Genomic DNA, 115343 nt, shown 5'->3' with positions numbered 1-115343 from the left:
ACGGCCGGGCCACGCTGCAGAGCCCCGGCCAGGGCCGCGACGATCTCATCCTCGGTGAGCCCGCTCGCCGGAACGCCGACGCCCGAGACGCCCGCGGCCTCGAAGTGCCTGTCGATCTTGCCTGACTCGTCGACGAGCAGCGCGATCGGCGCTGCCCCCTCGGTGGAGGCCGCGATCAGCACGTGCAGCCTGTCGCTGACCGCGAGCGCCGTCCGCGCGTAGACGGCCCGCAGCCTGTCCTCCTGCCCGCCGTGGTCCGAGCCGTCCCAGTCGGCGAGGTCGGCGCCGAGGGCGGCTGCCAGGTCGCGCGAGCGCTGGCGATCACGGAGCACCTGGGTGACGACCTCGATGCGGAGTCCAGTGTCAGCTGCGAAGCGACGGATGCCGGCGACCCAGGCCGCACCCGGCTCGGGCCGGTCACTGCGCATCGACACGACGATGGTGTCGCGGCTCTCGGCTGCGGCATCCGTCGATGGTCCGGTGCCCTCGCCGAAGGCGAGATCGGGCATGACCTCGCCGCCGAGGTAGGCGGCCGTCGTTCCGTCGCGCCAGGCCGTGAGCTGGGACAGGGCGATGGATGGACGCATGAGCAGGCGGGGCACGGGAGCGAAGTCGCGCGACCCGGAGCCCACGCGCACCACCGATCCCCCGCGCAGGCGCAGCAGGGCGAGCAACGGCAGCACGACGACGTGCTCCTTCATTCCGATGATGGTCAGCTGGATCTCCCCGGGCTTGAACACGTAGTGCGCGGTGCCGCCCCACGCGCGCGACAGGCCGGCGCGATACCAGGACGCGAACGAGCGGTACACGACGTCGTCGGAGCCGACCCCGAGCGATTCCGCGTAGCCTTCAGGCGATGCACCGACATAGACGTGCAGGCGGCCGAGCGGCTTCAGCCAGGCGATGAGCTGGCGCCGCAGGATGATGTCGCCGATGTTGTCGTACTGGCCGACCCCGGGCACGAAGATATCGATCGCGTTCGGACCAGCGGGAGCCGCCGCAGCGGCCCTGTCGGTCACGCGGCCGCCAGATCGCCGCGGATGGCCGTCGTGGCCGCTGCGTGGATCATGTCGGCAGTGAGGTCCTCGACCTCGGTCGAGGTGCCGATGCCGAGCTCGGACATCAGCCTGGCGATCTGCTCCTGGTGGTTGTCGACGTGCTCTCCGCGATCCTTGCGTCGCACGACGGCGATCGGCGAGATGCCCATCTCGAGCAGTCCGAGCACCGTGCCGACCCCGGCGTGGGTGATGACGACGTCGGCCTCCTTGGCGTAGCGCTCGAAGTCCTCGGCGCTCACCTGGGCGTAGGCGGTGCCCGGTAGGTCACGCTTGGCCTCGGTGTAGCCCAGCTGCCAGGTGGTGTCGTCACCGGCGATGCCGAGGTCGACGATGCGGTCGACGAGGGAGTCGAAGCCGTAGCCCTCGATCGTTCCCAGGGTCACGAAGAGCTTCAGTCGGCCGTCGGCCGGCTTGGGCTTCGCCACATTGTGGAAGGTCGACAGCACGCTCGGATGCACGCCCCACCGGCCTGATGACCAGTGCGGGTGCTGCGTGCGCAGTTCGGCCAGACGGAACCTGTCCAGGATGCGGCCCGACAACGACGGACCGTCGACCCTGGAGACGCTCTCGATGTAGAGGGTCGGCAGCCCTCCCAGCTTCGCGGCCGGGAGAGCAGCCAAGGCCAGCGCCGATCCGGTGCTCACCGCGCCGTCGAACTTCGTGTTCTTGATGGCGGCACGGATCGACTGGTAGGCGCGCACGACGTTCGCCGCGTCGCGCGGCCGGATGTAGGGCACGTAGAGCACGTTGCGCCCCTTCAGCAGCGACTCGCTCTGCGGGGTGCGGAAGGTCACCCACAGCGAGTCGTCCGTGGCGCCGAGTCCGGGGGCCAGACGCACCAGCTGGGCGAGGTGACCGCCGGTCGAGGCGGCGAGCAGCAGCTTTCCTCCGGGGCTGCTCTCGGTGGCCGGGGTGGTGTCGAAATCCGTCGTCATGTCGATATCTCCTTGTTGCGTGCAGGGTGCGGAGGGGAGGTCACGACCGTGTGCCGGCCGTCGGGAATCGTGGGGGCATCCGTGCTGCTGTCGGATGCCGGTGCTCCGGCTGGCGCGGCGGTGCGCCTGCGCCTGATGACGGGAGGAACGTAGAGCCAGCGCACGCGGGTCGTGAGCTTGGAGAGCAGCAACGAGACGACGATGGCCACCACGACGAGTGCGATCTGGATGGCGATGCCGACGCCGCGATTCACTCCGCCGAGCACGATCCCGAGCAGGCCGGCGATCGGAACGATCACGAACAAGTGCAGCAGGTAGATCTGCAGGCTCTCGGCCCCCATCGTCGACACGAAGGACAGCATCCGGAGCCTGGCGAGGTAGGCGGAGAGCAGTACGCCGAGCGCAACGGCCGATGCCTGGCCCAGCAGCACGAGGAATGGAACCCATCGTGCCGGCAGGAGGAAGAGGATGGCGGCGGAGGCCACGAGCGCTGCGGCGGCGAGTAGCGTGCGCTGCACGGAGACCTTCGCGACCGCGGCGAACACCCGCGGCGCGTAGAGCGCCCCGAAGGCGTAGAAGACGTAGAGGGCGCCGACGCGGTTCCAGCCGATGTTGCCGCTGTTGATGAGGCCGGCTGTGACGGCGCTCGACAGCAGTGCCGCGAGCACCACGTGAACGACGGGCGGGAGCTTCCTCAGCGCCCAGGCGGCGAAGGCGAACACCGCGAGGGCGTAGATGAACCAGTAGCTGCTGCTCGGCCAGATGAGGATCAGAGCCAGGCTGATGGGATTGCTCGCCGGCAGCTCTCCGAGCTCGCCGCTGAGCCCCGGAATGACCAGGTAGAACGCGAACCGCACGATCGACCAGACGATATAGAGGTAGAGCACGGGCAACAGCCGTCGTCTCCACAGGTTGCCGAACGTCCAGGTGACCGCTCGAGCGCCGAAGAGTCCGGCGATGAGGAAGAAGACGGGCATGGGGAACAGCTCGAGCACGAGCTTCATGCGATTCGGCAACCCCATGATGCCGGCGTGCTGCAGGTACAACGTCACGTGGTAGAGCACGACCATGGCGATGGCGACGCCTTTGGCGAAGTTCATCCAGGCACGTGGGCGCGGCTCGGAAACGGTCCAGCGATAGGTTGTGGCGGTCACGGCTGTCCAATCTCTCGGTCGGCCGTGCACCCGACTTGACTCGGGTGGGTGCACGCCCACCGTCGGGTCGCAGCTCCGTTCTCGCGATCGGTCCTGCACTGAAAACGTTAGTGAGGGCTCGTCACCTGCAGGAGTCGCTGAGGTTAACGCTCGGCGCTGAAGATTACGGTTGTGTGACACGAACGGGGGTGGTGGCTCCCTGCCGCCCCGCGCGGCCGTCGCGAGACTCGGCGATTTCCGCCCGACTGCCGCCCCGACTACTCGCGGGCTCCGCGAGTGCTCATGATGCGCCGGTACAGCGGCAGGCTCGTTCGAGCCGCGACCAGCAGAGCCAGGCGCTGAGGCTCTCTCGCGCGCGCCAACGAGATCACCACCGACGGAGTCATCTCGGTGCGGGCCGAGCGCACCAGGGCGCGCGACTCCTGCTCCGTGTATGCCCCGCTGGTCGCATCCTTCATTCTGGAGAGCAGCGAGAACCGGGCCGTGTAGTAGTCGAGCTCACGGCCATCGACCCCTACCCGCCGGGCGCACTCGTGCACCACGGCGCCGACCTGCTCGAGGGAGCGTGCACGCTGAGTGTTCGACCTGATGATCGAGCCGCTCCGCAACCTGTAGGTGTAGACGGCGTCGCGGATGCCGACGACCGTCTCCGCCGCCACCAGGAGCTGGGCGACCATGGCCTGGTCTGAATGCACGCGCGAGCGGGTGAACGTGATGGCCGGAAACAACGTGCGGGCGAACAGCTTGTTCCAGAGGTGTCCACTCACCCGACCGACCAGCATCGCCCGGAAGGCAGTCGCGCCATCCACGGAGCCTGGCGGCAGCGACGGAACAGGTCGGCGGGATCCGTCGACGGAGAGGTACTCGGCGCCGGCGCACACGACGTCGGCGGCGAAACCGTCGGCGGCCGCGAGCATGGTCTCGGCGGCATCCGTCGTCCACTCGTCATCGGCGTCGACGAACCAGATGAACCGCCCCGACGACGCTTCGACCCCCGCTTCACGCGCTGCGGCGACTCCGCCGTTCTCGGCGAGGGGGACGAAGACGACCGACGGATGCCTGTCGGCGAGCTCGGCGCCGATCCTGGCCGTCGAGTCACCCGATCCATCGTCGACGACCACGATCTCGACGGCGATGGTCTGGCGGAGCAGCCGTTCGACGGCGTCCCCCAGGAACTCGGCGGCGTTGTAGGCCGGGATGACAACGCTGACGTCGGTCATCGCGGTCCATCCGCGGCGACCATCTGCAGGACGGTCTCGAGATCCCTCCCGCTGGATGCAACGGAGAAGCGGTCGAGCCAGGCGTCGATGCCGACGACATCGATGGCGCTGGCCCGTTCGACGGCGTCGGCGAGCTGCTCGGCGGACGGTCCCAGGGCGAGTTCACCGGTGATGCCCGGCACGATGGCGTCGGCGACGCCCAACGCGCCGGACACGGCCACAGACGGCACACCGGCCGCAGCCGCCTCGACCAGCACGTTGCCGAAACCCTCCCGCAGCGATGGCAGCAGCACGACGGAGTTCGGCTTGAAATGCGAGAACCAGTCCTCGACCCAGCCCTTGTCGTCGAAGGTGACCCCGAGACGCTCGGCCTCTGCCGTCACGGACTCGAGAAGTGGGCCGCCGCCGAAGGAGATGACCTCGGTGGGGATTCCGCGCCGGTTGAGCTCGGCCGCGGCGTGGATGGCCAGTTCCGGTCGCTTCTGGGCGACGAGGCGGGCAGCCAGCACGAGCTGGAGGCCGCCCGCGGTTCCCGGCACCCTCACGACGCGGTCCATTCCGGCCACCTTCGCGGTGGCGGGGTTGGCGACGACAGTGCAGCGCTCCCCCGAGACACCGAACCCGCTGACGAGTTCCCCGGCGACGGGATGCGAGATCGCGATGACGTGGTCGGCGCGGCCGTACATGCGCCGTGCGAAGCCGATCTTCACCTTGTGCGGCAGGTCGGAGTCCGCCAGGCCCAGCGACACCAGGTTGCGTTCGCTGATGATCACCGGGGGTCGGCGCGACTTGGGGCTGAGCGCTGCGGCTGTCAGCAGCACGAGGTTGGCGTGCGCCTGCAGGCTGACGGCGACGTCGGGCCTGAAACCGCCGAAGATCGCGATCAGTGCCCGCGACTTGCCCACATGACCGCCGGCCGTCGCGATCTGGTAGTGCACGACGCCGTCGGGCAGGTAGGTGTCCGTCGCCTTCGCCGACGTGGTCACGACGGCCACCGAGTGGCCGCGCTCGACCAGCCAGCCCATCCAGGTGCGCGCCACGAACTCGGCTCCACCGCCGTGCAGCGAGGGAACGACGAACAGGATGCGCAGTGGTGCGTCGGGCTGGGTCATCGGGCTCCTTGGGTTCTGCTGACGTCTGGGGCGGTGTCGAGGGCACGGATGCGGCGGGCCGGGGTTCCGCCGTAGAGCGAATCGGGCTCGCAGTCGGCCGTCACGACGGAGCCGGCGGCGATGATGCACCCGGATCCGATGGAGACACCGCCGAGCACGATGGCACCGGCGCCGATCCACACTCCGTCCCCGATGGTGATGGGGGCGCTCACCGCGGCCCCGGCACGGGCGGACGCCGGACCGATCTCGTGCGTCGTCGGGACCAGCTGCACCCGCGGACCGAGCGACACCCTGTCGCCGAGCACCACGGGTGAATTCGACCCGACGAGCAGTTCGACGTTGATGAAGCATCCGTCTCCGATGCTCAGCAGGTCGACTCGTTCGATGAACCGGATGCCGGGACGGATGCGGGTGCCCGTTCCGATGCTCGCGCCGCAGAAGCGCAGCAGGCGCACCCGCACCCGCGGCGACCACAGGGCGCTCGGTGCGACCACCGTGGCGATCACCCGCGTGAAGCCGCCCATCAGCGGGGCTCCCCCGCCGCGACCAGCACGGGCTCGTCGAGCCCCGCGGTGTTCGCCCGGGCCAGCTCGATCACGCGGGGCAGGCCTGCTGCGATCGCAGCCCGGGTCGCCGATGTCTCCGGTACAGCGTGGGCGAGCGTCGCGATGACGGGTCCGGCGAAGTCGCCGACCGGCGAAACGCACAGCTCGGGGGCACCGATGAGCTCCATGAGCCCCTCGACCTTGCCCTGCGTCGCGAGGGTGACGGCAGGCGTGCCGCCCATCATCGACATGATCGAGAGGTGCATACGGCCGGTCACAGTGACCGTCGCGCGGGCGGCGAGGGCGCGTACCTGGGCCGGGGGCAGCAGGGCGTCGATGAGGGTCACGTCCGGCCCGGCGACGACTGCCGCCACGGCCCGACAGGCGACGAGGTCGTCGCTCAGGTCCTTGATCACGTGCGGCAGGATCACGACGTGCAATCCGGCCGAGCGCAGGTGGTCGATGATGCGGCGGTACTGGGCGGTCTGGTCCTTCGTACGGGCGATCAGCCCGCTGACGTTGACGATGGCGAAGGGCACGTCGGGGATCGGCACGCTCGCATCCGTCGTCGTCGCGGCGAAGACGATGTCGGCGACGAGGGTGACGTTGTCGATGCCCTGCTCGATCGCCCGCTCGGCCGAACGGGGATCCCGCAGTAGCGGGACGACGCCGGCGCGGCTGGCCCTGATCAGGGCGCGGCGGGCACCGAAGCTCGGCGATCCGTTCCAGCTGAAGCCCACGATGCGGGTGGGAACACCTTCGCGGGCACCGATCTCGGCGAGCGCCGCGCGACGAACGGAACCTCGGAGGCTGTAGCGGCCGTCCATGATGTCGGCGCCGATGATCGAGAGGCTCCGTGCACGGCGCAGCAGCTCGACGAAGGAACGGATGGCCTGATCGTGGGCCGGGCCCTCGCCGTAGACGAGGCTCGGGAGGGGCAGCACCTCCACCTTCGCGCTGACGGCATCGGGGACGACGAAGTCGTCGGTCTCGCGCACGATGGCGATGATGGGGCCCGGTGCGTTCTCGAGGAACGCCTCGAACAGAGCCTGGTCGCCGATGTTGCCTCGACCGGGCGCTGCGATGAGCAGGTGCACGTCACGCGCCACGGATGCCGCGAGAGCGGCGGATGCCTTGCGGGCGGTCGCGCGATCCTTCCGTGGCGGAAGGCCCGAGCTGTAGCGCACGTCCCTCCACGAACGGCGGAGTCTGGATTGGATCCGGCGTCTCATTCCTTCTCCGTTCGGGTGGTGGATTCGGGGGTCTCGGTGGCGGTCGGTGCGGATGCCGCCACGGGAGCTGCTGGATCTTCGGGAGCTTCGGGGGCTGTTGGAGCTTCGGGAGCGGTCTTCGCGCGGCTGAGGTAGCGACGGGCGCCGATGACCTGCAGCACATCGGCCCGGAACCTGGGCCAGATGGCCGCTTCGAGCGCGAGCATCCCCAGCAGGGCGACCCATCCGATGGCCAGGTGCAGGATCGGCTGGTCTGCGGGTACGGCGAGAGTCGATGCGTACGAGGCCCCGGTGGCGATGCCGAAGACGATGATCATGCGCAGTCCATTGAAGAACAGGCGCTTGGCGTCGACGTCTGAGACCTTGCTGATCCAGATGAGGGCGATGGGCCAGGTGATGCCGAGGCCGAGCGCGAAGCCGGCCGCCACCCCGTACACGCCCCAGAGCGACCCGAGCAGGATGAGCCCGATGGTGAGGGGACGCGTGACGAGGGCCGACCAGAGGTTCGCCTTGGTGAGTCCCTTGGAGAGGAACACCCAGTAGCTGACGTAGGCGGCGGCCTGGAACCAGCCGGCGATGAGCAGGATCTGGAAGACCGGAACCGCCTCCAGCCACTGCTCGCCCAGCATGATCGAGACCACGGCCGTGGCCTGGGCTCCGAGGAACGCGAACATGAGCCCGACGATGGTGAGCAGCGTGGTCTGGCCGAAGCTGATGAAGGCGTTGAACCTCTCGCGCTGGTCCTGCAGCCGTGACAGCACGGGCAGCGCGACGCGTGTGGCCGGTGCCTGCAGCTGGAGCAGCGGCAGCATCACCAGCTGGAACGAGCGGTTGTAGAGGCCGAGGGATGCCGGCCCGAACCGAGCGCCGATGATCACCGAGTCGACGTTGCGGCTGACGTAGTTGAGCATCTGCGCCAGGAAGACGGTGACGCCGTAGGACAGCAACGGCTTCATGCCGGCATGGCGATGGATCCCACGGGGATACCAGTCGGTCACGATCACCAGCACGATGAGCACGAGGGCCGCCTGGCCGACCTGCTGGACCGCGAGCGCCCAGTAGCCGCCGCCCATCACGGCGACGACGATCGCGGCGACGAGCGCGATGGCCTGGCCGACGGCATCCGCCACCACGAGTCGGCCGAAGCCGAGGTGACGGCCGAGGTCGGCACGGAACTGCGTCGAGAGGCCGTTGATGAGGAACGTGACCGAGAGCACCTCGGTGAGAAGGCGCAGCCTGTCGTCGCCGTAGAGCGAAGCGATGGGGCCGGCCAGCACGAAGGTGACGACGGTCAGCACCGCGCCGATGCCCGTGTTGATCCAGAACAGGTTGTCCTTCTGCTGCGGCGAGAGCGTCTTGGCCTGCACGGCCGCGGACGAGAGACCGAAGTCGCGGAACACCTCGCCGATGCCGATCACCGCTGTCACCATGGCCACGAGTCCGAAGTCGGTCGGCCCGAGCAGACGGGCGAGCACGACGACGCCCGCGAGCTGCACGATCACCCGCACCGCCTGGCCGCCGATCATCACGACGGCGCCGCGGGATGCCGAGGTGGCGAGCGACTGCTCGACTCTGTCCTCCGGCCGGCGCTTCGTGCGGGTCATCGGGTGGCCCGCGCGATCTCGATGGCACGGCGGTAGGCGGCAGCGTGCTCCTCGCCGAGGACCTTCCAATCGCGCCGCGCCAGGTCGGGGGCGGTATCGGCCGCCACAGTGCGCACGGTCTGGAGGGCATCGGCGATCACCGCAGGCGTCAGCTCGCCGTCGTACTCGATGACCCAGCCCGGGCCCACCTCCTGGCGGAGTGCCGTGTTGGCCGGCGACCTCGGCACGAGCGCCGGACGCGACAGGGAGAGCGCCACGAGGATGGCGCCCGAGTTGTGCATCTCCCGATAGGGCAGGACCACGAGTTCGGCCTGCCCGATCTCGGAGACGAGCACGTCGTCGTCGACGTAGGCGAGCAGCGCCGAGGTGCGTGCATCTCGGGCGGCGCGCTCCTCGACCAGTTCTCGTTGACCGACGCTGGGGCTGCCGACGACGCGGAGCGTGAGGTCATCGCCGGGCAACTCCCGGAAGGCGTCGAGAAGAAGGTCGACTCCCTTGTACGGACGGATGATGCCGAAGTACAGGATGCGGCCCGGCACGCGAGCGGGCAATGGGTACCGGGCGAACTTCTCGATGTAGTGCCCGTGCAGGATGGTGACGGCCTCGGCCTCGGTGGGCAGCTCGGTCGTGGGGTTCAGCCTCAGGTAGAGCGAGGTCGACCTGTCGATGAGGTCGAGGGAGCGGTTCTCGGCAGCCGAGCCCTCCTCGTGCGGAGTCACGTTGTGCAGGGTGCGCACGATGGGGATGCGCTTGCGCTTCAGCCTGAACACGAGCACCTGCAGCGCACGGCGGCGCGCGAACCGCTTCAGCGGGTTCCTCCCGCGGATCATGAGCTCCGGCCAGTGCACGTGGAGCACGTCGTAGTCGGCCTTGAGCGCCCCCTTCCATGTGAAGTACCTGATGCTGACGTCGGGTGATGCGCCGTCGACGATGATGTCGACGTACTTGGTGCGGCCGTCCGGCGGGGCGAGGGTGTGCTGCACCACGAGAGGCCGCGCTGGCGTGGGCGACAGCGGGATGGTGCTGCTGGAAGTGTTCGAAGTCATGGGCGCCTTGTCGTCTCTGTCCGATCTGAAAGGGTGGAACGACACTGAACCTCCTGCCGACAGTACCGCCGGACTTTCGCCGGTACGGTGGGTGTCGCGAGATGTACACCCGGTCGTAACGTGTGAGCAACACTCGCGGATGGGCGTTTGGTACAAATTGGATGTACAGACGCGTGCGCCGTGGCTCGCTGTGAGAAATCAACGAAAGGCCAATGCGTGAAGATCTCAGTCATCGGATGCGGTTACCTCGGAGCAGTGCACGCGGCCAGCATGGCCGAACTCGGGCACGACGTCATCGGAATCGATGTCGACGAATTGAAGATCGCCGCGCTGGCTGAGGGACGAGCACCGTTCTTCGAGCCCGGCCTTCCCGAGATCCTCATCTCCGGCGTGAAGTCCGGTCGGCTCCGCTTCAGCACCGACATCGCGGATGCCGCAGGGGCCGCAGTGCACTTCGTCGCCGTCGGAACGCCGCAGAAGAAGGGCTCGTACGCCGCCGACCTCACCTACGTCGACGCCGCCATCGACGCCCTCCTGCCGCATCTCTCAGCAGGCGACCTCGTGGCCGGCAAGTCGACCGTGCCGGTCGGCACGGCCGCCAGGCTGGCGGCGAAGATCGCGGCATCCGGAACCGGGGCGAGCTTGGCGTGGAACCCCGAGTTCCTTCGTGAGGGATTCGCGGTGAAGGACACCATCACGCCGGACCGCCTGGTGTACGGCCTTCCCCCCGAACCCGACGCCGCAGAGCGCGCCGAGTCGCTCTTGAGCGAGTGCTACGCGACGGCGATCGCCGCAGGCACTCCCCTGGTGACCACCGACTACGCGACGGCCGAGCTCGTCAAGGTGTCGGCCAACGCGTTCCTGGCCACCAAGATCTCGTTCATCAATGCCATGGCCGAGATCGCCGAGGTGACCGGCGCCGACGTGACACAGCTGGCCGATGCGATCGGCTACGACGTTCGCATCGGTCGCCGCTTCCTCGGAGCCGGTGCCGGCTTCGGAGGCGGATGCCTGCCGAAGGACATCCGCGCCTTCACCGCACGCGCCGAGGAGCTCGGTCGCGGGGAATCCGTCGCCTTCCTCAAGGAGGTCGACGCCATCAACCTGCGTCGCCGCCAGCGCGTCGTCGACCTCGCTGTCGATGCGCTCGATGGCGAAGTGCACGGCAAGCGCGTGGCGGTTCTGGGCCTCGCATTCAAGCCGTTCTCCGATGACATCCGGGATTCGCCAGCGCTCGACGTCGCCGTGCGCCTCAAGGGCCTCGGCGCCGACGTGATCGCCACAGATCCCGAGGCCATCGAGAACTCTCGTCGGATCCACCCGCAGCTCGACTACGTGGCCGACACCGCCGAGGCGCTCACAGGAGCCGACCTTGTGGTGCTCGTGACGGAATGGAACGAGTACCGCCAGATGGAGCCGGCCTTCGCCAGCGCCCTCGTCGGCTCCAAGGTCATCATCGATGGGCGCAACTGCCTTGATGCTGCAGCCTGGCGCGCCGACGGCTGGACCTACAAGGGCCTCGGCCGCCCCTGATGCACGCCCACTGAGGCCCGGACGACGTCCGCCGCTCCCGCTCGCTGAGGCCCGGACGAAGTCCGCGGCTCCCGCTCGCTGAGGCCCGGACGAAGTCCGCGGCCGAAGCGCAGGAACGCCCCGCTCTCGCCTGTCGGCGGACGGGGCGATCCTGCGTGGTCGGTCAGTGCCGGGTGAGCACCTGCGAGAGCGGCCGCTTCGGTGAACGCGCCACCCTGTAGCCGTCCGCGGGCGCGTGCCCGACGGCGATGAGGCAGATCACGTCTTCGGAATCCGGGATGCCGGCCTCCTGTCGCAGCGCGTCGGTGCGGGCGTTGGTCATCGACCAGTTCAGCATGCAGGTCGAGAGTCCCAGTCCGTGCAACGCCCAGACCAGGGTCATGGCAAACAGGCCGCCATCGATCCAACGCTGGTTGCGCTCACCGGCTCCGGCGAAGAGTCCGCGCTCGACCGTGACGACCATCACCGTTCGTACATGGCGCCGGAAGCCGGCGTTGCCGTTCTGGTGCGCGAGGATGCGGGCACTGTCGTCGGCGCCCTCGAAGACATGCACCCGGGCGGCCTGGCGGTTGCACACAGATGGAGTTGAGCCGGCGAGGCGCACAGCGTCGTCGATGGTGCGCGGGTCGACGGGGCGATTCTCATCGAAGTCGCGCACGCTGTGCCGGGTGGTGAAGAACTGCTCGAGCAGCCCGGGATCGATGACATCGGACGGAGCGGCCGGTGGGCTCACGATGTCGCTCAGCATTCCGGTGGTGTTCCATCCGGCCAGCGCTTCCCGCGCGTCGACGGCGAAGGCCTGGTAGCCCTCGTCGATGGCGGCGCCCGCCGGAACCAGCATGGCGAGTCGGCGATCCACAGCGTCGCCGAAGGGCTGCTTCGGCGAGCGCAGGCTCAGGCCCTTCTCCACACGGTGATAGTCCTTCGTCACCTGCGTCTCCAGATGGATACCGGTCAGCCGCGCATTCGCCGCGTCGTCGGTCGGCGCCGCCATCGCCCTGTAGCTGCGGTAGTCGCGGGCGAACTCCGCTCCCATCGCGAACCGCCGGCGCACCATCCGCACCGGCTTCCGCACGAGTTCCCGTACACCTGCCATGATCAGTCCTCCCCCGAGAGACGGGGCAGACACCCCGCGTTCAGGGTACAGACGCGGTATTAAGGGCGGATTACAGGATGCTGCACGTTCGATTTCCGCTCGCTGAGGCCCGGACGAAGTCCGCGGTCGAAGCGCGGGTACCCTTCAGCACCGACACGCTTTGGGGCGGTCGCTCCGCTCGGCCCTCAGCGAGCGCCGGTCACATCCAGGACTGGAACGTCTTGATCATGTCGGTCTGCGTCCAGCCCGGGACGACGTGCCCTTGGTCGTGGTACTGCACGATCACCTCGGTGGCGACGGGCTTGGCCTTCTCAGCGAGGGCGAGTCCGTGCCTCGACGGAATGACCAGAGGATCGGCCAGCGACACCACGGTCTTGATGCGGGTGCCGGTCCAGGCCGACTGGGCGAACCGCGCAGGGTTCGTGGCGATGGCCAGCGCGCGGTTGTTGCCGTACACCGGAGCGATGCGCACGGGGTCGCGGTCGAAGAGGTCCTCCATGTCGTACGTGGCGTTCGCCATGTACATGCCTCGGGCAGCCGGCACCAGCTTCTTGCCGTAGGAGTAGCACATGAGGGATCCGCCGCCGGAGTTGCCGCGCATGAAGCTCAGGCCGACCTTCCAGACCGTGCTCACGTACTTCGACACGTTCACCTGCGCCTGTATCGCCGGCTGCGTCGTCCAGAGGCTACCGCCGTAGTTGGCGCACACGCAGACGGCGCCTTGGTCGACAGCCATCTCGGCGCCGTACTTGTACGCCCCGTCGATGGAGGTGTAGTCCGATCCGTTGGCGTGGAAGAACCACAGCACTCCGACAGCCTTCTTCGTGCCGGGAAGCGAGGCGTAGGGCACGAAGATGCGCACCCTGTCGCTGCCGAGCACCACGTCGATCGCCTCGTACTGCTTCTTGCCGAGCTTCGTCACCCGCACGGCGCTGCGGCTCACCTCGTAGGGCAGCTTCGGGATGGGTGACGTCGCGGCCTGCGCGACACCGCCGGTCGACAGCGCGCCCAGCAGGAGCCCTCCGGCGGCACCCCCGAGCACTGTGCGCCGGTTGAGGAGCGTCGAGGGTCGGCTGTCGATCGACGTGGGGCGCGTTCCGGGCATGCTGCCTCCTGGCTCACAGACGGCCCGACCCGCGCCTGCGGGTGGCCGATTCGGCACGACTCTAACAACGCCATCAGTCTGAAAACACGGATGCCTCATGTTGTTAACAGGATCGACACGCAGGCGTTTCCCCGGGCGGCGAGGCGTCCTTGCGCTTTGCGGATGCCCCCTATAACTTGTGAGAACCGTACGTGGGGCTGAAGCCGGCCACGCACGGCGCGAGGGAACGGGCGATGATGTTGGACCGATGATGCGGCTCTGGCAACCGAGTCTCGCTTCCCTGAGGTCCACCCCTCGCGATGTGAACCGATGCAGCATCCGCGCGAGGAGGAGAACCGATGGCCACCATCGCGATCATCTCGCCAGCCACGGAGACGAGGGTCTCGGGCACGGTCAACGTCGTGGCGAAGATCACGGGAGGCACGAAGGTCTCCGGCGTGACCATCATCGTCGGCGTGCCGGAGTTCGGCACCCGCGAGGCGAAGGGCGTTGGAGGCGGCAAGTACTACATCGCCTGGAACACCACGAGGAAGCTCGTCGACAACGTCACTCCGACGCCCTCGGACGGCGTGTTCTGGATCCGCGCGCGTGCCGTGGTCGACGGGGTCACCATCACCTCGCCGTTCATCGGGGTCGCGACCGCGAACCGCTTCCAGAACGATGCGCTGCCGACCGGCGGATGGCGGTCCGAGCTGGCCTGGGCCGCCAAGTACGACGGAACCCTCGAGCAGTGGAAGGCAGGCCACGGAGCCGTCGTGGGGGCGAAGTACGTGCAGCTGGTCAACGACCCGATCCTGGGGTCGGCCCGCAAGGTGGCCAAGATCTCGGTTCCCGAGAGCGCCCGCTACGACGCCGATCAGCCGACCAAGACCACGGTGAGATTCCAGTCGTCGAGCCGGCGCAACATCGTCGAGGGCGACGAGTTCTGCGTCGGCTTCGCCTTCATGCCGCCGGCCGACTTCCCGACGGTCTATCCCAAGAGCGATCCGGCCAACCCGAACGGACCCGACGCGACCGGGTACATCGCCCTGTTCCAGTTCTACGGCCCGCCCTACGTGCAGGGATCGCCGTTGGTGCTGCACGCCGACCGGCGCCTGGCCAGCGACCCGCTGGATGAGTTCGTCGTGCGCGGCAACGAGCTGAACGCCGGCGACCCGTGGCCCTATCTGTCGTTGCCCTACCGCCGCGGCCGCTGGACGGATGTGGTGCTCCGCATCCACGTCTCGCGTTCCATCTCGAAGGGCTGGATCGAGACCTACGTGAACCAGGGAGCGGCGACGAGCGTTCAGCCCGTTCCCTTCGTCAACGGCGCCCATCGGGTCCCACGGGTGCTCGCGCGTCCGGATTCGGAGGCCTTCCGCACCGACATGCAGATCTATCGCGTCGCCAACAGGTTCCCCGTGGTGTCGATGTACCAGACGGGACACCGGATCGCCCGCACGGTCGCAGAGGCCGATCCGCGCTCCTATCGCAACGGGGCCAAGCCGTGAGCGGCGGCATCCGTCGTCGAACCGTGATCGTGGCGGCCCTCGGCACCGTCGCTGCGGGAGCCGTCGGCGTTGCCTTGCTGCCGCGGGATGCGGTGCCCGCGATCTCGGGAGCCGGTGCCGGCACTCCCACGCCGACGCCGCCGCCCGCCCCGACACGCACCATCGACGAGGTGCGAGCGGAGGCGCTCGGCAGTGCAGGCATGAGGCTGGCGGCGAGTCCGTGGGGCCCGGATGCCGCAACGGCGACGACGTGGAGCACGCTGTACGTGTCGTGGTTGCTGCGTGAGAACGCCGTGCCGCAGACTCCGGATGCGCGTGAGTTGTACGAACACTTCAACGCTCTGGGACAGGTCGGGACGGAGCCGCGAGACGGTGCCGTGATCTTCTACAGCGACGGACCCCTCGAGAGCATCTATCACGCCGGCTACGTCGAACGCGCGAGTGCCGGCGTCGTCGCCACGGTGGAGGGTGATGTGCCTGACTTCCTGCCTCACGACCAGACCTTCGTTCGCCGCTACGGGCAGCCCTGGGATTCGAACATCGTCTTCGGATACCCCGAGTACGTGGTGGCATGAGTCCCACTCGGCGCCGTCGTCTGGCCGCCGTGCTGATGGCGGTCTACCTGCTCGTGCTCGCCCTCGTGGTGCTGTGGCCAGAGCCCGTCGACAAGCCGGCGAACCACGAGGTGTACGCCTCGATCATCTGGTTCCACCAGCTGGGCCTCGACTGGGTGACCTACGACATGATCGAGTTCACGTCGAACGTGGTGATGTTCCTCCCGTTCGGAATCATCCTGACCGTGCTGCTCGGCCGTCGCCTCTGGTGGCTGTCGACCCTGGCCGCCGTGGTTCTCTCGACAGCGATCGAACTCACCCAGCTCCTCCTGCTGCCCGATCGCTACCCGAGCGTTCGCGACGTGATCGCGAACAGCATCGGCGCCCTCATCGGCAGCCTTCTCGTGCTGCTGGTCGGCACGCTCATGGCACGCGGATCGCGGGCATCGAGCGGCGTGCGGGGCACTGCACCGGCGCGCACGTCGATGCGCTGAACACGCGCGCCGCCGGAAGTCTCGGGCAGTCAGTCGCGGTGTTCACCGGAGATGGCCGCGAACACCCGGGCGACGAACGCGACCACGATGAGAAGTGGTGCGACCAGCAGCATGATGCCGGCGGATGCGGCACGACCCGCGATCGCGCTGAGGCCCGAGATCGGAGCTTCGAGCACGACGGCGTCGAAGGTGTCACTGGTGGGTCGCTGCGAAGCGCTCACGTTTGCGGAGCTCATCATTCTCCCGAACTGCCCGCACTACCCGAAAGAGCGGGACTTCTGAATGCTATCGAGCGATGGTGAACAGCGGCTGGACGGGAACACCCCAGTCCGCGGGGGCATTTCGTGGCTCGAACGCGCGCACACGGTCGTCGTTCGGGAAGATCCCAGATGGCTCATGGTTGAATGCTCGGATGCCTGAACTTCCGGACACTCGTCGCGCCTCAAGACGAGGCAAGCGACGTACGCGACGCGTCTGGGTCTGGGTGGTCGCAAGCGTCGGAGTGCTCCTCGTCGCCGCAGTCGCGTGGGTCGGCATCCGCGGCTGGATGGCCAAGAGCGAGCTGGAGTCGGCCCAGGCCAAGATCTCGACGCTGAAGACGCAGGCGCTGGCGTTCGACGTCGAGAAGGCCGAGCGCACCGTGAACGAGATCTCGGACTCCACCGCAGCGGCCGCATCGCTCACGAGCGATCCCGTCTGGCGGGCCATGGAGGTCGTCCCCCTCGCCGGACCCAATCTTCACGCGGTTCGCCAGCTCGCGAGCGTCACCAACCTGGTGATGACGGATGTCGCCGGCCCGCTCGTCGGGGTGTTGGGCACGATCAACCCGTCCACCGTCCTGCCCGCGGGTTCGGCTCTAGACCCGCAGCCGTTCGTCGATGCCACCCCTGCCGTGGAGCGCGCTGCGAGTTCGATGGAACGAGCCCAGTCCCGGATGAGCCAGATCGACACTGCGAGTGCCATCCCGCAGGTAGCCGCCATTGCGACGTCTCTGCGAAATCGTCTCTCCGACATCGCTGCGCCGATAAAGTCTCTGGGCTCCGTGATTCCCTTGGTCCCCCAACTCTTGGGAGCTGACGGCACACGTACCTACGCAGTCGTCTTCCAGAACAACGCGGAATCGCGCGCCCTCGGCGGCACAGCGCTCTCCTTCGCGGTGCTGAAGGTCGACGCCGGCCGGATCGTGATCGATTCCATCGTGCCTGCCGGGTTCGACAACTTCCCCAAGTCCGCCAGCTCGATCGTACCCATCCCCGACGGCGCCGAGGCGGTCTACCCCGACGGCATCTACGGAACCTTCATCGCCAACGCGACCCTTCGCCCGGACTTCACTAGCGCCGCAGAGATCATCCAGGCCAACTTCACCCAGGCTCGCGGAACTCCTCTGGACGGCGTCATCTCGGTCGACCCGATGGCATTGAGCTACATTCTCCGGGCATCTGCGCCCATGACAATCTCGACTGGCGACGTCATCGACAGCAAGACGCTGGTGCCGTTCATCCTCAACACCGTGTATGCGAGATATGACAGTGGCGATGTCGTCGAAGACAACATCATGCAGGACGCGGTCTATGGAGAGGTCGTGCAGGCGGCGTTCTCCCGCTTGATGGACGGATCCCTCGAGCCTGAGGCCGCGATCGCCGGCATCGGCCGAGGACTGTCTGAACAGCGACTCATGCTCTGGAGCGCGCATGAGGTTGAGCAGTCGGCATTCGCGGCGCTGAACGTGAACGGGCCACTGCCGAAGAGCGATGCGACAACCGAGAAGGTCGGCATCTACTTCCAAGATGCGGTCGGGTCGAAGCTCAACTACTACCTCCGCCAGTCCGTGACCCTCGAATCCGGTGCCTGCGGCACGGACCAGCTGTCGACCTACGGCGTGCAGGTCGATCTCTCGAGTGCAGTTCCGGCCAACGCGGAAGACCTCTCCGCATCGATCATTGGCCAGTGGGAACGCGAGAACCTGCAGCCGGGCGAACAACGTGTCATCACCATGCTGTACGCGCCCCCTGGTTCGACGATCACGGGCATTACAGTCGACGGCCAGCCTCAGGATCTGCCGTCGCTCCATGACACCGACTACCCCGTTGGGAAGGTCACCGTTGCGATACCGCCTGGTGGCGTCTCGTCGATTCGATTCACCTTCACGGATGGGGGCTCGAGTCCGAAGGAGCTTTCAGCGCAGGTGACACCAATGGTTGCGGCTACTGACGTTGTGTCGCAGGCCATCTCGTGCTCACCATCATCCTGACCTTGGATGCCTACAGCAGCGAACCGCTCAGATCACCCGTTCACGGGACCCCGCGACGAGTCCCCGCTGCCGAACTTGTCAGCGCGCCGGCTGACGGGCGGCGCGGTAAAGTGGTCAGCGCAGGACATGCAAAGACAGACGGACGAGGGACTCGGTGTCAGACACATCAGCGCGTCCACTAACGAAATTCGGACGCGTCAGCCGGTCGATCCTGGTGGTGGCGCTCCTTCTCGGCTCTCTCTTCCCACCGGTGTTCGGCTTCAGCCCGGTGCTCGTCGCGACGGTCATCGCTGTACCGGTCATCATCTTCGAGGTACTTCGATTCTTACCTCGCATTCACCCGGTGCTGGTGTTCGTCATTCCCCTCTTCTGCATCTTCGCCCTGCACGCGCTCTACGTTGCTCCGACGACTGATTACGGTGACGACAAACTCCAGAAATGGATGACCATCACTGCAGTCTCTGCGGCGGCGGCATGTCTGATCCGCGACCGACGGACCATCTACACGCTCGGTTGGGCGTGGATCTTCGGCTCGAGTGTGTTGGCCATCCTTGCTGTAGCGGGCTATGACGGCGGGCGAGCCGACCTCTTCGGTTCGAACCCGATCTGGCTTGCTCGGGCGCTCGCTGCGGGCATCATCATAATGGTGTGGCTGCGATGGGAGAAGGCCGCCAAGACCTTCCCGACCATTCTCGTGGTAGCCATCCTCGGCGCGGGGATCCTCGCGTCAGGGTCTCGAGGGCCGCTGCTCGCAGTCGTCGTCGGATTGGGGGTCCTCACCGTGTTCTCCCAGCGCGGCCGGGTGTGGAAGATCTCCCTCATCATCGCCGGGTGCGTGGCCGCTGTGTGGGCTGTAATCACCCTCCCCTTCTTCGCGAACAGCCGTTTCGCGGACCTCTTGGAGAACGGGGACACAGATCAGACGCGCGAGCTCTACCGGGCGATCACTCTTCGGATCATCGGCGAGAACCCCGCTGGTGTCGGATTCGGCAACTGGTCGATCGTTGCCGGGCATCCGCGGCACCTGTGGCCCCACAACATCTTCCTCGAGGTGTTCGCTGAACTCGGCGTCCTGCCTGGCTCGATCCTTGTCGTTTCTCTTGTCGCTGTCCTGATCGTCCTCGCCACCCAAGCCCGATCGAACCGCACCACGCTCCTCGTGCTCGCTCTGTTGAGTGCAGAGACACTCAGCGTGTCGATCTCCGGCGACCTGAACGCACGCACTTTCTGGTTCCTGCTGACGCTGGGCTTCCTGTTTGCGACGAGGAACGTATTGGAAGGCGGTCCTGCACCTGTGCGAGGCCGCCGAGAGAACTTCACTCCCTCGGTATCACCCGAACCAGCACGACAAAAGTGACCGCGTAGCCGATGCACGTCCCGATCCCGTAACCGATCACTGCGAGCAGAAGGGCACCGGTCATCAGGTTGAGGATGATCGCAAGGCCCAACGACAGGCACAGCCGCATGAGCTGGATGTAGAAGAGGTCGCGTTCGCGCCCGATCATCATGAACAACGGAGTCGCCGGTGCTATAAGGAGCTGGAGCCCGGTGGGCAGCGCGAGCGCAGCGATGACCCACCCCGCCTGCTCCCATCCCGGTCCGAAGACGGGGACGGCGAGAAGCGGCCCGAGCACTGAAAGCGCCACCGTAGTGGCGATCGCCAGAGGTATGAGGCTGCGGGTCTGACGAACCAGCTCCGAACGCAACGATGAATCCCTGGAACGCACGAGCGGCGCCAGGTGGGACTGCGTGTACTGGGAGAGCGCCTGGCTCACGAGCGACAGTGGCGCGCTGGCCGTGCGCTGCGCCACTCCCACGTACCCCGCTGCCGCGCTGCCGAATCCCACCGACGAGTACAGAGTCAGGATCTGAAGGGAGGCCGAGGACACCAGTCCTGACGCCACTGCATACATGCCTCGGCGGGCGGACCACGGCAGATGCTCGTCCGTACCGTGGTCGCGCCGATCCTTGCCACCCCACTCGCGCGTTGCGAGAACTGCGATCAGCCGCCCGACAAGGATCGAAGCCGCCAGCAGGAAGAGGTTCGGAATGAAGATCGCAACGGCTGCTTGCAGGGCCGCGGCGATCAGACCCGCTGCGACGTTCCGGATGGCGAGGCGGCGAAGCTGGCGGTCTCGCACCAGGTAGGCGTTCTCGATCGCCATGCTGGCGTAGCTCACCATGATCATGGCCGCCATCGTCGCCGATGCGGCGAAACTCGATTCGTCGAGAAGGGCACCGGCGACTCCGACGCCGAGGAGCGCTATGCCGGCACAGACCTGCGACCAAGTTGCTATCCGGGAGATGCGCTTGAGCTCCCGGCTGGTCACGACAGAGGGGATCACGAACTCGAGGCGCAGGGTGGCCAACGGCTGAAGGATGAGCCCTGCTGCGAGGGCAACCTGATAGATTCCCAGGTCGCCGGGTTCGAACACGCGCGTAAGCACCGGCATGACAGCCAGAAACGCGATCTGTCCCGCGATCTGCGATCCGATCAGCAGCGCTCGTGACCGATTCATCGGCTGATGGACGTGAGCGTGTCATGCAGATCAGCCCGGACGGCATCCACCCGTATTCGCGCCGATCGGACACCCGAGTGTGCGAGCGGCACGAGTTCGGCCAGTGCATCGGGGGTCAACTCCCCGATACGATCGGCGTTGTCACGGCCATCGGGCCCCACCCAAGGCAGCCCAACTACCTCCATGTGCTGCGAGATCTTGCGTGTCGCCCTGTCGCACCACCCCAGAGGCACGCTCCCCTCGGTGGCGGCGATGATTAGCCCGTGCAAACGGTCCGAGAGGGTGACCCTGCTCTGCGCGTAGGTCGCGCGCACAACCGCCTCTTGGGCGAGGTGGTCGTCGAACTGCCACCCCACGAACCGCGCACCGAGGTCACGGGCGAGGCGACTACCCATTGCGTCGTCGTCCTCCACCTGCACGACGACAACAGGCTCGAGAGACAGACGAGTGGCCAATTCACGAACTGCTCGGACCCAGCGCAGCGAGGGATACTCGCGGTCACCGCGCAATGAGATCGCAAGGAGCGGCCGCTCGGTAACAGGTCCATCGGGCGCCAAGGTCTGCTGGCCATCCAGTCCGAAGCCCCAATCGGGCATGACCGCGCCCCGACCCATAAGCCTCGGGGAGTCGACGTCGCGCCAGAGGAGGACATCGCACCACCGCGCGAGCAGGTCGAACGGCCACATGAAGCCCGACTTTCGAACTTTGACACCTCCTCCCAGCCACACGACCCGGCCGCCCTTCACCTTGATGAGGGCCAAAACGGGGAGAGCTGCGATCATGCCTCCGAAGTAGGCCTTGGTCACGCCGAACTCACCCGCGTTGAAGGCGAACACCGGCTTGCCCGTGACCGAGGCGCGAAGAAGCCGAAGGTACCATGCCACGAACGAGACAGACGCCTCGCCAGCCGACAGCCGCAGCCCTCGGACGTAGCCTGATTCCGGGGGACCTGCCCATACGGTGAGCGGCCCGGCGTCCCTGAGCGCGTCGGCGTAGGGTCGCCGCAGCATCGAATCGCCGACGTTTCGAAGGTGACCCGTCAACCAGACGAATACGGGTGGACTACTCTGCACGAGTGCTGCTCCTTGGTCGGTCGGCCGCAAGTACGGACAGAATTGCATCGGAGACGGCTGACGGTTCCCAGGCGCGCAGCGCCACCTCGCGTGACTCGATGAATGCGGACTCATCGATCGATGCCGCACCGGCAAGCCATGCTTCGGCTACGGCTGCCAATGACATCGCGTCGCTTCGCTTGAACGTGAGCGAATTGACACCGAGGGTGAGGGCCTCCACCTCGGATGCGTTCTGGGGATTGTCAGGAACAAGCACGGGAATCCCCGCTCGCAGAGCGTCGACTGCCAGGAGCCCCATGTGCTGTGGTGAGACCACGAGCGTTGACTCTTCAAAGATCGTATCCAGCCGATTCCTGTCGTAGACCCACCCATGGAAATGCACGAAATCCTGATCGAATCGTCGACGGAGTAGCTCGAATTCGTCTCCCTCTCCGACGATGTCGACGGAGATGCCCGGATACCTCTCGCGAAGAGCGAGTCCTGCCTCGATGAGGACGGACAACCGCTTGTCGGCGTTGACCCTTCCGACGAACGTCAATCGCATCCGTCCATCGCTGGCGAGCTCCGCGGCGCGGCGCATCTCCCGATAGCGTTCAGCCCCATCTACGCGCGCCAGGACGTCCGCGTTCGAGATCGTGGCGTTCCTGACCACGTGGACCTTCGAAGCAGGGGTGCCCCACTCCCTTGCGGCGGCGGCCTCTCCTTCACCGTAGACGAGCAGCCCGGCGGCAAGCCGGTTCATGATCTCCTGAAAAAGCCGTTTGAGACTTCGATCGCCGGCACGCCCGCATTGGCCCCAGAGGTACGTCGGTCGGCGACGGAATCGACGAGCGAACAGAATCGCCCATGTCGACAATGACGTCGTCGCAGGTCCGACGATGGCCGCGTCGTAGCCGCCTGCAACGGCGGCGCTGAACGCTCCCACGTCCCAGGTGAACGGACCGAATCGCAGAGAGCGGACTTGGCGGAGCGCCGGAAGATCTGCAGGGGTCAGTGTGGCGATGCTTGCCTTCACGGAGCTGCCCGAGAGTATGTCGACGTTAGCTGAGCGATTCTGCACCAGTTGCTCGATGATCGTCTGACGATAGTGCGGGAAGCCGAAGTAGTAGACCAGAACCTTCATGCAGCGCCGTCGTCACAATTTCGCGGCCATAGAGTACCCGGGCTCATCACTGGGTCCGACCCGCCCGTTCCGGTCATCGCAATCCGAGCCGCGCCCGATGGCTGTGCGCAGCAGAAAGGATGAAGTTGAGGACTCTACGGGAAGTGTCGTGGATCTCGTAGCCAGCGGGGAGCACCCGCTCCTGAGATACTCCGGCCAACAGCACCTCGATCGCTGCGACGACGGCGAACGATTCGACTCCGGTCGTGATGATCGAGCCCGAATCGATTGCCTCGGGACGCTCGATGAAGTCTCGTAGAGTCACCGCGGGGAACCCGAGAAGACTTGATTCCTCGGCGATGGTGCCGCTGTCGGACAATACGAGCTGTGCATCCATCTGTAGCCGGACGTAGTCCAGGAATCCGAACGGCGGATGGAACACGAGGCCATCCGAGTCGAGAAGGCCGCTTTCTTCCAACCGCTTGCGAGTGCGAGGGTGCGTCGAAACCAGAACCGGTTTTCCCCACTTCTCGCTCACCAGCTTCAGCGACGCCACCACAGCTCGGAGTCTGTCCGAATTGTCGACGTTCTCCTCTCTGTGGACGCTTGCCAGGAAGTATCCCTTCGGAGCCAGGTCCAGCCTCTCCAAGATGTCGCTACCATCGATGGCCGACCGGTTCGCCTCGAGCACTTCGCGCATCGGCGAGCCGGTCATGATGACACGAGACGGATGCAACCCCTCCGAGAGAAGATTCCTCCGAGCGTGCTCCGTGTACGCGAGGTTGTAGTCGGCGACATGATCGACCAGCTTTCGGTTGGTCTCCTCGGGCACGTTCTCATCGAAGCTCCGGTTGCCTGCTTCCATATGAAAGACGGGCACCTTCATCCGTTTCGCTATGACGGCCGAGATGCAGCTGTTGGTGTCGCCGAGCACCAGGAATGCATCCGGCTTCTCACTCCGGATCGCTAGCTCCACGCCGGTCATAACCGTGCCGAGCACGGCTCCGAGTGAACTTGTGTCAGCACCCAGGAAGATGTCCGGACGCCGCAGCCCGAGATCTTCGAAGAAGACTTCGTTGAGTTCGTAGTCGTAGTTCTGTCCGGTGTGCACGAGGACATGGTCGGTATATTCATCGAGGCGTTTGATGGTCTCGGAAAGCCGGATGATTTCCGGTCGGGTGCCCACGACCGTCATCACCTTGAGCCTCGCTGTCGTAGTCATACTGCCTCCGCGAAGGTGTCGGGGTTGAGTGGGTCGAAGAGGTCGTTAGTCCAGAAAGCCGTGTACAGCTCCTGGGACCCGGTATTGCGAATGTTGTGGCTCCACATCGTGGGCATGTCCACCGCCACGGGGTCGTCCCCATCGATTTCGATTGAGATGACCTCGTTGCTGAAGAGGCGCCGGAGGGAGATGACCGCCCGGCCCGACAGCACGACGAACCGTTCCACTTTACGGCGATGGAAGTGGTCGCCTCTCGTAACTCCGGGGACCGTCGTCGAGAAGGAGGTCTGACCCGTCCCGCCTCGGGACTTGAGGATCTCGAAGAACGAACCCCGTGCGTCCGCGTGGCGGTGCAGCCCGATGGGAATGCTGCCAGGCACAGTGTACGAGCGATAGGCGTTGAAGACGTCTCGACGGAACGGGCTGGAGATGTCTGGAATCTCCCCGGATGCATACACGGCCCCCATCTCCTCCAGGAGCCCGGACAACTCGCGCACGGACACGATCCGACTCCGGTCGGAGAGCGCGACGAGTGGCGCCGCCCCGGTCAGTACATCGACGGCGTCCTGCGCATGCACGAGAACGAGCTCTTTGTCGACGTCGATGACGGGCGAGCCACCGCCTGCGATGAGAGTGGAGAACGTAGCGAAAACAGAGTTGTAGAAGGGACGCCCGTGCTCACCGAAGATGTTCGGCAGTTCCACGTCCTCGAACGCGATGCCGAGCGCGGCGCAACCGTCTCGGAGGATTGCGCCGGCGGCCTTCTTGGCGTAGCCGTAGACCGTGCCGTTGCCGGCCTGAACCGAGTTCGCGAACGTGACCACTCCCGGTCGCACCTCGGCTTGCTCCATCGCGGCCAGGAGTTGGCGTGCGAACTGGACGTTGCCGTCGGTGATCTCGTTATCGGACCCCCTGTTTACTCCAGCGAGGTGGATGACCCGGTCGCAACCCGCGACGAGCTCGGATGCCTGCACTTCATCGAAGTCCGTGCCGAGGCCGATCGCGGCCACGTGGACGCCAGTCGCAGCCAGGGCCGCGCGGGTATGCCACCCGAGGAAACCGCCAGAACCGGTGAGAGCAACCCGAGCGGCGTCCATCAGATTCGCTCGAACGGCCGGCCGGCGTTCTGGAGTTCCAGCCGCACCTCGGGGATGGTCAGCAGGAGCGTCTCGACCGCCGCCACGTCCATCCGTTCGACGGTGTGGGAGTCATAGTCGGAGTACTGCGCCTGTGTGACGTCTCCTTCGTCGACGTAGAGGCTGTAGTTGAGGTCGCGGGCGTCTGCGGCGATCCGGAAGTAGTCGCCCATGTCGGTGGCACGGGAGAGTTCTTCACGGCTGGCCAAGGCCTCGGACAGCTTTTCGGCGTGACGCGTTCCGATCACGTTGATGTCGGGGTCCACCCCGAACAGATTCGAAATCGCCACAGCGAGGTCGCGAACCGTGCATGAGGGTGCCTTACGAATGAAAAGGTCTCCCTGCTTGGCATTCGCAAATGCGAATTCGACCAGGCCGACGGAATCGGCGAGGGACATCATGAAACGCGTCATCTCGGGATTCGTGATCGTCAGCCGCTTTCCCTCCCGCAGCTGCCGGATGAAGAGCGGGATGACGCTTCCGCGTGAATACATGACGTTCCCGTAGCGGACGCAGGACACAGTGGTCGTCGCATTGGGGTTGTTCAGACCATGCGACTGCGCCACCTTCTCCATCATCGCCTTGGACATTCCCATGGCATTGACCGGGTAGACCGCCTTGTCCGTGCTGAGGCAGACGAGTGATCTGACGCCGTTCGCCTCAGCAGCCCGGACTACGTTCTCGCTTCCGATTACGTTGGTCCTCACGGCCTCCATCGGGAAGAACTCGCACGATGGCACCTGCTTCAGGGCGGCGGCGTGGAACACGTAGTCGACATCCTTCGACGCACGCTCGACGCTGAGATAGTCGCGGACGTCGCCGACGTAGAAGCGAACTCGGTCGTCCGAGATCTCATGCCTCATCAGATCCTGTTTGGCCTCGTCGCGGCTGAGCACCCGGACCTCGCCCACGCCTTCATCCAGCATCTTTCGGGCTACCGTGTGCCCGAACGAACCGGTTCCACCGGTGACGAGGACTTTCGCATCTGCATAACTCACTCGGAGATCCCTTTGCTCTGTTGGTGTTCCGACGATGCTGCGACTCTGCACAGGATCGACTCGATTCTCGTCAACGACTCGTCGAATGACATGTTCTGGTCATAGAAGGCCCGGGCCTTCGCCCCAGCCGCGGCCCGCCCGTCGCGATCGAGCGCCGCGGCCGCTCGGAATGCCTCTTCCAAGGACGCGACGCTCTCGGGCATCGCGACGAAACCCGCCTCCGACTGCTCGACCAGTCGAGCTGCATCTCCGGGAACGGAGATGATCACTGGTCGGGCGTTCGCAAAGGCACCCTGCAGTTTCGAAGGGATGGTGTGATGGAAGACGGGGAGGTCCTTCAACGTCACGAGCTGGAAGTCGGAGTCGCGATAGATGGGACCCATCTGGTCGGGCGACACTCGCTCCGCGAACTTCACGTTGTCGGCTCCAAGTTCGTCCCGGAGGCGTTGCGCTTGAGCCAGAGCAGCGCCAGCGCCCACGACGGTCAATGAGAACCCCGCTATGTCACGGACGGCGTACGCAGCACGGATGGCGGTCTGAAGGTCCTGCATCATGCCGACGTTGCCAGCGAAGACGACTTTCGTCGTCTCGGCATGGTCTTCCTGGACGGTTCGATCGGGCGCGACCGCGGGCTCGTCCGCCCAGTTGAAGACCAGTTTGGTCGTTGTCGGGTCTGAGCCTCTTTCAGTGAGCGTGGTGCGCATCCCGGGAGCGATGGCGATGACCGCATCTGCGCGACGATATACATCGCGGAGCCAGGGGTCGAGCATCCGGGTTGCGAGCCGGCTCACGAGACCAGGGCTCACCAGCGAGGATCCGATTATGGATTCCGGCCAGAGGTCCTGGATATGCAGCACGTATCGCGGCCCGCCGAACAGGCGCCAGATCCACGGTCCGATGGCTGCGGTCATCTGCGGGGCGTAGACGTATACGACATCGGCTCGCCACGCGGCACCGACGGCCGAAGCCGATGACAGGCCGAACGACACGTAATTCACAAGCCGACGGACCGCATTCTGCGAGTGATCGATGAACAGTGGCACACGGATCAGTCCGAATGCACCGTGCTTTTCGCGGCCGCGCCAGCGTTGGCGATAGCCCGCGGCGATACGGCCGTCGGGGTAATTGGGATATCCGGTGAGCACTCGGACCTCGTGGCCACGTTCAGCCAGGCCTGAAGCAATGGACGGCGGCAGGATGACCGGCTCCGGAGCGAAGTACTGAGAGACGATCAGTACTCTCATCGGCTCGCCTCATCGAGCGCCAGAGGACGGGCGGGCACGCCGACGAGGACGGAATCCGGGGCACTGTTCCGCGTGACACAGGCGCTGGCTCCCACGGTTGTTCCGTGCGCAAGGACCAAGCCCTGCAACACGACCGACCCTGCGCCGATCAGAACGCGCGATTCGACGACGACGTCTCCGGACACGACGGCAGCCGGATTGACGGATACGAAGTCGGACAGGATCGCGTCGTGACCGACGACAGCGCTGGGATTGAGATGAACGTGGCGCCCCAGGACGACGTTCGTCGAGATATTCACCCCTGCGCACACGACCACACCCTCGGCAATCTGCGCCTCGGATCCGATCAACGCTGAAGGATGGATCAAGGTTGCTGCTCGGCGGTTCGGCCCCTCGACCCGGCGAGCGATCGATGATCTCACCGCGGGCGATCCGATCGCAATGACGAAGTCCGCAGTCGAGTCGCCAGCCAGCCAATCATCCAGCCCACCGAGGTGGGCGTACCCTCGCGCAGCGAGTCGTGCACCGGCAATCTCGCCGAGCGCGTCATCGACGATGCCCACGACTCGATACCTCGCCTGGACGTCCGCGGCGTTGATCGCCTCAACGATGTCGAGCGTCTCGCGACCGAATCCCCCTGCGCCGATGATGATCAGGTCCCGAGTCATGCCCGAACCCCGTCCGACGCTCCGAGAAACTCATGGGTGGTCGCATGCTCCCCCGACGTGACACCCTCGCGCCGGACCACGGCAAGGACCGTCCACAACAGAACTTTGGCGTCGAGTCGCAGGCTGCGACTGTCGACGTATTCGACGTCCAGCTCGAACTTCCGCTCCCACTCGACCTCGTTGCGTCCGCTCGCCTGCGCCAGACCGGTGATGCCCGGCCGGACCTCATGGCGGCGGGCCTGGGTCGGCGTGTAGCGGTCGAGGTAGCGCACGAGCAGAGGCCGCGGGCCGACGATGCTCATGTCGCCCTTGAAGACGTTCCAGAGCGTGGGCAGCTCGTCGAGGCTGGTCGAGCGCAGCCAGACTCCGAACGGGGTGAGGCGGTCGGCATCCGTCACCAGTCCGGCCGCCTCGTCGACGTCTTTCATGGTGCGGAACTTGTAGAGGCGGAAGATCCTGCCGTCGCGGCCGGGGCGGTCCTGCTGGAAGATCACCGGCGAGCCGAGTTGGTTTCGGACTGCGAGCGCCACGGCGCCCTGGATCGGAGCCGTGAGCACGAGACCGACGCCTGACGCGACCACGTCGAGACCGCGCTTGAGCGTGTCGTAGGGAATGCGGCGGCCCGTCATGAGCGACCACCGATGAAATCGTGGAGGGCCACGCTGACGCGATCGATCTGCTCCCCCGACAGCGCCGAACCGCTGGGCAGCGTGACGCCGGTGGAGAACAGCCGCTCCGAGCTGCCGTTGACCAGCGACCGCGAACCGGCGAAGACCGGCTGAAGATGCATGGGCTTCCAGAGCGGTCGGCTCTCGATGTTCAGCTCCGCCAGCGATGCGCTGAGCGCCGACGGCGCCCATCCCGTGGTGCTCTCGTCGACCAGGATCGAGGTCAGCCAGACGTTGTCCGCCTCGTCGCCGTCAGCCCCGAAGACCTCGACCCCGTCGACGTCGGCGAGCAGGGACTTGTACGCGTCGCGCACGCGTCGACGGCGAGCGATCATCTCGTCGAGGCGCGACAGCTGGGCGCGGCCGAGGGCGGCCAGCAGGTTGCTGAGTCTGTAGTTGTAGCCGATGTCGACGTGCTCGTAGTGCGCGACCGGCTGGCGGGCCTGGGTGGCGAGATACCGAGTGTGCTGAGCGAGCGCCTCGTCGTCGGTCAGCAGCATGCCGCCGCCCGACGTGGTCATGATCTTGTTTCCGTTGAACGACACGACCGACGCGCGACCGAAGCTTCCGGCAGCCCGGCCGCGATGACTGGCGCCCAGCGATTCGGCGGCATCCGCCAGCACCGGAACGCCGTACCGTGCTGCGATCGCCTCGATGGCCGTGTAGTCGACCGCCTTGCCGAGGAGGTCGACCGGAACGATGGCCGCGACCCTCTCGCCCGCTGCCGTCAGCTTCTGCAGCGCCTCCTCGAGCAGAGCGGGATCCATGTTGCCGGTGTCGGGCAGACAGTCGATGAAGAACGGCTCCGCTCCGGTGTAGACGATGGCGTTCGCCGTGGCGGCGAACGTCATGGTCGACGTCAGCACGACATCGTCGCGCTTCACTCCGAGCCCCAGCAGGCCGAGGTGAAGAGCGGCCGTTCCCGAACTCAGGGCAACGGCATGCGCCACACCCACGCGCTCGGCCAGCTCGCGCTCGAAGGCGTCGACGTCGGGTCCGAGGGGAGCGACCCATCCCGAGCGGAGGGCGCCGACGAGGTACTGCTCCTCGAGTTCGCTCATGTCGGGAGACGACATGTAGATGCGCTCGGTCGTCATGATGTGTGTCCTCCGGTCGAGATCCGGGGAACCTGCGACGTGTCGTTGTTGCGCGGTTGCGCGCGCATCCGTTCTTCCCACCCAGCCTTGTCGAGACGCTCGGGTGAGATTCCGCCGACCTTGGCGTGGGAGATCTTCGGATGCAGCGGGCGCGCGTCGGTCTCGCCCGTGCCGACCAGGATCTCGTGCAGCTTCTCGCCCTCGCGGAGGCCGGTGAAGACGATGGAGATGTCCTTGCCCGACATGTCGATCATGCGCTCGGCGATGTCGAGGATGCGCACGGGCTCTCCCATGTCGAGGATGAGCACCTCCCCCGGCTTGCCGATGCCGCCTGCCTGCACGACGAGCTGGCACGCCTCCGGAATAGTCATGAAGTAGCGCGTGACTTCGGGATGCGTGACCGTGAGCGGGCCGCCGGCTTCGATCATCGACGCGAAGGTCGGCAGCATCGAGCCGCGGCTTCCGATGACGTTGCCGAAGCGCACCGAGAGGAAACGCAGCCCGGTCTCGTCGGCCATCCAGGCGGTGAGCTTCTCAGCAACCCGCTTCGAGTGACCGAGCACGCTCGTCGGGTTCGCCGCCTTGTCGGTGGAGATGTTGATGAAGGTGAGCACGCCCGCGTCTCGCGCCGCGTTCAACACGTTGAGGGTGCCGAGCACGTTGGTCTTCCACGCCTCGTCTGGGTACTGCTCGAGCATGGGCAGGTGCTTGAGAGCCGCCGCGTGGAACACGACCTCGGGGCGGCGCTCATCGAAGATGCGGTGGATGACGTCGGCCTCGCGGATGTCGGCGAGCACGACCTCGTCGGAGTCGAGCAGGCCGTGGCCCCGGGTTCCGAGCTGCGCCGTCTGCAGGCCGGTCTCGTCGCGGTCGAGCATGATGAGCTCGGCTGGACGGAACTTGGAGATCTGGCGGCAGAGCTCCGATCCGATCGAACCGCCGGCACCGGTGACGAGAACGCGCTTGCCGGCGAGGTAGCCGGCGATGGTCTCCATCTGCGTGTCGACCGGATGGCGCCCGATGATGTCTTCGATGGCGATATCGCGGAGGTCAGACACCCGCGACTTGCCGGCGAGGATGTCCTCGAGCAGCGGCATGACCTTGACCGACAGGTTGTAGCGCGCTCCGATGTCCGAGATCCGGCGCAGGAAGTCGGAGTCGGCGCGGGCGACGGCGATCACGAGCACTCGAGCGTTCGTATCGCCCACGATGCGCTCGATCTGGTCGATCGATCCCCGCACCGGCACTCCGGCGATGTGACGATTGCGCTTCGCGGGGTCGTCGTCGATGATCCCGACCGGCAGGTAGGTGGAGTGCGGATCGGTGACCATGCGGCGGATGAGCGAGGTGCCGATGTACCCGGCGCCGTAGATCAACGTGCGTTCAGCGTCATCCCCGGGGCGCGTGTGGCGCTCGACGTAGAGCCGCTTGAGATAGCGCACCGAGAACATGAAGAGCAGGGCGATGGGCAGGGCGATGAACATCGTGCTGCGCGGCGTGTGCAGCAGGGTGCCGAGGATCGCGACAGGGACGCCGAGCACGAGCGCCACGACCAGTGCTGTCAGGCTCAGCGCCCGCACCTCCTCGAAGGTGCCGTACGGGAATCGCCCCTGGTAGAGGTGGAACAGGAGCCCGATGCCGTACTGGAACGCAGCGGCGGCGCACGACAGCAGGAGCAGGGGCAGGATCGCGATCTGCGCGGCGTCGAACTCGTAGCGGAACAGCTCGGCGAGACCGATCGCCAGGAACCACGCAACGGCATCGAGGAGGTACTGCGAGCCGAAGCGGACGGGCCGCTTCTTGTAGCCGGCCTCGACGATGTCGTGGACTCGGTTGTGCTTCACCATGACTGTCCCCCATCGGTCGAGCGTGCGAAAGCATCGCCCGACCACAACCAGATCACGTCGCCCCCCTGAGCAACGGCGTTGTCCTGCGGAGCCGCCCCGGACTGCAGGCAGGCCGAGGGCTCGGGTGCATCCGTGCCGCCGTCAGCCGGAATCGAAGCGATCTGAGCACCGTCGCAGTCGTTCTGGCGAGCGACGACCACCAGATAGCCGTCGTCGGCGCCACCGATGGCCGACGCCCCCGGGATCGACAGCGGGGCGCTCCACGAGCCTCCGGCATCCGTCGATGTCACGATCGCCCCGTCGGCGCAGAGCACGGCCGCGGCGGTCTGGCTGGTCGCGGCGACCTGTACGGGCTTCTCGCACGGCTGCGATGACCCGCCGCCGGGTGCGATGACCGAGGTGGCGTCCTGGCTCAGATGCCAGGTCGTGTCGACCTCGTCGGCCGACTCCCACTGCTCGCCCGCGACATAGGACCGGGCGAACTGCGGCGCGCAGGTGGCAGCGTCGGCCGTCACGAGCGCCACGTAGTCGCCCGTACCCGGAAGGATCGCGCGAACGGATGCCACTGCCGGATCGACGGCCACGGCGAAGTCCGTCCACGACGAACCGCCGTCCTCGGTGGCCTGCACGATCGGTTCGTCGCCGGGGCAGGCTGTCACACTGGCGCGATAGCCGCGCTCACCGTCGACGGCCCCGAGATTGCGGGTCGGCGGGCCGACGACGACCACCGGCTCGGCTGTGGGTTCCACGGTCGGCGTCGCGCGGTCGACAGGAGCCGAGCTCGCTGGCGTCGGCACTGTGCCGGCAACAGGGGAGGTGCGATTCTGCGTGAGGGCGACGTAGACCAGAACCAGCACCAGCAGCCCGAGCACGGCCATGCCGATGATCCACAGGGTGCGGAAGCGCTGCCCCGCCGAGTGGTCGGTTCTGCCGATGTTTCGTCTCGCCATGGATCGACCGACTAACCGACGGACGCGGCGCGCTCGATGAACGACACGGTGGTGCGGACTGCGGGAACCAGCTGGTCCGCCGACGTCTGGTAGACGGCCTTGGACTGGCGGTAGGGGTCGACGACGTCATCGTCGTCGGGCGACGCGGCGGGAGCGACGATTCCGCGGAACGACGATGCGACCGCGATGGCTGATGCGAACGGCTTCATACCCGGGATGAATCCGTCGGCCAGGTCGTCATCGTTCACCTCGGAGACCAGACGGGCGAACTCGCGCAGGGTGAAGGTCTTCCTGACAGCGCTCGGCACCATCTCGACGATCGCCCGACGGTGGTCACGCGACAGGGCGAGCACGAGATCGGCTTCGACGATCTGCTGCGCTGTCAGCTGGCGTGCGACGTGCGCGGCGGCATCCTGAGCGCCGTAGCGCGCAGCGAGCACCTGCGACTCCGGGGCCATGGGCGACCCCACCATGGCGATGGTGCCTGCGCTCGTGACGGTGGCATCCGTCACGCCGGCCAGTCCCTGGCGGAGCAACTGCTCGGCGAGCGGCGAGCGGCAGATGTTTCCGGAGCAGACGGTGAGGATGGAGATCGGCATCAGCGCTTCCGCCGGCTGCGGGTCTCGAGCGGCGTCGAGGGCGCTTCGTCCTCGTCGTGGATGACGCCGTAGGTGTATGCGCCGTAGCCGTAGCTGTCCGGGCCCTTCGTCGGCAGCATCGTCACGACGACACCGGCGAGGTGTCCGCCGGAGGCCGTCAGCGCGCGAACGGCGCCGGCCAGTTCCTGCTTCTTCGTGCTTCCGGATGCGGCCACCAGGATGGTGCCGCCGGTGAACTTCGAGAGCACTGCTGCATCCGTCACGAGGAGAAGGGGCGGCGCGTCGATGAGGATGTAGTCGAACTGCTCGGCGAGGGTCTCGAGGAGCTCGACCATGGGCCGCGACCCGAGCAGTTCGCTGGGGTTCGGCGGGATGCGGCCGGCGGGGAGGACGAACAGCTTGCCCCTGCCCCACTTCTGCAGCACGTCGGCGAGCGTGGCTCGACCGATGAGGAGGTCGGTGAGGCCGACTCCACCCTCGATGCCCATGTATTCGGCGATTTTGGGGAGGCGGAGGTCGCCGTCGATGAGCGCGACCCGGGCACCGGTCTCGGCCATCGAGATGGCCAGGTTCGCCGTCGTCGTCGACTTGCCCTCACCGGGGCCGGCACTCGAGATCACGAAGCTGCGCGGCCCGCCCTCCACGTTCACGAACTGCAGGTTCGTGCGAAGGCTGCGGAAGGACTCGGCGCGCGGGTTGCGCGGATCGGCGTGCACGATGAGCGGGCGCTTCTTCGCGTCGGGATCGAGGGCGATGCCGCCGAGGAGCGGCTTGTCGGTGATCTGCTCGATGTCGTGGAGCGAGTGGATGCGGGTGTCGAGAACGCTGCGCAGGATCGCGAGGCCGACGCCGGCGGCGAGACCGAGCAGCGCACCGAGAATGAGGTTGAGCGGAACGTTCGGGCTCGAAGGGCGCGACGGCGCCGTGGCGGGCTGGATGGTTTCGATCTTGACCAGGCTGGGCGCCTCGCCCGACGGCTTCTCGAGATTGTTGACAACGACGTCGGAGAAGTTGGATCCGACGGAGTTGGCGATGAGCGCCGCCTGCTCGGGATCGCCATCGGTCACGGTGATCGCGATGAGGACGGTGTTCAGCGGCGATGACGCCGTGACCTGGGCCGCGAGCTGGGCGCTCGATTCCGACAGGTCGAGTTCCTTGACGACGCGGTCCAGCACCACGGCGCTGGCGACGACGTCGACGTAGGACGTGACGGCCTGGCGGGCGAAGCTTGTACCCTGAACGAGGTCGCCGGTGGCGGCGGTCTCACCGGCCCGGACGGAGACGTAGAGCTTCGTCGTCGCCTCGTACTTCGGCGCCACGAGGATGGAATACGTTGCTGCGAGGCCGATTCCGAGGAGCGCGAAGACCACGATGAGAATCCAGCTCTTGTGCAGGATGCGGACGTAGTCGCGTATCTCCATTGGTTCTGCTGTCCCCCGGTTGTGGTTGTCGCAGACGTAGTACTGCGTCGTTCATTTTGTCACATGGCTCGGCGGCGTTCGTGCGCGGGACGCATTGTTTCGAACGGATTACGCGCCTCACCGGCCAACTTAGACCCATCGGTGGGGTGCAGGCACGCTCAACGGTTGGCGAGCCGCCCGCCCGATTCCTGCAGGTAGCACGATCCGCACAGCGACTCGTACCCGACGTGCACCCCGTCGATCGCCACCTGGTCGCCGTCGAAGACGAAGGCACCGTCGACGAGTCGGGCGTTGAAGACCGCCTTGCGACCGCAGCGGCAGATGGTCTTCAGCTCCTCGAGGCTGTGCGCGATCTCCAGCAGGCGACGGCTGCCGGGGAAGGCGACGGTGAGGAAGTCGGTGCGGATGCCGTAGGCCAGAACCGGCACGTTCTCGAGGATCGCGATGCGCAGCAGGTCGTCGGCCTGTTCTGCCGTGAGGAACTGGGCCTCATCCACAAGCAGGCAGCTGACGTCGCGTGCTGTCGCTGCGACCTGCGCCGCACGGTGTCTCTGGAACTCGGCGTAGGCATCCGTCTGCGGACCGAGCACGAAGTCGACCTCGCGGGTGACGCCGAGCCTGGAGAGGATGCCGAGGTCGCCCTTGGTGTCGATCGAGGGCTTCGCGAGCAGCACGGCGTGACCGCGCTCCTCGTAGTTGTGCGCAGCCTGCAGGAGCGCAGTGCTCTTGCCGGAGTTCATCGCTCCGTAGCGGAAGTACAGCTTGGCCATTACTCGAGGAAACCGTCTTCGGCCGCCCGACGGATGAGGTCGGTCTTGCGGCTGGCCGGTCGGCCCACCTTCTGGTACTTCTCGCGCACGCGGCGGAGATAGGTCTTGGCGGTCTCGTACTTGACGTCCATCGCCTCACCGACCTCGATGGTGCTGCGGCCGGTGACGTAGAGCACGAGGGCCTGACGCTCGCCCGGGCTCAGCTGCGGCTTGACGAGGGTGACGCCCGGGGTGCTCGCCACGCGGTCTGCGACACCCGACGTGGGCATCGGCATCCGCAGGGCCGTTCGCACCGAGGCCATGACCTCGGCCATCGGAAGCGCCTTCGAGAGGAAGGCGAGGGCGCCGGCCGAGGCCGCTCGCGCTCTGGCCTCCGAGCTGTCGAGGGCGCTGATGACGATGACCTTGGCTCCGGCCGCCCGGCAGGTGCGGATGCGCGCCTCGATGGAGACGGGTTCGACGAGCTGGAAGTCCATGAGCACGACGTCGACCGGGAAGTCCTCACTGCGCACGAAGTCGAGCCAGCGGTTGGCGGCCACCGCGAGGGTGAAATCGGGGGCGTTGCTGGCGATCCAGCTGGCGACGGAGTCGAGGATGACCTCGTGATCGTCGAGCAGCCCGACGCGAACCGGCCGCGCTGCGGCGGCGTTCTCAGTGCTGGGCATAGTCGAATCCTACTGTCACGGTCCCCGCTGAAACGCGCACGACGACCCCCTCGAACAGGACACGTACGACCGCGAGATACTGCACCAGAAGCCTTTCGGCCTCGCGCGCACCGAGAGCTCGAGGCGCCGCATCCGTCGTGGCGGAGATTCGCACGGTGACGGATGCCGCAGCCGACGACGCCCCCACGCGCCGGCGTGCGAGGGTGTTGGGCCGCAGCACCACGCTGACCGACGTCGCAGCGATCTCCAGATCGGCCGAGATGGCGGCGACCAGGGCGGCACAGGCCACCCGCTGCTCTCCGCTCATCCGCAGCGCGAGAAGGTCGGGGTCGTCGACTGCCGGCGATCGTCCATCGGGCAGGGCGATGCCATCGGCGACGTCGTCGAGCCAGGTGCGGCCGATCTCGGCGACGAGGGTGCCTCGCAGCACGTCCGCCAGCTGGCGGGCCCTGTCGACGTCTTCCGGTTCGACGGTCTGGGCGTTGATGCCGCGGGTGAGGAACGGCAGCACGTCGCGGGCGAGAACGCTCACCTGTTGCTGCTGCACCGAGCGCGCAAGGCCGATGCGCGCTTCGTCCTCGATCTCGAGAGCGGCCCGCGACACCAGGCGCTGCCAGTTGCGCACCGCTCGCACGAAGCCGTTGGAGAAGGCCGCCGCGGCGAGTCCGAGGGCCAGCGGGGGCACGACCAGCACGACGATGTACTCGGCGAGCGGCGCGTGGACTGCGAAGTAGGGGGCCTGGATGACGGGGAACAACGCCAGCGCGACCGACGACGCGACGGCGCCGGTCACCAACGAGAGCGCTGGCCTGTACGGAGCCATCATGGCGAGCAGGATGGCCACGGTGACCTGCCCGAAGTCGTCCTGGAGCAGGAGGTTGGCGCCGAAGCGCGAGAGCGTCTCCAGCGCCGCCGCCATGACCGCGAGGGCCACGACGATGAACGCCGCCTGCGGCCCGAACGGCGACGAGGTGGGGTGGGCGGCCACCAGGAAGACGGCGCACGCCACGACGAGGACGACCACGGCGGCGATGCCGACGGCAGGGTGCTGCACGGCATCCCACTGGCGCGCGGTCTGGAAGCCGGCGTAGCTCACGGCCATCACCGAGCCGATCCAGGCGAGCGGGTGAGCGCTCAGCGTTCCGAGCGGATCGACCACCTGCGGGCTCTCGCGCCACGACGCCGTGCGGGTCGCCTCGATGCGCGAGCGGATGCCGTCCCAGCTCAGGCCGGTGGTTCCGAAGCCGCTCACGATGCGGCTCCGTCGGCTGAAGGGAGATCCGAGACGGAGTGCGACGCCGACCTCGACGCCGACGGCGATGTCTGCGTGGACGCCTGCTTCACCGCTTGCTGGTCTGCACGGCCTGCTCTCTGCTCGACCGGCAGCGCGATCACGACGCTCGTTCCCGACCCCGGGGTCGACCACACCCGCACGGAACCGCCGGCGGCCTCGACTCGAGCGAGCACGGAGTGGCGCAGCCCGATCCGGAGCGCGCCGGTCTCCGACGGTACGAAGCCGATCCCGGCATCCGTCACCGCCACCACCACCTCCTCATCGTCTGCACTGACCGAGACGTCGGCATCCGTCACTCCTGAGTGCCTCAGCACGTTGATGAGGCACTGGGTGACGGCGAGGCCGAGCGCCTCTGCTCTGTCGGCGTCGAGCCGGTGGACGACGGATCGGTCCCCGGAGACGTCGATGGACAGCCCCTGGGCGCGTGCTGCGGAGATCGCCGCAGCGAGAGGAGTCGCGAGCCAGTCGGCGGAACCTGTGGTGATGGCGTCGCGCGAGAGCAGCCAGTCCTGACCGATGATGCGTTCGAGGTCTTGGGCGATCATCGAACGCAGACGGGGGTCGATGGGTCCCGGCTGCGCCGATGCGACGGCCACCAGGTGACTGAGCGCCGTGTCGTGCAGCAACGCCGTGGCGCGCGAGCCCAGCTCGCGTCGGGCGGTGAGCGCACTGTCGCGGCGGGATGCCTGGTGGATGAACTGCTGAGCGGACTTCGCGCGGCCGCTGTCGAACGTCGTCGCGAGCAGCACGATGGCGATCAGGAGGTACGTCGCCGGCGCGAAGGGGTCGATGCGGTATTCGACGCCCGTCGTCGCGGCAGCCAGGAGCACCGCGGACTCGCCGAGAATGAGGCCGAGGGTGCTCCAGACCAGGCCGACCAGGGCGCTGGCTCCCGCCCCGCCCACCATGACCAGGGCCATCACCGGCAGCGCGACGATGAACAGGTCGGTGGTCGGGAAGAGCAGGCTGTCGCTCAGGATCGTGACGGCGTACAGGTAGGTGCACGCCGAGCCCACCACGAGGTATCCGACCGTGGCGAGCACCGTGTGGTGTCGGGTCAGTGTGATGAGCAGGATCGCCATCGGGATGATGGCGAGGATGGTCGGCCAGAGTCCGTCATGCGGATGCGCCAGGCTGAGCGAGACGATCGCGGTGAGGGCTCCTGCGAGGCAGACCAGGCCGAACCAGTGCGCGGCGCGCGCGATGACGCGACTCATCGTCGGTGCGATGAGGTGGTTCGGCAGTCCGAGCGTCACAGTGAGCACCCCCTCGAGGTCCATTCCAGCGCATGGGGACGAGCCGTACCCCGCTTTACCTCGAAATGTACCCCGCTCTGGGACGGTCCGCGAGCGTTCGGGGGACAGAATCAGAGAACGGACGGCCAATGGGGCACTCGCGCCCGCCTGCAACGCGCCCTGAGACGGTCAGAACAGGGTCGGCTCCGGATCGGAACGGGAGAGCACTCCCCCGGTGTTCGGCGAGAGTCTGGTGCGGTTCAGGCCGTGCTTGCGCACCAACGGAGCCACCCTCTCGGCGAGCCAGGTGCGGTACTCCTTCGGCGCATAGGTTCCGCGGTACATCGCCCGGTACTTGGGCAGCAACTCGGGATGCTCTCGTCCGAGCCAGAGGAAGTACCACTCCTTGACACCGGGCTTCAGGTGCAGTGCCGAGTGCACCACGCCCGTGGCTCCGGCCTCCTTCGCCTGCCGCATCGCCTCATCGAGATGGGCGATGGTGTCGGTCAGGAACGGGAGGATCGGCATCATGAAGACGCTGCAGTCGAGGCCGGCGTCCCGCACGGCGGTGACGGTGGCGAGCCGCGCCTTCGTGGTCGGTGTCCCCGGTTCGACCGACTGTTGCAGTTCATCGTCGTAGACGGCGATCGACATCGCGATGTCGACGGGCACGCGTGTGGCGGCATCCGCCAGCAGGGGGAGATCGCGGCGCAGCAGTGTTCCCTTGGTGAGGATGCTGAACGGGGTTCCGGTGTCGGCGAGCGCGCCGATGATGCCCGGCATGAGCGCGTAGCGGCCTTCGGCGCGCTGGTAGGGGTCGGTGTTGGTGCCGAGGGCGACGGCGTCGCGCTTCCAGCTCGGGCGGTTGAGCTCCTTGCGCAGCACCTCGGCCACGTTCACCTTCACGATGATCTGGCGGTCGAAGTCGTCGCCGCCGTCGAGGTCGAGGTAGGTGTGCGTGGGGCGGGCGAAGCAGTTGTGGCTGATCACGCCATTCGCCACGAAGTCGCCGGTGCCCGTGGTGATGTCGAGCATGTCGATTATTTCGTCCAGCGGCTCGATTGAAATCACCTCGAGCTTCGCGTCGGACTTCACGGCAGCACCGACGAGTGCGAGTTTGCGGGTGATGGCTGGCTGAGCGATCCTGAAGAACCGGTCTCGCGCGGGAAGACCGCCCGTCACCCGGATGTTCGATACCCCGATCGCATTCGGGCCTTCTCTCACCGTTGTCAGCCCATGGGTCGAGCAGGCGCTCTCAACTTCCCTCAGGATCCGCTCGTCGGAATTGCTGATGCGCAGGATGCCCCTGGAACAACTACCCTCGGCATCGAAAATGCCGCCGAGATAGCCGGCCTGCCATTCGGCGGACGGAGCGGCCTGCCAGCGGATGAGATCTCCGATCCGGTCGTAGTGCGCGCTCTTGCTGGTGAAGATGGCGTTCATCCTCCGCCGGGTGTCCGTCGCCGGGGAGAACTCCCTCAGGAACGTCGGGACACCCTCCGAAGCCATGAAGCGACGGGTGCGCGTGAGGGCCTCGATGTCCGCCAGCGCCAGGCGGAAGCGGCTGGCGACATACGGATGGCCAACCCGTCTCGCATACTCCCGGCGCAACATCATGCCGTCACCCCGGATCATCCCAGTGAGGTATCCATGGCGGTAGTCAGCGGCCTCGATATCGGTTGCGGCCACAGCGACCCCCTTGCCGAACCCCATCAGCTTGTTGTTCGCCGTCAGGTATGGGCGCTGCGTCGGTCCCGTCATCGATCCAGTGACATGCTTCCACCCTCGCTCGGTGAGGAAGCGGTGATCACCGCTCGCGATGATCTCGGTGCCGTCCGCGAGAACGACGCGGCATGCCGGCTTCCTCGTTGCCCACTTCGCCGACACGCGCGTCTCCACGTAGCGCCGGTATCGCCCTCTGGTCTCGGTGCCGATGATGGCATCGCCGACCGCGACATCTCGGAGCGGGCGTTGGCGCCCATCAGCCATGAGAACCAGCGTGTCAGGATGCAGGCAGTAGGCACATGCGTGGCTGCAGCCCCTGTAGGGATTGATCGTCCACTCCATGGGAACCTGGCTCTGCACCGGCAGCTTGTTCAGCGCGGACTTCGCGAGCACCTCGTGGAAGGTCATGCCCGCAAACTCGGGAGTGCGCACCGAGCGCACCAGATTGTTCAACTTGGCCAGCCCGGGCAGCGCGTCGGCGTTCTCGACGCCCAGTTCCTGATTGCTCCACCGCATGCATTCATTCGAACACGCCTTCGAAACAATGGCAAGACGCGCCGCCGGGATGTCGAATGCCGGCTGAGCGCGCGGATCTTGGGGAGGAGCCCGCCCGCTCAGCCGGCGGCCACGGCGAGGGCGGCATCCGTCACCCGACGCAGGCTCAGCACCGGGCCGTTCCATCGTCTGCGCAGCCAGCGGTCGTGGCTGGCGATGACGACGGCACCGGGGTAGGTGCCGAGCGCCTGCTCCAGGTCGGTTGCGAGGCCCAGGGACAGATGGTTCGTCGGCTCGTCGAGCAGGAACAGGTGCGGCGGCTTCGCGATCACCAATGCCAGGGCGAGCCGGCGCTGCTGACCCACGGAGAGAGCTCCGACGGGCCGGTTCTCGTCTCGCGGGGCGACGAGTCCGAGGCTCGACAGCGGCACCTGCTCAGCCCGCCGCTCCCCCAGCACCGATGCGTAGACCGCACGAGCGGAGAGGGTGGGGTCGGGAAAACGCACGTCCTGTTCGAGCAGGCCGACGCGCAGGCCGCGTCGTCGCTGGAGCATCCCGTCACCGCAACCGATGCGGCCCGCGAGCACTCCCAGCAGGGTCGACTTCCCGGCCCCGTTCGCGCCCGTCACCAGGAGTCGCGTCTGCGGCTCCACCCGCAGGTCGAGCGGGGCGAGGCGGTCGGGGACGGCGAGGCCCGTCGCCTGCATGAGCAGACCCGTCTCGTCGCCGAATGCCTGGGATCCGCGCGGAATGCCCGCGAAGACGAGAGGAGCCGGCGGCTTGCGCACCTGCTCGCGCTCGAGCACGCTCAGGCGTCCTTCCGCGTTGTGCACGCGACGGGAGATGGCCTGGTCGTTGCGAGCTCCCTTGAAACCGTGGATGAACTTGTCGTTGTCGCGCGGACCCCGGCCGTGAGCGACGGTGCGCGTCGTGATGGCGACGGCATGGCGCAGGCGAGCGAGCTCCTCCTGCTCGTCGACGTACTGCCTCTCCCATCGATCGCGCTCCGCCGCCTTGTGGTCGAGGTACTCGCTGAAGCGGCCTCCGAACACGGTGACGGATGCCGCCGCGTACGAGTCAGCGGATTTCGCCGCGGAAGACGGGCTTCCGGGGCGGGATCCGCGCCGCGGGGCGCCTGAACTCCGCTGACTCGTACATGTGGATGGCGAGTGCGGTGTGCGCGCAGCATCGAGGTCGACCAGCCCGGTGGCCACGGCGTCGAGGAAGGCGCGGTCGTGGCTGGCGAACAGCACGGGTCCCGTCCAGTCACGCAGCTGCCGTTCGAGGAACTCCGCTGCGGCGTCGTCGAGATGGTTGGTCGGCTCGTCGAGGAGCAGGGCATCCGGGCGCCGGAGCAGGAGTGCCGCCAATGCGACGCGGCTGCGTTGTCCGCCGGACACCTCGTCCAGACGCCGGTCGAGCGGCAGCGCCGAAACGCCGAGGCCCTCGCGCAGTACGTCGCGACGGGCGTCGGCTCCCCAGATGTCGGCCCGTTCGGCGGCGTCGAGGGCAGCGGCATAGCGCTCGGGCGCTGCTCGGGATCCGAGGTCGTCGGCGAGGGCGGATGCCGCAGCGTCGAGTTCGCGCCCGATGGCGCGCATCTCCGCCAACGCCTCCTCGAAGACGGCGCCGATGGTGTCGCTCGGCCGGAACTGGACCTCCTGCCAGAGGATGCCGGTACGCATCGGCCGAGTGAGAACGCCCTGGTCGGGCATCTCGACGCCGGCGATGATGCGGAGCAGCGTGGACTTCCCGGCGCCGTTCTCGCCGATCAGGCCGACGCGCTGTCCCCGGCCGACACTGAAGCCGATGTCGCTGAGCACGCGGCGATCGCCGTAGCCGTGGGAGACGCCGTCGAGGCGGAGGTGGTCTGAGTGGATGACTGGGGCTCGCATGAAGACGACCCTTCTGTGATGAGGAAGGGTCCCGCGGGGGCATCCGCCGTCGATGAGGGTTCGCGAACGACCCGCGTCACAGGGTGGGTGCGAATGGCGCACGCCGAAGCCAGGTGATGGATGCGGGTGGGTAGGCCGAACGTCGACGGCGCCTCGGGCGCGGGACAGGACGGCTGATCTACTTCATAGCGGGGTCGACGATAGCAGGGAGGGCTGGGAGCTGTCCAGAGCCGAAGCGGTTCGAGGGGTGGTCTCGATACGCGACCTCGCTGCGCTCGGGCGCTACTCGACCAACGGGGGGGGGGGCGACCTCGCTGCGCTCGGGCGCTACTCGACCAGCGGGGGCGACCTCGCTGCGCTCGGGCGCTACTCGACCAGCGGGGGCCGGGTGAGGCTAGACGAGCGCCTTCTGCGGCGTCGGCAGCCCGAGAGTGGCAGCCGTCGACGCCAGCGAGGCCGCTGCGACCTCGGGCTTGTCGTTCAGCGTGGTGCCGAGGCTCGGGATCATCTCGCGCAGCTTCGGCTCCCACGAGGGGTACTCCGTCGGGAAACAGCGCTTCATGATGTCGAGCATGATGGGCGCAGCCGTCGAGGCCCCCGGAGACGCACCGAGGAGGCCGGCGATGGTGCCGTCAGCGCCGGTGATGACCTCGGTGCCGAACTGCAGCACGCCTCCGGCCTTCTCGTCCTTCTTCATCACCTGCACGCGCTGACCGGCCGTGATGAGCTCCCAGTCCTCGTCCTTCGCAGTGGGCATGAACTCGCGCAGCGCGTTCATCTTCTTGCGTCGGTCGGCCGCGAGCTCCCCGATCAGGTACTTCATGAGGTCGAAGTTGTGGAACGCGACGGCGAGCATCGGCCAGATGTTGTGCCACCGGATGCTGAACGGCAGGTCGAACCAGGTGGAGGTCTTGAGGAACTTGGGGGTGAAGCCCGCGTACGGCCCGAACAGCAGCGACGTCTCACCGTCGACGACACGGGTGTCGAGGTGCGGCACCGACATGGGTGGGGCACCGACGCCGGCCTTCCCGTAGACCTTGGCCTTGTGCTGGGCGACCACGGCGGGGTTGGAGGTCTTGAGGAACTGCCCGCTGATCGGGAAGCCGCCGAAGCCCTGCACCTCGGGGATGCCGGAGTGCTGGAGCAGCGCGAGAGCGCCGCCGCCGGCACCGACGAACACGAAGCGGGCGTGCACCTCGCTCCGGGTGCGACCGACGCCGTTCACGACCTTGACCCGCCACGTGCCGTCCTTGGCGCGCTTCAGCCCCGTGACCTGGTGATTGAGGTAGAGCTCGCCGCCGTTCTTGGTGAGGTCGGCGAACATCGAGTGCGTGAGCGAGCCGAAGTCGACATCCGTTCCCGACTCGATGCGGGTGGCGGCGATGCGCTGGCGCTTGTTGCGCCTGCGCGTGATGAGCGGCGTCCACTCCGTGATCTTGGCCGGGTCGTCGCTGAACTCCATGCCCTCGAACAAGGGCTGGTCCTTGAGTGCATCGTGGCGGCGGCGCAGGTACTCGATGTTCTTGCGGCCGTGCACGAAGGTCATGTGCGGCGTCGTGTTGATGAACGTCGACGGCTCGGGCAGCGCGCCGGTCGACACCAGGTGCGACCAGAGCTGGCGGCTCACCTGGAATTGCTCGTTGATGCTGATGGCCTTGGCGGGGTCGACCGACCCGTCCTTGCCCTCGGGCATGTAGTTCAGTTCGCAGAGGGCGGCGTGGCCCGTTCCCGCGTTGTTCCACGGGTTCGAGCTCTCCTGGGCGACGTCGCCCAGGCGCTCATAGGCGCGGATCGTCCAGTCGGGCTGGACCTGCTTGATGAGGGTGCCGAGCGTCGCGCTCATGATGCCGCCGCCGATGAGGACGACGTCGATGGGGGCCGGAGAAGTCACGGATACCAGTCTATCCGCGCGCGAGCCGGCACTCTCCCCTGCCGGCTACTCGCTGGCGAGGACGGGCAGTCCGCGCTCGTCGAGAGGCCAGAACGGGTTGTGCGCGATCTCCCAGAGGTTGCCGTCGGGATCGGCGACATAGCCGCTGTAGCCGCCCCACTCCGTCTCCGTGGGCACCTTCGACACCGAGCCGCCCAGAGCCATCCACTCGCCGACGGCGTCGTCGACCTCCTCGCGGGAGGCCACGTTGATGGCGAGCGCGACGGCACGGAACGCCGGAGCGTTGGCGTGCATCGTCGAGGTTGCGGCATCCTTCGCCAGCTCGGCCGTCGACCAGAGCGCGAGCACTCCCCCGGGCGTCGAGAAGAAGGTGACCTCCCCCTCGACGGACGACGGCGCCGGCTCCCAGCCGAGCGAGCGGTAGAACGCCGTGGCGGCGATGACGTCGGCGACGCCGAGCGTGACGAGTGAGTAGCGCTGCGGAATGGCCATTCCTCGACGCTAGCGGGCGGCATCCGTTCTGCCTACCCCTGCGCGCCTGCATCAACGTGTCCCCCATTCGAGGGTGTTCACGCGATTGGCCCCGTGCGTTCACACGGATGTCGGATACGGCTGCTGACCTGTCTATCGCCTGTGAATCAGGCATCATGCCGCCTCGGCCGGCACGCCGAGCAGCGACGCCACGCAGACCATCACCAGGAGAGACCATGCCCTTCCGTCCCAGCTCTCGAGCCATCAGCCGCGCCGGCGCCGTCGTCGGCGTGCTCGGCCTCGCCACAGCCCTCGTCGTGGGCTCGAGCCTCGCCGCCACGGCGACCTCGCAGCCCGCCCCCGACCAGCCGGGCGGAGCAGCCCGCAACCACGGCGTCGACCAGACACTCACCGTCGCCGGAGCCCTCGCCAGCGGCACGAAGGCGCGCAACGTCATCCTGCTCATCGGCGACGGCATGGGCGACAGCGAGATCACCATCGCCCGTGACTACCTCTACGGGGCGGGTGGGCGACTGCCGGGCATCGACGCCCTGCCGCTCACCGGCCAGTACACGACCTACTCGCTGTACAAGGACGGCGACCCGCTGGCCGGCAAGCCCGACTACACACCGGACTCGGCGGCAACGGGCACGGCCTGGGCCACGGGAACGAAGACCTACGACAACGCCATCAGCGTCGACATCCACGGCAAGGCGCAGAAGACGCTGCTCGAACTCGCGAAGACGCAGGGCCTGCGCACCGGCGACGTCTCGACGGCCGAGATCCAGGATGCCACCCCCGCCGTGCAGGTCGCCCACGTGGCCGCTCGCAGTTGCTACGGCCCCGACAGCCCCACCTGCGGCGCAGACGCCCTGACCGCTGGCGGAGCGGGCTCCATCTCGGAGCAGCTACTCGACACCCGCCCCGACCTCACCCTCGGAGGCGGCGCGGCCACGTTCAACCAGACCGCGAAGGCGGGCGAGTGGAACGGCCAGACGCTGTTCGCGCAGGCTGCGGATCGCGGCTACCAGGTCGTGAAGGACGCGGCATCGCTCGCGGCGGTGACGAAGGCGAACCAGGACTCGCCCGTGCTCGGCCTGTTCTCCGACGGCAACTTCCCGACCCGCTTCGCTCCGTCGACGGCGACAGTCGGTGGATCAGGAGGAGCAGCATCCACGTGCACCCCCAACCCCGCCTACCTCGGCGCGGGTCTCACTCTCAGCGACCTGACCAAGAAGTCGATCTCGCTGCTCAACGACAAGAAGGCGAAGAAGGGCTTCTTCCTCCAGGTCGAGGGCGCCTCGATCGACAAGCTCGATCACGCCGCAGACGCCTGCGGCCAGATCGGTGAGACCCAGGACCTCGACGAGGCCGTGCAGGCCGCTCTGGCCTTCGCGAAGGCCGACCGCAACACCCTGGTGATCGTCACGGCCGACCACGCGCACTCCAGCCAGATCGTCGACGGCGCGACGCCCGGCCTCGGCTCGGTGCTGACGACTGCCGAGGGTTCGCCGTTGCGCATCTCCTACGGCACCGCCGCAGCGGGAGGCTCGCAGCAGCACACGGGATCGCAGCTGCGTATCGCCGCCTACGGCCCCGGCGCGGCGAACGTGGTCGGCCTGACCGACCAGACCGACACCTACTTCACCATCTCGAACGCGCTGCGCCTCAACGGCTCCATCGCAGTCGAGTGGCCCGTCAAGCACGGCCACGGCTCGAAGAACTGGTGGAACTCGAAGGGCGGCAAGGGCGGCCACTGATCGCCCGAGCCACCGAAGCGGGGCGGATGCTGCGGCATCCGCCCCGCTTCTCCATTCGCGAGTCGCCCACATCCGTCGCATCCGGGGGCCGAGACGGGCGGGATGGCGACGAACCCGGGCGACTCGGTGGATCTTGGGCCCCTCAGCCGGCGAGTCCGGCAATGCCGGCGGTGAGCAGTCCGATGCCCGCGGTGATGAGGCCCGCGGTGAGCGACAGGACGCCCAGCCAGAGCAGCCAGATCAGGCGGTTGGGCTTCGCCGGGTCGCGCCCGAGCACGCTCAGGAAGAATCCGGCCGGCATGAGGATGGCCGCGATCGGCACGCCGGTGCTGGCGAGCCAGAACCAGAAGCCGGTCAACGCGGCCTGGTCGATGACGCCCAGGATCGCGATGCTCAGCACGAGCAGCACGGCCGCATGAGCGTGGCCGGCGCGGAAGAAGCTGGTCTGCAGGGCGTTGGCCGGCACGTGGCCCCGCACGACCCTGGTCATGAAGTAGCCGCCGGTCTCTACCGTCACGAGGGCGAGGAGCAGGATCCCGACGAGGCTGAGACTTGCTGGGCTGAGCATGGAGTTCCTCTCGGTGCTGGCGGAGTCGCATCCGTCATGATTGGATAGTTGAACTATCTACAGGTTAGATAGTGCCACTATCTGATGTCAAGGAGTCGGATGCGCATCTCGCAACTGGTCGAGGAGTCCGGTGTTCCCCTCGCCACGGTCAAGTACTACCTGCGCGAAGGGCTTCTGCCCGCCGGAACCGCGACGACGGCGACGCAGGCCGATTACGGCGAGCAGCACCTGCATCGCCTGCGGGTCATCCGCGCGCTGACCGGAGCTGCCGGGCTGCCGGTGCAACAGGCGCGGGCCGTGCTCGCCCTGATCGACGCCCCCGACGGATCCCTCTTCGACTCGCTGGGCCGAGCGGTGGCCGCCCTGCCTCCGTACGCGGAGGCCGCCCCGGACGACGCCTACCCTCGCGCCCGCGCCGTGATCGAGCGCCTGGGCCAGTTCTACGATCCGAGCTATGCGGCGGTCGCGCAGCTGGAGCACGCCCTGAGAGCGGCCGAGGATGCCGGACTTCCGATCAGCGACGACCGCATCGAGGTCTACGGCCGCCACCTGCACGCCATCGCGGAGTTCGACGTCGGTCAGATGCCTCGGGCGACGGCCGACGGCTCGGACGGGTCGAACGCGGGTTCGGCCGCGGGGTCAGAAGCGGGGTCGGCCGCGATCGAATACGCCGTGCTCGGCACGGCACTGTACGAGCCGGTCATCCTGGCCATGCGCCGGCTCGCCCATCAGGACGTCGCGGCCGGGCTCCTCAACGACGACAGAGGGTGACGATCCTCTCCGGTGAGATCCGGTGAGCTCCGGTCGATGCGCCGGATCGCGACGTCGACTCAGAGGCCGAGCTGCGCGAGCGCGGCATCCATCTCCTGGGCGATCGCGGCATAGCCGTCGTCATTCGGATGCAGCCCGTCCGATGCCATCCACTCCGGGTGGCCCTCGATCCAGGATGAGGCTCCGGCAATGTAGTCCGCGTCGATCCGCTCGGCACCGGCCTCGACCCAGTCGATGATCTGCTGCACCGAACCCGGCCGATCGTCGGTGTACCAGAACGGCTCGACCACGACGATGCGAGCGTCGGGCACCTCGGCCGACAACCGGGCGAAGTCGCTGTCGATCGCGGACTCGATGTCGTCGGCACGGGCGGGCATGGAGAAGTTGTCGTTCAGGCCCATCGTCACGATCACGATGTCGGGGTCGGCGTCGATGACCAGGTCGAGTTCGTCGACGCTCTGGTACTCGCGGTTGTTGACGAAGCCGAGGCCATCGGTCGACGGGTTGACCTCAGTCCAGCCGCGATCGGCGCAGATGATGCTCGACCAGCGCTTATCCGTTGACGACGCCCCGGTGCCGCGGGTGTACGAGTCGCCGTAGAAGGCGACGACGGGGACATCCGGGTCGACGGATGCCGCCGATCCACCGGCGGGCGCTGTGCCGCTGCAGCCGGCCAGCGCGAGCGCCGTCGCCGTGAGGATCCCCGCGATCGCGAGGGGCAGGGAGCGATGCCGGGTCATGTCTGGTGTTCGCCGCGGCGGGCCGTGCGGATTGCGCATGCCGTCTCCCCCAATCCACGGGACAGGGTACGCCCACAGGCCGGTGATCAGGCGGCTCGCGATCCCGGTCGATCGAGCTCCGGCGGTCCTGAGGTGATCCTGAGGTCGGCTTGAGGCTGCCTCACTAGCGTCGACCGTGGGTGGAGACGACACGCGCATCGCCCCTACGCGAGCCCGTCGCTCCCCCGCCACCGTTGGCCCCCTGCATCCGAACGGAGCACCGAGTTTGCCCAGTCGCATCAGCGTTCTCCCGATCATCGCCGTGATGCTCGTGGTGGCCGGCGCTGCCGGAGTCGGCGGAGCGGCCAGCGCGGCGCGTGCGACCTCGGCGACGCCTCGCACCGTCGAGGCGAACGCCGAGTTCACCGCACTCACGGAGGGGGTCGCGGCGTCGACCCTCGAGCCGTTCACGTTGGCGACAGCCACAACGATCACCTCGGTCCACCCGGTCACCCCCACCGGCACGGCGGGCGGAACCGGCGCGACCGGCGCGACCGGCGGGACCGGCGGGACCGGCGCGACCGGCGTCGTCTGGACCGGCGAGCTCTGCGACGCCGCCGGCGACGGATGCCGCCCGATCGACAACTCGCTGGCCGGGACGACCCTGGCATCTGGCGACCACACGGTGCGCATGACTGCGACGCCGACTGCGGCGACCGGTGCTGGCTCGAACACGGCCACGGCAGGCCTGGTCTTCGCCGGCTCCGACAGCATCACCTCGCCCGTCGGTCCGACGCTGCCCGGGTACCCGTTGCTGTGGTGGATCGTCCTCGCCGCTGTGGCGCTGACGACCGGACTGGTGCTGCGCCTGGCTCAGGGGCGCCGCACACGCGGTGCCGAAGCGGCATCCGTCGCGGTGTCACTGCCCGACGATCGCGTCTGAACCTCACCCACCCCGGCCGGGTCCTCATCGCCGCCTGACACCCCCACCGCTCGCGCTGCGCACGAGGCCGTCGGGGGTCGGCTAGCATTCAGCACGAGTGCGTCGTCGCAGACTCGACGCGTGCATCGTTCGTTCGAGGGGGATCTGCGTTTGGTGTCAGGGAGACGTGTGGCCGTCATCATCGAGGACGATGCGGACATCCGTCATCTTCTCGAGTCCGTGTTCGAGCAGGCGGGTTTCGAGACCGTCGCCGCTGCGACAGGGCTCGACGGCATCGAGGCGGTCCGCGCCCATGATCCTGTCGTGACGACGCTCGACGTCGGCCTGCCGGGCATCGACGGCTTCGAGACGGCCAAGCGGATCAGGGCCGTCAGCGACACGTATCTGGTCATGCTCACGGCCCGCAGCGATGAGATCGACACCCTGCAGGGCCTCGAGGCCGGCGCCGACGACTACATCACGAAGCCGTTCCGCCCGCGAGAGCTGCGTGCCCGCGTCGAGGCGATGCTGCGCCGTCCCCGTTCCGCTGCGCCGGTCGACGCCGCCGCGATGGCTCCGACGACCTCGCCATCCACACTCCCCCCGACGCCGGGGTCCGACGTGGCAGCGCTCGGCTGGCTGGAGCATCGTGGCCTGCGGCTGAGCAGTGCCGAGCGCCGGGTGCAGCAGGGTGATGCCGACCTCGAGCTGACCCGCAGCGAGTTCGACCTCCTGGGAGCCCTGCTCGAGGCCCGACGCCGGGTGCTGAGCAAGGCCGAATTGGCCGCGGCCCTGCACGACGAGTCCGTGACGCATTTCGTGACGGATGCCGACAAACGCGCCGTCGAGGTGCACATGGCCAACCTGCGCAAGAAGCTGGGCGACGACCCGTCGGACCCGCGCTGGATCGAGACCGTGCGCGGAGTGGGCTACAGGCTCACGGCCTGATCGAGCTCGGCCCTCAGCCGACTGCGGCGTCCGCCGGGGAGTCCGTGGCGATCGCGACCGACTCCCCCAGGGCGATCGCGTACTGGACGGTGGACTCTGCCCTCATGATCAGGGCGCGGCCACCTTCGCTCGGATTGCCTGGATCACTTAAGGCCACGCCGATCGTCGCCGTGGGCCGGATGCCGCCGACATCGGCCATGTGCGAGTCGAGCAGGCCGTCGACGATGCGATCGGCCAGGGCACGCGCATCCGTGCCCGGCTCGATCGGGGCGATGACGATCAGCGACCCGGGGACGTCTTCGAACACGGCGGCGAACGGCGGAACATGGGCGCGCACGGATTCGGTCCAGGCTGCGCACATCTCGTCCGCCGCGTTGCGGCCGAACGCCGTGGCGACGGCGCCCAGCGTGTCGAAGCGCACAGCCATCACGGCGATGCCGCGACCATGTCGGGAGCCGCGCTTCATCCAGCCATCGGCCAGCGCCTCGAGCCCGCCGATGACGAGCCCGCTCGCCTCATCCGGGCGCCGCGCTCGACGCACGCCACGCAGCCGCGCGCGGTCGGCACGCAGAACCGACATCGAGATGGCGCCGACGATGGTGACTGTGACGACGATGAAACTCGTGGTGACGGTTCCGAATCCGGTCTGGAACAGCTGGGTGTCCGGGCCTCCCGTGAAGAAGAGCACCGTGCGCACGGAGTAGTAGGCGCACTGGAGGAGGAGGACGATGGCCAGGGCGCGGGCGTTGGGATTCGCACCCATACTGCCCCTGAGGGACTCGACCCCGGCACCGCCGGCGAACGCCGCGATCGCGATGAACATCAGTCCGGCACCGGCCCAGTCGCCGCCGGTCGGGCCCTCGATGATGACGGCCACGGCCGTCGCGACAGTGATGAGCACCACGAAGACCCAGATGAAGCCCGGTCGGTTGTTGTAGGCGCGGGCGCCGATCCACATGCATCCGGCGGTCGCGACATAGCCCGCGTTGCCGACGGCCACAGCCCACCAGGCGTCGTTGTTGGCGGCCCAGAACAGGTAGCTCACGACCGTGAGCATGCCGCTGAGGTACGCCAGCGCCCAGATGCGCCCGGCGATCTCATCACGACGCACGAGGGTGTCGGCGATGAAGGTGACTCCGGCGACGACCACCACCAGCGCCGTGACGAAGACCACCGTCTGCAGATCGAATTCGATACTCATGTCTCCTCCAGGGGGATGCGCACTGTGGCGACGGAGCCCACGCCGAGGGCACTCTCGATGGTGAGCTCGCCGCCGTGCCTGCGAACGATGTCGCGGCTGATGCCCAGGCCCAGCCCGCTGCCGTGCACGCTCGACCCGCGAACGGACTCACTGCGGAAGAATCGCTCGAACAGACGCGGCACCTCCTCCGGTGCGATGCCTGTTCCGGTGTCGCGCACGGTGATGACGGCGGCCCCTTCGGCATCGAGTGCAGCATCGACCGTGACGGTTCCGTCCTCGCGGTTGTACTTGATGGCGTTGGTGACCAGGTTGTCGATCACCTGTCGGATCCTGAAGGCATCGACGTTCGCGTGCAGCTCCCGGATGCCGGAGGCCTCGATGGTGACGAGATTCTCCCGGGCCCGCGGGGTGAGGCTCTCGACCGAGCTCAGTACGACGGAAGCGAGGTCTGTGGGGCGACGGTCGATGGTGAGTTCGACGGGCCCGTCCCCGGCCGTCGAGGCGGCCAGGATGTCGGTGATGAGGCCCAGCATGCGGTCGGCGTTGCGGTCGGCAATCTGAAGGTAGCGCTCGGCTCCTTCGGAGAGCTCCTCGTCCCGGGCGAGGTCGAGGTAGCCGACGATGCTGGTGAGCGGCGTGCGCAGTTCGTGGGAGACGGATGCCACCAGGTCGTCGCGGGCTCGCACTGCGGCGAGCTCGGTCGTCACGTCGCGCGTCACCACCACGAGCCCCTCGTTCTGAGCGCCCGGGCCGCTGCGCAGCCGACGGGCCGTGATGCTGAGCGCGACGCCGCGACCGGGGGCGCCGACCCAGACGATCATGCCGGCGAACTCCTCGCCGCGCTGCAGCCGAGCGAGCGGAGCGTCGTCAGGGTCGATGGGCGTGCGCCCGTTCGCTGCGAACAGCGGCGCCCGGCCGACGGCATCCGGAGCCAGGATGTCGTCACCGACGGCACTCATGATGCGACCGTGCGTCTCGTTCATGACGGTCACGTCGCCGCCGGGGCCGACACGCGCCACGCCGAAGTCCACCGCATCGAGCACGTCGGCCAGCAGGTTCTCCTGGCGACGCGCACGGATCATCGCCGACTCGAGCACGCGCGACTGGCTGCCCAGCAACTGCCGCCTGGCGGCGGAGCGGCGGGCTGCGGTGAGAGTCGACGCCGCCACGGCGGCGAGCACGAGAGGCAGGATGACGACAGAGGGAATGGTCAGAGTTCCGACGGGGTCGCCGGTGAGGAAGGCGCCGATGCCTATGAGCGCGCAGATCGACAGCACGCTGCCGGCTGCTCCGTAGATGCCGAAGTAGCTGCTCAGCCAGATGACGGGGAAGAGCCAGAGCAGGCCGGCGCCGAGCGACGGATCGGCGAAGCGCAGGCAGACGATGGCGATGATGTCGAGGGCAGGCAGGGTCGCCGTCCACCCGTGCGGGAACAGGTGCCACGGCACGGCGACGGCGAGGCCGCATCCGAGGAACGCCAGGAACACTCCCAGGAAGAACGCGCCCGGCCTCGCGGTGCCGACTGAGGCGACCTGCTGCACGACGACGACGAAGAGGATGACGACGCCGAACAGCAGCTGGCTGAGCGTGACGGCGCGATCGATCGATCGATCGGGAGCCGTAGGGTGCTCGATGCCGGACATGGTCTTGACACTAATGCGTGGCCGGGCCTCGGCCGCTCCGCCACTTCGGTCGACGGACACCGATTCAGGCCAGTCGTGGTGCGGCTGCATCCGTTCGCCGGATGCTGCTCGCGGTGGCGATCAGGCTGCTGCGGGAACCAGCTTCGCTGCGACGAGTTCCGCGATCTGCACGGCGTTCAGTGCTGCACCCTTGCGGAGGTTGTCGTTGGAGATGAACAGCGCGAGTCCACGACCGTCGGGAGCACCCTCGTCCTGACGGATGCGGCCGACGTAGCTCGGGTCGGTTCCAGCGGCCTCGAGCGGCGTCGGAACATCGGTCAGCACGACCCCCGGCGCGGTGGCGAGGAGTTCCTCGGCGCGGGCGACGGAGATCGGGTTCGCGAACTCGGCGTTGATCGAGAGCGAGTGACCGGTGAAGACGGGAACGCGCACGCACGTGCCGCTCACGAGCAGACCCGGCAGGTCGAGGATCTTGCGGCTCTCGTTGCGGAGCTTCTTCTCCTCGTCGGTCTCCCACGAGCCGTCATCGACGATGGAACCGGCGAGCGGGATGACGTCGAACGCGATGGGACGCACGTACTTGTTCGGCGCCGGCAATTCGACGGCGCGGCCATCGTGGACGAGACCGAGCACGTCGCCCTCGAGCGCTGCACGCACCTGGCTCTCGAGCTCCTCGGCACCGGCGAGGCCCGACCCGGAGACCGCCTGGTAGGTGCTCACGATGAGGCGCTCGAGGCCGGCCTCCTCGTGCAGGACCTTGAGCACCGGCATGGCCGCCATGGTGGTGCAGTTCGGGTTGGCGATGATGCCCTTGCGGGCGTCGGCGATCGCCTCGGGGTTGACCTCGCTGACGACGAGCGGAACATCGGGGTCCATGCGCCAGCCCGACGAGTTGTCGATGACGGTCACGCCGGCTGCGGCGAACCGGGGGGCCTGCGCCTTGGAGAGGGTGGCTCCAGCGGAGAAGATGGCGATGTCGAGGCCGGCGGGATCTGCCGTCGCGGCATCCTCCACCACGATGTCCTCGCCACGCCACGCCAGCGTCGTGCCCGCGGACCGCGCCGATGCGAAGTAGCGGATGCTGGCCACCGGGAAGTCGCGCTCGTCGAGCAGGCGGCGCACGACCGCTCCGACCTGTCCGGTCGCTCCGACCACGCCGATGTTGATTCCCACGCTGTTACTCACGTTGCTTGCCTCTCGTCTAGTGACCATCTTGACAGGGACCTGCCGCCGATCGGCCGCCCTCCGCTGCCACCGGGGAACGGATTCCGGCCAGTTCGGAGGACTTCCCCCGCTCGGGAGGCCTCCTGCTGCCTCGGGAGGCCTCCCGATCTGCAGAACTCCTCCGGGCTGCGGATGCCGCAGGCGCCGAGGCGCCCGGCGACCTCGGGGGCCGGTGACCTCAGCGGCCGGTGCCCCCGTGCACGACCGCCTCGTCCTCGGCGTCGAGACCGAAGGCGGTGTGCACTGCACGCACCGCGTCGTTGATGGCGTCGGCCCGGGTGACGATGGAGATGCGGATCTCCGACGTCGAGATCATCTCGATGTTGATGCCGGCCTCGTAGAGCGCCTCGAAGAGCGTGGCCGACACGCCAGAGTTCGTGCGCATGGCGTTGCCGACGACCGCCAGCTTGCCGATCTGGTCGTCGTACTGCAGGCTCTCGAAGCCGATGCCGTCCTGTGCGTTGCTCAGGGCGGTGATGGCCTTCTGGCCGTCGTCCTTCGGCAGCGTGAAGGAGATGTCGGTGCGGCCGGTGGAGGCCGCAGACACGTTCTGCACGATCATGTCCACGTTGGCGTTCGTGTTCGCCACGATCTTGAACAGCTTCGCGGCGACGCCGGGAACGTCGGGAACACCGACGACGGTGATCTTTGCCTGGCTGAGGTCGGTCGCGACTCCGGCGATGATCGACTCTTCCATGGTGGACTCTTCTCCCTCGGACTGCGGGTCGTAGACGATGGTGCCCTCGTTGTAGTTGAACGACGAGCGCACGTGCAGGGTGACGTTGTGGCGTCGGGCGTACTCGACGGCGCGGATGTGGAGCACCTTCGCACCGGATCCGGCGAGCTCGAGCATCTCCTCGCTCGTGATGCGGTCGATCTTGCGCGCCCGCTTCACGATGCGCGGATCCGACGTGAAGATGCCGTCGACGTCGGTGTAGATCTCGCAGATGTCGGCGCCGAGCGCCGCGGCGAGGGCGACGGCGGTGGTGTCGGATCCGCCGCGGCCGAGCGTGGTGATGTCGCGCGACTCCCGGCTGAAGCCCTGGAAACCGGCGACGATGGCGATGGCGCCCTCGTCGAGTGCCTCGCGGAGGCGGCCCGGGGTGACGTCGACGATGCGCGCCGCGCCGTGCTGCGCATCCGTGATCATGCCGGCCTGACTGCCGGTGAATGACCGGGCGTCGTAGCCGAGGCTGCGTATGGACATGGCCAGCAGCGCCATCGAGATGCGCTCGCCGGCTGTGAGGAGCATGTCGAGCTCGCGCGGGGCAGGCATCGGGGTGACCTCGTGCGCGAGGTCGAGCAGGTCATCGGTGGTGTCGCCCATGGCGGAGACGGCGACGACGATCTCGTTGCCGGCCCGGTGGGCTTCGACGATGCGCTTGGCGACACGTTTGATGCTCTCGGCATCGGCCACGGAGGAACCGCCGAACTTCTGCACGATCAAGCTCACGAACATCTCCTGGGGTGGGAACGGCGAACCCCCATCATAATCGGGGCCCATATGCCGGCTGCGCTATGTGACGACGCAGCGGGGCTCCAGCGGTAGAGTGCGGCCCATGGACACCATGCTCGAGGGCTGGACCGAGTTCAACCTGGCGATCGCAGGAGCCGGAGCGGCGCTGGCCGGACTCATCATCGTGGCGATGTCCGTGAACATCCGCGAGATCCTGCAGACCGCCACCATCCCGGCGCGGGCGGCCGCCTTCATCGGAGCGCTCCTGCTCGGTGTGACGGCATCGTGCCTCGCCCTGATCCCCCGTCAACCGCTCTGGGCGCTCGGCGTGGAGATCCTGGTGGGAACCGTCGTCGCAGCATGGTTGGAGTTCGCGGCGGCGCGGACGATCGTGCGTGAGGACCGCGCCAACGGCAGCCCGCTCCTCAAGAATGCGGCCGGGATCGCACCACTCGTCGCCTTCGCCGCGGGCTCGGTGCTTCTGATCATCGGGGAGGCCGACGGCTACTACGGCGTGGCCATCGGCAGCATCCTCGCCATCCTGTCGGCGGTGCTGCTGTCCTGGATCGCGCTGGTGGAGATCCTGCGGTAGGTCGGTCAGCTGACGGAGCGCCGGCCCTCGAACGCACGGCCGAGCGTGACCTCGTCTGCGTACTCGAGGTCGCCGCCCACGGGCAGTCCGGAGGCCAGACGCGTGACGCGGATCTCGAGCGTCGTGAGCAGGCGCGACAGGTAGGTGGCCGTCGCCTCGCCCTCGAGGTTGGGGTCGGTGGCGATGATGACCTCCTGCACGGTGCCGTCGGCGAGGCGCTGCATGAGCTGACGGATGCTGAGGTCGTCGGGTCCGATGCCGTCGATGGGGCTGATGGCACCGCCGAGCACGTGGTACAGACCGCGGAACTCCCGGGTGCGCTCGATCGCGACGACATCCTTCGCCTCCTCGACCACGCAGATGAGAGCCGGATCGCGGCGCGGGTCGCGGCAGATCGTGCAGGTGTCCTGCTCGGAGATGTTGCCGCAGATGCTGCAGAACTTCACGCGCTCGCGCACAGTGGTGAGGATCTCGGCGAGGCGGGCCACATCGAAGCTCTGAGTCTGCAGGATGTGGAACGCGATGCGCTGCGCCGACTTCGGACCGATGCCCGGCAGTCGGCCGAGTTCGTCGATCAGGTCTTGGACGATTCCTTCGTACATGTCTCTACTCGCCCCTAGGCCCGCTCGCGGAAGCCGGTCTTTGGCGTGTGCGGCTGCTCTTCGAGGAAGGTGGCGCCGAGAACCTCACGCACGACCGACTCGCCGTAGCGCTGCCCTGGGGCCGCCGGACGCTGGCCGCGTGCCGGCGCTGGGGCGGTCTGCTGGCGAGGAGCCGCAGCAGGGCGGGCGTCGTACCGGGGACCCGGATCGTCGGGGAGGCCCGGGTCGTACGGCGGTTCATCGTCGAAGGGCGGGGGCACATCGTTGAACGGCGGCTCCTCATCGGCTGGGGCCGACGGCGCCGACTCTGCCGACGGTGTTGACGGCGTCGGCGCCGCGCTCGGCTCGGCGGGAGCTTCAGACGATGAGTCCGGCCGACCGGGCGTCGCGGGTACGGATGCGGGAGCAGGGGCAGGCCGTGCCGCCGGTGCGCTGCCGGCGCCCGGGATGGTGATGGTCGCCCAGCCGTCGGCGGAGTCCGCCGGCGTCGCCGGCGCTGGTGCCGATGTCGCGGCCGAAGAGGTCGCCCTCGTCGCCTTCTGCGCGGCTGGCGCCTGAGGCGCGGACGCAGGAGCGGCGGCGGCCGAGCCCGCGCCGGCTGATGCGCCTCCGGGACCACCGGCCGTCGGAGTTGAGCCTTCGGTCGGGCCGGATCCGCCGGAGCCGCCAGGACTCTCGACCCGGGCGATGAGCTTGGGAGTGAAGCCGAGGATGTCGGACACCGCACGCTTGAGGTGGTCGCCGACGCCCTGACCCGGGGCTGCCTGCTGCTTCAGGGCCGCCACATCCTTCTGGCTCGGGAAACCGAGCACGAGAACGTCGTCGTCGCGCAGTTCGCGCACCTGGGCGGTGAAGACGACCATCCAGGCGTTGAGGCTGGCGGCCTTGACGGCCTCGAGCACCTCGGGCCAGGCGTCCTTGACCTGGGCGAACGTGACCGGACCCACAGGCGTCGTGCGCACGGCGGCTGCCGTCGTCGCAGCAGCCTCCGTGGCAGGGTCGGAGGGCGCGGCAGCTGCAGGTGCAGCCGGAGGAGTCGCGGCAACCCGAGGTGCTGGCGCCGGAGCGACCGCGTCGCTCTCGGGGCCGGCCGACGGTGCCGCGGTAGGGGCGGCAGGTGCGGCAGCGCTGGTCGCGGCCGGGACCGCTCGCGGTGCCGGCGCGGGGGCGGCCGGTGCGGCTGCGGGAGCCACGGACGGTGCAGCGGGTGCGGCGGGCGCTGCGGTCGGGGCGGCATCCGTCACCCCCACGCGACGCTCGAGGCGTTCCACGCGGGCGAGGGCACCGCGCTCGGTGTCGTCGGCTGCTGGCACGAGGGCGCGGGCGACGAGCAGCTCGAGGTGCAGACGCGGCGACGTGGCGCCGGTCATCTCGGTGAGAGCGGCGTTCACGATGTCGGCCGTGCGCGACAGCTCGGCCTGGCCGAATGCGGTGGCCTGCACGCCCATGCGATCGAGTTCGTCTTGCGGGACACCGCGGAGCACGGCCGCGGCACCCTTCGCCGTGGTCGCGCCGACCACGATGAGGTCGCGCAGGCGCTCGAGGAGGTCTTCGACGAAGCGCCGCGGATCCTGGCCGGTCTGGATGACCCTGTCGATGCCGGCGAAAGCGCCCGCTGCGTCGCGGGCCGCGATGGCGTCGATGATCTCGTCGAGCAGGGCGCCGTGGGTGAAGCCCAGCAGGGCGACTGCCCGCTCGTAGTCGACCGTCGAGTCCTCGGACCCGGCCATGAGCTGGTCGAGCAGGGACAGCGTGTCACGCGGGGATCCGCCGCCGGCGCGCACGACGAGCGGCAGCACGCCGGGAGCGACCTTCACGCCCTCCTCGTCGCAGAGCTTCTGCACGTACTCGAGCATCTGGGCGGGGGGAACGAGCCGGAAGGGATAGTGGTGGGTGCGCGACCGGATGGTGCCGAGCACCTTCTCGGGCTCCGTGGTCGCGAAGATGAACTTGACGTGCTCCGGCGGCTCCTCGACCAGCTTGAGCAGAGCGTTGAAGCCCTGCGGCGTGACCATGTGGGCCTCGTCGAGGATGAAGATCTTGTAGCGGTCGCGGGCAGGGGCGAAGATCGCGCGCTCGCGCAGATCGCGGGCGTCGTCGACTCCGTTGTGGCTCGCCGCGTCGATCTCGACCACGTCGAGTGAGCCGCCACCGGCGCGCGAGAGTTCGACGCAGCTGTCGCATTTTCCGCACGGGGTGTCTGTGGGACCCTCGGCGCAGTTGAGGCAGCGAGCCAGGATGCGAGCGGAGGTGGTCTTGCCGCATCCGCGTGGCCCACTGAAGAGGTAGGCGTGATTCACGCGATCTGCGCGCAGCGCGGTCATGAGCGGATCGGTCACTTGGGACTGCCCGATCATCTCGGAGAACGTCTCGGGCCGATAGCGGCGATACAGGGCGGTGACCACGCTTCAAGAGTAGTCGGCGCCGCCGACATTCCGGCCCGAGCCGCCAGGCTCCAGCCGACTCCCCCAGTCGTGGGCACAAACGCCCCTTTCGCAGCGAGAATGCGACGTTCTCCCAGTGATCTCAAGGATTCCGGTGGTGCCATCGAGACTCCACCTCCTCTCGCGCATTCGCGCGACACCGCCACCCGAAAGCCGGTGATCGTCATGCTTCATTCCGCCGCGTCGACGCTGCACACAGGCACGTCGCTGCTCGCGACGTCCGGCATGAATCCGGGCCTCGCGATCGTCATCGCAGCCGCACTGCTGCTGTCCGGTGTCGCCCTCTACCTCGGGCTGCGACGGCGCAACCAGGGCTGACGGGCCGTCGGCTGCGCTCCTACTCTCTCGCTGGCTCCGCCGCCTTCCCGGCAGGCGCGTCGGTCGGCGATCCCGTCTCCATGCGCGCGGCGGACAGACCGGAGAACGACCGGTCGATCAGCGGGATGAGCATGAGGCAGCCGTAGAGCACCGCCGCCGCGGTGAGGGTGGCCTGGAGTCCGAAGGACTCGACGGCGATGCCCGCCAGGAATGCGCCGAGGGGCATCGTGGCGGCGACACCGGCCGAGGTCGCCCCGAAGACCCGTGCCCGCATCGTCGAGGGGATGGTGCCGTACATCACCGTGGAGATCATCGGGTTGATGGCTCCGGCGGCGAAACCCGAGACGAGCATCACGGCCGACAGCGCGAGGAACGGGATCTCCATGGCCATGGCCGAATAGGGCAGCACGCCGGCCACCGCGAAACAGCTCACGAACAGCGCCCGTCCGGCGAGGCGGTGTCCGATTCCGGCGAAGACGACCGATCCGACGAGGGCACCTGCGGCGAAGCACGCGATCATGGCGCCGAGCGCCGCAGGATCACCGAGCACCGACGTCGCGTAGACCGGTTTCAGTACGGTCATACCGGCGACGTCGATGGCGTTCGTCGCGGTGACGAGCAGCACGACAGCTCTGATCAGCCTGTTGCCCCACAGGAATCTGAAACCGGCCGCGAGCCCCGCGAGATAGCGCTCCGGATGCCGCTCCTCGGCGCTCCCGGCATCGCCACCCTGTGCACCCCTCCTGCTCGCCGGGGGCACCAGCAGCGCCACGATCAGGGCCGAGATCGCGAAGCTGGCCGCATCGATGAACAACGCCCCGAGAGGACCAGCGAGCACGACCAGTCCACCGGCGAGCGCCGCGCCGAGCAGCCGCGCCGACCGTTCGATGGCGCTCTGGGCGCCGGCGGCGCGCGTGATCGGCACCCGTCCGAGCTTCGCGAGATCGGGGACGAGCGACGCGCGGGCCGAGTCGCCCGGGGTGTCGAGCAGACCACTCAGGAACACGAGCAGCAGCAGGCCCCAGAACGGAAGGCCGACGGTGGCGGCCAGCACGGGGATGGCGAGCACCGTGATGCCACTGGCGATGTCGGCGACGATGCTCGACACCCGGAACCCGAAGCGATCGACGATCACGCCGCCGAGAGCCCCGCCCACCACGATCGGCACCGTGGCGAACACACCGGCCACGCCGGTGGCGACGGCCGACCCCGTCGTCTGCAGCACGTACAGCGGCACAGCGATCACCGTGACAGCGTTGCCGGCCAGCGACACGAGTTGCGCGGTCAGCAGCGCGACGAGCGGGAGCCGTCGCCTAGGAGCGAAAGCGGCATCCGTCGACGTCTGGAACTCGGTCACGGTCGCGGGAACACTGCGTAGAGGAGGCGCACGGCGCGGGTGCCGTCGCGAGGAGTCCTGCCGCGGTCCCACCACCGCTCGGCGAGCGCCTGCACCTCGGCCGACAGTTCGGCGGCTTCGTCGACGGTGAGATAGGCGGCGATGTCCCCGCTCGTCGTCGCCGCGAGCCAGTCGCTCTCGAGGCCGGCCTCGAGGTCGAGAGCCTGCAGTTGCTCGGCGAGATAGTGCTGCAGCACCATCTGGCGCATCGCGACGGAGGCGCCCAGCCGCTCCGGATCGTCGCGCACGTCGGCCATGTCGAACCTGGTGGAGTCGTGTGCCGCGCGCCACCACCGCTCGCGCCCGTCACGGGCGAGTTCGGGCGCTTCGACGACGAAGCCGAACTTCGCCAGGGTTCCGAGGTGGTAGCTCACCGAGCCCGGCGCCTCGTCGACGACCTCCGACAGCTGACCGACCGTGCGGGGGCCCTCGACCCGCAGGATGCCGAGCAGCCGCAAGCGCAGCGGATGCGCCAGAGCGCGCATCGACTTGGGATCGCTGACGGTGACGGATGTCGGCGGCGCAGGCTGCGGGGAGTCGGTGCTCATGCCCCCAGCGTAGTTACACAAGACTTCTTGTGCAATGGTTCTTGTGGAATGTGCTCAGCCAGCAGCGGCGCGCGTGACGGCCAACGTCTGCCGCGCGATCTCGAGTTCCTCGTTCGTGGGCACCACGAGCACGGCCAGCCTCGAGTCGTCCGTCGAGATCACGCGGGCATCACGGGACCGCGCCTCGTTCCGCTCGGCGTCGATCCGGATGCCGAACGACTCGAGGCCCTCCAGCGCCCTGGCGCGGATCACCGGCGAGTTCTCGCCGACGCCGGCCGTGAACACCACGGCATCGACCCGGCCGAGCTGGGCGAAGTAGTTGCCGACGTAGCCCCGCAGCCGGTGCACGTAGACGTCGAGCGCGAGGGCGGCATCCGCATCTCCGGCGAGGGAGGCGTCGACGACGTCGCGCATGTCACCGCGTCCGCTGAGACCGAGCAGTCCGCTGCGCTTGTTGAGCAGGTCGTCGACCTCGTCGACGCTGAGCTTGGCCCGGCGCTGCAGGTGCAGCAGCACGGCAGGGTCGATGTCACCGGAGCGGGTGCCCATGACGAGACCCTCCAGCGGCGTCATGCCCATGCTCGTCTCGACCGAGCTGCCGCCCGCGACCGCGCAGGCTGACGCGCCGTTGCCCAGGTGAAGCACGATCTGGTTGATGTCGTCGACATCGCGTCCGAGGAACTCGGCGGCCGCGCGCGACACGAAGCGGTGCGATGTGCCGTGGAACCCGTAGCGGCGAACTCGGTGCTTGGCGGCGAGCTCGGCGTCGATCGCGTAGGTGTAGGCAGCGGGCGGCAGGGTCTGGTGGAACGCGGTGTCGAAGACGGCCACGTGCGGCACGTCGGGGAACGCCTTCTGTGCCGCGACGATGCCCTCGAGGTTCGCCGGATTGTGCAGCGGCGCGAGGCTCGACAGCTCGTCGATGTTGATGCGCACGAGGTCGGTGATGACGGTCGGCTCGAAGAAGCGCGCTCCGCCCTGCACCACGCGGTGTCCCACGGCGATCACCGGATGCGTCTCGAGCGACGGGCCCAGGTCGGCGATGGCGTCGAGCATCACTGCGAAGCCTGCCGTGTGATCGGCGATCGGCAGCTCGCGCTCCGACTTCTCCTCGGCGCCGTCACCAGCGACGACGGTGTGCACGGCACGGCCCTGCGCCTCGCCGATGCGTTCGACGAGGCCGGTGGCCAGCATCCGCTCGCTCTCGGAATCGATCAGCTGGTACTTGAACGACGACGAACCGGAATTGACGACCAGGACTGAAGCCACGGCTCAGCCCGCTGCCTGGATCGCGGTGATGGCCACGGTGTTGACGATGTCCTGCACTGTGGCTCCCCGGGAGAGGTCGTTGATCGGTTTGTTGAGGCCCTGGAGCACCGGGCCGATGGCGACGGCTCCGGCGCTTCGCTGCACGGCCTTGTAGGTGTTGTTGCCCGTGTTGAGGTCGGGGAAGATGAACACCGTCGCGCGCCCGGCGACGGCCGAGTTCGGGGCCTTCGCCGCGGCGACGGCGGCGTCGGCCGCTGCGTCGTACTGGATGGGGCCCTCGACCAGGAGGTCGGGCATCCGTTCACGAACGATGGCCGTCGCATCGCGCACCTTCTCGACGTCGGCGCCCGAGCCCGACTCGCCGGTGGAGTACGACAGCATCGCCACGCGCGGCTCGATGCCGAACTGCTCGGCGGTTCCGGCGGAGGACACCGCGATGTCGGCGAGCTGCTCAGAGGTCGGGTCGGGGATGACGGCGCAGTCGCCGTAGACCAGCACGCGATCGGCGAGGGCCATGAGGAACACACTCGACACCACGGAGACGCCCGGACGGGTCTTGATGATCTCGAACGCCGGACGGATCGTGTGCGCCGTCGTATGCGCCGCCCCGGACACCATGCCGTCGGCGAGCCCGAGGTGCACCATCATGGTGCCGAAGTACGAGACGTCGGTGACGGTGTCCCGAGCCTGCTCGACCGTCGGCGCCGCCTTGCCCTTGTAGGCGCGCAGCTCGGCGTAGCTGTTGGCGAACTTGAAGCGGAGCACGTCGTCGAAGGGGCTGACGACGTCGGCCGCTGCGATGTCGAGACCGAGCTCGATCGCCCGCGAGCGCACTTCGAACGGTTCGCCGAGGATCGTGATGTCGGCGATTCCGCGCGCCAGCACTGTGGCTGCCGCACGCAGGATGCGGTCGTCGTTGCCCTCGGGCAGCACGATGCGGCGGCGCTCCGAGCGCGCGCGCTCGATGAGGCCGTACTCGAACATGAGCGGCGTGATGACGCTGGAGCGGTTGAGGTCGAGCAGCCCGATGAGCGCGTCGCCGTCGATGTTCTGCTCGAACAGGGCGAGGGCGGTGTCGAACTTGTTGCGCGATTCCGCGGCCAGCCGACCGCGCGTGTGCGTGATGCGCACAGCCGTCTCGTACGTGGTCAGTGCCGTGCTGATGACGGGCAGAGGCGAACGCACGCCCTCGATGAGACGCTCGATGGGCTCCGGCAGCTCGAAGCCGCCGTTCAGCACGATGCCCGCCAGAGAAGGGAACGTCCCCGATGCGTTCGCGAGCAGCACGGCGAGGAGAACGTCGGTTCGGTCGCCCGGAACGACGACCACGGCTCCGTCGACGAGGCGGGGCAGCACGTTGTCCATCGACATCGCGGCGACGACCACGCCGAGCGCCTCGCGGGAGAGCAGCTCCTTGTCGCCCTTGATGAGGGTGCCGTCCGTCGCCTCGAGGATCGCCCCCATGGTCGGGGCCACGAGCACGGGATCCTCCGGAATAGCCCAGACGGGAACATCCGTCGGTCCGGGAATCGCGGATGCCACGGCCTCGACGATGTCGTCGCGTTTGTCGGGATCGGCGCGGTTGACGATGACGGCCAGCAGCGTCGCGTGCTCAACGCGGAGCTCGGCCAGCGAGAGCTCTGCGAACTGGCGCATGTCGTCGGCGGTGCGGGCGTCGGAGCGGCCGAGGGCCTCCCCCACGCCGCCCTGGGTGAGGCGGCCTCCGAGGGCCAGCAGCACCGGGGCGCCGAGGTTCGCGGCGATGCGGGCGTTGTAGCCGAGCTCGGTGGGGCTGCCGACGTCGGTGTAGTCGCTGCCGACGATGACGACGGCGTCGCACGCGGCCTCGACCGCCTTGTAGCGCTCGACGATGCGGGAGAGCGCTGCATCGGGATCGGTGTGCACGTCGTCGTAGGTGACGCCGACGCAGGTGTCGTAGTCGAGGCCGGCCGTCGCCTGCTCGAGCAACAGGTCGAGCACGTAGTCGCGCTCGGTGGTGGAGCGGGCGATCGGACGGAACACCCCGACCTTCGCCGTCGTGCGGGTGAGCGTCGCCAGGATTCCGAGCGCGATCGTCGACTTGCCGGTATGCCCTTCGGCAGAGCTCAGGTAGATGCTTCGCGCCACCCTCCCACCCTATGGGCGCGCTCGCTGCCGACGCTCAGCGGATGTGCAGCTTGCGGCGACCTTTCAGGCGGCGTTCATCCGGGCGGGTGCGCGTTTGCGGGATGCGGGTGTGCGTTTGCAGGATGCGAGCCGCCCTGGCTGCGATATGCGGTCGCATCGCGGCTCATCCTGCATACTCGCTGCCCTGCCGGGTCCGTTTACAGGACGGGGACGAGGATGCACCCTCTGGAGAACTCAACGGCGGGCTGGTCCTGTGAACTCGCGATGCGCCGGGTTAAAGAGAGGTGACCCCTCGCGCACCCGTCAGAGCCCGGTTACCCTTGCTGCGTTTCCGCCCTGGGGGAGTTGGCCTGGATGGCGCCACGCGAGGAGCCGATGAACAGTTTACGGGATGAATGGCCGTGCTCGGCGCACCGGACGGCTCGCGGCATCCGGAGCCCTCGGCGTCGGGTAAGATTCTCTGAGGTCGCTTCTTCGCGGATGTCGATCGATCAGGAGAATTCGCCTAGTGGCCTATGGCGCACGCTTGGAAAGCGTGTTGGGTGAAAGCCCTCGGGGGTTCGAATCCCCCATTCTCCGCAGATGAAGGCCCGCTCACACGAGCGGGCCTTTTCTGGTTCCGGATGCCGCACGGGTGACGCGCAGCACCCACAGCCGGGGTTCGAATCCCCCATTCTCCGCAGATGAAAGCCCGCTCACACGAGCGGGCCTTTTCTGGTATTCCCGGCTCGCCGCTGCCGCCTACCGCCGCCTGCGGGTTCCGAAGATGCCCTCGAGCACACCGTTCAGGATGGTGCGGGTGGCGCGGGAACCCAGCACATCGCCGATCACCTTGCCCTGAGCCTTGGCGCGCGCGGCCTGCTCCTTCGCCGCACGGGCCGCCTCGGCATCCGCAGCCCGCCGGGCCTTCGCCGCACGGGCCGCCTCGGCATCGGCCTGCTTCGAGATGGCAGCCGCCTGCTTGGCGTACTCGGCCTCGGCCTTCCGCGCAGCCTCGGCATCGGCCACGGCCTGGGCGGCCGCAGCCGCCGCGTTCATCTTCGCCGTGAGGATCTCGGATGCCGACTCCCGGTCGACGGCCGTTCCGTAGACGGCCTGCAGCGGTGATGCCGCGACGGCCGCCGCGATCTCGGTCTCCGGCGTCGGCGACATGAGGCCCTGAGGGGCACGCAGGCGGGTCCACGCGACAGGACTCGGCGCACCCTTCTCGTTCATGACAGTCACGATGGCTTCGCCCGTTCCCAGGGTGGTGAGCACCTCGGCGAGGTCGTAGCCCGACTTCGGATAGGTGGTCACGGTGGCGCGCAGCGCCTTGGCGTCATCCGGCGTGAAGGCGCGCAACTGGTGTTGCACCCTCGATCCCAACTGGGCGAGCACGTCGGCCGGGACGTCCTTCGGGGTCTGGGTGACAAAGAAGATGCCGACGCCCTTCGACCTGATGAGGCGCACCGTCTGCACGATCTGGGCCAGGAAGTCCTTCGAGGCATCGGCGAACAGCAGATGCGCCTCGTCGAAGAAGAACACCAGCTTGGGCTTGTCGAGGTCTCCAACCTCCGGCAGGTCGTTGAACAGGTCGGCGAGCAGCCACATCAGGAAGGTCGAGTACAGGGCCGGCTTGTCCGCCACACCGGGAACCTCGAGCAGGCTGATGATGCCCCGGCCGTCCGCGGCGACGCGGAGGAACTCCGATGTGTCGATCTCGGGTTCGCCGAAGAAGACATCCGCTCCCCCGTCGGCGAAGACGATGAGTTCGCGCAGGATGACGCCCACGGTCGCGCTGGAGAGCCCGCCAAGACTCACGAGCTCTGCCTTGCCCTCATCACCGACCAGGTACGTGAGCACGGCCCGCAGGTCGGCGAGGTCGAGAAGCGCCAGCCCCTTCTCCTCGGCGTAGTGGAAGACGAGGCCGAGGCTCGACTCCTGGGTGGCGTTGAGTCCGAGCGCCTTGCTGAGCAGCAGCGGGCCGAAGCCCGCGAGGGTGGCCCGGATCGGAACCCCGTTGCCGATTCCGCCGAGTGAGAAGTACTCCACCGGGAAGCTCGCTGGCGTCCAGTCCTGGCCGATGCCCTTCGTGCGTGCGATCAGCTTCTCGCTCGACTGGCCCGGGGTCGCGATGCCGGAGAGGTCGCCTTTGATGTCGGCGGCGAAGACGGCGACGCCGTTCGCCGACAACTGCTCGGCCAGACCCTGCAGCGTGCGGGTCTTTCCGGTTCCGGTGGCTCCGGCGACCAGGCCGTGCCGGTTCATCATCCCCAGGGGGATGCGCACCTGAACGTCGGCCAGCGGCTCCCCGTTGACGAGCGACCCCATCTCGATGGCGGCGCCGGCGATGGCGTAGCCGTCGCGGATCGCCGCGACCTGCTCGGCCTCGAGCGGGCCAGCGGTCGTCTGGGCGACGGATGCGGGTACGGCGGACTCGCTCGCCGAGGCGTCGGCGGACGCGGCAGCAGCACGGGCGGACTCGGCCGCCTCCTGAGCTCTGAGAACAGCCTCCTGGGCCGCTGCCTGCAACCGCTCCGCTTCCTCAGCGGCGGCGATGGCCGCGGCCTGGGCTTTCTGAACCTCGTCGCTCATGGCTAGATCCTAGTGACGGACGCCGGGCAGGTCCGCGGCGATCGGGTTCAGTCCAGGGAGGCGAGCGCCTCGGCGATCGGGGTGTCGCCGTCGACCACGTTGAGCACGGCTCCGAAGGCGATGGGGGCCGCGAGAAGACCGGCGATCAGCTCGGCCGTGTTCGCCCGGCTGGTCGAGCCCGAGGTGACGTCGTCGCCGATGCGCACCCGACCCGTCGCGGCGTCGTCGTTCAAGTGCCCTGGACGCACGATGGTCCAGTCCAGGTCGCTCGAGCGCAGCGCGTCGTCGGCAGCCTTCTTCGCCACCTGATAGGCGGCGAACGACTCGTCGCCCGAGGTGTCGGGCTCATCCGCGCCGATGTAGGAGATCTGCACGAAGCGGTGGATGCCGCCGTGTCGAGCCGCGGCGATCGACTTCACCGAACCCTGGTGGTCGACGCTCTCCTTGCGGCCGGGACCGGAACCGCCGCCCGCTCCGGCAGCGAACACCACGGCGTCGACGGCGCCGGCTCCGTCGGAGGCGACTGCGGCGAGCGCAGCGGCCAGTTCGTCCGCTGAGGCCGTCTCGATGTCGAGAACGACGGGCACGCCGCCCGCCGCCCGCACGTCGTCGGAGTGCTCCGGGTTGCGGATGACGCCGACGGCCTGATGGCCGGCATCCGTCAGCGATCGCGAGAGCAGCAGGGCGATCTTGCCGTGGCCGCCGATGATGGCCGTTCGGATCATGGAGAGCTCCTCGATGTCGTCGCGGGGCCGTCCGGACGGATCGGCTCCATCCCCCATTCTGCGCCCGTCCGGTACGCATTCCCGTGGTGTTTGCGTGATCTGCGGACGATCCTGAACCCCGATGTCCTCTTTAATGCGGATTCCGATGCACGACGGGGTGCCCCACAATGATCGAGGGGGTTTTTCATGACGGAAGTTCGCGGTAGCGATGTTCGCACACCGACGTTCCGTCCTCGCAGCCCACTGTTCGGCCAACTCGCCATCGCGACGGTCGTGCTCACGGTTCCGGTGTTCGCGGCGCTCTACTGGATCAGCGTTCCCGTCGGGGTCTGGCCGGCCGTGCTGGCCCTTCAGGTGCTCGTGATGCTCATCATCGGCGTCGGCGTCATCGCCTCCCGGAGTGTCTACGTGCAGCTGCACGAGTGGGGTGTCGAAGACCACTGGCCGTTCGGATTCACGAGCAACGTGCGCTCGAGCGACGTCGACACCATCCTCCTCATCGACCTGTACACGGGCAACGGCATGGAGACGGTGCCGCAGCTGTTCGCTCTCGACGGCCGCGACAGGCTGGTGCTGCGGATGCGGGGTCAGCTCTGGACCCGCTCCGCCATCCAGCAGGTGGCCGCACGCCTCGGCGCGCCGGTCGTGCATGCTCCGGTGCCCATGACTCTCACCGACTTCACCCGCATCGAGCCCCAGCTGCTCGCCTGGTTCGAGCGTCGCCCGCTCTGGGCCGTCCGGGCGCCGCGCACTCTCGCCACCAGCCAGGATCGCCGCGTCTTCGATCAGTGACGCTGCACCGGTGCCGCTGGGCTGATTCACTCCCTCCGCGCATGGCGGATGCCGCAGCTCAACGCTCCCGTGCGACGGTTCCGGTGCCTGCCCGCCCGATGACTACGGTGCCGTCGAGCTCGTCATCGTGCACGACGCGTGTCGTGAGGCCGGCGTCCGTGAGAATGGCGCCGGTGACCGGCGCCTGTCGCACGCTGGTCTCGATGAGCAGGTGACCGCCCGGCACCAGCCACTCGGATGCGGCCGCAGCGACCCTACGCTGGATGTCGAGGCCGTCGAATCCGCCATCGAGGGCGACCACCGGTTCGTGGAGGCGCGCCTCGGGCGGCATGAGAGCGATCGACTCCGTCGGCACGTACGGTGCGTTGACGACGAGGATGTCCACCCTGCCCCGTGCCGCATCCGGCAACGCCTCGTAGAGGTCTCCGAGGAGGACCGTTCCGCCCGCCGGCTCGATGTTGCGCCGAGCACAGGCCACCTCCACGGGATCGACGTCGGCCGCCAGGAGTTCGATGGCAGGCACTCGCGCTGCGATGCCCATGCCGATGGCGCCGGTGCCGCAGCAGAGGTCCACGACCAGCGGAATCGCGCGGCTCGGCGTCGATGGGCTCCCGGCAGGCGCGGCATCCGTCAGCAGCCGCACGGCCTCGTTCACCAGCACCTCGCTCCGGCGTCGCGGGACGAAGACGTCGGGATCGACGGCGATGCGGAGCCCGGCGAAATCCGCCCAGCCGATGATGCCCTCGAGGGGATTGCCGTCAACGCGTCGCGCGGCCATGTGCTCGAGCTCGTCCGTCGTACGTGCCGCGTCGATGAGCAGAGCTGCCTCCTCCTCGGCGAACACGCAGCCCGCTGCCCGCAGCCGGGCGACGAGGGCGGCCTCGGCGGCAGGGGTGATGACGAGCGACGTCGGCGCGACGGCGTCGGACGTCCCGCGATCCGCCGTCACGGCAGCAGGATGACCTTCCCGCCCGGGTGGCCCTCCCCCACCAGGGCGAGCGCTGCGGCGGCCTCGGCGAGCGGGTAGGTGCGGGCCACGCGCACGGTGAGCTCACCGCGGCCCGCGAGCTCGACGAGGGGAAGTCTGGCCGCCATCCGCAGCTCGGTGCCGGGATCGGCGCCTGCACCCCCGCCGAGTCGCTTCGCGCCGATCTCGGCGGCGCGCTCGAAGCCGGCGACTGTCGCGATGCGGTCGACGTCCGCCACGAGCGCGGCCGAGGCGTCGAGGGCCTCGTCAGTGCCGACGGTGTCGAGGGCGGCATCCGCTCCGTCGGGCACCAGGGCACGCAGCCGGTCGACCAGCCCGTCACCGTAGACGACGGGCTCGGCACCGAACGCCTCGAGCAGGCCGTGGTTGCGCTCGCTCGCCGTGGCGATGACCCTGGCGCCGCGGAGCTTCGCCAGCTGCACGGCGGCGAACCCGACGGAACCGGCTCCGCCGTGGATGATCACCACGTCGCCGTCGCCCACTCCCGTCGCCTCGAGCAGGTGGAACGCCGTCACGCCGGTGAGCAGCAGGCCGGCGGCCTCCTCCCAGCCCAGCCTCGGCGGCTTCGGGAGGACGGATTCCGCCGGCACCGTGATCTCCTCGGCGTAGCCACCGGAGACCCTGTAGCCGATCACCTCATCGCCGACGGCGATGGGGCCGGCCGGTCCGACGGCATCCGCACCGATTGCGGTGACGACGCCCGACACCTCGCTGCCGGGATGCAGCGGCAGGCGCGCGGGGTTGCGCCCCCAGACCCCGTTCAGCAGCTTGGCGTCTGCAGGATTGACGCCGCTCGCGAGAACGCTGATGGTGACCTCGCCGTCGCCGGGCGTTCGGGTCGGCTCGTCGGCCGGTTCGAGCGCTTCAGGGCCGTCGAAGCTGCGGGCGATCATGACACGGGGCATGCGGTTCCTTCTCTCATGGCTTCACACCATCATGCCGCGCCCGGCGGCGCACCGGGGTTCCCGTCGTCGAGGTGACGTCGTCGGAGCAGGCCGCATGCGACCGGACACGCGGGAACAGGCCCGGCTGGCCTGCATCCGCGCATCCGGCCTGTCGCCGCGAACCCCCCGCGGAGTGCCTCGCGAAATGCCTGCGGAATACTGGAGGCATGAGCGATCTCGGACCCGTCGACCCGGGTCGCGGCGGCGAGATGGAATGGCTGCGACGATGGCGTCTGCAGCCCGACGGCGACGCCTTCGAGACGGCGACGAGCGTGCTCACCCCCGTTCTGCTCGCCGACGGGAAGCCCGGGATGCTCAAGGTTGCCCGCGTCGCCGAGGAGATCCGGGGTGGTGCAGTGCTCGCGGCGTGGAACGGGCACGGCGCCGCCAGGGTGCTGGCTGCCGAGGGCGCCGCCCTCCTGCTCGAGCGGGCGACGGGGACGCGATCGCTCGTGCGATTCGTGGAGAGCGGATGCGACGACGAGGCGACGCGTGTGCTGTGCGAAGCGGCCGTCACGCTGCATGCGGCATCCGACGACCTGCTCTTCGCCGATGCCGGCGCACTCGACGCCCCGGAGCTCGTGCCGTTGAGGGTGTGGTTCCGGGAGCTGCTGAACCGCGCCGACGGGACGAGGGCGACGGTGGCCGGCAGTGACCCCGGTTTCGTGCGTCGTGCGGCCGCCATCGCCCGCGAGTTGCTCGACGGGGAGGACACCGGCCCTCAGGAGGTCGTGGCGCTGCACGGCGACATCCACCACGGCAACGTGCTCGACTTCGGCGAGCGCGATTGGCTCGCCATCGACCCCAAGGGACTCGTGGGCGACCGGGCGTTCGACTACTGCAACCTGCTGTGCAACCCGTCGCACGAGCGGGCTCTCGAGCCCGGGCGCCTCGAACGCCAGTTCGCGGTGGCTGCGGATGCCTCGGGCCTGGCACCCGACCGCCTGGCCCGATGGCTCGTGGCCTGGTGCGGGCTCTCCTCCGTGTGGTTCGCCATCGACGGCGACGCCGCCCACACGGCATCCGCCGCGGCGATCGGGAAGCGGGCGTTGGCGCTGCTGCGCTGACGCAGGCCATCGCTCGACGCATCGGCGGCTCGGCGCCTCGACGGCTCGGCGGCTCGGCGCCGGAGCGTCAGCCGCGCAGGGTGCGATGCGGGGTCAGCGCCCGACCCGTCACGAACGCCTCGTCGACCTCGACTCCGGTGCCCGGACCGCTCGGAACCCGCAGCTGCCCCCGGTGCTCCCCCGTGCCGAGCACGAACGGCTCGGTCAGGTCGTCGGCGAAGTACCGTGCCGATGCCGAGGTGTCCCCGGGCAGGGTGAAGCCGGGGAGGGCGGCGAGTGCGACGTTGGCAGCGCGACCGATGCCCGTCTCGAGCATGCCGCCGCACCAGACCGGCACGGACAGCTCCCGGCAGATGTCGTGGACCCGTAGGGCTTCCAGGTACCCGCCGACCCTGCCGGCCTTGATGTTCACGATCGACGTCGCTCCGCGCTCGATCGCATCGACGGCGATGGCCGCACTCAGGATCGACTCGTCGAGGCACACGGGAGTCTCGATGACGCGCGCCAGCGCGGCGTGCGAAGCGATGTCCTCCTCGTCGAACGGCTGCTCGATGAGCAGCAGGTCGAAGGGGTCGAGCCGTTTCAGGTGCTCGGCATCCGCGAGTGTGTACGCGGTGTTGGCGTCGACCTGGAGCAGTCCGTCGGGCCCGAGCAGCTCGCGCACCCTGGCAACGGGCTCCAGGTCCCAGCCCGGCTTGATCTTGAGCTTGATGCGCTTGTAGCCCTCGGCGACGTACCCCTCGACCTCGGTGAGGAGGTCGTCGATCGATGACGCGATGCCGACCGAGACGCCGCAGTCGACCCACTCCGTCGTCGCACCGAAGTACTGGCCGAACGAACGGCCGGCTGTGCGCAGTTCGGCGTCGAGAACGGCCGCTTCGAGAGCCGCCTTGGCCATGCGGTGCCCGGCGACGAACGCGAGTTGATGGGCGACGGATGCCGCCGTCACGTCGGGCGCCCGAAGCAGCGTCGGCGCCAGGTAGTGCTCGATGACGTGGGCGGCCCCGTCGACATACTCGGAGCTGTAGAACGGCTCACTGCCGGCCACGCACTCGCCCCAGCCGTCTCCGGCATCCGTTCGCACCCGGATCAGCAGGACCTCACGTGCGCTCTGCACTCCGAAGGAGGTCTCGAAGGGGCGCACCAGCGGCATGCCGACGCGGTGCAGCTCGATGGCGTCGATTCTCATGAGCGGTCGCCGCCTTCTCCGCTGGCGCCGTTCGAGCCGTCGGCCGCGTCGGGGCCGTCCGAGCGATCGGCGCTGTCAGCCGTGAAGATGTAGTCGTTCGTCGGCGTGAGCTCGGGGCGCAGACCAGCGGCGAACGCCGCGCGGAAGGCGTGTCGCGACGCCGTGCGCCGTTCGGTAGCCCAGGCGGGATCGTCGGCTCTCAGTGTCTCGAAGTCGTCGGCGAGTTCGAAGGTGTCGCTGCCCTGCCAGACCGGCTGCTTCTCGCGGGCCAGGGCTCGCAGCACCCGGGGCGAGTCGAGTCGCCAGCGCACCTCGAAGCGATCGCTCCGGTCGGTACCCGTGATGGCGTCGTCGAGGCGACCGTAGAAGTCGGGATGGAAGGCCGTGACCTCGGCGCCCAGCTTGACGAGATTGACGTGCGCGTTGCGGCGGATGAGCGGATCGAACGTCCAGCGCATCTCAGTCACGCCGTGGTCGAGGCAGACGGCACGCTGGAACAGCTTGAGCGCGTGGCCGACCCCGCCGCTCCGACGCCAGGGCGCGACGGCGTTCATGTGGGAGTGCAGGTGCAGGCCGCCCTCCCACCCGAGGAATCCGAGGGTGGCTCCGACGGCGACGCTGGTCGCGCCCGGCCCGGACTCGGTGGCGATCAGGACGGTGTTTCCCGCGTGATCCATGGCCTGCAGCATCGCGCGATCGGGGCTGCGACCCTGGCCCCAGGTGCGCTCGAACAGGCCGACGACCGCGTCGAGGTCGCGGGGGTCGGCGTCGCGCACCCTCACCCCGGCGGCATCCGCTGCCGACTCCGCGATGGCGTAGGCGGCCCTGACCACGGCGCTCGGCGCCGCTCCTTCTTCTGGAAAGCGAGGAGATTCCGGGGGCACGGCGGCGTCGAAACCGCTTTCGGCAGGTCTATCGGTCACGGGTTCCTCGCTTTCCGGTTCATGCTGCGGCGAGCCTGTCGTCCAGGCCCCAGGGCTGGCCGTAGCCGCCCTCGCTCTCGGGAGCGGCCATGAGAGCGAGGAACGGAGCGGCGTCGAAGGCCTCGGGGCCGAGGACGCCGACCCCGGACCAGGCTCCGGATGCCAGCAGTTCGAGGGCGATGACAGGGTTCAGGGCGGTCTGCCAGACCACGCACTGGCTGTCGTACTCGGCCATCGTCCACTCGTTGTCGGCCACGTGGTACAGGTAGACCTCGCGCGGGGAGCCGTCGATTCCGGTACCGGTGACCCACACCCCGGCGCAGGTCTTCCCGGTCATGAGCGGTCCGATCGTCGCGGGATCGGGCAGGGACGCGGCGACGACGTCTCGGGCGGCCACCTCGACGGGGCCGGAGGCGCTGCGCACCCGCACCGGGGTGGTGGAGTCCAGTCCGAGCAGGTGGAGGGTCTGGAGGACGTTGATGAACTCGGCTCCGAGCCCGTACTTGAAGGTGACCCGCTTCGCGTCGAGCCAGCGCGGCATGAGCAGCACTTCCTCATGCTCCACGTTCACGCACTCGACCGGGCCGATGCCGGCCGGGAAGTCGAACACCTCGGGCTCGGAGAACGGCGGCGTGGTGAACCAGCCGGCATCCTTCTCCCAGACCACCGGAGGGTTGAGGCACTCCTCGATCGTGGTCCAGATCGAGAACGAGGGCGCGAAGATCTCGGTGCCGTCGGCGTCGCGCACGACGAGGTTCGCTCCGTCTCGGGTGCCGAGCTCGTCGATCTCGCTGAACAGGTGGTCTGAGGCGTAGCGGGCGAAGACGTCCGACAGTCCGGGTTCCACTCCCATGCCCACGAGGGCGAGCCGACCCGAAGCCTCCCAATCCTCAGTCTGTGCGAACTGGTCGTCCCCGAGCATCACGCCCGTCTTCGAGTGCGGCTCGGTGGGGTGCGGCTTCGACAGGCTCATCGCCATGTCGAGGTAGTCGGCACCTGCGGCGCGGGCACCGGCGAAGATCGCCTGAACGAACTTGGGCTCGACGGCGTTCATCACATGCGTGACGGCGTACTCCCGGGCGACGGATGCGACGGCCTCGGGATCGGACGCGTCGATCTGCGCCGCCGTGAACCTGCCGGCGGTGTCGGCTCCGTGACGGTCGGCGATCCAGGCGACAGCGGCCTCGGCGCGGCCCAGGTCGTAGTCGCTCACGACGATGAGTTCGTAGAACGAACGACGAGCGGCGATCTTGGTGATCGCGCCGCCGACTCCGCCGGCACCGATCAGAAGGATTCTCATGACTCGACGCTACCGTGAGCGCCGGTCGCTTCGCCCGGATCCCGCCGCAATGCGCTTCGACCGCGGACTCCGTCCGGGCCTCACCGAGCGGACGCACGCCCAGCTCTCGCAGAGGGCCGAGCGAAGTGACCGCCCGACGTGCGTCAGAGGTCTACAGCCCGAGCGCCTCGGTGAACGCGTTGCGGAACACTCCCCGGGGATCGAGGCGATGCCGGAGCACGGCGAAGTCGACGAACCGCGGATACAGGGCCGCGACCTCGGCGCCGGACAGGGTGGAGATCTTGCCCCAGTGCGGTCTCGCGGCGAAGGTGCCGAGCGCGGCCTCGAGCAGCGGCAGGAAGGCCTCGACCGCGGGCTGGTCCGGCAGCCAGGTGAAGTGGATCCCGACCACATCGGTGCCGAAGGCCGGGCTCAGCCACAGCTCGTCCGCCGCGACGGTGCGCACCTCGCACACCTGCAGCAGCGGGGCGATCCGCGGGGCCAGCAGGCGCACAGCCTCCAGGGCCTCCGCCGCCCGGGCCCGCGGCACGAGGTACTCCGACTGGAGTTCGGCCCCGTTCGACGGCGTGAACCCGAGCTTGAAGTGCGGCAGGCGGTCGAGCCACGCTCCGGGCGCGCCGAGCTGGTCTGTGCAGTTCACGGGCGAGACTCCCGGCAACGGATGCCGCGGGCCGTCGGCGGGGGTCAGGGCGAGAGTCGGCTCGGCGGCACCGGCAGCTCCGGCATCCGTCGACACCCTGCGCTTCACCCAGAGCTGGTCGATGACGTCGGGGTCGCGCCAGGTCGTGAACATGCTCGTGCTGTAGCCGAGCGAGGTGACGGCCGAGAGGTCGGCGAGCACGTCGTCCCACTCGAGGTTCTCGTAGACGGTCTGCGCCACCGCGTAGGTGGGCTCGATGTCGAGGGTGACCGTGGTGACGGCACCGAGGGCACCGAGGCTCACGACCACTCCGTCGAAGTCGACGTCACCACGCACGAAGGTGCGCACGTCGCCGCTGGCCGTCATGAGCTCGACACCGGCCACCGACCCGGCCAGCGAGCGCACGCCGTCGCCTGAACCGTGGGTGCCGGTGGCGACGGAGCCGGCCACCGAGATGTGCGGCAGCGAGGCGAGGTTCGCCAACGCCCAACCCTCCTTCTCGAGCGCGATCGCCAGGTCGCCGTAGCGAAGAGCGCCGGAGACCCGCACGGTGCGTGCAGCCGAGTCGATCTCGAGCACGGGATGCAGCGCCGCCAGAGAGACCAGCACCCCGGTCGTGTCGGCGATCCTGTTGAAGGAGTGCCTCGTGCCGAGCATGCGCACGTGCGTCTCCGACCGCAGCAGACCCGCGAGCTCGCCGTAGGTGTGCGGCGTCATCACCTGCCGCGCGCCGTACGCGAGGTTGCCCGCCCAGTTCGTTCCGACATCCAGCTGAGTCATGCCTCAATCCTCTCGCGCCGCTGTGGTTGCGGCGTACACCTCGGGGAGGTGGCTACAGCGGATGCCGCCGTCACCAGTGCACGGCGGGCCAGCCGTCGGCGTCCCACTGCAGCGGCAGCAGAGCCAGTTCGAAAGCTCCCCCCGCGTCGCCGTTGTAGAAGTGCAGCGCCATCATGCCGTCGGCCACCGACTGCCCTCCCGGCCCGATGCGCTCACCGGCTGTCTCGATCACCGGGGTTCCGCCGTCCTGGAGCAGGGACGTGCCGTCGCGGTCGACGTAGGGTCCCGTGGGCTCGTCGGCGCGGCCGACCGCCACGTTGTAGGTGCTCTTCACGCCCTGGCAGCAGGAGTCGCGCGACACGAAGAGGAAGTAGTCGCCGCCGTGCTCGACGATGTACGGCGCTTCGATGGCGTTCGGCGGGCTCTGCCGGTCGGCGAGCCGCAGTGGCTCGGCATCATCCGCACGCAGGCCGTCCGGCCAGGCCAATTCGACCATGCGGATGCCGCTCCAGAACGATCCGAACGCCATCCACGGCGTGCCGTCGGCGTCTTCGACGATGCCGGGGTCGATGGCGTTGAAGTCGTCGCGCGCGGTCGATGTGAGGACGGCTCCCCTGTCCACCCAGTCGTAGTCGGGGTCATCCGGATCCAACGTGCTGTTGGTGGCGAGTCCGATGACCGAGGAGTTCTTGCCGAACGTCGACGCCGAGTAGTACAGGTACCAGGTGCCGTCGTGCTCGATGAGCTCGGGCGCCCACAGGTTCGAGACGCCGGGGACGGCATCCGTCAGCCAGTCCGGCTTCTCATCCCACACCTCGCCGGCGTAGCGCCAGATGCTCCCATCGGAAGACGTGCGCACCTCGATGTTGCCGTCGGCCACGGACTGGTTGCCCGTCGAGTAGACGAACCAGGTGTCGCCATCGCGGGCGAGCGCCGGATCGTGGGTCGAGACGTCGCCCGAGAGTTCGCGGGCTCCGGATGCCGCACACCCTGCGAGCCCGATGGTCGTCGCGAGCGCGAGCGCGGCAGCCACCGCCACGGTGGACCGCGCCCGGCCGGAGCGGCTCCGGGTCGCCGTCGCGGCGGCGGACCGGGTCCCCGCATGGCGCACCGTCATGGACGATCGGTGCGGCATGCGGGGAGTCATGGGAGAGCCTCCGTCAGCCGAGCGAGATGGCGGTCCACGACACCGGAGGCAGGGTGATCGTGAGCTCGCGCCCGTCGATCGACGCGCTCTCGTTGGGGTGAACGCCGACCCGCTCCGGCTCCTGCAGCGTGTTCACGGCCGAGAGGTCGTCGTCTGCGAGGGTGTGGGTCTCGAGGATGCCGACCTCGCCGAGCCCGGCGATGTCGACTGTCACCGTGATCGCCTCGGTCTGCGAGCGGTTGACGAGGAAGACGGCCGAACGACCCGTCTCGTCGTCGTGCGTGGCGACGGCATCGACCAGCGGAACCTCGCCGTAGACGGCGGTGGAGTAGGTGGGGGCGTCGAGCTTGAGCTCGAGCGCCCTGCCCTGCGCCAGCCGCGAGGTGATGGCGAACGGGAAGTAGGTCGTCTGCTTCCACGCGATGCCGCCGGGCTCCGTCATGATCGGCGCGATCACGTTCACGAGCTGGGCGAGGGAGGCACTGGTGACCCTGTCGGCGTGCTTCAGCAGCGAGATCATCAGGTTGCCGAAGACGACGGCATCCGCCACCGAATAGGCGTCCTCGAGCAGGCGCGGGGCGACCGGCCAGTTGTCGACGCCCTCGATCTTGTCGACCCCGTGGTACCTGTCGATGTACCAGACGTTCCACTCGTCGAACGAGATGTCGATGGTCTTCGAGCTGCCGTTGACCGCCTTCACGTGGTCTGCGGTGGCGACGACGGACTCGATGAAGTGGTCCATGTCGACCGCGGAGGCCAGGAACGAATCGAGGTCGCCGTTCTTCTCCTCGTAGTACGCATGGCAGGAGATGTAGTCGACGTCGTCGTAGGTGTGCGTGAGCACGACGCGCTCCCACTCGCCGAAGGTCGGCATGTGGGCGCTCGAGGATCCGCAGACCACGAGCTCGAGCGACGGGTCGACCTGACGCAGTGCCTTCGCGGTCTGGGATGCGAGCTTGCCGTAGTCGTCGGCCGAGCGGTGGCCCAGCTGCCACGGGCCGTCCATCTCGTTGCCCAGGCACCACATCTTCACGCCGAACGCGTCGGTCGCGCCGTTGGCGATGCGCTGGTCGGAGAGCGCCGTGCCGCCACTGATGTTGGAGTACTCGAGCAGGTCGAGGGCCTCCAGCGTTCCCCGGGTGCCGAGGTTGACGGCCAGCATCAGCTCGCTGCCGACCTTGTCGAGCCAGGAGGCGAACTCGTGCAGGCCCACCTCGTTGGTCTCGGTGGAGTGCCAGGCGAGGTCGAGGCGACGCGGGCGCTCCTCCTTCGGCCCGACGGAGTCCTCCCAGCGGAAGCCGGAGACGAAGTTGCCTCCCGGATACCGGATGGCCGAGACGCCGAGCTCCTTCACCAGGTCGATGACGTCCTGGCGGAAGCCCTCGGCGTCTGCCGTCGGGTGCCCGGGCTCGTAGAGCCCGTCGTAGACGCAGCGGCCGAGGTGCTCAACGAAGGAGCCGAAGAGGCGGCGGTTGATGGGACCGATCGCGAAGTGCGGATCGATGGTGAGGCGTGCGGTGGGCATAACGGTCTTTCTGGGTCGAGGTCGAGACGAGATCGAGGGTCGTGGTCTGGGGGTGCTTCGGCTGGCGGGGTCGGCGGATGCAGGTCTACTTGATGCTGCCGAGCGAGAGCCCGCCCTGCCAGTAGCGCTGCAGGAAGAGGAACGACAGGATGAGCGGCAGCACCGAGATGAACGCTCCCGAGGTGATGAGGTTCCAGACCTGCTCTCCCCCGGCCCCGGCGTTCGAGAGCGCGGTCCAGCGGTTGAGGCCGACCGTGACCGGCAGCAGGTTGGGGTCGGTGAGCACGGCCAGGGGCAGGAAGAAGTTGTTCCACGTTCCGACGACCGAGAGCAGCAGCACCGTCACGATGGCCGGCTTCAGCAGCGGCAGAGCCACAGTGAAGAAGGTGCGGATCTCGCCGGCGCCGTCGATGCGCGCTGCCTCCAGCATCTCGTCGGGAACGGCATCCTGCGTGTAGACCCGCATGAGGTAGACGCCGAAGGGGCTGAGGAGGGACGGCAGGATGACGGCCCACGCCGTGTTGATGAGCCCGTACTGGCTGAGCAGCATGAACGTCGGGATGACCAGGGCCGTGAGCGGCACCATCACCGAGCCCAGGATGATCGTGAAGATGGCGCCGCGACCGCGGAAGCGGTACTTGGCGAAGCCGTAGCCCGCGAGGATCGACAGGATCGTCGCTCCGATTCCGCCGGAGAACGCGTAGAGGAACGAGTTGCCGAGCCACCGCCAGTAGATGCCGCCCTGGTGGGTGAAGAGGCCCCCGATGTTCTGGAACAGCGCGAAGGTGTCATCGAACCAGAACGCGGGGCTGGCGAACAGGCCGGCGTTGCTCTTCGTCGCCGCGACGAACAGCCACCAGATCGGGATGATGAAGTAGATCGCGAGGATGACGAGGAAGACGTGCGATCCGATGCGGCGACCGCCGGAGCGCTGACCGCGCTGACGCGGTCCGCGCACCTCGTGCGTGGAGATGCCCGTCGTGAGCGGTTCGCTCAGGTCGGCCTGGGGCTGGGAGAAGACGGTCATCACTTCAGTCCGCTCTGCTTGCGTGTGAGGAAGAGGAACACGAACGACCCGCCGAACACCAGGATGCCGAGCGAGAACGCTATCGCCGAGGCGTAGTTGAACTGGCTGTAGGAGAAGGCGAGGGAGAACGCGTACATGTTGGGCGTGTAGGCCGCGTCGATGGCACCCTGCGCGATGTTGCGGAGCACGACGGGCTCGGTGAAGAACTGCAGCGTTCCGATGAGCGCGAAGGTGATGACCATGACCATGGAGGACGAGATCATCGGCACCTTGATGCGAGTGGCCGTCTGCCAGCCGTTGGCACCGTCGATGCGGGCCGCCTCGTAGACCGCCGGGTCGATGGAGCGCAGAGCCGCGTAGATGACGACCATGTAGTACCCGGACCACTGCCACGTGACGATGTTGACGAGCGCGCCGAAGATGGTGTCCGACGCGAGGAAGTTGGGGGTGTCGAGTCCGAAGAGGGAGAAGATCGAGGATCCCGGCCCGAATCGCGGGCTGTAGAGGAAGCTCCACATGAGGGCGCCGATGACCACCGGGATGGCGTAGGGCGCGAAGATGAACAACCGGCTGAGCTTCGCCAGCCAGCTGGTGAGCGAGTCCAGCACCAGGGCCGCCGCCAGGGCCACGACCAGCTGCGTCGGGATCATGACGACGGCGAAGGCGAGCACCCTCAGCAGTCCCTCGAGGAAGAGCGGGTCCGTGAACGCCTTGACGTAGTTTCCCGCGCCGGTGAACTGGGTGCCTGTGGCCAGCGTCGACGTGAACAGGCTCATGCCGAAGGCGTAGAACAACGGGAAGATGAGGAACAGCGCGAACACCACGAGGAACGGCGTGACGAACAGCCAGCCCCATCGTTGGCGCTTGCGGTCGAGGCTCGCTCCCCGCCGTGGCGGGCGGTTCGCGGCGGCCCGGGTGGTGCCCGGTGCGGCGACGGCCGATGTGGAAGACATGACGTGCTGCTTTCGTCGAGGACAGGTCGTTGAGGGTGGGTGTGCGGGTGGCCGGCGTGCACCGGCCACCCGCGACGGCTCTACTGGAGCACGAAGCCCTGGTCGGTTGCGTACTTCTCGAGCGACGCCTGAAGGTCGTCGAGCGCCTCGTCGGAGCTCTTCTCGCCCTGCACCATGGCGTACTGCTCCTCCGTCAGCTGGTCGTAGGCGTAGTTCTGGAACGGGCTGAAGGTGAAGCCGGTGTATCCGGATGCCGCGGCCAGGAAGACGTCCTTGTTGATCTGCTGCCCGCCGAAGAACGGGTACTCGAGATCGCGGAAGTAGTCGGAGTCGAGGATCGGCTTCCACAGCGGGAACAGGGCTGCCTTCTCGATGCCGGTCTTCCACGCCTCCTCGGTGCCGAAGACCTCCTTGGCGACGGTGGCTGCAGCCTCCTGGTTCTTGGACTGGCTCGTCACGGCGAACGTCGATCCGCCCCAGTTGATCTGCACGGGGTTCGCGGCGTCCCACTGCGGGACCGGTGCCGCCTTCCAGACGGCGTCGGAGTCGGCATCCGACAGGCCGCTCAGGTAACCGGGACCCCAGGCGGCCGCGACGTAGATGGCGTAGCTGCCGTCGACGAGCTTGGTGTTGTAGTCGGCCGTGAACGCGTCATCGGTGGCCACGAGCTTCTTCTGCACGAGGTCGTCCCAGTAGGAGAGGACCTTCTTCGATCCGGCGTCGTTAACGTCGATGCCGATCTCGGTGGGCTTCGCGTTGTCGTAGGTGAACGGCACCGATCCCGCCTGAGCGTAGAGGGCCTGGTTGTAGGCGCGGCCGTTCGTCGGGAAGTCGGCGAGCACTCCGGGTGCACCGGCGTCCTTCAGCGCCTGGGCGGCGGCAGCGAACTCGTCCCAGGTGGTGGGCACCGGGATCTTGTACTGGTCGAGGATGTCCTGACGGTAGAGCATGCCCATGGGGCCGCCGTCGACCGGGATGGCGTAGACGGCGTCTCCGCTCGACACGTCCTTCCAGGCGCCCTCCGTGTAGTCGGCCTTCACATCGTCGGCGCCGAACTTCGTCAGGTCGACGAGTGCCTTGCGGATGGAGAAGCTCGAGAGCACCTCAGACTCGAGCATGATGACGTCGGGGGCACCGGAGCCGGCCTCGATGGCCGTCGAGAACTTGGTGTACTCGTCGTTGCCCTGGCCTGCGTTGGTCCAGCAGATCTGCACGTCGTCGTGGTTCTCGTTGAACAGGTCGACGACCTCTTCGAAGGCGGGGTACCACGCCCAGACGCTCACCTGGGTGGCGTCCTTGTTGACGATCTTGTTGGTGCAGTCGGCCTTGGCGGATGATTCGGCGGCCGGGCTGCATCCGGTCAGCGCCGCAGCGGTGACGGCGACGAGGCCGACCGCTGCCAGGAGCTTGCTCTTCATTGTGCTGTGCTCTTTCTCTCGCGGTGTTGGACACCAGTGTCAGCAGTGCGATGGGAGGGCCCGACCTCTCGGACACCAGCTCTCCGCGATGAGATCGAACGTTTTACAACGTTGTAAGTAAACGTTGTAAAAGCCATGGTGCAACGAGATCGGCGCTCCTGTCAAGCGGAAGAAGTCACGGATGCGTCACGCGATCGATCCGGCGTCAGAGTGGCGGCGTCGACTCGCGTTCGACGATCTCGAAGCGTGCCAGGATCTGACGGGCAGCGCCGATCGAGCCGCTTCGGTCGTTGATGCGCTGCAGCAGGGTCGCCACCGCGGTCTCGGCGATCTCCTCGCGGCCGGGGTCGACGGTGGTCAGGCTCGGCAGCGAGTACTGCGCCTCGTCGAGCCCGTCGAAGCCGATCACGGCCACATCACGCGGCACTCGGAGCCCCGCCTCCTGGAGCGCGCGCATGGCGCCGAGCGCGAGGGTGTCGTTGAGGCCGAAGACGGCGTCGAACTGCACCCCGGTCGCCAGCAGGGAGCGCATCGACGTCGCACCGTTGGAGCGGTGCCAGAGCGTCGTGTAGCCGATCAGGGCCGGGTCGTACTCAACTCCGGCAGCGTCCAGCGCTTCGCGGTAGCCGCGCAGTCGAAGGCCGGCCGAGCCGATCACCTCGTCTTCGTGGGCGCCGATCACGACGATGCGCCGGCGGCCGCGCTCGATGAGGAACTCCGTCGCGGCGCGCGCAGCCTCGACGTTGCGCATCGTCACGTGGTCGGCCGGACCGCCGAAGATGCGCTCGCCGAGCAGTACGAGCGGATAGGGGACCTCGAGCCGGGAGACGTCGTCCATGCCCATGCCGAGCGGACTGAAGATCAACCCGTCGGTCATCTTGAGACGTGGGCTGGTGAGCACCTCCAGCTCCCGGTCGCGGTCGCCGTTGGTCTGCTCGATGAGCACGACCTTCCCCGCCCTCTCGGCCGCTCGGATGACGGCATCCGCGAGTTCGGCGAAGTAGCTGAGGCTGAGCTCGGGCACTGCGAGCGTGATCGCGCCGGTCAGACCGGAACGCAGGCTCCTGGCTGACAGGTTGGGCTGGTACCCCAGTTCCTCGATGGCCTCCTGCACGCGGGCCCGAGTGTCTGGCTTCACGTGCGGATAGTCGTTGATGACGTTGGACACCGTCTTGATCGAGACACCGGCGATGCGTGCGACATCATGCAGCGTGGCCGCCATGGCATCCCCCATCTCCTGCCGGACCGCCCGGATGCTCGTCACTCTACAACGTTGTACCCGATGGAGCGGGCGATGGGGAACGGGCGGCGCGGTTCAGGCGGCCGGATGCCGTCTCTCGTGCAGCGCCAAGCGCTCCTGTTCGAGCTTCTGGGCGAACGGGCCCCAGATCACGAGGGCCATCCCGGCTCCGACGAGGAAGCCGCCGACGGTGTCGGTGAACCAGTGCACGCCGAGGTAGGTGCGGCTGATGGCCATCAGGATGGTCCACACCGCGCCGGCGATCCAGACCCAGACGACGGGGAAGATGACGCCGAAGGCCACGGCGATCGTGGCGGCGTTCGCCACATGCCCCGAGGGGAATGAACCGAAGTCCGAGGCGACGAGCATGTCCTCCGGTCGGGCCCGCCCGAAGAGCTGCTTGAGGATCTGCACGCCGATGGCACTCGCCGACGAGGCGATGGCGAAGTACAGGGCCGCCCAGCGTCGGCGGGCGACGAGGAGCGCGATCACCGTGGCCAGCGGGATGATCAGCGCCCCGATGAGAGTGCCGCCGGCGTAGTTGAAGAACAGCGCCAGTGCATTGCCGACAGGACCGCGGATCTCGGTCATCTCGTCGGCCCACTCCTCGTCGACACCGAGCAGGAGGGCCTGCTGGCGCACGACGATCACGACGCCGAGCAGCACGGCGAAGATCAGAAGAGCGACTCCGGACACCAGGGGGATGTGACGGCCGAACCATGACGCGCGACGCGCGGGTTCTGCCTCACTGGGCACGGGGTCGGTGTCGGCGATGTGCGGCTCCATCCACCTACGCTACATCGCCGCGAGATGCGGCTCAGTGCGAGAGAGCGGGAACGGTCCTCGGTCGCACCACGAGCCACAGCAGGATGATCGACACGACGGCGGTCGTCGCCATGACGGCACCCATGGGGAGGGCGCTCGACACACCGAGCACCCCGACGATCGGCGAGAGCACGCCCGCCAAGCCGAAGTTCAGGGCACCGAGCACCGAAGCCGCTGTTCCCGCCTCCTTGCCGTGGTTGGCGAGGGCGAGGACCTGGATGCAGGGGAATGTGAATCCGCACGAGGTGATGAAGAGGAACAGCGGCAGCACGGTTCCCCACAGGCCGGCGCCGGCGATGTCGAGCACCATGATGGCGATGGCCATCGCGAGCAGGGAGATCGTGGTGCAGGCGATGATCCACTGGGGGCCGACACCGCGGCGCATCAGCAGGGAGCTGGTCTGCACTCCCAGCACCACGCCGATGGAGTTCACCGCGAACAGCAGGCCGTACTGCTGCGCGTCGAAGCCGTAGACGCCCTGGAACAGGAAGGACGAACTCGACAGGTAGGCGAACAGGCCGGTGAAGGTCATGCCGCCGATGATGGCGACGCCCACGAAGGTGCGGTCGGTGAACAGCGCCTTGTAGCGCTGGCCGACTGTGGAGTGCTCGTCACCGTGACGCTCGCCCTTCGGGAGGGTCTCGACGATGAGGAGTGCGACGCAGACGATGACGACGGCGCCGTAGAGGGCCAGCACCCAGAAGATCCCGCGCCAGTCCATGAACAGCAGCAGCTGCGAGCCGATGACCGGCGCCAGCACCGGGGCGAGGCCGCTCACGAGCGCGAGTCGCGAGAGCATCTTCACGAGCGGGCGGCCACCGAAGAGGTCGCGCACCATGGCCATCGCCACGACGCCGCCGGCGGCGGCGCCGAAGCCCATGATCAGGCGGAAGGCGCCGAGCCAGTAGATGTCCGGCGACAGGGCTGCACCGACGCAGGCGACGAGGTGCACACTCGTGGCAGCGAGGAGCGGCAGGCGGCGTCCCACCTTGTCGCTCCACGGCCCGACGATCAACTGACCGAGCCCGAACCCGATCATGGTGCCGGTGAGGGTGAGCTGGATGATGGCCGGCGAGACGTTGAACTCGTCCTGCAGCACGGGGAACGCCGGCAGGTACAGGTCGATGGTGAACGGGCCGAGCGCCGTGAGGGCGCCGAGCACGAGGATGTAGACCAGTCGCTGCCGGGGGCTGAGGCGATCGCCCGGGTGGGCGTGGTTCACCGCGCTATCGGGAGTGATGGCGGGGATGGAGCCGGTGTAGGTCAAAAGCGGAGGTCCTCGAGTGCTGGGGGTGTTCGGCGGCGCGCAGCGATCGATGGCGATGGACGTGCCATGCCGGACGGCACGGATGCCCGGGAGTCGCTGATGCGGCGGGCCACGCGAGGCGGCTGCATCGCCGCGGATCGAATCGATTCGATCGTTGCTCGGCAAGCCTAACTCAGAGAGTGGCGCTGGAACCAGTGAAAACCTGAGAGCGGTGGGGATTCGTCACTCCCCCGTTGGTCGAGTAGCGACCGAGCGCAGCGCGGACGCGTATCGAGACCAGCTGGTGTTGGTCGGTGTGATCTCGATACGCCTGCTCGCTGCGCTCGCGGGCTACTCGATCAGCGAAAGAGAGGGCTGCGCTCGCGGGCTACTCGATCAGCGAAGCGGGAGGGCGCTCGCGGGCTACTCGATCAGCGACGGGATGCTGACCGAAACCGTCCCGGCCTCAGCTTGCGCCGGCTCGCCCAGGGCGCCCAACGCGACCGACCAGCCCGAGGCGAGGTCCGAGGTGACCGTGACCGCCGCATCCGTTCGCTCGACGGTGAAGGTCGCGCTGGTGCCGTCCGGCGTCGTCACGACAGTGCTCGTCGTGCCCGGGGAGCCAGGGAAGACGCGGAGCGTGAGCCCGTCGAGGTAGTCGTAGTCCGGACGGTCGGTGCGTGCGCCGACCGGAATCACCGCACCCGGCCGCACGTAGAGCGGCAGGGTCGTGAAGCCGCGGTGCTCGCGCAGCCAGCGTCCGCCGGTGACCACGCGACCCGAGAAGAAGTCGGTCCACTCGCCGGCCGGCAGGTAGAACTCCACGTCCCCGGATGCCGTGAACACCGGGGCCACGAGCAGCTCGCGGCCGAGCATGTACTGCCGGTCGAGGTATCCGGTGGCCGGGTCGTCGCCGAACTCCAGCTGCATCGGTCGCATCAGCGGGGTGCCGGTGAGCGATGCATCCAGCCCGAGCCTGTGCAGATACGGCATGAGCGACAGCTTGAGCTTCGTGAAGATGCGGGTGACGTCGACGGCCTCGTCATCGAAGATCCACGGCACCCTGTAGGAGGTCGACCCGTGCAGGCGGCTGTGGCTGGAGAGCAGGCCGAACGCCGTCCAGCGTTTGAAGACGCCGGCATCGGGCATCCCCTCGAAACCGCCGATGTCGTGGCTCCAGTAGGCGAATCCACTGAAGGCGAGCGACAGCCCGCCACGGAGCGTCTCGGCCATCGACTCGTAGGTCGAGGTGTTGTCCCCGCCCCAGTGCACCGGCATGGTCTGGCCGCCGGCCGTCGCCGACCGGGCGAACAGCACGGCCTCCCCTGCACCCCGCTCCTCCTCGAGCACCTCGAAGACTGCACGGTTGTAGAGCGCCGTGTAGTAGTTGTGCATGCGTTCGGGGCTCGAGCCGTCGAAGTAGTCGACGTCGATCGGGATGCGTTCCCCGAAGTCGGTCTTGAAGGCGTCGACACCCTGAGAGATCAGGTTGCGCAGCTTCCCCTGGTACCAGGCGGTCGCCGCAGGGTTCGTGAAGTCGACCAGGCCCATCCCGGCCTGCCAGAGGTCCCACTGCCACACGTCCCCGTCGGGCTTGGTGACGAGGAAGCCGCCGGCCTTGGCCTCGGCGAACAGCGGTGACCGCTGCCCGATGTACGGGTTGATCCAGACGCAGATGCGCAGGTCCTTCTCGTGCAGGCGCCCGAGCATCCCCGTCGGATCCGGGAACACGCGCGGGTCCCATTCGAAGTCGCACCAGTTGAACTCGCGCATCCAGAAGCAGTCGAAGTGGAACACCGAGAGCGGAAGGTCGCGTTCGGCCATGCCGTCGACGAAGCTCGAGACCGTCTCCTCGTCGTAGTCCGTCGTGAAGCTGGTCGAGAGCCAGAGGCCGTACGACCAGGCCGGCACGACGGCCGGGCGACCGGTGAGCTCGGTGTAGCGGTCGAGGATGGCCTTCTGGTCTTCCCCGTGGATGACGAAGTACTCGATGGCCTCACCCGGCACCGAGAACTGCACGCGCTCCACCGTCTCCGAACCGATCTCGTAGGAGACGTGCCCGGGGTGGTTGACGAAGACACCGTAGCCCCGATTGGTGAGGTGGAACGGCACCGACTTGTAGGCCTGCTCGCTCGATGTGCCGCCGTCAGCGTTCCAGATCTCCACGGTCTGGCCGTTCTTCACGAGGGGGCCGAAGCGCTCGCCGAGGCCGTAGACGAGTTCGCCGACGCCGAGATCGAGCTGGGCGTGCGTGTAGGTGTCGCTCCGGGGAGCGGATGTCCCGGTGCGGGCATTGCCCACGAGACCCGAGTCGACCTGGGCGTCGCCGGCCAGCTGGATGAGTCCGAGTGACTTGGCGCCGCTTCCGGTGAGCCGTCGGCCGCCCGCCAGGAAGTCGAGGTTCCAGGAGTCGGTGCCGACGGCGATGCGCGCGGTCAGCGCGCCGGCCGTCAGGGTGGCCTCGGCATCCGTCACGCTCACCTCGCCGATTCCCTGCTGCTCGCCCGGCAGGGGGAAGGAGAGCTGGTCGCGACCGCCCTGGAAGTGCTCGACACGCACCCGGATGACGTCGGCCAGCGGCGATGAGAGCGTGACGGTAAGGCTCGGCCGGTTGAGGGTGTCTCCCCGCGAGGCGATGACCTTGGTGGGGGCGGTGACCACGAGATCGTGATCACCGCCGACGACGTCGTAGGCCTGGGCGGCGTAGAGGGCGGTGACGCCCGGACGCAGCTGCCAGAATCCGTCGGTGAACTTCATTACTTGACCGCTCCTGCTGTGATGCCCCTGGTGAGGGTGCGCTGGAAGATGAGGAAGAAGATGAGCGTGGGGATGAGGCCGAGAAGCGCGGAGGCGCTCGTGGTCGTGACATCCATCAGACGATCGCCCTGCAGGGTAGCGATGGCCACGGGCACGGTCTGGTTGTCGTTCGACACCAGGAAGGTGAGCGGAATGAGGAACTCGTTCCAGGTCCAGATGAAGAAGAAGATGAGCAGCACCGAGAGTGTCGGGCGGCTGATCGGCACGACCACGCGCCACAGGATCTGCCAGCGGCTGGCACCGTCGAGAGCCGAGGCCTCGAGGATCTCCTTCGGGAACGTGCCGTAGACGCTGGAGAGCAGGTAGGTGCCGAAGGCGCTCTGGATCACCGTGAAGATGATGATGACGCTCCACACGTTGTCGTAGAGGCCGACGCCCTTGAACATGAAGTAGAGCGGGTAGAGCAGGGCCTCCTGAGGCAGCACGTTGGCGAGCAGGAACAGCACGACGATCCAGGTGCGGCCACGCACCCGACCGACGCCGATGGCGTAGGCGTTGAACACCGAGATGACCACGGCGAGGATCGACACCGTCGCCGAGATGAAAAAGCTGTTCCACAGCTTGAGCGGGAAGTCGACACGCTCCCAGAAAGCGCCGATGCCGTCGAAGTACAGGCTCGTCGGCAGCTGGAGCGGGCCGCCGTTGGAGTAGTCGCCCGGCGACTTGAACGAGTTGATGAGGATGAGGTAGAACGGCGCAGCAATGAGCACGCCCACGACCACGGCAGCGCCCAGCAGCAGCCAGTCCCCCGCCGTGCGCTTGGTCTTCCGTTTGCGCAGTCTGAAGGTCGAGTCCTTCTTCACCGGCTGGAATGCGTTCTGATTCTTCGACGCGGATGCCGTGTCGGGGGCGATGATCGCCATGTTCAGCGCTCGCTCTCTGCTCGTTCGGCACGGTTCTGCGCCTTGATGAAGAAGATGGCGACCACGATGATGATGATCGTGAGCGCCGTGGCGATCGTGGCGCCGTAGCCCACCTGCTGGCTCTGGAAGAACTCGCTGTAGGAGTAGTAGCTCGGCACGATCGTCGCGTTGCCCGGCCCGCCGCGGGTGAGGGTGTAGATGGGGCCGAAGACCTTGAGCGCTGCGATGGTGCAGGTGAGCGTGACCACGAAGATCTCGGGGCGGATGATCGTCACCGTGATGGCGGTGAAGCGCTGGAACCAGTTCGCCCCGTCGAGCTCTGCAGCCTCGTAGAGCTCGGGGTCGACACGCTGCAGTGCGGCCATGAAGATGACGACGGGGTAGCCGAGCTGCACCCAGACCATGACGACCATGATGCTGGCGAGAGCGGTGTCGGGGCTTCCGAGCCAGTTGTGCTCGAGGGCCCCGAGGCCGATGGCTCCGAGAATCTCGTTGAGGGCGCCGTCATCGGCTCGGAGGATCCAGCCGATGACGACGGCTGCGACCACGACGGGGAGGATCTGCGGAAGGTAGTAGGTGGCCCGCAGGAAGCTCGCGAGCCTGCCACCGAACTTGCGGCCGATGAGGTCGAAGAGCATCGCGGCCAACGCCAGGCCGAGCAGTGTCGGCACCACGACCATCGCGACGATCATGGCGATGGAGTTGACGAACGACATCCAGAACTTCTCGTCGCCGAGGAGCTCGATCCAGTTGTCGAGTCCGATCCAGATCGGCGGGCGGATGCCGCGGTACTCGGTGAAGCTGAGGTAGATGTTCCAGATGAGCGGCACGATCACGACGATCGCCAGCAGGATGAACCCGGGGATCAGGTAGACCCAGAAGGCCGCCCTGTCGTTCTTGCCGCTCTTCGGCAGAAGCGATTCCTCCGCCTGCCTCTTCTTCCGCTCCTTCAGAGAAGGAGGGGGGATGAGCTGCGTCGTCATGACGAGAGCCTTTCTGTGCTGCTGTCGCGCTCGTGCGCCGGTGATGGTGACGGCAGGGAGCTGATGCTCCCCGCCGTCGTGCCGATCAACTGTCCAGATCGATCGGCCGGGCGGTCAGCCGACGATGTCGTCGACGCCGTCCTGGTAGTCGGTGCCCAGCTGGTCGAGCACCTCATCCGGCGACTTGGTGCCGTTCACGAGCTCCTGCAGGCCGGCGTTCAGCTGGTCGTAGAAGGTCGGGGTGGGCCAGTCGGGGTAGAACGCGAGGCCGTCGCGGTCGGTGAGGGTCGTGAAGTTGGCGATGAGCTCCTTGCTCTTCGCATCCGTGATGTCGGATTCCTCAGCCGCGACGGGGATTCCGCCGTTGTTGCCGATAATGGCCTGGATCTTGGGGCTCATCGTGATGTCGATGAACTTGTAGGCGAGATCCTTGTTCTCGGAGTTCTCGGGAACGACCCAGAGGTTGCCGGACGATCCCGGAGCCATGTCGGACCCGGGGAACAGGAAGGTCGACCAGTCGAAGTTCTTGATCTCGCTGGCGAACCGGCCGTACCACCAGCTGCCCGAGTAGAAGATGGGGGCGTCGCCCTTGATGAAGCTCACGCCGGCGTCCTCGGCCTTGAGGCCTGTCGCGCTCTTCGAGATGTAGCCCTTGTCCACCCAGTCGGCGATGGTCTCGGTGGCGAAGGTGAAGTCCTCGTCGTGGAAGTCGACGGTGCCCGTGTACGTCTGGTAGTCGGTGACCCACTGGCGCGTCGCCTTGCTCAGCGCGAGCTGGTACCAGAGCTGCCCGAGCGGGTACTCCGCTGCGGATTCGGCGAGCGGCGTGATACCGGCGTCCTTGAACGTCTTGAGCGCGGCCTCGAACTCCTCGAAGGTGGTCGGCACCGCGATGTCGTACTTCGCGAACATGTCCTTGTTGTAGTAGACGTCGACGAACTCGCCGTAGTTCGGGATGCCGTAGAAGTGCCCGGACCCCATGACGCCGTCTTCGTTGTACTTCGCCGTCGTCTGCAGCGACGATGCCAGCTTGTCGTCCCAGCCGTATGCCTTCACGGCGTTGTCGAGGTTGCTGAGCAGCCCCTGACTCGAGAGCAGTCCCGCTGTCGCGTTGCCCTTGTTGTACTCGAGGATGTCGGGAGCGGAATCGGAGTTGAGCACCTGGCTCGCAGTGGAGCGGATGGCCTCGAAGGCCTTCTCCTCGAACTTGACCTTGGCACCGGTCTCGGACTCGAACTCCGTGATGGCCTCGTCCCACGCCTTGCCCATCGCGCTGTCGGCACCTTCGTAGTGCCATAGAGTCAGCGTCTTGCCCTTGCCGTCGGGATCCGTGTTCACCTTCGCGTCGTCGCTCGACGCACCGCCCCCTGAGCACCCCGCCAGGAGCAGGGCCCCGATCACCACTCCGGCTGCTGCCGCAAAGTTCCTCTTGCGCATCACTACCTCCTTGTACGGGAGGGATGCCGTCGTGCTGGACGATGGGCAGCCACTCCGATGCCGTTTTGTTTGCGTCGCCAACATAACCACGAGTTGTAGTGAATGGCAAGTGGAATTTCGGCGTGCAGACCGGAGAGCTGCACGGTGGAGAGACGAAAATCCACGTCACGGCAGGGATTCGGCGAACTCGACGTGCAATGTTCGAGCCAGCAACAATCAGATTTGCTGGAGGCCGCCCGTGAGCGCGCTGGGAGACGCGATCAACTCGGAGAAGACGAGTTCCGCTGCACCCACGAGGAGCAGATCGACGTCGGTGGACCCCGTGAGAACCCGCAGATCCTCCCGGGCCGATCGGATGGACTCCCCCACGATGTCGCCGGGGTCGATTCCGTCGATCACCGACGCGAGGAAGCCGCCGATGATGATGGTCGACGGGTTGAACAGGTTGACGACCGTGCTGACGACTCGGCGCAGGATGACGCGATAGCGCTCGAGCACCGCCACGACAGCGGGATCCTCACTCATGCGCAGGCGCTCGGCGAGGAAGTCGGCCTGCGCGATGGGGAGTTCCAGGGCCGCGAGGAGTTCGTCGCGGGAGACCTCCGTCTCGAAGCATCCGCTCGCCCCGCAGTGGCAGAGCCGGCCGTTGTCGGCGACGAAGATGTGCCCGACCTCGCCGGCGTGCCCGTTGGCGCCCAGGGCGAGGCGCCCGCCGATGACGGCCCCGCCGCCGATGCCACTGGCGCCTCCGATGATGTAGAAGAGGTCGTCGGCATCGCGTCCGGCTCCGAAGGCGCTCTCGGCACGGAGTGCGAGCGCGGCGGCGTTCGCCGCCTGGGTCGGCACTCCCAGGGCGGCCGACATCTTGGCGGCCAGAGGCTCCTCCGACCACCCGAGGTGGGTGGCCTCGCGCACGAGCCCGTCGCTCAGCCGCACCTGCCCGGGAACTGCGATGCCTGCTCCGATGATGCGCCAGGGGACCTCGGTGTCGCTGGTCATCCCGGCGACCACAGCTGCTGTCGCCTGAACCACCTCGTCGACGGAGACGGGTCCGCTCCAGGGGATGCGGGCGCGACGCAGCACCCGGCCGCTGAAGCCGACGAGGCCGACGTTGAGCGCGTCGACCTCGGGGTTCACAGCGATGGCGACGGTGGCTGCATCCGGCACGACGACGCTGCTGGGACGCCCGGCTCCGTTGACGACCGCGGGACCCTCGCTCACCAGCCCGAGGGCGACGAGGTCGCCGATGACGACGCCGACGGTCGAGCGATTCAGGCCTGAGAGCCGGGTGAGCTCGGCGCGCGACAGCGCCCCGTCACGGTGCAGCCAGCCGAGCAGGCTCGACAGGTTGCGGTCGCGGATGTCCTCCGCGGTACCGCCGCCCGCTCGGATCGAACGCTGGGACTGGGTGATGGCCGACACGGGAACGACCCTACTCATCGCAGATGATTTCGCGGAGTTTGCAGCCGGCGCCAACGTATGCGTGTCGCGGGCGACGCTCACGTCGCCTCCACCATTCGCGCAGCAGGTGCGGTCGGATACGGCGCCTCAGAGCAACCGGAACTGCTGCAGGAGGTCAGCGGGGCTGGGCGGCCAGGACGGGCTCGGGAGCGGCGGACTCCGGATCGGCCAGCACCGCGGCGAAGGCAGCCTCGGCGGCACCGATGAGCAGGCGATCCTCGCCGAGACCGGCCACCCGGATCTCGAGTCCCTCGCCGGCGACCGGGAGCGCCTGCGCGAGGACCGCTGCCTCGAGCGCCGCCAGGTCGCTCTGCGCCACCGTCGCGAGAAAGCCGCCGAGGATCACGAGTGACGGGTTCAGCACGTTGATGGCGTTGCAGAGGGCCGTGGCGAGGATGCGGCGCTGCCGTTCGAGCTCGCCGTGCACCGCGGCATCCGTCGACAGCATCAGGGCGTCGGCCAGAGTCGGCTCGTCGGCCGTGGCGAGCCCGACGGCTTCGAGGAGCCTCGCGCGGCTCACCTCGTCTTCGAGAACCCCGCCGGGCGCACGCCGATCGTCGGCCTCCGCGATGCCCGGCCGATTCTGGCCGAACTCGCCGGCATATCCGGCCGATCCCCCGACGAGGCGGCCGTGCACGATGAGCCCACCGCCGATACCGCTGGCGCCGCCATTGAGGTAGACGACATCGTCGACGCCGCGGCCGGCGCCGAACAGGTGCTCGGCGACGGCTCCGAGGCTCGCGTCGTTGTCGACGACGGTCGGCAGGCCGATCGCACTCTCGAGCAGGTCGCGGACGGCGGCATCCGACCACCCCAGGTGCGGAGCCCAGCGCACCAGGCCGTCGGCCCGTCGCACCTGACCCGGCACGGCCACCCCGCACGCGAGGAAGCGCAACTCAGCGAGCTCTCCGGTGGTCCAGCCCGAGACGGCGCCCTCGACGATCTCCACGACCTCTTCGGGGCCCACGACGTGGTCGACCTCGATGCGCTCGCTGTGCAGCACGCGCCCTCCGAGACCGACGGCCGCGATCGTGATGGCGTCGACCTCGGGGTTCACGGCCACGACGGCGGCCAGCGGATGCGGCGCCACCACGGGCGAGGGGCGGCCCACCCGGTTCGTCGGGTCGGGCGCAGACTCGACGACGAGGTCGAGGGCCGCCAGCTCGGACACGAGGGTGGCGACGGTCGACCGGTTCAATCCGGTGGCTGCGGTGACCTGGGCACGCGAGAGCGGGCCGTCGTAGTGCACGAGCGACAGCACTTTCGACAGGTTTCGGCGATGGACGCCGTCGAAGGTCCCCAGGGTGGTCACGGCTAACACTCTAGGGGGGACTGGGCACCGGGCGCCCGACCCACGCCGAATATGTTGCGCTTGACGGCATATGTTCGCGGCCATAGGATCAGAGCGTCCAGATCACTTTCGACGCAGACGTCGAAACTTTCGAGAGGTTCAATGATGAACAGACGCAGCACCACGCGACTGCTCGCCGGCGCAGCCGCCATCGGGCTCGCGGTCGCAGCACTCAGCGGCTGTAGCGCGAGCAACGGCGACAGCGGCGACGGGAAGGTCAAGCTCACCTGGTGGCACAACGGCAACCAGGATCCACTGAAGGGGCTGTGGGAGGATGTCGCCGCCGAGTTCGAGGAGGCGAATCCGAACGTCACGGTCGAAGTGACCGGGTACCAGAACGAAGACCTGCAGAAGACCCTCATCCCCAACGCGCTGAGGTCGAACAACCCGCCGGACCTGTTCCAGGCGTGGGGCGGCGGCGAGCTGAAGGACCAGGTGGCCGCTGGCTACGTCAAGGACATCTCCGACGACGTGAAGGACGAGCTCGACGCGATCGGCCCGACCGTCAGCGGCTGGCAGATCGACGACGCCACCTACGGACTGCCCTTCAGCTACGGCATCGAGGGCTTCTGGTACAACAAGGACCTCTTCGCACAGGCCGGGATCACGGCACCCCCGACGACTCTCGACGAACTGAACGACGACGTGGCCAAGCTCAAGGCTGCCGGCATCGCACCCATCTCGGTGGGCGCCGGCGACAAGTGGCCCGCCGCGCACTGGTGGTACAACTTCGCCCTCAAGGACTGCTCGCCCGAGACCCTGAAGAAGGCGCAGTCGACGCACGACTTCAGCGACTCCTGCTTCGAGAAGGCCGGTGAAGACCTCGAGGCCTTCCTCAAGACCGAACCGTTCAACGAGGGCTTCCTGGCCACGCCAGCACAGCAGGGTGCAGGCAGCTCGGCCGGCCTCCTCGGGAGTGGCAAGGTCGCCATGGAGCTCATGGGTCACTGGGAGCCCGGCGTGATCGGCGGCCTCACCGACGACAAGAAGGTTCCGGAGTTCCTCGGCTGGTTCAACTTCCCGGGGATCGAGGGCGCCGACGGCGACCCGACAGCAGCCCTGGGCGGCGGCGACGGCTTCGCCTGCTCCCAGCAGGCGCCGCCGGAGTGCGTCGAACTGCTGAAGTACATCATGAGCGCAGACGTGCAGAAGCGCTTCGGTGAGTCCGGTGCCGGCATCCCGACGGTTGCGGATGCGGCATCCAGCGTCGCCGACCCCAACCTGCAGATGGTGCTCGAGGGCAAGCAGAACGCCTCCTACGTGCAGCTCTGGCTCGACACCGCCTACGGTGCGACCGTCGGAGGCGCCATGAACGACGGCATCGTGAACCTGTTCGCAGGCAAGGGAAGCCCGAAGGACATCGTCACCGGCATGCAGGACGCCGCAGCGACGGAGTAGTCGAACCACATGACACTCACACGCACCGAAACGGTCGGGTCCGCGGTCTCCGCGGGCCCGACCCCGGCGCGACGGTCACCTCGACCATCGCGCGCCAGCCGCCGCAAGCGCCTCGAGATCGCCCTGTTCGTCGGGCCGGCGACTCTCGTCTATGTCGCATTCGTCCTCGTTCCGGTGGCTCTCGCCGCCGTCTACAGCCTGTACAAGTGGAACGGCTTCGGCCCGCTCACAGACTTCAACTTCCCCGGCAACTACGTGCGGGCGCTCACCGACCCCGTCTTCATCGGAGCCGTCGGCCACAACCTGTTCATCGTCGTGCTCTCCCTGGTCATCCAGGGCCCCGTCGCCATCGGCATCGCCCTGCTGCTGAATCGACGGATGCGCGGTCGCACGCTGCTCCGGGTCATCATCTTCATCCCCTATGTGCTGAGCGAGGTCATCGCCGGTCTGTCGTGGAAGCTGCTGCTGCAGCCCGACGGCCCATTCGATGCCTTCCTCTCGGCGATCGGGCTCGGCGGGGCGAGCCAGCTCTGGCTGGCCGACTCCGACATCGTGCTCTGGACGATGTTCTGGATCCTCACCTGGAAGTACATCGGCTTCGCCATCATCCTGTTCCTCGCAGGCCTCCAGGGCGTTCCCGAGGAACTCAGTGAGGCAGCATCCATCGACGGGGCGAGCTGGTGGCAGATCCAGCGCCACATCACGATCCCCCTGCTCGGACCGACCATCCGCATCTGGGCGTTCCTGTCGATCATCGGCTCCCTGCAGCTCTTCGACATGATCTGGGTCGTCACCGGCGGGGGTCCGGCCGGAGCCACGGCCACCATGGCCACCTACATGGTGCAGTTCGGATTCCAGCGCAACCAGCTCGGCTTCGGCAGCGCCGTCGCGGTGATCCTGTTCATCGTCTCCCTCATCTTCGCCCTCGTCTACCAGCGGTTCGTGCTGAAGCGCGACCTCGCCGGTTCCCTCACCGAAGGAGTGGGTTGACCATGACCACGCCCACAATCACGGCACCGGCGACAGCCGGTCAGCCCGATGCGCCGGCAGGCCCCGTCCCCGGCGTCCGTCGCGGCTTCGACTGGGGTCAGCCCTTCGTCTACCTGATCGCGCTGATCATCGTCGGAATCACGATCGCGCCCGTCGCCTACATCTGGATCGGCGGCTTCCGCACGACGGCCCAGATCAACGCGAACCCGTCGGCCTGGCCCGACCCGTGGGTGTTCGACAGCTATTCGGCCGTCATCACGTCTCCCACGTTCTGGCTGCAGGTGGGCAACAGCACCATCACGGCGCTGGCGACTACCATCGGCGTCGTCATCCTCGGAGTGATGGCCGCCTTCGTCATCGCCCGCTACGAGTTCCGCGGTCGCGACGCCATCTACTCGATGTTCACGGCCGGCCTGCTGTTCCCCATCACCGTCGCGATCCTGCCCCTGTACCTGATGCTCAAGAACATCGGGCTCCTCGGCAGCCTCGCCGGGGTCTTCGTACCGCAGATCGCCTTCGCCCTTCCGACGACGATCATCATCCTGGTGCCGTTCCTGCGAGCCATCCCGGCTGAGCTGGAGGATGCTGCAGCCATCGACGGCACCAGCCGTTTCGGCTTCTTCTGGCGCATCCTGCTGCCGCTGTCGGGGCCGGGCCTCGTCACGGTGGGCGTGCTCGCCTTCGTGGGCAGCTGGAACGCCTATCTGCTGCCGTTGCTCATGCTGAGCGACGCGTCGACCTACACGCTGCCTCTCGGAGTGCAGCAGTTCTCGACGCAGTACTCCCAGGACACGGCGGCGGTGCTGGCATTCACGTCGCTCGCGATGCTGCCGGCCATCCTGTTCTTCACCCTCGCCCAGCGCCGCATCGTCGGCGGCCTCACCGGGGCGGTGAAGGGATGACCGCGCCCGAGAGAGTCCGCCAGGCGACGGATGCCGCCTGGCACGACACCGCACGCCCGATCGCCGAGCGCGTGGACGCCCTCATCGACGCCATGACGGTGTCGGAGAAGGTGGCGCAGCTCTACGGCATCTGGGTCGGCGCATCGGCGGAGGGCGGCGACGTCGCCCCGCACCAGCACGACATGGAGGAGCTCGTCGACCTCGACGCCCTTCTCCCGTCGGGGCTGGGACAGCTGACCCGGCCGTTCGGCACAGCACCGGTCGACCCGGCGCTCGGGGCACTGTCGCTGCTGCGCACCCAGGAGCGCATCATTCGTGAGAGCCGCTTCGGCATTCCGGCGATGGCGCACGAGGAGTGCCTGGCCGGCTTCGCCGCGTGGGGCGCGACCGCCTATCCGGTTCCGCTGAGCTGGGGCGCCACCTTCGACCCGGAGCTGGTCGAACGGATGGCGTCCCGCATCGGAGCCGATATGCGCGGCCTCGGCATCCACCAGGGCCTGGCCCCCGTGCTCGACGTCGTGCGCGACGCCCGCTGGGGTCGCGTCGAGGAGACCATCGGCGAGGATCCCTACCTGATCGGCACTGTCGCCTCCGCCTACATCCGCGGACTCGAGTCCGAGGGTGTCGTCGCCACCCTGAAGCACTTCGTCGGCTACTCGGCATCGAAGGCCGGACGCAACCTCGCTCCGGTGTCCGTCGGTGCACGCGAGATCGCCGACGTGCTGCTCCCGCCGTTCGAGATGGCCGTTCGCGAGTCGGGCGTGCGCAGCGTGATGAACGCGTACACCGACATCGACGGCGTGCCGACAGCTGCCGATCCGTCGCTGCTGACCGAGCTGCTGCGCGACACATGGGGATTCGACGGCACGGTCGTCGCCGACTACTTCGCCATCGGCTTCCTGCACCTGCTCCACGGTGTCGCCGGAGACTGGACCGACGCTGCAGCCCAGGCTCTGGAAGCGGGCATCGACGTCGAGCTGCCGACGGTGAAGGCCTTCTCCGGGCCGTTCGTCGCTGCCATCGAAGCCGGGCGCATCGATGAGTCCCTGGTCGACAGGGCGCTGCGCCGGGTGCTCCGGCAGAAGGCGGAGTTCGGCATGCTCGACGCCGACTACTCCCCCGTGCCCGCCGCCCTCCGCGGGCAGGACTTCGGCTCCGACCTGCGCGGGAGCATCGACCTCGATTCGGCCGAGAACCGCGAGATCGCACGCGCCCTGGCCGAGCGGGCCGTGGTGCTGCTGCGGAACGACGGAGTGCTCCCCCTGGGAGCGGCATCCGATGCACCGAAGCACATCGCCGTCATCGGGCCGAATGCCGACGACCCCTACGCCGTGCTCGGGTGCTACTCGTTCCCGGCCCACGTGGGCGTGAAGCACCCGGAGGTGCCGATCGGCATCGAACTGCCCACCCTGCTCGAGTCGATCCGGGCCGAGTTCCCGGGGTCCACCGTGCAATTCGTCCGCGGAACGTCCGTCGACGGCGGCGAGACGGATGCTGTTCCGGATGCCGTCGCCGCGGCGCGGGCCGCTGACGTCGTCGTGCTGGCGCTCGGCGACCGCGCCGGCCTCTTCGGCCGCGGCACCAGCGGTGAAGGCTGCGACGCCGAGAGCCTCGCGCTCCCGGGAGCCCAGCAGGCGCTGCTCGATGCCGTGCTCGAGATCGGAACCCCAACCGTCGTCACCCTGCTGGCCGGAAGGCCGTACGCCCTCGGATCGGCTACGGAGGAGGCATCTGCCATCGTGCAGACCTTCTTCCTCGGCGAGGAGGGCACGCAGGCGATCGCCGGCGTGCTGAGCGGTCGGGTGAATCCGAGCGGGCGACTGCCCGTCTCGGTGCCCGGGCACCCCGGGGCGCAGCCGTCGACCTACCTGGCGTCTCCGTTGGCCGGCGCGAGCGAGGTGTCGAACATCGACCCCGTCGCGGCGTACCCGTTCGGGCACGGCCTGGGCTACAGCCCGTTCGAGTGGAGCGATGCCGCGTCTTCGACGGCGATCTCCGGCCCGATCGCCGTCGACGGCCGCGTCGAGGTCTCGGTGACGGTGGGGAACGTCGGCGATCGCTCGGGCGTCGAGGTCGTGCAGCTGTACCTGCACGACACCGTGGCGAGCGTCGTGCGGCCCGTGCAGCGGCTCATCGGGTTCGCCCGAGTGCCGCTGGAGGCAGGCGCATCCGCCCGGGTGAGCTTCGAGGTTCCAGCCGACCTCGCTGCGTTCACGGGTCGTGACGGCCGACGCGTCGTCGAGCCCGGCGAGATCGTGCTGGGACTGGCCCGGTCCAGCGGCGACATCGTGTTCGCCCAGTCGGTGGAACTGGTGGGTTCGAGGCGTGTCGTCGATCACACCAGGGAACTGCACGCGGCAGTGCGCATCGATTCGGTGGCCTGAGCTGATGGACGTCGTCTCCCCGGGTCGCGGCGGCCCTCCGCAGCGGCTCGGGGAGGCCGTCGTCACCGTGCGCGACCAGTCGGGTCGACCCCTGCAGGACTCCGATGTCCTCGTGCAGCAGACGGCGCATGCGTTCGCCTTCGGCAACATCGGCTTCGACTTCATCGACCACGCCAACGGATCGGGATCCCCGGGCGACGCCGACCTGGCCGCCCTCTGGCTCGATCTCTTCAACACCGCGACGCTTCCCTTCTATTGGGGAGGCTTCGAGCCGCACCGGGGCCGCCCGGACACCGCGCGTCTGAGGACGACGGCTCGGTGGTTCGCCGACCGCGGGGTGGCGCTGAAGGGGCATCCGCTGGTCTGGCACACCGTGCAGCCGTCCTGGCTGCTGGAGCACGACGTCGACGGCATCGAACGGCTGCAGCGGGAACGGATCCGCCGGGAGGTCGGCGACTTCGCGGGGCTGATCGACACCTGGGACGCGATCAACGAGGTCGTGATCATGCCGGTGTTCGACAAGGAGGACAACGGCATCACGCGCCTCGCCCGCGCACGCGGACGCATCGCCATGGTGCGCCTGGCCTATGAGGAGGCGTTGGCGACGAACCCGGCGGCCACCCTGCTGATCAACGATTTCGACCTGTCGAGCGCCTACGAGTGCCTGCTCGAGGGTCTCCTCGAAGCCGGGATACCGATCTCGGCGATCGGGCTGCAGACGCACATGCACCAGGGCTACTGGGGCGAGGAGGCGATGCTGGCCATGGTCGACCGCTTCGCCCGCTACGGCCTGCCGTTGCACCTGACCGAGACCTCACTGGTCTCCGGGGAGCTGATGCCCGGCCACATCGTCGACCTGAACGACTACCAGGTGCCCAGCTGGCCATCGACGCCCGACGGGGAGGCCCGACAGGCCGACGAGCTCGTGCGGCACTACCGCTCCCTCGTCGGGCATCCGTCGGTCGCGGCCATCACGTACTGGGGAATCACCGACCGCGACGCCTGGCTCGGCGCCCCCATCGGCCTCGTGCGGGCCGACGGGTCACGCAAGCCGGCCTACGACGCGCTCCACGCCCTCGTGAAGGGCGAGTGGTGGCTCCAGCAGACGACGGCGCGAACCGATCACGCGGGCAGGTTCCGCCTGCAGGGATTCGCAGGCGACTACGGCATCGCGCCGGCGCGCGGTTCCGGAATCGCGGACACAGTGCGGCTGGAGGCCGGACCCGCCTCGTCGGCGACCGCGACGGTCACCGTCACCGCCTGAGGATCGAGGCGCCGGCACGCGTCAGCGCCGAAGAGTCACCGGGCCGATCACGATGCTCAGCGGTATGCGCACCCAGCGCTCCCCGCTCGTCCGCAGCTCGGCCCTCGTCGAGAACCTGTAGAGGTAGGTGCGTGCGCGAACGTACCGCGGCGCGTCCGTGCCGAACGGCGCTCGTCGCAGCAGTCTCAACGTGGCGCGGTCGGCGAGCAGCAGCTTCTCGAGCAGGGCGTAGAACCAGTCCTCGTGCACGCTGCCGAGCGGCAGGAACCACATCAGCCAGTCGAGCCGCAGGTGGTAGGGAGCCCATTGGCGTGGAATGCGCCGCACGTCGCCCGGCTTGCCCTTGAATTCGTACTCGGCCCAGTCGGCCGTGAGCGGGTCGTCGTCGAGGGTCGCCTCGATCACCACCTCGACCCGCTGGCGCGTCACCGTGCCGAACGCCCCATAGGCGTTGGCCAGCTGCCAGCGATTGAAGCTCGCGTTCATCAACTGCCTTCTGGCGAACAGGTTCCTCAGCGGCCACCAGCTCAGCACGACGAGCATGATCGTCACGAGCCCGACGATCACCATCCACCAGAGCGGAGATGTCGCCGCATCCGCCCCCCAGTCCTCGGGAAGGAAGGGCAGGACGGCGTGCACGACCGGATCGCTGATGCGCGCGCAGGCGAGCACGACGGTGATCCAGTTGAGCCAGGCGAAGTTGCCGGTGACGACGAGCCAGAGCTGCGTGACGATGACCACGACCGCGGCGACGGATGCGATCGGCTGCGGCGCGAAGAGGAGGAACGGCACCACCAGCTGCGCGGCGTGATTGCCCAGCACCTCTGCCCGATGCACCCACTTCGGCAGCAGGTGGGCCTGCCGACTGAGCGGCCCGGGCATCGGCTGGGTCTCGTGGTGGTAGTACAGCGCGGTCAGGTCGCGCCACTCGCTGCCGCCCCGGATCTTGATCATGCCGGCTCCGAACTCGAGTCGGAACACGAGCCAGGCGACGAGCAGGAGGATCCAGGTCGGTGGCGGCACCTGGTGCGAGCCCAGGAAGCCGACGGTGAATCCGGCCTCGAGCAGCAGCATCTCCCAGCCGAAGCCGTAGAAGGTCTGCCCGACCGTCACGATGGACATGTACGACAGCCAGAGCAGCAGGAACACGAGCAGCGGCACCCAGGGCGGGCCCGATTGGGGAAGCCCCAGCACCACGGATGCCGCCAACAGCATGCCGAACCAGCAGAGGGCTGCCATCAGCCTGTCGGAGTAGCGCCAGCGGAACACCGAGAAGCCGCGGTGCCTGCCCGGCACGCGCTTCAGCACCTCGACGAAGTCGGGCACCGGGAGCAGTCCGTGCTCGCCGAGCAGCACCCGGAACTGATTCAGGCTCGACAGGAACGCAACGAGATAGAGCGCCGCGACACCGCGTTGCAGCACCTCTCGAGCGAACTCGTAATCCGGAGCATCGAACCAGCCCACGCCGCCACGCTACCGACGCGCCGGCGCTCGCGCAGGGGGCTTGCGCTCCCTGCGCGAGCGGGCGATCAGAACAGCAGCAGCAGCGGAACCGGGTTGCTGACCGATCCTGCTGCGGAGCCCACTCCGCTGAACTCGGCCCGCACGATGTGGATGCCCGTGTGCAGCTTCGGCAGGGTGATACTCGCTCGTCCGTCGGCCTTCACGACGACTGGAGCGCCCACCTTCTTCCCGTTGATGGTCAGCTGCACGGTCCCTCCGGCCACCTTCTCGGTGGACGAGACGGCCACCGAGGCCTTGGTGGTCTGCCAGGAGAAGGCGATCAGACGCGACAGCGACAGCGACGTCGACGACGGCGCCTTCGGAGTGACGGCGGCCGAGGTCGCGGTCGCGGACGTCATGCCTTCCTTGGACGCCGTGACGGTCACGGTCAGCGCGCGGCCGGCGTCTCCCTTCCTGACCGTGTACCGGGCCTCGCTCGCCTTCGGGATGTCGACCCCGTCGGCCTGCCACTGGTAGCTGAACGTGAGACCCTCCGTGTCCCAGGTTCCCGGCGTCGCCGAGAGCCGGCTCCCCACCAGCGCCCTCCCCGTGATGATCGGCGGCGCGGTGTTGACCGGCGCGACCGGCGGCGCAACGACTCCGGCGACCAGGCGTCCGACGCCCCATCGAGCCGTCGACTGGTAGCCGGCGCCAGACGGGTCGGCCCAGTTGCGGATGCCGAGCCTCGCGCCGTCCTGAGCGTCGTTGACCTGGAAGTCAACGCCCTGGAACGTGTCCAGTCCGCCGCTCTCGAGCAGGCTGATGGCCGCCTCGACCACGTACCCGCCATCGACACGTGCCGTGGCGCTCTGCACTCTGGCCCGCTGGAACGCCTCATCGCCGGTGCCGAACGACACCACGTTGTCGGCGCTGATGCGGATCTGCGTGTCGTCGTAGCGATACGACCCGTTCTTGACGTTGCCGGGGTCGACGTAGAACTCGACGGAGTCCTGGATCCACGGGTCCGAGCCGCTGACGTCGACGACGGGGTCGGCCACCTCGGCGAGCACGTACAGGGTGTTGCCCCGCCACAGGGTGTGCACGTTCGCCGATGCCGTGGCCGTTCCCTGCACCTGCTTGTCCGTCGACACGGAGGCACCGGTTGCCCAGACCTCGTCGACGGAGCCGTCGATCGCCGGGGCGGCTGGCGCCTCGGGGATCTCGAGGTACGACAGCGGCTCCAGGAGCGTCAGCGTTCCCCGCGAGCCCGGCGTGTTCCAGGCGGACATGGTGTCGCCGTCGGTGACGTTCACGTCGAGGTCGATCGTGTCGCCCTCGGCGACCGGCGTGGCGAGTGGCAGCGTCACGACGAGGTCGTATCCGCCGGATCGCTCGGTCACGGCGGCGCCGGCTGCGCCCGAACGGGCGACCGTCACCGTGGCATCGCCGTAGGCGAAGCCGACAGCGTCCGAGTCCTGCACGGTGGCGTCATCGACGCTGACGTAGGCGGTGAGATGGTCCGGCTCCCAGCGCAGCTGGAACGCGCTGTTCTCGTCGATCGTGTGCAACGGAAGCTTCCGCCACTCGGTCGCACCGACGGCATCCGCGTCGATCGGCACGTCGCCCCGGAACACGTTGGCCGTGCGCAACCGGGCAGGCAGCTCGCCGTCGACGGCGCCGAAGTAGGCGGGCTTCGCCTGCAGGGCATCGTCGAACAGTAGCGGTGCCCCTGAGCCCGACCGCCAGCTGCGGCCGTCGGTCAGACCCCAGACCGTCACCGAGAACAGGTCGTCGGCGCGCTCCCGGAACGCCCGGAAGGCATCGCGGTAGTAGTAGCCCTGCTCGATCAGGTTGGCCTGGCTCACAGGCGTCCCGGTCGTCACATCGAGCTCGGTCACGGCCTGCCTGACGCCGAGGTCCTCGAAGGCGTCGATGGCGTCGGCGAGCGCCGCCACCGGCATGGACAAGCTCACGTGGAACTGGTGACCGACTCCGTCGACCGGAACCCCGCGCTCGAGCAGGCGCTCGACGAGGGCGTGCAGCCGCTGCTGCTTGCCCGACTGCTCGGTGTTGTAGTCGTTGATGAACAGAGTCACCGGATGCGAAGCACCCTCCGCGGCGTAGGTGTCGTTGAACGCCTCGTTCGCGTACTGGAAGGCGAGGTCGATGAACTGCTCACCCAGCACCTGGTGCCAGCGGCTGTCCCTCAGCCCGTCGGAGGTGTCGGCGGCATCCGAGACCACCTCGTTCACGACGTCGAACGCGTACAACGGGTTCGTGTCGCTGCCGAAGGCACCGTAGCTGTCGCTGAGGTTCTTCGCGACGGCGTCGATGTGGGCGCGCATCCTGTCCTTCAGGATCTGCTGGTCGGCCGCGCTGTTGGTCAGCGCTCGTCCGGTGTCGTCCTGGAAGAACCAGTCCGGGGTCTGGCTGTGCCACACCAGCGTGTGCCCGTAGACGTGCAGTCCGTTCTGCTGCGCGTAGTCCATGATGGCGGTGGCCTCGGGGTTGATGCGGAAGGCGCGGTCGGCGTCGTACCAGGCCTCCGGCTTCATGTAGTTCTCGCTGGTGACCTGGTCGGCATGCCTCAGCAGGAGCTCGGATGCCGAGCCCGACGTCTCGCGGCTGTCGATCGCGACGCCGACGGGGAAGTCCACGGTGTCCTTCAGAGGCGTGAGGTCCTGCACCTGGGACGGCGGCGGCGTTCCGATCGTGATGTCGTCGAAGTACAGCTCGGAGGTGTTCGTCCCGTTGTAATCGGTCTCGAAGTAGAGCAGCCCGCTGTCGAAAGCGCCCATCTGGAAGGTGGCCTTCACCTGCGTCCAGCCGCTGTTGGTCACACCGGTGAACTGGGCCAGCGTCGAGTAGCTCGTCGAACCGTCCACGGTGCGCGCGAGGCTCAGCCAGACGGCATCGGCCGGCTGGCCTGCTGCGAAGCGCACCCATGCGCTCACGTCGTACGTGACGCCGGCCTCGAGGATGCCGGCGACGTCGTGGCCGATGCCCGAGCCCTGCGAGGTGCGGTCGCCCAGACGAGCGGATGCCGCTCCCCCGTGCACCGGATCCCCGACGATCTCGACAGTGGGCGCTCCGCTGCCGCTGTCCCGGGGGGCCCAGCCATCGAGTCCGTCCTCGAAGTCGGTGGAGAGGGTTGTCGTCGCGGCGGCCGGCGGGGCACCGACCGGGAGGGTGAAGTTCCACCCGGCGGCGAGGCGTTCATCCACCACCGTCGTCACGGCCGCCAGAGTTCCCGAACGGTCGCCGCCTCCGTCGTGCGCGAGCACAACCTGTCCGGGCTTCATCGCGGCTCGGAGGTTGTCGGTCAGCGTCGGGATGTCCTGGGTCTCCCAGTCGCTGATCGTGTTCACCACCGCGAGCGGCTGCATCCCCAGGGCGACGGCCGCGGCGGCTGTCTGCCCCCACGAGCCGTTGGGGGCACGGAAGAACGGCACCTTCGCCTGGGGGTCGCCGAGTGCCGTGCGGATGATGTCGAGGTTCGCCGCCATGCGCTCGGACGCGGCTGCGGCCGAGAGCGAGCCCATGTCGTCGTAGCTCGTGGAGTGGTTGCAGAGGGTGTGTCCTTCGGCAACGATGCGCTTCAGCAGTTCCGCACCTCCCGGAGCCGTGATGTTCTGGCCGATCACGCAGAACGTGGCCCGCAGGTCGTTCGCCTTCAGATAGTCGAGCAGAGCGGGCGTCGTGCCCGGGTTCGGACCGTCATCGAAGGTGAGGGCGGCGGCGTCACCGCTCCCCTGCGCCTGCGACACCGGGGTGGCGACAGGGTTTGGTGCACCGCCCGGAACGACGTCGGGATCGGGCCCGGGGCCCGCATCCGTCGTCGTCACGAGGATGTCGTCGACGAGGTAGCTGTACGGTGCCGCCGGGGCGAGGTCGGCCGTGCCGATGTAGACCTGCAGTGCGGCCGGGTTGGCGTCGGACGGCACTGTGTACTCGCCGCTGACGGTGGTCCAGGCATCCGCCGTCATGGTCGTGTTGCCGATCCACGTGTAGGCGGGCTTCATGACCAGGCGCACGCCGACGCTGCCGGGGACCCCAGGTGCGAGGCGCGTCTTCATGCTGAACGTGTAGGTGGAGCCGGGCTCGAAGATTCCCGTCGAACTCTGCAGTCCCACGTAGTCGGCGGCCCGGTCCGAGATCTGCGCAACCTTTCCGGCGGCATCGTCGACGACGCTCACTGTTCCGGCGCCTCCGCCGCTCTGCGTCCAGGTGCCGGTTGTGCCGTCTTCGAAATCGACGGAACTCACGGTGACGGGTGCTGCGGATGCCGGTGAGACCGGCCCGATCACCAGCCCGGCCGTGGCGAGTGCGATGACGATGGCTCCGAGTGTGCGACGTTGCATCAGAAGCGCCCCTTTGCGCTGGAAGATATGTGGAGATTGCCAACATATCCACCCACCCCCGAACAAGGGTCGAGACGTTATCGAAACGTTACGAAATTCTTCCGATAGTTTCGAGGCGTCGGAGGTTCCGGGCCGTCCCGCTCGCTGAGGACCGAGCGAAGCGACCGTCCGAAGCGCTCCCCATCGGCGCTTCGGACGCGGACTTCGTCCGGTCCTCAGCGAGCGAGTACCTCAGCGAGCGGGCGCGGCCGGCGGTGCCGTGCTCTCGCGCACGACGAGGTTCGTCGCCAGGTCGATGCGCGGAGTTCCCGTGAACGTCTCCGTGCTCATCTGGATCGCGATGCGCGTCGCCTCCTCGGCCATGCGCCGCAGCGGCTGGTGGATCGTCGTCAGTCGCGGGCTCACCCACTGCACCAGCGGGATGTCGTCGTAGCCCACGATGGACAGGTCCTCCGGGACGCGCAGCCCCCGAGCGCGGGCGACCTCGAGCACTCCGAGGGCCTGGAGGTCGCTTCCCGCGAAGATGGCCGTCGGCGGCTCCTCGAGCGCGAGCAGTTCAGCGGCATGCGTTCGCCCTCCCGTGACGTGGAAGTCGCCGAAGCGCACCCAGTCGGGATCGACCGGCAGCCCGGCGGAGTTCATCGCCGTCCTGAAGCCGTCGACCCGGGCGAGCGAGCACATCATGTCCTCGGGTCCGGTGATGGTGGCGATGCGCGTGTGCCCGAGTTCGATGAGGTGGCGGGTGGCGAGCAGACCGCCGGACCAGTTGGCCGAACCGACCGACGGCACGTCGGGCGACGGGTCGCCAGCCGGATCGATGATGACGAACGGGATGGCCCGCGACTGCAACCGCTCGCGGTACTCGGGAGCGAGGCCGGAGAACACGAGCACCACGGCGACGGGGCGCCGGCGCATGACGCCCTCGACCCAGGCCGGATCCGGTGCGTGCCTGCTGCCGCTCTCGGTGAGCACGACCGAGAGACCGTGCTCCTTCGCGACGGCCTCGACGCCGGTGATGATCTCCATCGACCACACGCTCTCGAGCTCGTGGAAGACCAGCTCGATGAGGTCGGCCTTGGCGGCGGTGCCCGCACCCCGTCTGGCATAGCCGCGTCGGGCCAGCAGTTCCTCGACGCGCGAGCGGGTGGACGCGGCAACATCAGTGCGCCCGTTGAGCACCTTGGAGATCGTCGAGAGGGAAACTCCCGCCTCCTCGGCGACAGAGGCGAGCGTGACGCGATCGTCGGCGCGGGCTGTCGTCATGTTTCGATCATAGGTTTCGAAACTATCGGCGTGGTTGCATTGCGGCATCCGTCGCTATACGTTGTTCTTAACAACAATTCCGTTCATCGAGGAGCAGGAACATGACCACCCCCACTCGCGCCGACAAGTTCTCCTTCGGCCTCTGGACCATCGGCTACAACGGCACTGACCCGTTCGGCGGCCCCACGCGCAACCCGCTCGACGTCGTGCACGCCGTCGAGAAGCTCTCCGAGCTCGGCGCCTACGGACTCACCTTCCACGACGACGACCTGTTCGCCTTCGGATCGACGGATGCCGAGAGGCAGACGCAGATCGACCGCCTGAAGCAGGTGCTCTCCGACACCGGCCTCATCGTGCCGATGGTGACGACGAACCTGTTCAGCGCGCCGGTGTTCAAGGACGGCGGCTTCACCTCGAACGATCGCGCCGTGCGCCGATTCGCGCTCCGCAAGGTGCTGCGCAACCTCGACCTGGCCGCAGAGCTCGGCGCCAAGACCTTCGTCATGTGGGGAGGCCGTGAAGGCGCGGAGTACGACTCCGCCAAGGACATCCGCTCCGCGCTGGAGCGCTACCGCGAGGCCGTGAACCTGCTGGGCGACTACGTCACCGACAAGGGCTACGACATCCGTTTCGCCATCGAGCCCAAGCCGAACGAGCCGCGCGGCGACATCCTGCTGCCGACGCTCGGTCACGCCCTCGCCTTCATCAGCTCGCTCGAGCGCCCCGAGCTCGTCGGTCTCAACCCCGAGGTCGGACACGAGCAGATGGCCGGTCTCAACTTCGCGGCCGGCATCGCCCAGGCGCTGTACCACGACAAGCTCTTCCACATCGACCTCAACGGCCAGCGCGGCATCAAGTACGACCAGGACCTCGTGTTCGGGCACGGCGACCTGCACAACGCCTTCGCCCTGGTCGACCTGCTCGAGAACGGCGGCCCGAACGGCGGTCCGTCCTACGACGGCCCGCGTCACTTCGACTACAAGCCGAGCCGCACCGAGGACGAGAACGGGGTCTGGGACTCGGCGGCCGCGAACATGCGCACCTACCTGCTGCTCAAGGAGCGGGCGGCAGCGTTCCGCGCCGACCCCGAGGTGCAGGAGGCGCTGGCGGCCGCCCGCGTCGCCGAGCTCGCGGAGCCCACCCTCGGCGCCGGCGAGAGCTACGACGACCTGCTGGCCGACCGCGCATCGTATGAGGACTTCGACGCCGAGGCCTACCTGGGCGGCAAGGGCTTCGGCTTCGTTCGCCTGCAGCAACTGGCCACCGAGCACCTGCTGGGCGCCCGCTAGCGCTCGCTCGTTCCCGGTTCCGCTGCACGGTTCCGGCTCGTCTCACTTCGGCAGGCTCGATTCAGCGAATCGAGCCTGCCGACGTGGTCCAGCCCTGCTCCTGCGCACCATCACTGAAAGAGTGAACCCATGACTCTCGTCGCCGGCGTCGACTCCTCGACCCAGTCCTGCAAGGTCGTCATCCGCGACGCCTCCACCGGAGCGCTCGTCCGCTCGGGGCGGGCGCCGCATCCCGATGGCACCGAGGTCGACCCCACCGCCTGGTGGGGAGCGCTGCTCTCGGCGTTCAGTGACGCCGGCGGGCTGGACGGCGTCGAGGCCATCTCGATCGGCGGCCAGCAGCACGGCATGGTCGTGCTCGACGCCGACGGCAGGGTCATCCGCGATGCCCTGCTCTGGAACGACACCCGTTCGGCGCAGGCAGCCCTCGACCTCATCTCCGAGGTGGGTGCCGAGGAGTACGCCGGCCGCACCGGCGTCGTCCCCGTCGCCTCGTTCACAGCCACGAAACTGCGCTGGCTGCGGGATGCCGAGCCCGACGCCGCGGCTCGTGTCGCTGCCGTCGCACTCCCCCACGACTGGCTGACGTGGCGGTTGTGCGGCTTCGGCCCCGTCGGCGAATCGCCGCTGGGCCCCGTGCTCGAGGAACTGACGACCGACCGGTCCGATGCCAGCGGAACCGCCTACTGGAGCGCCGCGACGGGCGACTACGACCGCGAGCTGTTCGTGCGTGCGCTCGGCCACGATGCCGTTCTGCCCCGGGTCCTCGGCCCCTCAGAGCGCGCCGGGCTGACGCCGGACGGCATCGTCGTGGGTGCCGGCGCCGGCGACAACGCGGGCGCTGCCCTGGGCCTCGATGCCCAACCGGGCGACGTCGTCGTCTCGATCGGCACCTCGGGCACGGTCTTCGCTGTGACGGATGCCCCGACAGCAGACGCATCGGGCACAGTCGCGGGGTTCGCCGACGCCAGCGGAAACGCCCTGCCCCTGATCGCCACCCTCAACGCCGCGCGCGTGCTCGACGCCGTCGCCGGACTGCTCGGCGTCTCGCACGCCGAGCTCGGCCGACTGGCGCTCGAAGCCGAGCCCGCGGCATCCGGAGCCGTGCTCATTCCCTACTTCGAGGGCGAGCGCACCCCCAACCTGCCCGATGCGACGGCGACGTTCTCCGGTCTCACGCTGGCCAGCACGACGCGGCCGTCGGTCGCGCGCGCGGCCATCGAGGGCATGCTCTGCGGTCTGGCGGATGGACTCGACGCCGTTCGCGGTCAGGGCGTCACGGCGACCCGGCTGCTGCTCATCGGCGGGGCCGCGCAGAACCCCGCGGTGCGTGCCGTCGCCGCCCAGGTCTTCGACGTGCCCGTGGTCGTGCCCGCCGCGGGTGAGTACGTGGCGGACGGCGCTGCCCGACAGGCGGCCTGGGCGCTGACCGGCGAGCGTCCGACGTGGCCGCTCGCGATCGAGGCGGAGCTTCCCCTCGACACGCGCCCGCTCATCCGGGAGCAGTACGCGGCGGCTGCGGCCCGCTCGGCGCGCTGAAGCCGGGCTCAGCCCTGCGCCACCAACCCGTTCAGCAGGGCCGCTCCGGTCGGGGCGTCCTGCACGGTGACCACGATGGGCCCGCCCGACACCCTCTCCACCTGCATCGCCGGACCTGACGCGAGCACGACACCGCGGCGCCCTCGTGAGTCGAAGCGCATGCCCCAGCCGCCGAACTCGGCGAGCGGGTCGACGGTGATCGACGCCGCGGACACGACATCGGCAAGCCTGACGCGCAGCATCCGGAAGCCGAGCAGCGAGCGCACGACCAGGCCGGATCCGTCGACGGTGACCCTGGCCACGAGCAGCAGCGAGATCAAGGCGGCGAGGAGCAGCAGCAGCGCGCTCGACCACCACATCGCCGGGTCGAGGAACACCGGCATGAGGCCGAGCGCTCCGACCGCGACGGGCACGCCGAGGATCCCGCGCGGCGCGGACACGGTGCGCGTCCAGACCGCTCGCTCACCCGGCTCGAGCGCGACGGCGGGTTCCGGCGACGGGGCCGACGGATGCGAGCCGCGCGATGGGAGCACGAGCCACGTCAGAAGACCGGTGACGGCAGCGGCACCCACGGCCGCGGCGAAGATCCAGAACAGGCCGCCGGCTTCGGTGGCGTCGTCGAGGCCCACCTGAATGCCGAGCGAACCGGCGATGATCACGCTGAGCAACACAGCGAACACGGGTGAGAAGACCACCGTCAGCCGAACGGATGCCGGTGCAGCCCCATGAGCGACGGAGCGCAGCGCGATGTAGGTCATGAGCACCGAGAACACCACGCCGATCACGGCGAGCAGCCCGATGGCCGCCCACGGGCTTCCGAAGGCGTCGGGCTCACCGCTCGGCCCCCAGTGCGTGGCCACGGGATCGGGAAGCCGGGGCAGCCAGCCGATCATCAGGGCGACGGATGCCGCGACCACGCCGAGCGGAAGCACCAGGCCGACGAGCACGATGACGCGACGTTCGGAGCGCTTCTCGACCGCGGCGCCGTCGGGCGATGCGGAGGGTGCGGGGCGACCCGATCCACGCGGGTCGGTCGGGTCGGTCGGGTTGCTGGGTCTGCTCATCGGCTGAGCTCCTCTCTCACCAGGGCGATCACTGTGTCTGAGGCGAGTCCGCGGGAGCGGGCCTCGCTGACGAGATCGGTGACGATCCGTTGGACGGCCCCGAGATCGGGACCGCCGATGACCACGGCGCCGCGACCACGGCGCAGTTCGATGAGCCCCTCGTCGCGGAGCTCCTGATAGGCGCGCAGCACCGTGTGCAGGTTGATGTCGAGGGAGTTCGCGAGCTCCCGAGCCGACGGCAGCCTCTCGCCGCCCGCCAACCGTCCTCCGAGGATCTCGGATCGCACAGCGCGCACGATCTGCTCGAAGAGCGGCACGGCCGAGGCCGGGTCGATACGGATGATCATGCGGCCATCTTATTCTATTTTCAATAGAACAACTAGCCAGCAAGAGTCCTTTCCTCGCTTCTCCCTCACACACGCTGATCGAGTAGCCCGCGAGCGCAGCGAGCAGGCGTATCGAGATCACGCCGCGCCTCGACGCCACCCGAGCACCGCCACCCGAATGTGGTCTCGATACGCGACCTCGCTGCGCTCGGGCGCTACTCGACCAGCGGATGAGGCCGCCCGACGGATACCCGATCGCCACCTGTGGCCGCACGCCACGTCACAGAGCGACCACAACTGGCGAGCGGCCGGCGGAGCAGCGCCGCTCAGGCGACGAGCGTGCGCGCGAGCTCGGCTCCGGCCTCGCTCAGCCACCGGGCGGGCTCGGCCCGCGCCGCTGCGCTGTCCCCGGCGAGGTCGGTGAGCGAGACGGATGCCGCGAACGCCGAGGCATCGCCCTCGATCGAGCCGGCGACCAGCGCGACGGCGATCGCCTCTGCCGCCGCTTCGGCGACCGCATCCAGAACGTACGACGGCACCTTTCCCGCCAGCGACTGGTGGTCGAAGCGGCCTTCTCCCGTGATCACCACGGATGCACTCGACAGCGCCCCGGGGAGCCCGAGCGCCGCCCCAACGGCCGCGGCACCGGGCGCGATCGTCGCACCCCAGGCCAGCAGGCCGAAACCGGTCCCGCCGGCGGCACCGGCTCCCGGGGTCGCCGCATCCGCATGGACGCGGAGATCAGAGAGAGCCACGAGCGACGCCCAGCGGGCGAGCCCCTGCTCGAGCGCCTCGATCTCCGCCGGAGTCGCTCCCTTCTGCGGCCCGAAGACCACGGCGGCTCCCCGCTCCCCCAGCAGCGGGTTGTCGACGTCGCTGAGGATGACCGCCCCACCGGGCGGCAGTGGTCGCAGACCCGTGCCATCGATCGAGGCCAGGTGATCGAGACCTCGATTCCCGACCCGGATCGGCCGCCCGGCCGC

The 115343-nt window shown here is 68.1% G+C and carries 95 protein-coding genes, 1 tRNA gene and 1 other RNA gene (2 of these 97 cut by a window edge); 22 read left to right on the top strand and 75 right to left on the bottom strand.

The annotated features are described in order from the left end of the window. The 9 genes from ASC59_RS16565 to ASC59_RS16525 all read right to left on the bottom strand — a co-directional run. A protein-coding gene (locus ASC59_RS16565) for a polysaccharide pyruvyl transferase family protein (RefSeq protein WP_055825223.1) crosses the window boundary here: on the bottom strand, positions 1-1019 show its 5' portion. It extends 106 nt beyond the left edge of the window; only the first 1019 of its 1125 coding nucleotides appear in the window; its start codon is at positions 1017-1019; the stop codon falls past the left edge of the window. Further along, positions 1016-1993, bottom strand: a complete 978-nt coding sequence (locus tag ASC59_RS16560) for a glycosyltransferase (protein WP_055825220.1) — start codon at positions 1991-1993, stop codon at positions 1016-1018. The genes ASC59_RS16565 and ASC59_RS16560 overlap by 4 nt, the downstream gene beginning before the upstream one ends. Continuing rightward, complete coding sequence (locus ASC59_RS16555; protein WP_055825217.1) at positions 1990-3093, bottom strand: acyltransferase family protein; 1104 nt, start codon at positions 3091-3093, stop codon at positions 1990-1992. Before ASC59_RS16555 ends, ASC59_RS16560 begins: the two co-directional genes overlap by 4 nt. A gap of 311 nt (positions 3094-3404) precedes the next feature. Continuing rightward, positions 3405-4367 carry a glycosyltransferase family 2 protein gene (locus ASC59_RS16550; protein WP_055825213.1) on the bottom strand — a complete coding sequence of 321 codons (963 nt, stop codon included), beginning with the start codon at positions 4365-4367 and terminating at the stop codon, positions 3405-3407. Beyond that, a complete protein-coding gene (locus ASC59_RS16545; protein ID WP_055825210.1) occupies positions 4364-5479 on the bottom strand; it encodes a glycosyltransferase in 1116 nt (371 codons plus the stop codon). The genes ASC59_RS16550 and ASC59_RS16545 overlap by 4 nt, the downstream gene beginning before the upstream one ends. Further along, positions 5476-6003, bottom strand: coding sequence for a DapH/DapD/GlmU-related protein (locus tag ASC59_RS16540; protein WP_055825207.1), 528 nt, complete (start codon positions 6001-6003; stop codon positions 5476-5478). Before ASC59_RS16540 ends, ASC59_RS16545 begins: the two co-directional genes overlap by 4 nt. Beyond that, the gene (locus tag ASC59_RS16535) at positions 6003-7211 is read right to left on the bottom strand and encodes a polysaccharide pyruvyl transferase family protein (protein WP_055825204.1); all 1209 of its coding nucleotides are present in this window, start codon (positions 7209-7211) and stop codon (positions 6003-6005) included. The genes ASC59_RS16540 and ASC59_RS16535 overlap by 1 nt, the downstream gene beginning before the upstream one ends. A gap of 41 nt (positions 7212-7252) precedes the next feature. After that, positions 7253-8860 (bottom strand): lipopolysaccharide biosynthesis protein, encoded by a 1608-nt coding sequence (locus tag ASC59_RS16530; protein ID WP_200942415.1) that lies wholly within the window; start codon positions 8858-8860, stop codon positions 7253-7255. Next, entirely contained in the window at positions 8857-9906 is a 1050-nt protein-coding gene (locus ASC59_RS16525) for a glycosyltransferase (RefSeq protein WP_055825193.1), read from the bottom strand. Before ASC59_RS16525 ends, ASC59_RS16530 begins: the two co-directional genes overlap by 4 nt. Positions 9907-10122: 216 nt before the next feature. Here ASC59_RS16525 and ASC59_RS16520 point away from each other — a divergent pair, with 216 nt between their 5' ends. Further along, on the top strand, positions 10123-11439 hold the full coding sequence (locus ASC59_RS16520) for a UDP-glucose dehydrogenase family protein (protein ID WP_055825191.1): 1317 nt from the start codon (positions 10123-10125) through the stop codon (positions 11437-11439). 163 nt (positions 11440-11602) lie between these two features. Here the strand turns inward: ASC59_RS16520 and ASC59_RS17335 are convergent, their stop codons facing one another. After that, positions 11603-12535: a nitroreductase family protein gene (locus tag ASC59_RS17335; protein WP_157488206.1), complete on the bottom strand. Its 933-nt coding sequence runs from the start codon at positions 12533-12535 to the stop codon at positions 11603-11605. A gap of 199 nt (positions 12536-12734) precedes the next feature. Beyond that, the gene (locus ASC59_RS16510; RefSeq protein WP_055825179.1) at positions 12735-13640 is read right to left on the bottom strand and encodes a hypothetical protein; all 906 of its coding nucleotides are present in this window, start codon (positions 13638-13640) and stop codon (positions 12735-12737) included. Between the two features lie 338 nt (positions 13641-13978). Here ASC59_RS16510 and ASC59_RS16505 point away from each other — a divergent pair, with 338 nt between their 5' ends. The 3 genes from ASC59_RS16505 to ASC59_RS16495 are packed head-to-tail and all read left to right on the top strand — an operon-like array spanning position 13979 to position 16178. Next, complete coding sequence (locus ASC59_RS16505) at positions 13979-15130, top strand: hypothetical protein (RefSeq protein ID WP_055825176.1); 1152 nt, start codon at positions 13979-13981, stop codon at positions 15128-15130. Then, positions 15127-15705, top strand: coding sequence for a CHAP domain-containing protein (locus tag ASC59_RS16500; protein ID WP_055825173.1), 579 nt, complete (start codon positions 15127-15129; stop codon positions 15703-15705). Before ASC59_RS16505 ends, ASC59_RS16500 begins: the two co-directional genes overlap by 4 nt. Beyond that, positions 15702-16178: a VanZ family protein gene (locus ASC59_RS16495; protein WP_055825170.1), complete on the top strand. Its 477-nt coding sequence runs from the start codon at positions 15702-15704 to the stop codon at positions 16176-16178. Before ASC59_RS16500 ends, ASC59_RS16495 begins: the two co-directional genes overlap by 4 nt. Before the next feature lie 29 nt (positions 16179-16207). On the opposite strand, the gene ASC59_RS16490 is transcribed toward ASC59_RS16495, so the two are convergent. After that, the gene (locus ASC59_RS16490) at positions 16208-16399 is read right to left on the bottom strand and encodes a hypothetical protein (protein ID WP_055825167.1); all 192 of its coding nucleotides are present in this window, start codon (positions 16397-16399) and stop codon (positions 16208-16210) included. 191 nt (positions 16400-16590) lie between these two features. Between ASC59_RS16490 and ASC59_RS16485 the strand changes: the two genes are divergently transcribed. Next, the gene (locus tag ASC59_RS16485; RefSeq protein WP_162243195.1) at positions 16591-18429 is read left to right on the top strand and encodes a DUF4012 domain-containing protein; all 1839 of its coding nucleotides are present in this window, start codon (positions 16591-16593) and stop codon (positions 18427-18429) included. 217 nt (positions 18430-18646) lie between these two features. Next, positions 18647-19786, top strand: coding sequence for an O-antigen ligase family protein (locus tag ASC59_RS16480; protein WP_157488204.1), 1140 nt, complete (start codon positions 18647-18649; stop codon positions 19784-19786). Here the strand turns inward: ASC59_RS16480 and ASC59_RS16475 are convergent. The 22 genes from ASC59_RS16475 to ASC59_RS16370 all read right to left on the bottom strand — a co-directional run bounded on the left by ASC59_RS16475 (position 19746) and on the right by ASC59_RS16370 (position 45435). Further along, positions 19746-20948, bottom strand: coding sequence for a lipopolysaccharide biosynthesis protein (locus tag ASC59_RS16475; protein WP_055825146.1), 1203 nt, complete (start codon positions 20946-20948; stop codon positions 19746-19748). The two genes, ASC59_RS16480 and ASC59_RS16475, sit on opposite strands and share 41 nt — an antisense overlap. After that, complete coding sequence (locus ASC59_RS16470) at positions 20945-21832, bottom strand: hypothetical protein (protein WP_157488202.1); 888 nt, start codon at positions 21830-21832, stop codon at positions 20945-20947. Before ASC59_RS16470 ends, ASC59_RS16475 begins: the two co-directional genes overlap by 4 nt. Positions 21833-22010: 178 nt before the next feature. Continuing rightward, entirely contained in the window at positions 22011-23144 is a 1134-nt protein-coding gene (locus tag ASC59_RS16465; RefSeq protein WP_055825143.1) for a glycosyltransferase, read from the bottom strand. Positions 23145-23217: 73 nt separating this feature from the next. Next, positions 23218-24345, bottom strand: a complete 1128-nt coding sequence (gene wecB, locus ASC59_RS16460) for a non-hydrolyzing UDP-N-acetylglucosamine 2-epimerase (protein WP_055825141.1) — start codon at positions 24343-24345, stop codon at positions 23218-23220. Then, positions 24342-25442: a polysaccharide biosynthesis C-terminal domain-containing protein gene (locus ASC59_RS16455; RefSeq protein WP_055825140.1), complete on the bottom strand. Its 1101-nt coding sequence runs from the start codon at positions 25440-25442 to the stop codon at positions 24342-24344. Before ASC59_RS16455 ends, wecB begins: the two co-directional genes overlap by 4 nt. Continuing rightward, positions 25442-26479 carry a polysaccharide biosynthesis protein gene (locus tag ASC59_RS16450; protein WP_055825137.1) on the bottom strand — a complete coding sequence of 346 codons (1038 nt, stop codon included), beginning with the start codon at positions 26477-26479 and terminating at the stop codon, positions 25442-25444. Before ASC59_RS16450 ends, ASC59_RS16455 begins: the two co-directional genes overlap by 1 nt. Next, positions 26476-27723, bottom strand: a complete 1248-nt coding sequence (locus ASC59_RS16445) for a glycosyltransferase family 4 protein (protein ID WP_082513755.1) — start codon at positions 27721-27723, stop codon at positions 26476-26478. The genes ASC59_RS16450 and ASC59_RS16445 overlap by 4 nt, the downstream gene beginning before the upstream one ends. Further along, positions 27720-28391, bottom strand: a complete 672-nt coding sequence (locus ASC59_RS16440; RefSeq protein WP_055825131.1) for an acetyltransferase — start codon at positions 28389-28391, stop codon at positions 27720-27722. Before ASC59_RS16440 ends, ASC59_RS16445 begins: the two co-directional genes overlap by 4 nt. After that, positions 28388-29020: a sugar transferase gene (locus tag ASC59_RS16435; RefSeq protein ID WP_055825128.1), complete on the bottom strand. Its 633-nt coding sequence runs from the start codon at positions 29018-29020 to the stop codon at positions 28388-28390. Before ASC59_RS16435 ends, ASC59_RS16440 begins: the two co-directional genes overlap by 4 nt. After that, complete coding sequence (locus tag ASC59_RS16430) at positions 29017-30156, bottom strand: DegT/DnrJ/EryC1/StrS family aminotransferase (protein WP_055825126.1); 1140 nt, start codon at positions 30154-30156, stop codon at positions 29017-29019. The genes ASC59_RS16435 and ASC59_RS16430 overlap by 4 nt, the downstream gene beginning before the upstream one ends. Then, positions 30153-32003: a polysaccharide biosynthesis protein gene (locus ASC59_RS16425; RefSeq protein WP_082513754.1), complete on the bottom strand. Its 1851-nt coding sequence runs from the start codon at positions 32001-32003 to the stop codon at positions 30153-30155. The genes ASC59_RS16430 and ASC59_RS16425 overlap by 4 nt, the downstream gene beginning before the upstream one ends. Further along, entirely contained in the window at positions 31997-32953 is a 957-nt protein-coding gene (locus tag ASC59_RS16420; protein ID WP_055825123.1) for a hypothetical protein, read from the bottom strand. Before ASC59_RS16420 ends, ASC59_RS16425 begins: the two co-directional genes overlap by 7 nt. A gap of 11 nt (positions 32954-32964) precedes the next feature. Then, entirely contained in the window at positions 32965-33552 is a 588-nt protein-coding gene (locus tag ASC59_RS16415; RefSeq protein WP_055825120.1) for an arsenate reductase/protein-tyrosine-phosphatase family protein, read from the bottom strand. After that, positions 33552-34973: a polysaccharide biosynthesis tyrosine autokinase gene (locus ASC59_RS16410; RefSeq protein WP_055825117.1), complete on the bottom strand. Its 1422-nt coding sequence runs from the start codon at positions 34971-34973 to the stop codon at positions 33552-33554. Before ASC59_RS16410 ends, ASC59_RS16415 begins: the two co-directional genes overlap by 1 nt. 158 nt (positions 34974-35131) lie before the next feature. Then, positions 35132-35743, bottom strand: a complete 612-nt coding sequence (locus tag ASC59_RS16405; RefSeq protein WP_055825114.1) for a thymidine kinase — start codon at positions 35741-35743, stop codon at positions 35132-35134. After that, positions 35743-36408: a response regulator transcription factor gene (locus ASC59_RS16400; protein WP_055825111.1), complete on the bottom strand. Its 666-nt coding sequence runs from the start codon at positions 36406-36408 to the stop codon at positions 35743-35745. The genes ASC59_RS16405 and ASC59_RS16400 overlap by 1 nt, the downstream gene beginning before the upstream one ends. Then, a complete protein-coding gene (locus tag ASC59_RS16395; RefSeq protein WP_055825108.1) occupies positions 36395-37660 on the bottom strand; it encodes a hypothetical protein in 1266 nt (421 codons plus the stop codon). The genes ASC59_RS16400 and ASC59_RS16395 overlap by 14 nt, the downstream gene beginning before the upstream one ends. Continuing rightward, positions 37657-38982, bottom strand: a complete 1326-nt coding sequence (locus ASC59_RS16390; protein ID WP_055825105.1) for a sensor histidine kinase — start codon at positions 38980-38982, stop codon at positions 37657-37659. The genes ASC59_RS16395 and ASC59_RS16390 overlap by 4 nt, the downstream gene beginning before the upstream one ends. A gap of 144 nt (positions 38983-39126) precedes the next feature. Next, the gene (locus ASC59_RS17545; protein ID WP_055825103.1) at positions 39127-41178 is read right to left on the bottom strand and encodes an intein-containing Rv2578c family radical SAM protein; all 2052 of its coding nucleotides are present in this window, start codon (positions 41176-41178) and stop codon (positions 39127-39129) included. A gap of 98 nt (positions 41179-41276) precedes the next feature. Continuing rightward, positions 41277-43052, bottom strand: coding sequence for an ABC-F family ATP-binding cassette domain-containing protein (locus tag ASC59_RS16380; protein ID WP_055825101.1), 1776 nt, complete (start codon positions 43050-43052; stop codon positions 41277-41279). Positions 43053-43446: 394 nt separating this feature from the next. Further along, positions 43447-44943, bottom strand: coding sequence for a malate:quinone oxidoreductase (locus ASC59_RS16375; protein ID WP_268765497.1), 1497 nt, complete (start codon positions 44941-44943; stop codon positions 43447-43449). A 45-nt stretch (positions 44944-44988) separates the two neighbouring features. After that, positions 44989-45435, bottom strand: a complete 447-nt coding sequence (locus ASC59_RS16370) for a VOC family protein (RefSeq protein ID WP_055825098.1) — start codon at positions 45433-45435, stop codon at positions 44989-44991. A 215-nt stretch (positions 45436-45650) separates the two neighbouring features. On the opposite strand from ASC59_RS16370, the gene phoA reads away from it, so the two are divergent. After that, positions 45651-47174: an alkaline phosphatase gene (phoA, locus tag ASC59_RS16365; protein ID WP_157488200.1), complete on the top strand. Its 1524-nt coding sequence runs from the start codon at positions 45651-45653 to the stop codon at positions 47172-47174. 142 nt (positions 47175-47316) lie between these two features. On the opposite strand, the gene ASC59_RS16360 is transcribed toward phoA, so the two are convergent. Beyond that, complete coding sequence (locus ASC59_RS16360; protein ID WP_055825862.1) at positions 47317-47742, bottom strand: hypothetical protein; 426 nt, start codon at positions 47740-47742, stop codon at positions 47317-47319. Positions 47743-47841: 99 nt separating this feature from the next. Between ASC59_RS16360 and ASC59_RS16355 the strand changes: the two genes are divergently transcribed. Further along, positions 47842-48513: a MerR family transcriptional regulator gene (locus ASC59_RS16355; protein ID WP_055825095.1), complete on the top strand. Its 672-nt coding sequence runs from the start codon at positions 47842-47844 to the stop codon at positions 48511-48513. A 59-nt stretch (positions 48514-48572) separates the two neighbouring features. Here the strand turns inward: ASC59_RS16355 and ASC59_RS16350 are convergent, their stop codons facing one another. Next, positions 48573-49253 carry an SGNH/GDSL hydrolase family protein gene (locus tag ASC59_RS16350; RefSeq protein WP_055825093.1) on the bottom strand — a complete coding sequence of 227 codons (681 nt, stop codon included), beginning with the start codon at positions 49251-49253 and terminating at the stop codon, positions 48573-48575. Positions 49254-49518: 265 nt separating this feature from the next. On the opposite strand from ASC59_RS16350, the gene ASC59_RS17325 reads away from it, so the two are divergent. After that, positions 49519-50175: a hypothetical protein gene (locus ASC59_RS17325; protein ID WP_055825090.1), complete on the top strand. Its 657-nt coding sequence runs from the start codon at positions 49519-49521 to the stop codon at positions 50173-50175. A gap of 168 nt (positions 50176-50343) precedes the next feature. Then, complete coding sequence (locus ASC59_RS16340) at positions 50344-51102, top strand: response regulator transcription factor (RefSeq protein ID WP_327063418.1); 759 nt, start codon at positions 50344-50346, stop codon at positions 51100-51102. 13 nt (positions 51103-51115) lie between these two features. Here the strand turns inward: ASC59_RS16340 and ASC59_RS16335 are convergent, their stop codons facing one another. The 4 genes from ASC59_RS16335 to ASC59_RS16320 form a co-directional block, all read right to left on the bottom strand. Then, a complete protein-coding gene (locus ASC59_RS16335; protein WP_055825084.1) occupies positions 51116-52303 on the bottom strand; it encodes a hypothetical protein in 1188 nt (395 codons plus the stop codon). Continuing rightward, the gene (locus tag ASC59_RS16330; protein WP_055825081.1) at positions 52300-53946 is read right to left on the bottom strand and encodes a sensor histidine kinase; all 1647 of its coding nucleotides are present in this window, start codon (positions 53944-53946) and stop codon (positions 52300-52302) included. The genes ASC59_RS16335 and ASC59_RS16330 overlap by 4 nt, the downstream gene beginning before the upstream one ends. A 120-nt stretch (positions 53947-54066) precedes the next feature. Continuing rightward, on the bottom strand, positions 54067-55131 hold the full coding sequence (locus ASC59_RS16325) for an aspartate-semialdehyde dehydrogenase (protein ID WP_442915105.1): 1065 nt from the start codon (positions 55129-55131) through the stop codon (positions 54067-54069). Between the two features lie 217 nt (positions 55132-55348). Then, complete coding sequence (locus tag ASC59_RS16320; RefSeq protein ID WP_055825860.1) at positions 55349-56623, bottom strand: aspartate kinase; 1275 nt, start codon at positions 56621-56623, stop codon at positions 55349-55351. Between the two features lie 106 nt (positions 56624-56729). Here ASC59_RS16320 and ASC59_RS16315 point away from each other — a divergent pair, with 106 nt between their 5' ends. Continuing rightward, positions 56730-57218 carry a hypothetical protein gene (locus ASC59_RS16315; protein ID WP_055825075.1) on the top strand — a complete coding sequence of 163 codons (489 nt, stop codon included), beginning with the start codon at positions 56730-56732 and terminating at the stop codon, positions 57216-57218. 5 nt (positions 57219-57223) lie between these two features. On the opposite strand, the gene recR is transcribed toward ASC59_RS16315, so the two are convergent. Next, positions 57224-57820, bottom strand: coding sequence for a recombination mediator RecR (gene recR, locus ASC59_RS16310; RefSeq protein ID WP_055825073.1), 597 nt, complete (start codon positions 57818-57820; stop codon positions 57224-57226). A 14-nt stretch (positions 57821-57834) separates the two neighbouring features. After that, positions 57835-60225: a DNA polymerase III subunit gamma and tau gene (locus ASC59_RS16305; RefSeq protein WP_055825070.1), complete on the bottom strand. Its 2391-nt coding sequence runs from the start codon at positions 60223-60225 to the stop codon at positions 57835-57837. 99 nt (positions 60226-60324) lie between these two features. Here ASC59_RS16305 and ASC59_RS16300 point away from each other — a divergent pair, with 99 nt between their 5' ends. Then, a complete protein-coding gene (locus ASC59_RS16300; protein ID WP_055825067.1) occupies positions 60325-60582 on the top strand; it encodes a hypothetical protein in 258 nt (85 codons plus the stop codon). A 19-nt stretch (positions 60583-60601) separates the two neighbouring features. Here ASC59_RS16300 and ASC59_RS16295 read toward each other — a convergent pair whose 3' ends face one another. The 5 genes from ASC59_RS16295 to ffs all read right to left on the bottom strand — a co-directional run bounded on the left by ASC59_RS16295 (position 60602) and on the right by ffs (position 66299). Beyond that, entirely contained in the window at positions 60602-61939 is a 1338-nt protein-coding gene (locus ASC59_RS16295; protein ID WP_055825064.1) for an MFS transporter, read from the bottom strand. Then, entirely contained in the window at positions 61936-62526 is a 591-nt protein-coding gene (locus ASC59_RS16290; RefSeq protein ID WP_055825061.1) for a winged helix-turn-helix domain-containing protein, read from the bottom strand. Before ASC59_RS16290 ends, ASC59_RS16295 begins: the two co-directional genes overlap by 4 nt. Before the next feature lie 54 nt (positions 62527-62580). Next, on the bottom strand, positions 62581-63795 hold the full coding sequence (locus tag ASC59_RS16285; RefSeq protein WP_055825059.1) for an acetate/propionate family kinase: 1215 nt from the start codon (positions 63793-63795) through the stop codon (positions 62581-62583). A 3-nt stretch (positions 63796-63798) separates the two neighbouring features. After that, positions 63799-65922 carry a phosphate acetyltransferase gene (gene pta / locus ASC59_RS16280; protein WP_055825056.1) on the bottom strand — a complete coding sequence of 708 codons (2124 nt, stop codon included), beginning with the start codon at positions 65920-65922 and terminating at the stop codon, positions 63799-63801. Between the two features lie 280 nt (positions 65923-66202). Further along, positions 66203-66299, bottom strand: an RNA gene (gene ffs, locus ASC59_RS17065) — signal recognition particle sRNA small type. Positions 66300-66416: 117 nt separating this feature from the next. Between ffs and ASC59_RS16275 the strand changes: the two genes are divergently transcribed. Next, a tRNA-Ser gene (locus ASC59_RS16275) sits at positions 66417-66501 on the top strand. 162 nt (positions 66502-66663) lie between these two features. Here ASC59_RS16275 and ASC59_RS16270 read toward each other — a convergent pair. Both ASC59_RS16270 and ASC59_RS16265 read right to left on the bottom strand, forming a co-directional pair. Continuing rightward, positions 66664-68496 (bottom strand): helicase HerA-like domain-containing protein, encoded by a 1833-nt coding sequence (locus tag ASC59_RS16270; protein WP_055825053.1) that lies wholly within the window; start codon positions 68494-68496, stop codon positions 66664-66666. Positions 68497-68543: 47 nt separating this feature from the next. Further along, entirely contained in the window at positions 68544-69221 is a 678-nt protein-coding gene (locus ASC59_RS16265; RefSeq protein WP_200942414.1) for an NAD(P)H-binding protein, read from the bottom strand. A gap of 186 nt (positions 69222-69407) precedes the next feature. Between ASC59_RS16265 and ASC59_RS16260 the strand changes: the two genes are divergently transcribed. Continuing rightward, positions 69408-70013 (top strand): hypothetical protein, encoded by a 606-nt coding sequence (locus ASC59_RS16260; protein ID WP_055825050.1) that lies wholly within the window; start codon positions 69408-69410, stop codon positions 70011-70013. A gap of 58 nt (positions 70014-70071) precedes the next feature. Here the strand turns inward: ASC59_RS16260 and ASC59_RS16255 are convergent, their stop codons facing one another. Both ASC59_RS16255 and ASC59_RS16250 read right to left on the bottom strand, forming a co-directional pair. Continuing rightward, the gene (locus ASC59_RS16255) at positions 70072-70911 is read right to left on the bottom strand and encodes a putative protein N(5)-glutamine methyltransferase (RefSeq protein WP_055825856.1); all 840 of its coding nucleotides are present in this window, start codon (positions 70909-70911) and stop codon (positions 70072-70074) included. A 47-nt stretch (positions 70912-70958) separates the two neighbouring features. Next, positions 70959-71906 carry an NADP-dependent oxidoreductase gene (locus ASC59_RS16250; protein WP_157488196.1) on the bottom strand — a complete coding sequence of 316 codons (948 nt, stop codon included), beginning with the start codon at positions 71904-71906 and terminating at the stop codon, positions 70959-70961. Positions 71907-72112: 206 nt separating this feature from the next. Between ASC59_RS16250 and ASC59_RS16245 the strand changes: the two genes are divergently transcribed. After that, the gene (locus tag ASC59_RS16245; protein ID WP_235492761.1) at positions 72113-73012 is read left to right on the top strand and encodes an aminoglycoside phosphotransferase family protein; all 900 of its coding nucleotides are present in this window, start codon (positions 72113-72115) and stop codon (positions 73010-73012) included. 67 nt (positions 73013-73079) lie between these two features. Here ASC59_RS16245 and menC read toward each other — a convergent pair whose 3' ends face one another. From menC to ASC59_RS16155, 18 genes are all read right to left on the bottom strand, one after another. Beyond that, positions 73080-74201, bottom strand: coding sequence for an o-succinylbenzoate synthase (gene menC / locus ASC59_RS16240; RefSeq protein WP_055825047.1), 1122 nt, complete (start codon positions 74199-74201; stop codon positions 73080-73082). Continuing rightward, positions 74198-75124, bottom strand: a complete 927-nt coding sequence (locus ASC59_RS16235; protein WP_157488194.1) for a hypothetical protein — start codon at positions 75122-75124, stop codon at positions 74198-74200. Before ASC59_RS16235 ends, menC begins: the two co-directional genes overlap by 4 nt. A gap of 19 nt (positions 75125-75143) precedes the next feature. Next, positions 75144-76424 (bottom strand): saccharopine dehydrogenase family protein, encoded by a 1281-nt coding sequence (locus ASC59_RS16230; protein WP_055825041.1) that lies wholly within the window; start codon positions 76422-76424, stop codon positions 75144-75146. Between the two features lie 151 nt (positions 76425-76575). Further along, the gene (locus ASC59_RS16225; RefSeq protein WP_055825038.1) at positions 76576-77844 is read right to left on the bottom strand and encodes a D-arabinono-1,4-lactone oxidase; all 1269 of its coding nucleotides are present in this window, start codon (positions 77842-77844) and stop codon (positions 76576-76578) included. A 70-nt stretch (positions 77845-77914) separates the two neighbouring features. Continuing rightward, positions 77915-78991, bottom strand: coding sequence for an arabinan endo-1,5-alpha-L-arabinosidase (locus tag ASC59_RS16220; RefSeq protein WP_235492760.1), 1077 nt, complete (start codon positions 78989-78991; stop codon positions 77915-77917). 13 nt (positions 78992-79004) lie between these two features. Further along, the gene (gene arfA / locus ASC59_RS16215; protein ID WP_055825035.1) at positions 79005-80516 is read right to left on the bottom strand and encodes an arabinosylfuranosidase ArfA; all 1512 of its coding nucleotides are present in this window, start codon (positions 80514-80516) and stop codon (positions 79005-79007) included. 85 nt (positions 80517-80601) lie between these two features. Beyond that, on the bottom strand, positions 80602-81543 hold the full coding sequence (locus ASC59_RS16210) for a carbohydrate ABC transporter permease (RefSeq protein ID WP_082513750.1): 942 nt from the start codon (positions 81541-81543) through the stop codon (positions 80602-80604). After that, entirely contained in the window at positions 81543-82496 is a 954-nt protein-coding gene (locus tag ASC59_RS16205) for a carbohydrate ABC transporter permease (protein WP_055825032.1), read from the bottom strand. Before ASC59_RS16205 ends, ASC59_RS16210 begins: the two co-directional genes overlap by 1 nt. Before the next feature lie 80 nt (positions 82497-82576). Beyond that, on the bottom strand, positions 82577-83914 hold the full coding sequence (locus ASC59_RS16200) for an ABC transporter substrate-binding protein (protein ID WP_055825029.1): 1338 nt from the start codon (positions 83912-83914) through the stop codon (positions 82577-82579). Positions 83915-84119: 205 nt separating this feature from the next. Then, the gene (locus ASC59_RS16195; RefSeq protein WP_055825027.1) at positions 84120-85136 is read right to left on the bottom strand and encodes a LacI family DNA-binding transcriptional regulator; all 1017 of its coding nucleotides are present in this window, start codon (positions 85134-85136) and stop codon (positions 84120-84122) included. Between the two features lie 93 nt (positions 85137-85229). Then, complete coding sequence (locus ASC59_RS16190) at positions 85230-85940, bottom strand: phosphatase PAP2 family protein (RefSeq protein ID WP_082513749.1); 711 nt, start codon at positions 85938-85940, stop codon at positions 85230-85232. Positions 85941-85971: 31 nt separating this feature from the next. Then, positions 85972-87246 (bottom strand): multidrug effflux MFS transporter, encoded by a 1275-nt coding sequence (locus ASC59_RS16185; protein WP_200942413.1) that lies wholly within the window; start codon positions 87244-87246, stop codon positions 85972-85974. A 402-nt stretch (positions 87247-87648) separates the two neighbouring features. Further along, on the bottom strand, positions 87649-89982 hold the full coding sequence (gene yicI, locus ASC59_RS16180) for an alpha-xylosidase (protein WP_055825022.1): 2334 nt from the start codon (positions 89980-89982) through the stop codon (positions 87649-87651). Further along, entirely contained in the window at positions 89982-90905 is a 924-nt protein-coding gene (locus tag ASC59_RS16175; RefSeq protein WP_082513748.1) for a carbohydrate ABC transporter permease, read from the bottom strand. The genes yicI and ASC59_RS16175 overlap by 1 nt, the downstream gene beginning before the upstream one ends. A 2-nt stretch (positions 90906-90907) precedes the next feature. After that, entirely contained in the window at positions 90908-91888 is a 981-nt protein-coding gene (locus ASC59_RS16170) for a carbohydrate ABC transporter permease (protein ID WP_055825019.1), read from the bottom strand. A gap of 114 nt (positions 91889-92002) precedes the next feature. Further along, positions 92003-93325 carry an ABC transporter substrate-binding protein gene (locus ASC59_RS16165; protein ID WP_055825016.1) on the bottom strand — a complete coding sequence of 441 codons (1323 nt, stop codon included), beginning with the start codon at positions 93323-93325 and terminating at the stop codon, positions 92003-92005. Positions 93326-93541: 216 nt separating this feature from the next. Next, positions 93542-94747 carry an ROK family transcriptional regulator gene (locus tag ASC59_RS16160; RefSeq protein ID WP_235492759.1) on the bottom strand — a complete coding sequence of 402 codons (1206 nt, stop codon included), beginning with the start codon at positions 94745-94747 and terminating at the stop codon, positions 93542-93544. Positions 94748-94901: 154 nt separating this feature from the next. After that, positions 94902-96098, bottom strand: a complete 1197-nt coding sequence (locus ASC59_RS16155) for an ROK family protein (RefSeq protein ID WP_055825014.1) — start codon at positions 96096-96098, stop codon at positions 94902-94904. Positions 96099-96239: 141 nt separating this feature from the next. Here ASC59_RS16155 and ASC59_RS16150 point away from each other — a divergent pair, with 141 nt between their 5' ends. Genes ASC59_RS16150 through ASC59_RS16130 form a run of 5 tightly spaced genes read left to right on the top strand, consistent with a single transcriptional unit; the run spans position 96240 to position 103075 of the window. Then, on the top strand, positions 96240-97535 hold the full coding sequence (locus tag ASC59_RS16150) for an ABC transporter substrate-binding protein (protein ID WP_082513745.1): 1296 nt from the start codon (positions 96240-96242) through the stop codon (positions 97533-97535). A gap of 9 nt (positions 97536-97544) precedes the next feature. Beyond that, a complete protein-coding gene (locus ASC59_RS16145; protein ID WP_055825011.1) occupies positions 97545-98525 on the top strand; it encodes a carbohydrate ABC transporter permease in 981 nt (326 codons plus the stop codon). Positions 98526-98527: 2 nt separating this feature from the next. Next, the gene (locus ASC59_RS16140) at positions 98528-99427 is read left to right on the top strand and encodes a carbohydrate ABC transporter permease (RefSeq protein ID WP_055825009.1); all 900 of its coding nucleotides are present in this window, start codon (positions 98528-98530) and stop codon (positions 99425-99427) included. After that, a complete protein-coding gene (locus ASC59_RS16135; RefSeq protein WP_055825006.1) occupies positions 99424-101811 on the top strand; it encodes a beta-glucosidase family protein in 2388 nt (795 codons plus the stop codon). Before ASC59_RS16140 ends, ASC59_RS16135 begins: the two co-directional genes overlap by 4 nt. 4 nt (positions 101812-101815) lie before the next feature. Then, entirely contained in the window at positions 101816-103075 is a 1260-nt protein-coding gene (locus ASC59_RS16130; protein ID WP_055825002.1) for an endo-1,4-beta-xylanase, read from the top strand. Between the two features lie 21 nt (positions 103076-103096). Here ASC59_RS16130 and ASC59_RS16125 read toward each other — a convergent pair whose 3' ends face one another. The 3 genes from ASC59_RS16125 to ASC59_RS16115 all read right to left on the bottom strand — a co-directional run bounded on the left by ASC59_RS16125 (position 103097) and on the right by ASC59_RS16115 (position 110142). Continuing rightward, positions 103097-104539 (bottom strand): lipase maturation factor family protein, encoded by a 1443-nt coding sequence (locus tag ASC59_RS16125; protein ID WP_055825000.1) that lies wholly within the window; start codon positions 104537-104539, stop codon positions 103097-103099. 65 nt (positions 104540-104604) lie between these two features. Next, positions 104605-108879: an endo-1,4-beta-xylanase gene (locus tag ASC59_RS16120; RefSeq protein ID WP_055824997.1), complete on the bottom strand. Its 4275-nt coding sequence runs from the start codon at positions 108877-108879 to the stop codon at positions 104605-104607. Positions 108880-109110: 231 nt separating this feature from the next. Then, on the bottom strand, positions 109111-110142 hold the full coding sequence (locus tag ASC59_RS16115; protein WP_055824994.1) for a LacI family DNA-binding transcriptional regulator: 1032 nt from the start codon (positions 110140-110142) through the stop codon (positions 109111-109113). Between the two features lie 101 nt (positions 110143-110243). Here ASC59_RS16115 and xylA point away from each other — a divergent pair, with 101 nt between their 5' ends. Together xylA and xylB are read left to right on the top strand one after the other, a co-directional pair. Then, positions 110244-111431, top strand: a complete 1188-nt coding sequence (gene xylA / locus ASC59_RS16110) for a xylose isomerase (RefSeq protein ID WP_055824991.1) — start codon at positions 110244-110246, stop codon at positions 111429-111431. Between the two features lie 129 nt (positions 111432-111560). Then, on the top strand, positions 111561-112970 hold the full coding sequence (xylB, locus tag ASC59_RS16105) for a xylulokinase (RefSeq protein ID WP_055824989.1): 1410 nt from the start codon (positions 111561-111563) through the stop codon (positions 112968-112970). Between the two features lie 8 nt (positions 112971-112978). On the opposite strand, the gene ASC59_RS16100 is transcribed toward xylB, so the two are convergent. From ASC59_RS16100 to ASC59_RS16090, 3 genes are all read right to left on the bottom strand, one after another. Continuing rightward, positions 112979-114034 (bottom strand): DUF1648 domain-containing protein, encoded by a 1056-nt coding sequence (locus ASC59_RS16100; RefSeq protein ID WP_055824986.1) that lies wholly within the window; start codon positions 114032-114034, stop codon positions 112979-112981. Continuing rightward, positions 114031-114381 carry a GntR family transcriptional regulator gene (locus tag ASC59_RS16095; protein ID WP_055824983.1) on the bottom strand — a complete coding sequence of 117 codons (351 nt, stop codon included), beginning with the start codon at positions 114379-114381 and terminating at the stop codon, positions 114031-114033. Before ASC59_RS16095 ends, ASC59_RS16100 begins: the two co-directional genes overlap by 4 nt. A gap of 305 nt (positions 114382-114686) precedes the next feature. Then, positions 114687-115343: the 3' portion of a glycerate kinase gene (locus ASC59_RS16090; RefSeq protein WP_055824978.1), read on the bottom strand. Its footprint extends 477 nt past the window's final position; only the last 657 of its 1134 coding nucleotides appear in the window; its start codon lies beyond the right edge, outside the window; the stop codon is at positions 114687-114689.

Source organism: Leifsonia sp. Root1293, from assembly GCF_001425325.1.
In the GTDB taxonomy this organism is placed as follows: Bacteria; Actinomycetota; Actinomycetes; order Actinomycetales; family Microbacteriaceae; genus Orlajensenia.
Note: the sequence above shows the minus strand (reverse complement) of the source record. Positions and strands in the feature narration are given on the sequence as shown.

What these genes read in the sequence shown, in the direction of transcription:
- ASC59_RS16560 (WP_055825220.1), bottom strand. Translation starts at nt 1,993, where the DNA reads ATGACGACGGATTTCGACACCACCCCGGCCACCGAGAGCAGCCCCGGA.
- ASC59_RS16555 (WP_055825217.1), bottom strand. Translation starts at nt 3,093, where the DNA reads ATGAACTTCGCCAAAGGCGTCGCCATCGCCATGGTCGTGCTCTACCAC.
- ASC59_RS16550 (WP_055825213.1), bottom strand. Translation starts at nt 4,367, where the DNA reads ATGACCGACGTCAGCGTTGTCATCCCGGCCTACAACGCCGCCGAGTTC.
- ASC59_RS16545 (WP_055825210.1), bottom strand. Translation starts at nt 5,479, where the DNA reads ATGACCCAGCCCGACGCACCACTGCGCATCCTGTTCGTCGTTCCCTCG.
- ASC59_RS16540 (WP_055825207.1), bottom strand. Translation starts at nt 6,003, where the DNA reads ATGGGCGGCTTCACGCGGGTGATCGCCACGGTGGTCGCACCGAGCGCC.
- ASC59_RS16530 (WP_200942415.1), bottom strand. Translation starts at nt 8,860, where the DNA reads ATGACCCGCACGAAGCGCCGGCCGGAGGACAGAGTCGAGCAGTCGCTC.
- ASC59_RS16525 (WP_055825193.1), bottom strand. Translation starts at nt 9,906, where the DNA reads ATGACTTCGAACACTTCCAGCAGCACCATCCCGCTGTCGCCCACGCCA.
- ASC59_RS17335 (WP_157488206.1), bottom strand. Translation starts at nt 12,535, where the DNA reads ATGGCAGGTGTACGGGAACTCGTGCGGAAGCCGGTGCGGATGGTGCGC.
- ASC59_RS16510 (WP_055825179.1), bottom strand. Translation starts at nt 13,640, where the DNA reads ATGCCCGGAACGCGCCCCACGTCGATCGACAGCCGACCCTCGACGCTC.
- ASC59_RS16505 (WP_055825176.1), top strand. Translation starts at nt 13,979, where the DNA reads ATGGCCACCATCGCGATCATCTCGCCAGCCACGGAGACGAGGGTCTCG.
- ASC59_RS16495 (WP_055825170.1), top strand. Translation starts at nt 15,702, where the DNA reads ATGAGTCCCACTCGGCGCCGTCGTCTGGCCGCCGTGCTGATGGCGGTC.
- ASC59_RS16485 (WP_162243195.1), top strand. Translation starts at nt 16,591, where the DNA reads ATGCCTGAACTTCCGGACACTCGTCGCGCCTCAAGACGAGGCAAGCGA.
- ASC59_RS16475 (WP_055825146.1), bottom strand. Translation starts at nt 20,948, where the DNA reads ATGAATCGGTCACGAGCGCTGCTGATCGGATCGCAGATCGCGGGACAG.
- ASC59_RS16465 (WP_055825143.1), bottom strand. Translation starts at nt 23,144, where the DNA reads ATGAAGGTTCTGGTCTACTACTTCGGCTTCCCGCACTATCGTCAGACG.
- wecB (WP_055825141.1), bottom strand. Translation starts at nt 24,345, where the DNA reads ATGACTACGACAGCGAGGCTCAAGGTGATGACGGTCGTGGGCACCCGA.
- ASC59_RS16455 (WP_055825140.1), bottom strand. Translation starts at nt 25,442, where the DNA reads ATGGACGCCGCTCGGGTTGCTCTCACCGGTTCTGGCGGTTTCCTCGGG.
- ASC59_RS16445 (WP_082513755.1), bottom strand. Translation starts at nt 27,723, where the DNA reads ATGAGAGTACTGATCGTCTCTCAGTACTTCGCTCCGGAGCCGGTCATC.
- ASC59_RS16440 (WP_055825131.1), bottom strand. Translation starts at nt 28,391, where the DNA reads ATGACTCGGGACCTGATCATCATCGGCGCAGGGGGATTCGGTCGCGAG.
- ASC59_RS16435 (WP_055825128.1), bottom strand. Translation starts at nt 29,020, where the DNA reads ATGACGGGCCGCCGCATTCCCTACGACACGCTCAAGCGCGGTCTCGAC.
- ASC59_RS16430 (WP_055825126.1), bottom strand. Translation starts at nt 30,156, where the DNA reads ATGACGACCGAGCGCATCTACATGTCGTCTCCCGACATGAGCGAACTC.
- ASC59_RS16425 (WP_082513754.1), bottom strand. Translation starts at nt 32,003, where the DNA reads ATGGTGAAGCACAACCGAGTCCACGACATCGTCGAGGCCGGCTACAAG.
- ASC59_RS16420 (WP_055825123.1), bottom strand. Translation starts at nt 32,953, where the DNA reads ATGGCGAGACGAAACATCGGCAGAACCGACCACTCGGCGGGGCAGCGC.
- ASC59_RS16415 (WP_055825120.1), bottom strand. Translation starts at nt 33,552, where the DNA reads ATGCCGATCTCCATCCTCACCGTCTGCTCCGGAAACATCTGCCGCTCG.
- ASC59_RS16410 (WP_055825117.1), bottom strand. Translation starts at nt 34,973, where the DNA reads ATGGAGATACGCGACTACGTCCGCATCCTGCACAAGAGCTGGATTCTC.
- ASC59_RS16405 (WP_055825114.1), bottom strand. Translation starts at nt 35,743, where the DNA reads ATGGCCAAGCTGTACTTCCGCTACGGAGCGATGAACTCCGGCAAGAGC.
- ASC59_RS16400 (WP_055825111.1), bottom strand. Translation starts at nt 36,408, where the DNA reads ATGCCCAGCACTGAGAACGCCGCCGCAGCGCGGCCGGTTCGCGTCGGG.
- ASC59_RS16390 (WP_055825105.1), bottom strand. Translation starts at nt 38,982, where the DNA reads ATGGACCTCGAGGGGGTGCTCACTGTGACGCTCGGACTGCCGAACCAC.
- ASC59_RS17545 (WP_055825103.1), bottom strand. Translation starts at nt 41,178, where the DNA reads ATGCGGTGGAGCAATCAGGAACTGGGCGTCGAGAACGCCGACGCGCTG.
- ASC59_RS16380 (WP_055825101.1), bottom strand. Translation starts at nt 43,052, where the DNA reads ATGCGAGCCCCAGTCATCCACTCAGACCACCTCCGCCTCGACGGCGTC.
- ASC59_RS16370 (WP_055825098.1), bottom strand. Translation starts at nt 45,435, where the DNA reads ATGGCCATTCCGCAGCGCTACTCACTCGTCACGCTCGGCGTCGCCGAC.
- phoA (WP_157488200.1), top strand. Translation starts at nt 45,651, where the DNA reads ATGCCCTTCCGTCCCAGCTCTCGAGCCATCAGCCGCGCCGGCGCCGTC.
- ASC59_RS16360 (WP_055825862.1), bottom strand. Translation starts at nt 47,742, where the DNA reads ATGCTCAGCCCAGCAAGTCTCAGCCTCGTCGGGATCCTGCTCCTCGCC.
- ASC59_RS16355 (WP_055825095.1), top strand. Translation starts at nt 47,842, where the DNA reads ATGCGCATCTCGCAACTGGTCGAGGAGTCCGGTGTTCCCCTCGCCACG.
- ASC59_RS16350 (WP_055825093.1), bottom strand. Translation starts at nt 49,253, where the DNA reads ATGACCCGGCATCGCTCCCTGCCCCTCGCGATCGCGGGGATCCTCACG.
- ASC59_RS16335 (WP_055825084.1), bottom strand. Translation starts at nt 52,303, where the DNA reads ATGAGTATCGAATTCGATCTGCAGACGGTGGTCTTCGTCACGGCGCTG.
- ASC59_RS16330 (WP_055825081.1), bottom strand. Translation starts at nt 53,946, where the DNA reads ATGTCCGGCATCGAGCACCCTACGGCTCCCGATCGATCGATCGATCGC.
- ASC59_RS16315 (WP_055825075.1), top strand. Translation starts at nt 56,730, where the DNA reads ATGGACACCATGCTCGAGGGCTGGACCGAGTTCAACCTGGCGATCGCA.
- recR (WP_055825073.1), bottom strand. Translation starts at nt 57,820, where the DNA reads ATGTACGAAGGAATCGTCCAAGACCTGATCGACGAACTCGGCCGACTG.
- ASC59_RS16300 (WP_055825067.1), top strand. Translation starts at nt 60,325, where the DNA reads ATGCGACGTTCTCCCAGTGATCTCAAGGATTCCGGTGGTGCCATCGAG.
- ASC59_RS16290 (WP_055825061.1), bottom strand. Translation starts at nt 62,526, where the DNA reads ATGAGCACCGACTCCCCGCAGCCTGCGCCGCCGACATCCGTCACCGTC.
- ASC59_RS16270 (WP_055825053.1), bottom strand. Translation starts at nt 68,496, where the DNA reads ATGAGCGACGAGGTTCAGAAAGCCCAGGCCGCGGCCATCGCCGCCGCT.
- ASC59_RS16265 (WP_200942414.1), bottom strand. Translation starts at nt 69,221, where the DNA reads ATGATCCGAACGGCCATCATCGGCGGCCACGGCAAGATCGCCCTGCTG.
- ASC59_RS16260 (WP_055825050.1), top strand. Translation starts at nt 69,408, where the DNA reads ATGACGGAAGTTCGCGGTAGCGATGTTCGCACACCGACGTTCCGTCCT.
- ASC59_RS16250 (WP_157488196.1), bottom strand. Translation starts at nt 71,906, where the DNA reads ATGCCCCGTGTCATGATCGCCCGCAGCTTCGACGGCCCTGAAGCGCTC.
- ASC59_RS16245 (WP_235492761.1), top strand. Translation starts at nt 72,113, where the DNA reads ATGAGCGATCTCGGACCCGTCGACCCGGGTCGCGGCGGCGAGATGGAA.
- menC (WP_055825047.1), bottom strand. Translation starts at nt 74,201, where the DNA reads ATGAGAATCGACGCCATCGAGCTGCACCGCGTCGGCATGCCGCTGGTG.
- ASC59_RS16230 (WP_055825041.1), bottom strand. Translation starts at nt 76,424, where the DNA reads ATGAGAATCCTTCTGATCGGTGCCGGCGGAGTCGGCGGCGCGATCACC.
- ASC59_RS16225 (WP_055825038.1), bottom strand. Translation starts at nt 77,844, where the DNA reads ATGACTCAGCTGGATGTCGGAACGAACTGGGCGGGCAACCTCGCGTAC.
- ASC59_RS16220 (WP_235492760.1), bottom strand. Translation starts at nt 78,991, where the DNA reads ATGACTCCCCGCATGCCGCACCGATCGTCCATGACGGTGCGCCATGCG.
- arfA (WP_055825035.1), bottom strand. Translation starts at nt 80,516, where the DNA reads ATGCCCACCGCACGCCTCACCATCGATCCGCACTTCGCGATCGGTCCC.
- ASC59_RS16210 (WP_082513750.1), bottom strand. Translation starts at nt 81,543, where the DNA reads ATGACCGTCTTCTCCCAGCCCCAGGCCGACCTGAGCGAACCGCTCACG.
- ASC59_RS16205 (WP_055825032.1), bottom strand. Translation starts at nt 82,496, where the DNA reads ATGTCTTCCACATCGGCCGTCGCCGCACCGGGCACCACCCGGGCCGCC.
- ASC59_RS16200 (WP_055825029.1), bottom strand. Translation starts at nt 83,914, where the DNA reads ATGAAGAGCAAGCTCCTGGCAGCGGTCGGCCTCGTCGCCGTCACCGCT.
- ASC59_RS16195 (WP_055825027.1), bottom strand. Translation starts at nt 85,136, where the DNA reads ATGGCGGCCACGCTGCATGATGTCGCACGCATCGCCGGTGTCTCGATC.
- ASC59_RS16190 (WP_082513749.1), bottom strand. Translation starts at nt 85,940, where the DNA reads ATGGAGCCGCACATCGCCGACACCGACCCCGTGCCCAGTGAGGCAGAA.
- yicI (WP_055825022.1), bottom strand. Translation starts at nt 89,982, where the DNA reads ATGAAGTTCACCGACGGATTCTGGCAGCTGCGTCCGGGCGTCACCGCC.
- ASC59_RS16175 (WP_082513748.1), bottom strand. Translation starts at nt 90,905, where the DNA reads ATGGCGATCATCGCCCCCGACACGGCATCCGCGTCGAAGAATCAGAAC.
- ASC59_RS16170 (WP_055825019.1), bottom strand. Translation starts at nt 91,888, where the DNA reads ATGACGACGCAGCTCATCCCCCCTCCTTCTCTGAAGGAGCGGAAGAAG.
- ASC59_RS16165 (WP_055825016.1), bottom strand. Translation starts at nt 93,325, where the DNA reads ATGCGCAAGAGGAACTTTGCGGCAGCAGCCGGAGTGGTGATCGGGGCC.
- ASC59_RS16150 (WP_082513745.1), top strand. Translation starts at nt 96,240, where the DNA reads ATGATGAACAGACGCAGCACCACGCGACTGCTCGCCGGCGCAGCCGCC.
- ASC59_RS16145 (WP_055825011.1), top strand. Translation starts at nt 97,545, where the DNA reads ATGACACTCACACGCACCGAAACGGTCGGGTCCGCGGTCTCCGCGGGC.
- ASC59_RS16140 (WP_055825009.1), top strand. Translation starts at nt 98,528, where the DNA reads ATGACCACGCCCACAATCACGGCACCGGCGACAGCCGGTCAGCCCGAT.
- ASC59_RS16135 (WP_055825006.1), top strand. Translation starts at nt 99,424, where the DNA reads ATGACCGCGCCCGAGAGAGTCCGCCAGGCGACGGATGCCGCCTGGCAC.
- ASC59_RS16130 (WP_055825002.1), top strand. Translation starts at nt 101,816, where the DNA reads ATGGACGTCGTCTCCCCGGGTCGCGGCGGCCCTCCGCAGCGGCTCGGG.
- ASC59_RS16120 (WP_055824997.1), bottom strand. Translation starts at nt 108,879, where the DNA reads ATGCAACGTCGCACACTCGGAGCCATCGTCATCGCACTCGCCACGGCC.
- ASC59_RS16115 (WP_055824994.1), bottom strand. Translation starts at nt 110,142, where the DNA reads ATGACGACAGCCCGCGCCGACGATCGCGTCACGCTCGCCTCTGTCGCC.
- xylA (WP_055824991.1), top strand. Translation starts at nt 110,244, where the DNA reads ATGACCACCCCCACTCGCGCCGACAAGTTCTCCTTCGGCCTCTGGACC.
- xylB (WP_055824989.1), top strand. Translation starts at nt 111,561, where the DNA reads ATGACTCTCGTCGCCGGCGTCGACTCCTCGACCCAGTCCTGCAAGGTC.
- ASC59_RS16100 (WP_055824986.1), bottom strand. Translation starts at nt 114,034, where the DNA reads ATGAGCAGACCCAGCAACCCGACCGACCCGACCGACCCGCGTGGATCG.
- ASC59_RS16095 (WP_055824983.1), bottom strand. Translation starts at nt 114,381, where the DNA reads ATGATCATCCGTATCGACCCGGCCTCGGCCGTGCCGCTCTTCGAGCAG.